This is a genomic window from Streptomyces sp. AP-93 (genome assembly GCF_022808175.1).
Classification (GTDB): domain Bacteria; phylum Actinomycetota; class Actinomycetes; order Streptomycetales; family Streptomycetaceae; genus Streptomyces.
Genome location: NZ_JALGBX010000005.1, coordinates 1 through 114,887 on the forward strand (window position 1 = coordinate 1; position 114,887 = coordinate 114,887).

Here is a 114,887-nt window from a genome sequence, read left to right on the forward strand (position 1 = left end):
ACAACCACAAGACCGGCGGACCCGTCATCCGATCACTGACCGCCTACGACCACTGACCACGGAATCAATCATCTAGAAGGTGTAGCGGGTGTGGCTGAACACCTGGCCGTCGTGCCCGAACCCGTACGCCGTGCCGGGTGCCACCGAGAACAGCAGGTCGGCGCCCTCCCGGATGCTGTCGCCGAAGCCGTGGAAGGTCCCCTCCGGCGAGCTGATGTGGTCCCCGTACTGCTCCTCGAACGCGGCGATGACCTCGTCCTGCCGCGCCGGATCCGTCACGCGCTCCGCCGTGCCCTCGATCACGATGTCGAGGCCTTCGGAGAGTGAGTTGCGCCCCGTGGTCAGTGCGCAGTGGGCATTGCCGGCCAGGTTCTTCGCCTTCTGCTCGCCCGACCCGGTGCTGAAGTGCAGCGCCCCGTCGTGCCAGGCGGCGATCAGCGGCGTGACGTGCAGCCTGCCGTCCGGCCGGACCGTGGTGATCCAGAAGACCTCGGCCGCCCGGAGCTGCCGCTCGGCCTCGGCCCAGTCGGTGGCGGTGACGTTCTCCGCGCCCGGGCGCGGGTTGAGCGCGGAGCTGTAGCGGGCGTCGAGCTCGGTCTTGGGCTGCTTCGGAGTCATGCGGAACTCCTTTCGCTCTTCCTGTGAACCAGGCTACGCAGCCTGGCCCGGCGGCGCTCAGGACCGGGACCCCCGTTCCCCATGATGGGGCGGGTCCGGGCCGCTCCGGTCCCGCCCCCTCCGCCGGAAGGCTCCGCCATGACGCGTACCCGGCGCCGCACCCGGGCCTGCTTCGACTGAATCCCCGTCCCCGGGGAATCAGCCCTGGCAGACGCCGCGGGCGTAGTCGTACGTCGCGGTGACCTGGGAGTAGCGCCACTGCGGGTCCAGCAGGTCGCTCTTCAGCTGTCCGGCGGCGGCCGGGCTCTCGACGATGTACCCGAAGTCCTGCAGCCAGGACGGATACAGGTTCTTCGAGCCGATGTAGAAGGCGGATCCGTCGACCGCCACCAGCTTGTGGTGCTGGGCGTACGGCTTGCCGTCCGCCCAGGTCGGCTGGTCGGAGGCGCGGAACGTGGCCAGCTGGAGGTTCTCGCACAGAGCCGTCCGGGCGCGGGCGCCGTCGCCGGTCAGGGCCGTCACCCGGCCGCGCAGGGCGTCGCTCACCTCGGAGAGCGACTTGATCTGCGAGTAGCCGCCGCTGCCGATCGTGCCGCGGTTCGCCGGGTCGCTGACGACGATGCGTACCTTCACGCCGGAGACGAGCTTCGCGGCGAGGGCGTCGTAGAGGCGGATGTCGTAGCGGGGCAGCGGCGGGCAGGTGGCGTGCACGTCCTGCTGGGAGATCTCGATGTGAGAGGTCGCGCTGGAGACCAGGGCGCGCAGGGCGCTCTCCTCCGGGTTGACGGTGTCGTAGTCCCGGTCGGCGTTGGTCCTGTCGTGGATCCCGATCCCGCACTTGGTGTCGCCGGCCGTGGGCAGGACGGGGCGGAAGACGGAGGTGGGGTCGTTCTGCCGGATGCCGACGCCGAGCCCGCCGACGGCCAGTGCGGGCACGTTCCCCTCACCTTGCGGGGAGGCGGGCCGGGGCAGGGCGGGCATGCAGTCCGCGCCGGGCGAGGCGGCGAACCAGACCGAGCTCCAGTTGTTCTTGTTGCGACAGGTCCAGTCCCACAGGGAGTCGAGGTAGCGGCCCGCGGAGCCGGCCGCCGGTCCGGACAGGGCGAGGTCGACGTCGCTCACCGGGTGGGAGGTGTCGAGGTAGTCGTCCTTCCAGCTGTTGATGCCGCCGGTGATCACCGAACTGCCGTCCACCACGACCAGCTTGGAGTGGTTCCAGGAGAAGGCGGTCTTCGAGGTGGTCATCGAGGCCACGTTCAAGGTGATGTTGCCCGCGGCGGCCGGGCCCAACTTCGTGAGCAGTTCGTCCCGGTAGGACGACGGGATCACCGTGGAGTGGTAGAGGGGCGCGGCGCCGACCATGACGCGCACCTTCAGCCGGTTGCCCTTCTCTACGGATTCCCGCAGGCCCGCGACGATCGCCTCCTGGTAACCGCCGTTGGGGAAGGGTGCGAGCGTCGATATGTCGACCGTCTGCCGGGCGTCGGCGATGTCGCTCCGCATCTTGTCCAGGAGGCGGCGCGATCCGGGCCGGTCGGCGCACACGGCGTCGCCCCAGCATCCGGGGGTCTGGAGCAGCCAGTCGGCGCCCCCGGGCTCGGACGAGCCGAGCCGGTTGCCGGAGGTGCGCTCCCAGATCGAGCCCTCCAGTCCCGGCGACACCTGACGAAGGGTCTGCTCGACCGCGTCCAGGTGCGGGGTGGGTGTCGGCGCCTCCGAGGCTGAGGCGGGGCCGATGGCGCCGAGGAGGGAGAAGCCGAGTGCGAACGCCGTTGTGGAGACGAGCGCGGCCGTACGGACGGTGCGTGCCAATGTGGTTCCTTGACTGAGGGGGTGGCTCCGACCTTGATCAACTCGGGCAAGTTACCAGTGCGTAGCCCTCTGTTCACCCGCCTCGGGCGAGTTCCGGCCACCCGCCGGAGGGCCGGCTCGCGCGATGCCTCGGCCTCGTCAGCCGGCCGTCCGTGCCGTCCCGTACACCACGGGCAGCTCGATGAGGCCGCGGGCGCGCAGGGACGGCCGCCAGCGGGCTCCTGCTCCTGCTCCTGCTTCTGCTTCTGTCGGGTCCAGGTCCAGGTCGGCGAACCGTTCGAGGAGCGCCGCCAGCGCGATCTCGGTCTCGATCCGCGCCAAGGGCGCGCCCACGCAGTAGTGGATGCCGTGGCCGAGAGCCAGGTGGCCGGAGGTGTCACGGTCGAGGTCGAGACGGTCGGGCTCGCCGAAGCGGGCGGGGTCGCGGTTGGCGGACGCCAGGGAAAGCAGGAGCGTCTCGCCCGCGGGAACCGTGATGCCCCCGATCGTCACGTCCTCGGTCGGGAAGCGGCGGATGGCGAGAAGTGCCGGTCCCTCGTAGCGTGAGAGCTCCTCGACCGCGGCGGGGATGCGCGACGGATCCTGGCGCAGCCGCGCCAGTTGGGCCGGATGCCGCAGCAGGGCGTGGATCGCGTTGCCGATGAGCTGCACGGTGTTCTCGTAGCCCGCGACCAGGATGAGGAACGCCAGGGACGTCAGCTCGTCTTCGCTCAGGCGGTCCCCGTCGGTGTCGCGTACGGAGATCAGGTCGCAGAGCAGGTCGTCGGCGGGGTGGCGGCGCTTGTGCGCGATGAGCTGGACGAAGAAGGCGACCATCGCCCCCACCGCTTCTTTGGCAGCGGCCGGCCGGGTGGGATCCGGGGCGACGAGCGCGTTGGTCCAGGAGCGGAAGTCCGTGCGCCGGTCCTCGGGAACGCCCAGCAGGTCGCAGATGACGGCGATCGGCAGCGGAGCGGCGTACGCGGCGATCAGGTCGGCGCGGCCGTGCGGGCCGAGACGGTCGAGGAGTTGGTCCGCCGTGCGGCGGATGGGATCCCGAAGTCCCACCATGCGCCGTGAGGTGAAGGCGCCGCTCACGAGCTTGCGGATGCGGGTGTGGTCGGGGGGATCCATGTTCAGGAGATTGGCGTCGAGGACCGGCGGCAGGGAAAGACCTCGGTAACTGCCCTCCGCGGCCTTGGCCTTGTCCAGGGAGAGCCGGGGATCCGTGAGGGCCGCGCGTACGTCCTCGTACCGCGTGACGAGCCACGCCGGCTCGCCGCCGGGCCCAGGTACCCGCTGCACCGGCGCGTTGTCACGGAGGTGCTGGTACGCGTCGTACGGGTGGTTCATCAGCTCGGCCCGGAGATCCATGGCGCCACCCTAGCCAGGCTGCGGAGGCGGGCCTCAGACGGGCCGGGGGGCGTCACGCGAACGCCGCGGGGGCGGCGGACATGGCTGTCGCTTTCGACGCTGTCACCGCGGCCGGGTGTGGAGGAACGCCGGCCGCGAGATCCCTGAGGCATCGGCTGAGCGGGGTGCTTCAGCCGGCCTGGGCGAACTCGTTCGCGAGGCGGGGGATGTAGTCGGCGAGGGCCGGGGCCCAGCAGTCGTAGGTGTGGTCGCCCTTGCAGGTGGGAGAGAGGGCGGAGCCGTTGCCGTAGTTGACGAAGCGGTTCGGGATGCCCAGTTGGGTCAGGCGGTTCGCGACGTTGGTGGAGGCGACCGCCGTCTTGCCGTCGATCAGACCCTGGTTGCCGGTGTAGAGGGTGACCCCGGTGTTGGCGAGCTTGGCCAGGTTGGTGAGGGAGGCGGGGTTGACCTCGTTCCAGATCCGGTCGTTGAAGATGGCGTACGGCGAGCCGAAGATCGCGTCGCTGTCCACCACCGGCCCGTGGCCGGTGCAGTTGCCGGTACCCGAGGTGGTGGAGGCGCACCAGGCGCCGGTCAGGTTGAGCTCCGTGGCCAGCACCGCGGCACGGACCTCCCACAGGCCGAAGTCGATGCCACCGGACAGGGAGGCGGCGCGCCCGAACAGGTCGGGGCGGGCCTGGGCGTAGTGCAGGGCCCCGAATCCGCCCATGGACAGGCCGACGACCGCGCGGTGGCCGCGGTCGGGCAGGGTCCGCAGGTTGGCGTCGATGAAGGGGACCACCTGCAGGAGGTGGAAGGTCTCCCAGTTGGCGGCGCCCTCGACGGTGTTCTGCATGTGCCAGTTCGCGTACCAGCCCTTCAGGCCGCCGTCCGGTACGACGGTGATCATCCGGTCGTCCCGCAGGGCCGGGGCCGCGGCAGCGTCGTTCACGTTGCCGCCACCGCCGTGCAAGAAGTACGTCACCGGCCAGCGCTTGCCCGGCTCGGCGTAGTAGCCGCTCGGCAGGAAGACGCGTACCTTGTGCCGGCCGGAGAGCTGCGGCGTGGTGACGGTGAGGGTGAAGTCGGTTTCGGAGCGCACCTCGGTGGCTCCGGCGACCTGGGTCAGACCCTGCCCGTCGGTGAAGGCCGGGATCGTGGGGGCGTCGGCGACGCCGGCCGCGGTCGCCCGGGCCGGGGTCTGCGCCCGGGCCGGGGTCTGGGTCTGGGCCTGGGCCTGCGCCTGTGCGGCCGTGGGCAGCGCGAGGAGCGCACCGGCCACACCGAGGACGAGCGAGAACCGTAACGCGGTCAGCTTCAACTTCATCGAACGTGCTCCTCGTGGAGGGAAACGTCTGCCGGAATGGCCGGAGGGGGAGCGGCTTCGCCGTGCGTCGCCATCGGGCTCAGGACCAGCTCTGGTACCGGAGGTTGTTGCACGCCCAGGTACGGAAGCCCTGGGAGCTGTCGTCGATGCACCGCGAGGTGTGCTGGTTCTGGAAGCGGACGGTGCCGTCGTCCCAGGCCTTGATCCACCAGCTCTGCTCCGGGCTGGAGTTGCAGACCGCGGTGCGGAAGCCGCTGTTGGTGTCCTCGATGCAGCGGCCGGTGTTGTTGTTCATCAGCTGACGCGTCTGGTCACCCCAGACGTGCACGGTCCACTGCTGCGGATTCGAGCCGTTGCAGCTCCAGGTGCGGAAGCCGTTGCTCGTGTCGTCCATGCACCGACCCGTGGCCTGGTTCTGGAACGACTGGACGGCGTCGAACGTCCTCGCCTGGCCGGCAGTGCCGGCAGGGCCGGAGGTGGCGGCAGGGCCGGAGGTGGCGGCCAGGGCGCCGGTCGCCGGAGTGAGGGAGGCGAGGGCAAGGGCCCCGCCGAGCAGAAGCGTTCTCGTGACGCGCATGTGATCCGTCATCTCCTTCGTGTCCTTGGGACTGGCTGGGCCACAAACTAGGAGCCGGGGGAGGGGGCAGGGCACCCGGAACCATCCGGAGTGACAGCGGCGTTCGCGACGCTTGGTGCTTGCCGGGCCCGGCTGCGGACATGGCGAAAGCGCCGATCGAGGAGGGCCCACCGAAGACCGCCCCTGACCACTCCACACCCCGCCACCATCCAGCCGCCCAACCAAACCCGCAGGTCAGACACCAAGTTCCTTCTGGAGTGCTAGGTCATCGCCGGTCCGGCATTGTTCAGCCAGGCCCACTCCGACCACGTGGCGAAGCCGGTCTGCCACTTGTGGAAGACGCCGGCGTGACTGGTGGCGAACACCTCGATGCGGCCGTCGGCGTTGTTGCCCGCGGCGATCTCGGTGCCGCCGCCACCGAAGGTCGCCCACTCCGAGAACGGGGCGTTCGGGCGGGTCTGCCAGGCGTGGCTCGCGGCGTTGGCGTTGATCGCGTACACCTCGACCCGGCCGTCGGCCGACCGCGCGACGGTCAGCTCGGCGTTGGTGATGCCGCCCATGCCCGCCCACTCCGACCACGAGGTCGGGCCGGTCTGCCAGCGGTGGAACACGCCGTTGGCATTGGAGGCGAACACCTCGAGCCTGCCGTCCTGGTTGTAGCCGGCGGACAGGTCGTGACCGCCGCCGCCGAAGTTCTCCCAGGCGGACCAGCCGCCGTTGACTCCGGTCTGGTAGAGGTGCTCGAAGGTCGAGTCGGAGAGCGCGAAGACCTCGAGGCGCCCGTCGGCCGCGGTCTCGATGGCGAGCCGGGAGTTCGCCGGGCCGCCGGCGGTGCCCTCCCAGCCGGCCCAACCGCCGCTGGGCGCGGTCTGCCAGCGGTGGAACACGCCCGTCGCGTTGGAGGCGAACACCTCGATGCGGCCGTCGGCGTTGTTGCCCGCGGCCAGTCGGTATCCTCCTCCGCCGAAGTTCGCCCAAGCCGACCAACTCCCGCCGGGCGCGGTCTGCCACATGTGGTCGAAAGTGCTGTCCGACAGCGCGAATACCTCCAGCCGGCCGTCCGCGTTGGACGCCACGGCCAACTGCGCGTTGCGCGGCCCCCCTTCGAAGCGCCACTGCGACCAGCCGCCGTTCACCGCGGTCTGCCACGAGTGGTACACGCCGTCCGCGCCGGCGGCGAAGGCCTCGAGCCGCCCGTCCGCGGACCGCCCGGTGGTCACCCGGCCCGACGCGTACGGGTGCTTGGGTCCGCCTGCGCTCGTACCGGACCACAGGGCGTTGGCGATGAGTGCCGCGTCCCCCGCCTCGATGGCGTACAGGCCGCGCAGGTCCTCCCTCGGCCGCTGAACGTTCCAGCACACCTCTCCGATCGCCTCGTTGTTCCACGAGCCGCCCGGATACATCCGTTCCACCTCGTCGAAGAAGGCGTTGGTGGCGTAGGCCGGGTTCAGACGCTCCTCCCGGGTGCCCCACCAGTCCTGCTGCTGGAACAGCCCGAGGCTGGTGTAGTCGACGGCCTGGGCGTAGTTGTTGAGGCTGGACTCCACGATGACCGTGGCGATGGCGATGGCCGCGGCCCTCTGGTTCAGGCCCCGGTCTTTCACCGCCTGCGTCACCATCCGCGCGCAGGACACCTTGTACGCGTTCATGTAGCCGGCCATCTTCGCCTGCAACTGGGGGTTGAGCTGGTCGGCCATGATGCCGTCGGTGGCCGACGGGCCGGCAGGATCGCACGGCACGGTCGGAATGGCGAAGCCCTGCGGGCCGCTGAAGTAGCGTGAGACGCCGGAGCGGTCACCGCCCGGGCCCGGAGCGGGCGCGTGCGCGGCGGAGGCGACCGAGGCCGTCATACCGATGACCAGCGCCCATATGCCGGCCACGAAGGCCAGTCTGGTGAACATGCGGCACAAGCCGGATATCGCCATGGTGTTCCCTTCTGTCGTGAAGTGAAGTGCGCGGTATCCGCTCGGCCTTCGGCTGCCGACCGCGGCGGCCGGCCTGTCGACGCGCATCGGGCACCGGCCGGGGGAGTCCGGGCACACAGAGTTCACCGGGCACCATCGCCCGTGTCACTCCGGATCGTTCCGGATGCTTCCCACGGCGCCCCCACCACTACGTTGTGGACCGGATCGGCCGAATCGACCGCATCCGGACGAGTTGGTCCGCCTGTGCGCCCAGGCGCTGGACCTGTTCCGCGGGGAGCCCCTGGCCGGCCCGCCCGGCCCCCCTCGCCGCGCCGCACTGACCGAGCCGCCGCGCGATGGGGACGGCCCAGCCGTACGCCGGCCAGGAGACGAAGGACCGTACAGCCTGGGGGTCAGGCCCGGAGGTCGTCCTCCCAGCAGCCGTCGTTATGGCCGCTGTTGCGCAGGGTCCCCCGCCCGGAACGGCGCCGTAGTCGGTGTTGCCCACCCGAAGTCCTTGCGGATCAGCCGCGGCTGCTCATGCGGGTCCAGTGGTCTCCACCCTCGACGGCGAGCGCAGGGCGTGCGAGCGCGCAGGGGCTCCCCCGGCGAAGCGGCGGCGGCCGAGGCTCCCGCTCCGGCCCGTTGGGCGGGGTAGGCCGATCAACCACTCCACCACCCGGTTGTCGTTCATCCGTTGGAAGCAGATGCCGCCGATGAGATGGGTGGTGGTGTTCTGGCGCCCGCCGGGACCCGCCTTGCCATCGGGCCCCAGATGGCGGGACCGCTGGGCGTTGACCATCAGACAGGTGTCGGCCGGCGTGCAGATGTTGCCCTCGGCTACGGGTACGCCGCGGCCATGGCCACCACCGGCAGCCTCGCCCTGATTCTCCTCCGCGTCATCGGGACCGCCCTTCCCACGTGGTCCTGGCCTTCCTCTGAACGCGGCCGCGCCAGGGAGGAGCGATGAAATCCCGATGGCGCCGGCGGCGGTTCCGGCAGCTCCCACTACCGCCCTTAGCCGACGCGCCCACGCCTGTCAGTCCGGAATCCTCCGGGGTCTCCCGGCCCGCGCACCGTTGCTACCTTCCAGACGCATCGTCAGGCTCCCGACCAGGAGGACACAGTGAGCGCGCAGCACCCCAGCCGCAGGAGCATCCTGAAGACCGCCGGCGGCCTCTCGGCCGCGCTGGCCATGGGCGGCGCGGGAGTCCTCGCCGCCGCGTCAACCGCTTCCGCCGTCGGTGACGGCTTCGGCCTGCGCATCACGGCACGCGGCGAGCAGGACCACCGGATGTGGTACTACCGGTTCCAGACCTCCGCCATCGGCGGCTGGACCCCGGCCGTCAACGTGCTGCTGCCCGACGGCTACCACACCAGCGGGCGCCGGTACCCCGTTCTCTACCTGCTCCACGGTGGCCTGGAGGACTTCATCACCTTCGACGCGCACCACGACATCCGGGGTCTGACGGCCTGGAAGGACCTCATCGTCGTGATGCCCGACGGCGGGCGCGCCGGCTGGTACTCCAACGCGTTGAGCTCCAATGTCGGCGCCCGGAACTGGGAGCACTTCCACATCGGGCAGCTGATCCCGTGGATCGACGCGAACTTCCGCACCTACGCCGAGTACGACGGCCGCGCCGTCTCCGGGTTCTCCATGGGCGGCTTCGGCGCCCTGAAGTACGCGGCCAAGTACTACGGCCATTTCGCCTCGGTCAGCGCCCACTCCGGCCCGGCCAACCTGCGCGGGGGCAATGGTGACGTGGTGACCCACTGGGCCAACGCCTCCTCCGCCGCGGTGGAACTGAGCGGCGGCAGCATCTATGGCGTGCCCTTCTGGGACCAGGCCCGGGTCAGCGCGGACAACCCGTGCGAGCGCGTCGAGAGCTACCGGCACAAGCGGGTCTTCCTGGTCGCCGGCACCAGCCCCCAGGACATCCAGGGTTACGCCAACGAGACCGTGGTGCTCGCCACCCAGCGGGAGTTCAAGTGGCACCTCGACCGCGCGGGCATCCCCTACGAGCAACATGAGGTGGACGGCGGCCACTGGGTCCGCCGGAATCTGCTGCAGGACGACATCAATGGCGTCATCCACCGCCTGCGCAAGGCGTGAACGGCCGGCTGAGCCGCGTTCTCGCGGCGACTGCCGTCCTCCTTTCGGCACTGTCGGCGCTGGCCGCCACGGGTCCGGCCGCGGCCCGGACCGCCGATCTCACCGCGGCCTGTCCTACCACCGGACCCGTGTCCCAGCACTTCCACAGCGGCCACAACGGCGTCGACATCGCGGCCGACGTCGGGACACCGATCTACGCGGTGGGCGACGGCGAGGTGACCATCTCCGGATACACCGGCGACTACGGCCAGTGGATCCGCATCCTGCACCCCGACGGGAGGATCTCCGAGTACGGGCACATGTCCAGGCGGGACGTCTTCGAGGGCGACCGCGTCGTGGCGGGCCAGCAGATCGCCCTGGTGGGCGCGGAGGGCACCAACGTCGACGGCCCCCACCTCCACCTGCGGATCTGGGGGGACCGGTCCACCTCCTACGGCATCGACCCCGAGGCCTACCTCGCGGAGCGCGGCGTCGTGCTGCCGTGCACCCCGGGCAGTGGTCCGCGGCCCAAGCCCTTGGTATATCCGGCGGAGTCGGGCCGGGTGGTGTCGGCGCGGTCGGCGGACGGACGCCTCGAGGTGTTCGCAGCCGGCGCCGATGGCGTGCAGCATGCCTGGCAGCAGGAAGTGAACGGCAACTGGTCGGCCTGGGAAACGCTCGGCGGGCCGGGCAACGCCGAACTGGCGATCGCATCCAATGCCGACGGCCGCCTGGAGATGTTCGCCCTCGCCGGCAATACCTTCCAGCACCGCTGGCAGCTCTCTCCCTCCGGCGGCTGGTCGAACTGGGAGACCTTCGGCGGCGGCGGGCGCGACACGGCGGCCGGCGTGAACGCCGACGGCCGGATCGAGGTCTACGCCTCCAACCCGTCCGGCATCTTCCACAGGTACCAGGTCGCCCCCAACGGCGGCTGGTCGGACTGGGAGCCCACCGGCGGAGGGCCCGCCAACGGCCGCGTGGAGATGGAGAAGTCGCCCGACGGCCGGCTCGAGGTGTTCGCCCTGGGTAGCGGCACCTTCCAGCACAAGTACCAGACGGCCCCCAACGGCGGGTGGTCGAACTGGGACGCCTTCGGAGGTGGCGGCCACGACCTCACCGTCGATCACAACGCCGACGGCCGCCTGGAGGTCTTCGCCTCCGGCCCGGAGGGTGTGTTCCACAAGTACCAGACGACCCTGACCAGTTGGTCGAACTGGGAGCCCACCGGCGGTCCCGCCGACGCGCAACTCACCAGTGCGCGCACAGCGGACGGACGGGTCGAGGTCTTCGCGATGAACGGCAGTACGGCCATGCACGCCTGGCAGACAGCCGTCAACGCATCTTACGGAGACTGGTCCGTCTTCGGCGGCGGCGGCACCGAAGTCACGGCGGTCGCCAACGCCGACGGGCGGATCGAGGTCTTCGGGAGCAGCCACGCCGGCACCTACCACAGATGGCAGACCGGCTTCTCCCGCTGGTCCGACTGGATGTGGCTCAACAACACCGCCGGCCCCGCCCTCGACTGACGCCCTCCGACCGCCCCCACCCGACCCGTGGTCGGCCGTGCCCGCAGGGGCCCGGCCGACCAGGCGGTCTCCCTGGAGAGACTCATGCTTCCGATCAGCAGACGGAACCTGTTGCTGGGCGCCGCAGGGGCGGGCGCGCTCCCGTTCCCGGGCAACGGCCGGGCCGCGGCCCGGGCCGCCGACGCCGCACCGTCCGCGGCCCGGGCCGCCGACGCCGCACCGCCCCCTCGCTGGGTCGGCGCGGGACCCTTCAGGTACGTCTACGACCCCTCCACCGCCGATGGCCCGCGCTATCTGAACGACCACACGCTGATCAAGGCGCTGGGCCGCTGGCACCTGTTCAGCATCGTCGGACGCAGCGCCCCGCGCGGTGAATCCCCCGACAGTACGAGGGAGACCTCCTTCGCCCATGCCTCCGCGCCGAGCCCGAACGGGCCGTGGATCACCCACGCCGACGCACTCACCGTCGCCCCGTCCCACTTCGGCGAGGAGCACCTGTGGGCGCCCCACGTCGTGGAGGCGGGCGGCAGGTTCTGGATGTTCTACGCGGCCGGCGGCGCGAGCGGCGCCGCGATCAGCCTCGCCACCTCGTCCGACCTGTTCACCTGGACGCGCGAGCCCTCCGGCCCGCTGTTCCGCGGGCTCGCGGCGCGTGACCCGATGGTCCTGCGGGTCGGCGGCGAGTGGGTCATGTACTACACGGAACTCTCGGGCCCGGGCGGCCACCATGTGGTGGCCTGCCGGCGGTCCGCGGATCTGGTGCACTGGAGCGAACCGGGCACCGTGTTCACCGACGCGACCACGGACACGACCGTCTCGGTCACCGAGTCTCCGTACGTCGTGGAACGGGACGGCTGGTACTACCTGTTCATCGGGCCGCGGGGCGGCTACGAGGGCACGGACGTGCTGGCGTCCCGGGACCCCTTCCACTTCGACCTCGCCGGCTACGCGGGCCACGTACCCGGTCACGCCGTGGAAGTGGTCGCCGACGGGGGCACCTGGTACGCGAGCGCCGCGGGCTGGTTCCGGGGCGGGCTGCACGTGGCGCCCCTCGAGTGGCGGGACACGCCACCGCCGTGGCAGAGCACCGACAACCCCGTGGCCGGCCTCGACGCCGCCGGCCGCCTCACGGTGTTCGCGCTCGACGCCTCCGACCGTTCGATGCTCCGGCGCGTCCAGCTCGACCCGGACACCGACACCTGGTCGCAGTGGGAGGAGTTCGGCGGGCCGGCCGGTGCGGTCCCCACACTCGGCCGCAACGCCGACGGCGCGCTCGAGGTGTTCTCGCTCGCCCCGGAGGGCGCCAACCTGCACCACCGGGCCCAGCGTCCGGACGGCGGCTGGTACGACTGGGAGGAGTTCGGCGGCCCGGCCGGCGCGGCCCCGGCCGTGGCCCGCGGCGCCGACGGCCGGCTGGAGGTGTTCGCCCTGAGCCCCGGCGGTGCCTCCGTCGCCCGGCGACGGCAGGGGGCACCGGGATCCCCGGCCTGGGACCCGTGGGAGACGGGCTTCGGCGGGGCCGCGGGCGCGCCGCCGGTGGTCGCGGCGAACGCCGACGGCCGGCTGGAGGTGTTCGCCCTCTCGCCCGGCGGCGCCGGGATCTTCCACCGGTGGCAGGAGACGCCGGGCGGCGCCTGGACCGCCGCGTGGCAGCGCTTCGGTACCGCGTCCGGCGCCGCGCCGCGGGTGGCCAGGGACGGCAGCGGCCGGCTCACCGTCGCCGCGATCGGACCGTCGGGGATGGGAACCTTCAGCCGGCGGCAGTCCGTGCCGAACGGAGGCTGGGACGAATGGCTGCCGATGTTCGGCTGGAGCGCCGCCGCCCCGGCGTTCGCCGCCAACACCGACGGCCGCCTCGAGGCGTTCTCGCTGACGCCCGGTGGCGCCCGGCTCGATCACCGCTGGCAGACCACCCCCGGCGGAAGCTGGGATTCCGGCAGGGAGTTCGGTGAGCCCGGCATCAGGCTCGCCGCCCCGCCCGCGGCCGCGCTCGACCCCACCGGACGCACGCACGTCTTCGCCGTCACCACCGAAGGCCGGATGCGCACCCGCGTCCAGGCCCGGCCGAGCGGCGGCTGGCGGCCGTGGACGGCCTTCGGCGACCGGACGGTCGCACCCGTCGTATCGGGCAGTCCCGCACTCTGAGCCAGGAGTGCGGATCGCGCCAAGTGAAAGAGGCGAAAGGTCGGTTCCGTGGCGCCGCTACCCCGCGGACCACGGTGACCTTCCCCACCCCGGCAGGTCCCGGACGGGACGTCCGCGACCGGGGCGGGAGGGCGGATCCCGCGCGGGCGTGGACGGCGACGGTACGCCGTCCTCGCCCGCGGCGGCACGACAACTTCCACCGATCCGCTCGGCAGAGAGTCGAAAACAACCCCAAACCGCCACCGCCGACACGGAGTCGGGGTGACCCGGGACACAGCGGCGCCGACCGCGCGGAGGGGGCCGGCGAGCCTTCCGGACAGGGCCCTCGGGAGCTTCCCGGGGAAGCCGGCGCGGGCAGTCCGACCCGCCGGACCGACCCGACGGACCGCCCCGTCCGAAGTGGCTGAAGTGCGCCGATGAACTCCCTTGAGAGATGAGTATTGTTCCACTCACGGTCAGGTACGACGTGTGGAACGGGGGGAGCGGTGAGCGGTGTGGTCGTCCATCTGCCGCAGGGGTGTAGTGGCGCCGACGGCGGCGAACCGAACGGCGACGCCGTGACGTTACGCCTCGGACCGGGCGAAGTCGCCCGCTTCGGACGCGGCTCCGCGACGATCCCCGTAGAGCTCCGTCTCGCTGACGTGGCGATCTCCCGGCTCGCCGGAGAGATCCGCGTGGCCGATGATCACTGGCAGTTGACGAACCACAGCACCACCCACAGCTACCTCGTGGAGAACCCGGAGGGCGCCGGCGAGTACTTGAGGGTTCCGCCCCGCCGGGTAGGGGCGCCCGTCCCGTTCGAGTTCTCACGCGTCGTGCTGCCCACCCGCAGCGATGTCCCCGTCTCCTTCCAGGTGTTCGCACCCGACCACATCTACCTGGATCCGGAAGCCATGGGCGCCCCCTGGGGCCGCCTCACGGTCACCGCGTACTCCCTGGACGAAACGGCCACGTACTTCCTCGTCCTCGTCGCCCTCTGCGAACCGCGCCTGCGCGACCAGTCCCGCGTCGCGGTCCCCACGACCCCCCAGATCGTCGAACGGCTCAAGGGCCACGCCGCCTGCGCCACCCTGACCGCGCGCGCGGTCAGCTCGCACATCGACTACCTCGCCGAGGAGAAGCTGCGCATCGGCGCCTCGGACCCGCGCGAACCCGGCAAGGGCGACCGCCGCAACGGCAAGCGCGAGGAGATCGTCGGGCTGGCGCTGCGGTTCGGGCTCGTGCGCGAGGAGCACCTGACGCTGCTGCCACCCCTGACGGGGGCCGGCGGACGGGAGCGGCAGACCGCGCGATGACGACGCCCCACGCCGTGCGCGGCATCACGGAATGCGACGGCACGGACCTGCTCCTGCCCGGCCACCGGGTGCAGGGCTGGACGATCACCAGCCTGATCGGGGCCGGAGGCTGGTCCACCGTCTACGCCGCACGGCCCGCCGACAGGTACCCGGACCGGACCGGCCGGGCATCCGCGCACCCGTCCGCGGCACCGGCAGACATCGCGCTCAAGATCATGCCGACCGCCGGGTACGCTCCGCGCCAGACGCGCAGGATCGTGGAATCCGCCCGCCGGGAGGTCGAACTGGGACGCAGGGCCGGGCACGCACGGCTGATCCGCCTCCTGGACTCCTTCGTCCTCGAGGCACCGGACCGCCCCGCTCTGGACGGCGCGATCGTGCTGGTCATGGAGCGGGCCGCGGGCAGCCTGCGGGAACTCCTCGACGCCGGGGTGGCCGAGGCCGACCGCGCCCGGCTGATCGCGGGGATCTGCGAGGGACTCGCCCACCTCCACCGGTCGGGTTGGGTCCACGCCGACCTCAAGCCGGAGAACGTCCTGCTGGACGGCGACCGTTCCGTGAAGCTCTCGGACTTCGGGCTCGCCACCCAGATGACGGGAACGTACGGGTACGCGCCCCCGATGGGCACCTTGGACTACCTTCCGCCCGAGCGCTGGCGGGCACCCCTCGGCGAGCTGGGCGTGAAGGTCCGGCCGAGTGCCGACATCTGGGCCCTGGGCATCATCATCCACGAGGTCTTCGGCTCCGGCGCCTCCCCGTTCTCCGGCGCCACCCCCATGGCACGGGGCGCCGCCGTCCAGGAGTACGGAGAAGGGCGCGCGCCGCTGCGCATGGACCAGGCCGTGCCGCCGTTCTGGCGGGCACTGGCCGCCGACTGCCTCGCCCCGACCCACGCGGCACGTGTCCAGCACACCGCGGAGAGCCTGCTCGCCCGCATCGCCGCCGAACAGGAGGCGCTCGGGCGGGGCACGGGACGGCGGTGGGGCCGGGCCCGCGCCGCGATCCTCACCACCGCGCTCTGCGGGATCGCCGGTACGACCCTGTGGTCGGACGCGGCACGGGCGAGCTCCTCCGCACTGGACGGCCCGGAGGGCGCGGCGGCCGCCACGATCCGGGTGTTCAATGCGGAGAAGGGCTGCCAGGAGCGGGCGGACCGGGACCCGCAGTGCAGTCTGGGCCTGGCGATCGACCCGATGCTCCAGTACACCGCGGACAACGTCGTACCGTCCCGGGTGTGGCACGGCGACATCCTCGCCGTCGACTGCCAGTTGCCCGACGGCCGGGCCGTCATCGACGAGGCGGACCTGCAGTCCACCCGCTGGTTCCACGTCCGCCTCCCGCCCGGCTCCACACCCCGCGCAGCGTGGCTCCCCGCCGTCCGCACGAAGGACCGCCCAGCGCTGGAGGGGTGCCCGCACCCCGCGACCGGGCGCTGACGCCCCCGGCCGGTACCGTCACCAGCAGCTGGCCGTATGTCAGCTCTCGAACAGGGCCTGGCCGATGTACGTGCCAGGGGTGGCGCCGGCCGGTGCGGGGGTCGGCCTGCCAGGCGAGGAAGAGCATTCCGGCGTCGGGGGTTCCGTCGGGGCGGAGGCCGTCGTGGTAGGACCAGCCGCGGCGGAGCATGGTCGAGCCGCTGGTGGTGGCGGGTGCGGCGAGGCGGTTCCGTCGAGGTGGCCCATGAGGTTGCGGTGTGCTCCGCCGGGCGAGGCGCCCTCGGGTGCGCTGGTGAAGCCGGACATGGTCCACCGGATCTTCGCTTCCCCCTGGGCCAGGCGCTGGAGTGTGCGCAGGGCGTGGACGGTGACGAGCGGGTCGTCGGCGCCGATCTGTACGAACAGGTCTCCGCCGCTGCGGGCGGGGTCGAGCTGGTCGTCCGGGAAGGCCGGCAGGGGAGCGAGGGCCTCGGGGCGCGCGGAGGCCATGCCCATGCGGTCGAAGAAGGCTGAGCCGAGCCCGAAGGTGAAGGTGAGCGCTGCGGGGCCGACACCTTGGGCCGCCCCGGGTGTCGACGGCGCGGGAGCCGGGTGGAGAGAGTTCCTCCCCGACGGGCTCGCCGCGGGTGAGCCGTTCGGCGGCGGTGCTCCACCGCAGCAGCAGGGCGGCGGCCCGGCCGCGGTCGGTGCGCGTACCGAAGTCGAAGGCGGCCAGGCGGACATGGGCCTGGCGGGGGTGGAGGATTCCCGCCTGGTGCCGGCCGTGGAACGGGATGGTGTGCGCGGGGGTGGTCGGGGCTTCGTCCCCGCGGAGGGAGGAGAGGGCCGCCGTCCCGGCGCCGAGGACGCCGAGTCCGCCCGCGCTGAGCAGGACCCGCCGGCGCAGCGGCCGGCGGCTTCCCGTACCCGCGTCAGTGTTTCCACCGTCGACCACCGGATCGACGACACCGACCCACAGCTGGTTCAGCTCGGAGACGTAGCGTCCGCCCTTGGTGTCCTGGGGGACGACCAGGCGCGGTCCGGAGGCGCCCTCGAAGGGGGTTCCGTCCTCGGAAACGGCCAGCAGGACCTGGGACTCAGGACGCCCTGGTAGGTGTGCTTCTGCGGGCCCTTGGCGCTGGTGAACTCGACCGACACCGAGGTCTGCGGCAGGGCGCGGAGTTCGGTCAGGGTGACCGTGTACGGCTTGTCGATCTGCCCGGCCACACGGACCTCGCCCGGCTTCAGCGGAGGCAGGGAGCTCGCGGCGGAGGGCGGCGCGGAAGCGGACGGGGAAGCGGAAGTCGTCGCGGACGATGCGGCCTTGGTGCCGGCGGACTCTGCGCAGCCGGTCAGGAGAAGCCCCCCCGACGGCGAGCGAGGCTCCCCAGACCCGGGTGCGGAGGCTGATGTGGTGAGGCATGGGCGTGTCCCTTCCGGCGCCTGGGCGACTGCCTCGCGGGTGCGAGGTTGGCCGGCAATGCCCTCGGTCTCACGGCATGACGGAGCCCCTGCTCACCGAACACCGCGATCGGCAAGCAGGGGCTTCCTTCACCACGCCCGCTGTGGCAGCGAGAGCCGCAGGCGGCCAAGGGGCGGGTGTCCGCAGCCAGTGAATCAACTGTCGACCGGGCAGGGCGACTGGTCCTGGATACGGAAGCCGGCCATCCTGGCCGGTGTGGATGCAGTAAATCATCCAAGAGGTGAATGTGTCATAAGTAGCAGCATGTGCAAGCTGGGTAGCCAAGAAACCTTGGTAGGTGCCGATCCTGGAGATGGGGATGGTGCTGACTCGGGAGTGTCATGCGGTGAAGTGCGGGCACGGCGCGGCCTGCGGTCCAGCGTCCAAGCCGGGGCTCGGGGTGCGCTCGGGCGTCGTGGCGGTCTGGGTCTTGGCGGGCGCCGCACTATCGGGTGGCGAGGCGTTCCAGCAGGGTGGCGCTGCGTGCCAGTACCGCCCGCTCCTCATCCGTGAGTTCGGCTTCGATGGCCTGCGCCAGCCAGCCGGCCCTGCGGCCGCGCTCCGCTTCGAGTGCCGCCCGGCCCGCGTCCGACAGTTCGACCAGCGACTTGCGGCCGTCCGTGGGGTGCGCGCGGCGGGTGATCAGGTGCTGCTCCATGAGGAGCCCCACCGCCCGGGCCATCGACTGGGGGCGTACGCGCTGGTCGGCCGCGAGGTCGCTGGTGGTCATGGCGCCGTCGCGGTCGAGCGCGCCGAGCACGGCGACCTGGCCCAGCGGGATACGGTCCTCGTGCTTCACGCGCCGGGTGAGTTTGCCCATCGCGGTGCGCAGTTCAGCGGCGATGGCGGCGGCTTCCGAAGTCGGCATAAGGCACCTTACCGCGCAGGTCAGCGCTCTTGTGCAGCTGACCAGCGCAGCAATGCTGTTCAGCCAAACTGAACAGCATTGCTGTAGGGTTTGGTCTTGTCGGGCTCAGCGCCAGCGCTGTCGCAGCCGGGGCCACGACACGCGAAAACGGGGAGGAACCGCTCATGCCCACACAGACAGCCGGAAACGTCGACGCCACCATCGAGACCGTCACCGCCCGCCGGATCATCGACAGTCGGGGCAACCCCACGGTCGAGGTCGACGTCGTCCTCGCGGACGGGTCCCTGGGTCGCGCGGCCGTCCCCTCGGGTGCCTCCACCGGTGCCCGGGAGGCCGTGGAGCTGCGCGACGGGGACTCGGCGCGCTGGCACGGCAAGGGCGTTGACCAAGCGGTGGCCCACGTCAACGGGGAGATCGCGGTGTCCGTGCGCGGCCGGGACGCGGCGGCGGACCAGGCCGGCCTCGACGCCGCCCTGGTCGCCCTCGACGGAACCGCCACGAAGTCGCGGCTCGGCGCCAACGCGATCCTCGGCGTCTCCCTCGCCGCCGCCAAGGCCGCCGCGGCGGCCCACCGCCAGCCCTTGTACCGCTACCTCGGCGGCGCCGACGCACACCTCCTGCCGCTGCCGATGATGAACATCGTCAACGGCGGAGCCCACGCCGACAACCCGCTGGACTTCCAGGAGTTCATGATCGCGCCCGTGGGCGCGGACACCTTCGCCGAGGCCGTCCGGATGGGCAGCGAGGTCTTCCACACCCTGCGCCGCGACCTCCTGGCCGCCGGCCACTCCACCGGCGTCGGTGACGAGGGCGGCTTCGCGCCAGCGCTGCGTACCGCCGAGGAGGCGCTCGACTTCGTGATGGCCGCCATCGAGCGCACGGGATACCGCCCCGGCACCGACATCGGCCTGATCATGGACCCGGCGTCCTCCGAGTTCTTCCGCGACGGGGTCTACGACTACGCGGGGGAGGGCGTGCGCCGCACCCCCTCGGAGAACGTCGACTACCTGGTCAAGCTCATCGACTCCTACCCGATCCTCTCCATCGAGGACCCGATGGCGGAGAACGACTGGGACGGCTGGCGCGAGCTGACCGCCCGCGTCGGCGACCGCTGCCAGCTCACCGGCGACGACCTGTTCTGCACCAGCGAGACGCTGCTGCGCGAGGGCATCCGTACAGGCGCCGGCAACTCGATCCTGATCAAGGTCAACCAGATCGGCACCCTGACCGAGGCACTGGCCGCCGTGGCCATGGCCCACCAGGCGGGCTGGACGGCAGTCATGTCGCACCGCTCGGGCGAGACGGAGGACACCACCATCGCGGACCTGGCGGTGGCGACCGGCTGCGGCCAGATCAAGACCGGCTCACTCTCCCGCTCCGACCGCACGGCCAAGTACAACCAGCTGATCCGGATCGAAGAGGAGCTGGGCGCCTCGGCCCGGTACGCGGGGCGCACCGCACTTCGTCGGGCCTGATCGGCGGGCAGGGGAACGCGCCAGGCCGGGACCGGTGGCAAAACCACCGGTCCCGGACCTTTCCGGGTGCCGGCTGGTTACATCGGGTCGGGGAAGATGTCGCTAATGCTCCAGGCGACGCTGAAGCAGGGGAAGTATTCGGCCTCCGGCTCGGTGTCCAGTGCCTGGAGCGCGAGGATCTGGCTCATGGATGCTCTCCACTTTCTTGTCGGGGTCGTGTGGGTTGGTCACTGCATACCTCGGCACGGAGTTGCTGGCCGCCGTGCCCAGGCGGTCATGGGACGCCCGCCCGGCGCCGTCCGTCGGACGCCGGGATCAGGGGACGCGCGTGGTGGGGCTCCGTCAGGAGCGGCCCGGCCAGCAGGCGCTGGAGGACCAGCAGGACACCGGCCCCGCCACTGGACAGGTCGGCGGTGAACCGCTGCGAACCCGCTCCGAGGAAACGGACACCGCGCCGGTACGGGACGGCGTACTTCAGCAAGCCGGTTGCGGCGCGCACCGCGTCCCTGCGGGCGGCGTCCGTGCCGGTGAGCTCGGCGTGCTCGGTCAGGAACCAGGTCAGTCCGGCCAGCCCCCGGTACAGGCCCGCCTCCTTCGTGGCGCAGGAGACCCGGATGCCGGCGACCAGCCTCGGCAGCGCAGCGGCGCAGCGTTCGTCCGGAACGGTGGCCACGTAGCGGGTGAGTGCTGCCGCGACACCGGCCGCGCCCGTGGCCAGGTACGGCATGGCACGGGTGAGCCGCGCGGTGTCGGAGACGGACAAGGCCCCGTCGTCCAGCGGAAAGGTCCGGTCCAGCTCCTGGTGGAGCAGCAGGCGGCCCGCCTCCAGGTAGCGGGCCTCGTCGGTGGCGCGGGCCAGGCGGTGGAGGAAGAGGGCGACCCCCGAGCGGCCGTGCAGCAGGCCGCGGGCGTCGTGCTCGCCGAGGGTGGCCGGCAGGTCGGGGGTGCGCAGCAGACCCTCCCCTGCCGCGGCGGCCCGCTCCAGGTGACTGCTCTCCCCGGTCAGCCGGTGCAGGGCCAGCCAGCCCAGGCCGACCCCGGCCCGCCCGCCGGCCAGCGTGCCGCAGGAAGCGGTGAGCGGGTGGTCGTCGGCGTCCCGGAGCAGGTCGACGGCCTCGTCCTGCAGGCCGAGGCCGGCCAGTACCCGGGCGATGCCGGCCGAGCCGACGAGCAGGCCGGGGGGCAGCGCGTCGCGCTGCGCCAGCGTCTCGCGGCGCAGCCGTTCGCGGATCTCCTCCGGCACCGCCGCCCCGGCGCGGTGCAGGGCGTGCACCACCCCGGCCGTGCCGTAGGCCAGGCACACGTTGTTGGTACGGAACGCCTCGGGCGAAGGCGGGAAGACCCACTCCGGACGGTCGGCGTCAGCCATCTCCAGCAGCCCAGCGGCCACCTCCCCGGCCAGCCGGGTGAGGCAGCCGCGCGGGTCGGCGTCCAACTCGGCGGGCGAGGGCAGGCGGTCGGGATCGGCCTGGCCCTCCGTGACGTGGAAGGCGATGGCCCGCTGCCACAGGTCCTGCGGCGGAGCCGCGTCCGCCAGGTCATGGCGCAGCAGTGCGAGGTTGGCGGGTGCGTGTTCGGCGATCTCGTTGAAGGGCGCCAGGAAGGCGAACGCCACTGCGGCCATGCCGTACCGGTCCTGTAACAGCGGATCGGTGTCGGCCCGCAGCACGCCGGGCGGCGGCGTGAATCCCGGGGTGCCCATCCCGGAGGGCGCCGCGGACAGCGCCGAGGCCGCCTCGAAGTCCACCAGCCGAACCCCGCCCGAAGGCGTGACCATGACATTGCCCAGGCTGAGGTCACCGAACCGGTAGCCGGCGGCGTGCAGCCGCTCGAGCGAGGCGTCCAGCGCGGCCAGCAGGCGCCGGCACGCCTCGTAGTACGCGGCGACGGACTCGGTCGTGCGGTCGGCGCGGGCCAGCGGCGAGGACCGGCTCAGCCAGCCCACCAGCGACTGCCCGGCGACGTACTCGGTGACGAGGAAGTCGTGCTCCCACTCCGTGAAGTGCTCCAGCGGCTCCGGGCCCACCCCGGGGGCGGCCGCGTGCAGCTCGCGGAGCACGCGGTGCTCGTGCCCCAGCCGCTGCTGCGCGTCGGTCCCGTCGAAGACCAGGCCGTTGTGGGCGCGGGCCTCCTTGACGAAGACGGTGCGGCCGGTCCGCCGGTCCCGGGCCTGGTAAGTGCCGCCGGCGTTGCTCAGGCGCACCGCGCGGGTCACCTCGTAGTCGCGGATCAGGATCGGGCCCGTGTGCGGCTGTTCCTCCTGCTCGACGAAGGGGTCCGCGATCCCTGCGGGCAGGTGGAAGGCGGGCAGCCGCAGGTCCACGACCTCGCGGCCGGAGCCGTCCAGGACCAGCCCCTCCCGGGTGCCGTCGGCCCGCAGCCGGCTACGGGTCGCACCGAAGGAGCCGTAGCGGTAGTGGACCGTCTGCGAGTCGCGAAAGCGGCGGTCGGTGAGGACGTACGGCCCCACCTCCCCGTCGAGCGCGTCGCGCAGGCGGTCCAGCAGCCGGCGGGCGGTCGCCGTGTCCGGCGGGTACACGGCGCAGAACTTGCCCGCCTGGGCCCGCCCGGCGTGCTTGTGATGGAGGAACAGGAAGAAGAGCCGGGCGCTCAGGTGCTTGAACGGCACGCCTTCGGAGAAGCAGATCCCGGCGACCGTGTCGAGCACGTGCTGCGCCCGGTCCAGCCGCGCCGACACGTGGATCTTCCAGCCCTGTTCGGCGAGCCCGGTCCGCGCACTGCCCCAGGCCGTCCAGATGCCTTGGGCCGTGCCGCACCGTCCCGGCGGCACCTCGCTGGGAGCGAAGCGCGGTCCGGGGTCGGCCACGCTGGGCAGCGGCAGGTAATACTCCCGGTCCGCGAGCGCTTCGCCTAAGCCTTCGAGCACGGAATCTCCTCGCAGGGTGGTGACGGGCGGTCACGGAGGCCCTGCCAGACGCTGGGACAGGCAGCTACGGAAACGACTCTTCGGCGGAACGCGGCCGGGAGCAAGGGGGCATGTCGAAGTGTCACCGTCGGCGGTCGAGCCGCGGTGGTGTCCCGGGCTAGGCGCTGCCCGGCAGATCATGCGACGGTCGGATTGCCGGCATGGTCGGCATCGATTCGAACCTAGGCGCCGGTCGTGCCGTCGAGCAGCTCCCGCAGGATGTCCAGGTGGCCGTTGTGGCGGGCCGTCTCCTCGGTGAGGTGGAGGAGGATCCAGCGCAGGTCGACGTGGAGGCCGCCCCGGACGGCTCGTTCCGCCCGCTGGTCCAGGGCTGCCGCGGCGACCAGCTCGCGGTAGCGGGCGCTTTGTTCGGCGTACTCGTCGAGGAGCTGCGCGAGCGGGAAGTCGACGGCGATGCGCATCTCGCGGTCGGGGTCTTCCTCGGTCCAGGGGCGCGCACTTGGCGTGGGCGGTGTCACGTGTCGAGGCATTTTCCGACGAGTCCGCACCGCTCCGCTCCTCCTGGCTCGGTCTTCTTCCTTGCCGCGCCCGTCAGGGCTTCAGGCCCGCCCGCTTGAGGGCGATCTCGGACAGGTCGGCGATGACTTGCCGGTCGCCGCGGCGCCAGGCGTCGGCGAGGCCGCCTGCGGGGGTGGGGATCGTGGAGAGGGCGCGCGGCGGTTCGGTGAGGGCGCGCAGGGCGAGCAGGTCGGCGCCTCCGGGTGCGTCGAGGAGGTCCCGGATGGTGGCGCTGCGACGGATCCAGCGCACGCGCAGGGGAAGCCACAGCAGCAGGATGAAGGCCACGGGAAGGATGATCAGCGCGAGCGCGGCCAGGGTGGCCACCTGGCTGACGACGTCCTGCAGTGACTGCCCCGCGTCGGCGAGTCCGATGCCGGCGTCGGCCGCGGACCGGAACGGTTTCCTCAGGAGGTCGCCGACGAGTGGCACGCCGGAGGCAGTGTCGCCGGCTTCGGTGAGGGCGCTGGCGAGGCTTTCGCCGGAGCTCTCGACCTTACGTCCGGGTTCGGCCAGCTGCATGATCGCGCCGTGGACGGTCAGGGCGAACTTCACCGTGGCGGCGATCAGCAGTACGGCGATCAGGTCCGCAAGGATCTGCCGGTTCCGCCGTGCCGGGGTCTGGGCGTAGAGACGCATGGGCTGCTCCTGCTCCTGTTCCGGTGCTGGTGGCACGGGTCGGCCGTCACTCGACCGTATGCCGGACTCGCCCGCCAGGTGGTGTCCGTCGCTATGCGGCCGCGACACGTTGCCGGGTTGGCGCAGTGCCGATGCCGCGACGCCACCGGCGGACCCGTGCGTCCCGGCTCGTCCGGACGCCGTTTCCCTCTCGCGGCGGCCGCGGCAGGACACGGTGGTATGCCGGCGAGGGAAGGGGCGTGCGTTACTGCGCCACCCACAACCAGCAGTGGAGCGACAGCGGAAAGGACGACAGCGCGCTCAAGCCGATACGCGGATGGAAGCCACAGGCGGAGTGGGGCCGGATCTGCCGTTACCGGGACTGCCAGGAACCTCCCCACTCACGCGGCCTGCGCCCCACGCACTACGGCAGAGGGATCTCCCAGTTCGCTCGTGACGCCATCCTCGCCCTCCCAAATGGCGTGTGCCTCTGCGGCACATCCGACCCGGGGGAGCGAGGATGGCATCTCGACGTGCTTGAAGAGTGGTCCCACCCGACGCCTTGCATTCCACGGCACGGTCGATTCGCCAGAGGTCACAGCAACCTATGCCCTCACCAGCGACGCGACTCAGCCATCATCCTGAGTGGACCACCGCTTCCTGAGCCCGCTGCGAGTGCAGCGGATGCTGCCCTGGATCCCGGATCTCCAGCCGCCGAGCCCACGCCGCATCCGCGGGGCGGCACTGGTACGAGTCTGTGATCGGGTGACCTGATCCCTGGACCTGACGACCGGTAGGTCACCGAACGTGGTCTCCGGGGGCGTACTTCTTCCAGGTTCTCCCGCTTGAGCGGCGACTGCCTCGGTGCGGACGGCGTGGTAGCCGAGCATCCCGGCGACAACCGAGGGCGGGGCCTGAAGGACGAGCTGTTGCAGGGTCGCGATCCGGCCGTGAAGAGTGGGGATGCCCGCGACGGCGAGCCGCCTCCGGAACCGACTCCTACCGCCTCGCGACCACCCGCGCCCGCGCCGAACAGCTAAGGAACTCCTCAGGACGGGCCGACTGCCGACAACCTACTCTTCGCGCAGGAATTCCCGCAGGTCAGCGGCTACGGCCGTCATCCCCTCACCGGCCTCGATCACGGTCGTCACGGTGCAGTTCCAGTCGCCGGGGAAGAAGCCGGAGCGCAGGGTCCAGCCCAGATACACATGACCGCCCGAGCCGAACGTCGCCGTGAGCACGCCCATGCGGTGTGGGATGCGGCGCCGACGCTCGTCCAGGGTGTATGCGAGGTCCGCAGCAATTGCGTTGTCGAAAGGGCCGATGTCCCAGGCTCCCGAGTGATCTCCTCGCGTCGAAGTCCGGGGATCCTCGGTTCTCCTGTACCCGGCCGCGGCCCGGTCGGCCTTCGGTGTTCCGCCTGGTCAACAGGGGTCGGCCGTGACAGGCCTGTCCGAGGCTGACCGTACAGTTTGACGCCCATGTGGACGTCCACATCGGGGAAATCGCTTCGGGGGGAACGAAATGCTCAATTCCGCGCGTTCGCGCGCAGGGTCCAGATCCGCGAGACGGCTGCTGGTACCCGCTCTGCTGGCGGCGCTGTTGGTGCCCGCCATCCCGGCCGGGAACGCGTTCGCCGCGACGCCGTCGGCCACCGCGCCCACGAGCGCCGCGCCCACGAGCGCGGCACCCGCACACGCGCCCGCGGCGCAGGCTGAACCGGTGCAGCGCCCGGCGAGCCCGGTCCGCGCGGGCAAGGCCGCAGAGCAGGCGCCGGTACCGGCAGGTTCGGCCGCCGAACCCTGTGCGCCGCTCGCGCTCGCGCCGCTCGGCGATCCGGGCGGCGCGGTCGGCAGTGCCACGATCGCGCCCCAGGGCACGGGCTGCTTCGAGGTCGTCGTGACGAAGCCGGGCATGCACCGGCTCCTCGTCTCCGATCAGTACGCCTCCGCTTCGCTGAGTTCCGGTGGGAGCAATGTCGTTTGCGGGGACCCGTGGGACGGCTCGTGGTGCGAGCTCGCGGCCGGGACGTACACGCTCTCGGTCTACAACAGCCACTGGGAGCCCATCACGAACCGGGTCTCCCTCGTCCCGCTGATGGCAGCCCCCGGATGCCCGGCCGTGGTCGGCACCAGCTACGACTCCGCCCCGGCCACGGGGATCGCCGCGGACCGCCTGGGCATTGTCTGCCACGCGTTCACCGCCGCTCCCGGCGAGCGGATCACCGCCGGCTTCCAGCTTGCCGAGTACGGAGACTTCGGGCACTGGATCACCGACGACACCGGCAAGCGCATCTGCGACAGCGCCGACTGCGTCCTGCCCGCAGGGGTGGGAGGCTACCGCGTCCTCGCCGAGGTCCAGCGCCCCAGCGCAGGCTTCCCCGCCGCGTACACCCTGAAAGTCCGGCGTCTGTCGAACCCGGCGGGCTGTGCTCCCGTCGCCATGACCGCGTACGGCTCCGCGCCGGCGCAGGCCGCCCCGCAGACCGGGTGCAGGACGTTCACCCCGGCCGTGACCGGCCGCTACAACGCCCACGGCATCGACGCGCAGGGCGGGGTCTCCGGCATCGCGGTGTACGCGGCGGACGGCTCCACCGTCTGCGCGGACGGGCGGGACTGCTCGCTCGCCGCCGGCGTCCCGTACACGCTGCTCACGGACGTCGCCGTGCGGATCCTGTCCCGCACCGCCACGGCGGGCTGTGAGAACGGGGTCGCGCTCGCGCGCGACCACAAGGGCACGTCCGCCGTCCCCGGTGAGGTCGACTGCCTGAACCTGCCGGTACCCCAAGGCGCCCACGTCGCCGTCCTGTCCGACGGTGCCGCGTCCATCACCGTCGTCGACGCCAAGGGGGACGCCTTCTGTGAGGACAAGCTGACGGACGGCACCTGCGTCCTGGGCGGCACCGCTCCGTACCGCGCCCTCGTCTCTAAGATCGACCCGTCCGACGAGGATGACGCCTACCGTCTCGTCGTGCACCGCACGGACGCGCCGAGTGCCTGCCGCACCTTCCTGCCCGGCGACTTCACGGGGAAGCCGGTCCGGATGAGCGTGAAGACCAGCACGGAGGTCTTCGCCGACTGCCTGTCCATTGCGGCCGGCAACCACTCCGCCCGCGAACTCTTCCAGATCCAGCGGGTCTCGGGCGACTCGAACGCCTTGGTCAGCGTCCTCGACGAGAAGGGCAAGCCCGTCTGCACCATCAGCGTGGTCTACGGCTCCTTCTCCTCGTGCGCCCTGACGGCCAAGGCAGCGCACACCGTCCTCGTCCGGAGCCGGAACCTGCCGGCCGAGTTCGCCCTGACCCGCCTCGACGTCACCGCCACCGCGCGCGGCTGCGTCCCGACCGCGGCCGCAGCGGTGGGCGGCCCGTCCACCGGAGGCGTACCGGCCACACCCGGCACGTTCCTGTGCCACCAGGTGACCACGGCCGACGCTGCGGACACCCTGCACCTGAACGCCCGTGACGCGCAGGGCACCGCCCGGCTCCTGGCGTACGAGGCGAACGGCGAAGTCGTCTGCGACTACTACGCCGCGGGCTGCGCCGTCACCGGCTCCACCCGCTACCAGGTCCTCGTCCAGGTCCCGGAGGGCAAGACCGCCGCACCCGCCTACCGGCTGGACGCACTGCGCATCGGCACGGCGGCCGGGCCCGCACCCGAATGCGTCGAGATCCCGAACGTCAGCTACGGGTTCGGGCCGCTGACCGCCACCCTGAGCGAAAAGAAGACGGCGATCTGCGCCGTGCTCCCGACGGCGACGAGCGACAGGTTCGACCTGAAGTTCACGCCCGCCGGAACCTTCGAGCAGTCGCCGACACCTTGGATGTACGACCGGTCAGATCTGAAGAACGGCTGCTGGGCTCACGCCTGTTCTCTCCCGAACGGCTCCCCGAAGGGCTCCCGGCCGAGCACACTCGTGATCGGCCTGCCGGAGAAGCCCGCACAGGCCTCCACCGCGGTACGTGTCTACGCGACGTGCGCCGCATTCCTCTGCGGTCCCGACGAGCGGACCGTCGCTACGGTGGGTCCGTCCACGGTCGGCCGGGGCAAGGTCACCATGACCGTCACGGGCAGCGCACTGCGCGAGGACACCGTGGTCGAGGTGCACAACGGCAGCTTCGGGGTCCGCTCGACGAGCCCCTCCGTCGCTCCCGACCGGCGTCGCATGACGGTCGCCCTGGACCTCACGAACGCCCCGCTCGGCCCGCTGTCCGTGAACGTGTTCGCGCACGGCGTGGCGTACGGCATGGCATCGGTCACCGTTGTCGCTCCGATCCGTTCCACTGCCGCGCCCACCGTCACCGGCACCGCGGTCGTCGGTGGCACGGTCAAGGCGACGATCGGCTCCTGGTTGCCGGTCGCCGACGCCCACACCTACAGGTGGTACGCCGACGGCAAGTCGATCTCGGGCGCCACGGCCTCGTCGTACACCCTGCCCTCCGCGCTCCAGGGCAAGCAGCTCACCGTGGTCGTCACCGCCCGCAAGGCCGGGCACCCGGCGGTGAAGGCCACCAGCGCCGCCGTGCTCGTCAAGGGAGCCGCACCCAAGGCGACGAAAGCCCCATCCATCACGGGAACGGCCAAGGTCGGGAGCGTGCTGACCGCGAACCGCGGGACGTGGACTCCCACACCGACCTCGTACACCTACAAGTGGTACGCGGACGGCAAGCTGATCACCGGTGCGACCCGGACCACCTTCACCCTGACCAGTGCCCAGCGCGGGAAGCGCATCACCGTGAAGGTGACGGCCTACCGGACCGGTCACCTGTCCGGCACCGCGACGAGCGGTGCGAGGGGGCCGGTCGCCGGCTGACCCGCCCGCTCGACGCGACAGCCCCCGTGGCGGCCACACGGCCGGCCCGGGGGCTTTTGCGTACGGTGCTTCGCGCGGTGACCCCCCCCCAGAGGGGGGAGGGGGCATCGCCGAGGGGAGCCCCAAAAGGGGCCATGGGATGATCTTGAACCCCTGAGAGCCCCGTCAGCCCGGCGACGGGCGGAGGGGTCGCGCTGCGCGACGTGCCGGGCGACCGCGTCGACGCCGGGACGGGCGTACCGCTCCAGGGAGCGGACGGAGGCGTGCCGGGAGCGGGCCGTCCGCGAATGGTTCGGCCAACGCCTCACACGACCGATGCCCGGAAAGGATCAGTGGGAATGATCTCCGCCTCGTCGAAGAGCTGCTCCAACGCCTCATGACCCTGATGCCTGCGGAACTCGATTTCGGCAGCCGTCACGGGCAAGGTCCACAGGATGCGGGCGTGCCCCCCGGGCAGCGGGCAGTTTTCAAGGTCAGGTCCGTGGAGATACGGCAGGCTGATCAGCAGGTGGTCGCACTTCGAGCCCGGCACCCATGGTTCGCCGATCGGCATGCTGTGCTCCAGGTCGAGCTGATGCCCACCGCAGTGGTAGTACGTGATCATGGCCATGAGGTCGATGAACTGCTGGTCGCGGACGTGGGCGGTCATGACGAACTCAAGCGCATGACCGTCCTTCTCCATCGCGGCCCAGCACCCGGCGGTCACATAGGCCCAGCTATCGCTGCGCGGACCGGGGCCGACAACGAGAACCCGCAGGTCGGGCAGGACCTCGCGCCGTTCCGGCCCCAGGTCGCAGACAACGACCTCAACGGAATGCCCCTCGAAGAAAGCACGGACATGTGACTCAACGGCCTCCACGGCCAGCAGCCTCGCATCACTCACCGCGCGATCATGCCAGACCCCAATCAACCGGCCCGACTTCTCACCCAGCGTCGTGGTCCGTAGGCCTCAGCCGCGGATACGCGACACCGCCTCAACATGCGGGCCTACCAGTCCCAAGGTCGTAGACACCCGGTCAGACCTGTTAACCCCAGTAGCTCCGACTGGGGACTCCCTCAGCTCATCCGTAGTCGTAGCCCACCTCTGCCAAGTCCCGGTAGTTCGGGTACTGGTCTCGCAACGCCGCCATGTGATCCACCAGCTCGTCGGTGTACTCGAAGAACTCGCCGCAGCATCTCCGTGATGCTGGTCGCGGCGCCGGGGAGGGCTGTTCCCAGGTGAACTTCCGGGTGCTGACGTCCAGGGCTGCGATCTTCTGCGCGCTGCCGTCGGTGTTCTTGCTCGACCAGAACAGGCGGGTGCCGGAGGACGGCACGAACAGGTCGCCCTGAAGGTAGCGGGTCTCGGGGTCCGTGAGGATTGCTCCTGCCACCCCTTCTGCTCGGCCGGGTCCACGGCCCACACGAAGGGACGGCGGCGCTCACCCAGCCCTGCTTCGGTCGGGGGAGGGCGACGCCGCCGACCCGGTGACGTACACCTGGCCGTCGAGCATGCCCGCCACTGCCATCCCGACCGTGGACTTGTACGGCAGCGGAAGGGTCCAGGCGGTGGCGCCGGCGTCTAGGCCGATGGCGCGCAGCGCCCGGACGAGCTCACCCGCCCCCGTGCGCATCGTGGCGTACGCCATGCCACCGCCGACGGCCGCGATGCGTCCCTCGTCGGCCCACGGGCGGAGCCCACGGACGCCTGGCAGCGGCAGAGCACCGGCGCCGGAGCGAAGGGCCCGCGCTCCTACGGCTGGGCCTGGATACAGACCGGAGCAAACTGCACCGAGGCGCCCCCTGCTCCGCGAGTGGGACGGACAGTCAGCCGGACCGGACCGGGCCGGGTCCCGGTGCGTAGGTGAGGTTCACCTGGTCGGGTCTAGCGGGGGCGGGTGGGTGCCGCGAATGGCCCAGCATCGGGACACCGGACAGGCCGCGCATCGGATGAGATGCCTAACGTCGCTTCCAGACACATCGGTGCGCGCAGCTTGTGGAGGTGTCATGTCCCGTCGAGGCAGCTTGCTGGCGGGTGTGTGCGCGACTACGGTCGCCGTCGGCCTGCTCCTGACCGGGGGCGCCCCGGGCGCCCTGACGCCGCCGCGGCAGGACTCCGGCACGAACGCCGGGAGCGAGGTCGCGGTGGGGGCCTACCTGCACTACGGATCGCCCGGCGTCGAGCGGATGCAGGAACTCTCGCGCTGGCTCGGGGGTACCGAGCTGCGCGCCGGGCACACCTATCTGCCGGGCGACACCTGGGCGAACATCGAGGGGGCACCCGATTCCCTGCGCACTTGGGCGCGGTGGCGCAACGCGAGAGCCGACCGGCTGTTCGTCCTGAACGTGCCCATGCAGGAGCGCAACGAGGCCGGCTTCCCCGACGCCCGGGTCGCCGAGCTGATCCGCACCGGTGCGCGGGGCACTCACGACCACCACTTCCGGCGGCTGGCCGAGCGCCTGGTCGACCTCGACGTGCCGGACACGGTGATCGTGCTCGGCTGGGAGATGAACGGCTTCGACTACACCCACCGGTGCCGGCCCGACCCCGAGAACTGGAAGACGTACTGGCGGCGCATCGTGACCGCCATGCGCTCCGTGAAGGGGCAGGATTTCCGTTTCGACTTCGCCCCCAACCGCGGCGGTGACGCGATCGCGTGGACCCGGTGCTACCCGGGTGATGACGTGGTCGATGTCGTCGGGATGGACTCGTACGACCAGGAACCCGGCCGGACCTTCGACGAGCAGGTCGCCCAGCCCTATGGACTGCAGCAGCAGGTCGATTTCGCCAGGGCCCACGGCAAGGCCACCTCGTACCCCGAGTGGGGGCTGTTCCGGCACGGAGACAACCCCGAGTACGTGCGGCGCATGTTGGAATGGATCGAGGAACACAGGCCGCTCTACCACAGCATCACGGACTTCTGCCCGCACGGAGTGTGGCAGTGCGGGCAGAATCCGCGCTCCTCGCGGGTGTTCCGGGACTTCCTTTCCGGTGGCCACCCCGGGTAGGACATCCCGCGGCAGATGGTCGAACCTGCGGGACGGGCAAGCCCGGGCCGTGGCGGCGCTTCCAGGCGACTCAGGTTGCCTTCCTGCGTGCCGGCAGTCCTCTCATGAGGCGGGCGGCGCCGGCCGCGTAGACGATGCCGAAGAGGAGCGAGGCGAGGAAGGCCAAGTGCCGGGAGACCCCGTCGATGAGCGGGAAGATCTGCCAGTGGGTCAGGTAGATGTACAGGGAGCTGGTCGCGAGGAGGCCGGCGAGTTGGTTGAGGCGTTCGCGGCTGGGCAGGCTGGGCACCCAGACCAGCAGCGCGAATCCGGCGAGGATGATCGCCTCGCGTCCCGGGTCGCCGGGGAAGAAGCCCGGCACGGTGGCCAGGGCGGCGGCGGTGACCAGCAGGCGCTGCCGCACGGTGGTGGCCTTCGCCGCCGCCCAGCCGAGCGTGAACAGCCAGAAGACCGTGATGGCGTCGGGGATCTGCTCGCGGTCCGGCAGGCCGACGAGGTCGTAGCGGGTCAGCAGTCCCAGACCGGCGAGTGCCAGGGGCAGGGCGTACGGGAACCGGCGCTCCGCCCGGTCCACCACGGGCAGGCCCAGGAGGCCGACGGCGGCGATCAGGATGTAGACGAGGGCCTCGATGAACCAGAAGTGCATGCCGGTCTTGAGGCCGTCGGGGCCCATGACGCTGTCGAGCAGGAAGAGATTGGCCAGCGTGTAGTCGTCGTTGAGGAGCAGGATCACGCCGATCCAGGCCATGCTCGGCAGCGCGACGCGGGCGAGGCTGGTCCAGCCCCGGCGTATGCGTACGCGCCGTTCGGCCGTGGTGAGGTGGAAGCGGGCGAAGTTGTATCCGGCGACCGCGAGGAGGATGTGCGCTCCGCCCTTGATGCCGAACACCTGGATGTGCGAGCCGACGATGCAGAAGATCGCCAGGGCGCGGAGCGCGACGCTCGTCTCCAGGGTGCGCCTGCGGGAGGTTTCCGTGCGCGCGGGCGGCCTGAGGTCCCGGATCGGTGTCGTGTGCCAGCCGGCCGGCAGGTGACCGAGCCGCTCTTCGAGCTGGATCGACATCTCCACGTACGAGAGCGAGTCGCCGCCCAGGCTGACGAAGGAGCAGTCGTCGGTCACGTCCGAGCGGTCGAGGACCCGCGCGTAGAGCAGGCAGAGGCTTTCGGGGGCTCCGTCCGGTGTGGCCGTGAGGCCGGTGCCGGTGCCGGGGCCAGTGCCTGTGCCGGGCGCCTGACGGGTCAGTTCGCGCACCGCCTGGTAGTCGGGCTTGCCCGTGGCGAGGCGGGGGAGGTCGGTCAGGATCCGGACGTGGACGGCGCGGGCCGGCAGGCCGCAGTCGTCGGCCACGCGCCTGGCGATCCGGCGGGCATCCCGGTCGTGGCCGCCGACGGCCGCGATGCGCAGTGCCTCGTCGTCGCCGGTGCACAGGGCGGTGACGCCGTGCCGGGCGAGCATCGCCTCCACCTGCGTGGGGTCGATGCGCAGGCCGAGGATCTTCACGAACCGGCTGCTCCGGCCGACGATCTCGTAGAGCCCGTCGGGCGAGCGGCGCGCGATGTCGCCGGTGCGGAGCTCGTGCACGGTACGGCCCAGCGCGAGGTCGTCGGGGGAAACGGCGTAGCCGAGCATGACGTTGGGGCCCGAGTAGACCAGTTCGCCGGTGTTCTCGTCGGAGCCGTCGGCGCCGTCGGAGCCGTCGGCGCCGTCGGAGCAGCCGGAGCGGCCGGAGCAGTCCGAGCAGTCGGAGCAGTCAGGGCCGTCCGGGTTGTCGGCGCCGTCGGGCAGCGGCTGAAGGCGGAAGGAGCCGCCGGGGATCGGGATTCCCGCCGCCTCGGGGTGGGTTTCCGCGAGGTGCGGCGGCAAGTAGGCCATGCGGGCCGTGGCCTCGGTCTGGCCGTACATCACGAAGAGCTGCCAGCCGGCGGCGCGGCCGAGTGCGGCGTACCGCCGGACCCGGTCGGGTGCCAGGCGGCCGCCGGCCTGGGTGACGTAGCGCAGGTGGGGCAGTTCCATGGAGGCGAAGCCGACCCGGTCGAGCAGGTCGAAGGTGTACGGAACCCCGGCGAGGGACGTCCCCCGGGCGGCCTTGAACAGCTCCCAGAAGCAGGTGTCGGCGACCGACAGGTCGGTCAGGATCAGTCCGGCGCCGCGCAGGAGGTGGCTGTGCACGACGGACAGGCCGTAGCAGTAGTGCAGGGGCAGGGTGGTCGCGGCGCGGTCGGTGTCCCGGATGTCCAGGTACTGCGCGATGGACTCCGCGTTGGTCTGGAGGTTCGCGTGCGACAGCCGGACGAGCTTCGGCGATCCGGTCGAGCCCGAGGTGCTGAGCAGCAGGGCGAGGTCGGGGTGCAGCTCGTGCGCCGAGACCTCGCGCCGCTCGTCGAGCAGCATGTCCCCGCCCGCGGGGCGGGCCACGACGTCCGGGTCGTACGCGTCGATCAGGGACTGGACGGCTTCGGGGTGGTCGCCCGGCACCAGGAGGACGGGGTGCCCGGCCGCGAGGGCGGCGAGGTGGACGACGAGGGCATCGACGGTGTTGGAACCGACCAGCAGGATCAGACGCCGTTCCCCGCCGAGGCGGTGGGCCGCCCTGTCCACGCGCGCGGCCAACTCGGCATAGCTGACCGGGCCGTCGGCCGTGATGACGGCGGTCCGGTCGCCGTGCGCGGCGAGGCCGAGGGCGAACGGGACCGACGCGGTGCCTGGGAGTAGGTCGGAAAGGACTGTCACGGGCGCATCTTAGGAAAGCCTTACCTCGCCCGATAGTCACAGGAAAGTCACAGATGATTCATGGAAGATCCATAGGAAAATAAACGGTAGGGTCGGCTCCGCCGATGAGTGGTCACGGTCGAATTGTTGTGTGCGTCACTCTTGACCTTTAGGTTAGCTTTACCTTACTTATGGGGTGCTACCGGTTTCCCCTGCCCTTGTAGGAAGGCTTTCCATGCGACGCCCCTTGGTCCGACGCTTGACCGCGCTCTTCGCGGCGGCACTTCTCCTCCCCGCCGTCGCGGCCTGCGGCGTAGACGAGGACGACGCGGGGCTCGTGATCTACTCGGGCCGCAACGAGAAGCTGGTCAAGCCGCTCCTCGACGAGCTGGAGAAGGCCGTCGGAACCACGGTCGCCGTCCGCTACGGCGAGAGCGCCGAACTCGCCGCGCAGATCCAGGAAGAGGAAGAGGGCGGCAAGACCAAGGCCGGGCTGTTCTTCTCCCAGGATGCGGGCGCCCTCGGGGCCCTGTCCACCAAGGGCCTGCTGGAGAAGCTTCCGCAGACCTCCCTCGACAAGGTGGACCCCGGCTTCCGCGGCGGTTCCGGCGACTGGGTGGGCACGTCCGGCCGGGTCCGCGTCCTCGCCTACAACCCCGGACAGGTGTCCAAGGTCCCCGACACCGTCCACGATCTCGTCAAGCCGGAGTGGAAGGGGAAGGTCGGCTACGTTCCGACCAACGCCTCCTTCCAGGCGTTCGTCACCGGCATGCGCGTCCTGGAGGGCGACGACGCCACCCGCACCTGGCTGAAGGGCCTGAAGGCCAACGAGCCGAAGGTGTACGACAACAACCTCAAGGTGCTGGAGGCGGTCGGCAAGGGCGAGGTCTCGCTCGGACTGGTCAACCACTACTACTGGTACGAGCAGGTCGCCGAGAAGGGCGAGAGCAAGGTCAAGGCGAAGATCCACTTCCTTCCCGCCGGTGACCCGGGCGGCCTCGTCAACACCGCCGGCGTCGGCATCGTCAAGGGAACCGACCAGGCTCCGGTCGCCCAGAAGGCCGTCGACTTCCTGCTCTCGGAGAAGGCGCAGAAGTACTTCGCCGAGGACACCAAGGAGTACCCGCTCGCCTCCGGCGTGACCAGCACGGTCAAGGGCCTTCCGCCGCTGGCCTCCCTGGACGCCCCGAAGATCGACCTCGGGAAGCTGGAATCGCTTCAGGAGACCCTGAAGATGCTCCAGGAAGCCGGGATGGTCTGACCCCTCATGCACTCCACGGATCCCGTCACGCCGACGGATCCCGTCACTGCCCACCGCCCGGACGGCGCCACCGCGCCGACCGGGCGGTGGCGTGCCGGACACCGGCCACCCGCCGTCCTGCTCGTCCCCGCGGCCGTCGCCGCGGTGTTCGCCCTGCTGCCGCTCGGCTACCTAGCGGTCCGCTCCCTGGAGCGCGGCCCGGCCTTCGCCTGGGACGTCATCGCCGACGAGCGCACCGCCCACCTCCTCGGCCGCAGCCTCGGACTGGCCGCCGTGGTCGTCTCGGCCTGCCTCGTCCTGGGCGTCTCCCTGGCGTGGCTGACCGTACGGACCGACCTGCCCGGAGCCCGTGCCTGGTCGGTGCTGGTGACCCTGCCGCTGGCCGTACCGAGCTACGTCGCCGCCTTCGCCTGGCTGTCCGCCTTCCCGGGCCTGGCCGGCTTCACCGGGTCGGCCCTCGCCCTGACCCTGGTGAGCTTCCCGTACGTCTACCTGCCCGTCACCGCCGCACTGCGCGGCACCGACCCGGCGCAGGAGGAGGTCGCCCGCTCCCTGGGCCACGGACCGCTGAAGACCTTCCTGCGGGTGACCCTGCCGCAGCTGCGGCCCGCGGCCGCCGGCGGGGCGGTACTCGTCGCGCTGTACGTCTTCTCCGACTTCGGCGCCGTATCGCTGATGCGGTACGACACCTTCACCCGCGGCATCTACACCTCCTACCGGGCCAGCTTCGACCGCACCCCGGCCGCCGCCCTCAGCATCGTCCTCGTGGTGATGACGATCGCCCTGGTCGCCGCCGAAGCACGGACCCGCGGCCGGGCCGGCCACGCCCGAACGGGCGGCGGAACCGCGCGCCCCGCCGTTCCCGCGGTGCTGGGCCGCTGGCGGCTGCCCGCGCTGGCCTGGTGCTCGGCGGTCACCGGCGTCGCCGTCCTCACCCCGCTGGCCACCCTCGGCTACTGGCTGGCCGTCGGGAATTCCGCGACCTGGGACCCGGCAACCCTCTTCGACACGGCCGCCACCACCCTCGGGGTCGCCGCCGCGGGAGCCGCCCTCACCACCCTGCTCGCCCTGCCGGTCGGCGTCATCGCGGCCCGCCACCGCGGCCGGACGGCCCGGCTGCTGGAGCAGTCGGCGTACGCCGGACACGCGCTCCCCGGCATCACCGTCGCGCTGTCCCTGGTCTTCTTCGCGGTCCGCTACGCCGAGCCGATCTACCAGGAACTCCCGCTGCTGGTCTGCGCGTACGCCGTGCTCTTCCTGCCCGTCGCCGTCGCCGGGACCCGCGCCGCCGTGCTCCAGTCCCCGCCCGTCCTGGAGGACGTCGCACGGTCCCTCGGCCGCTCCCCGCTGCGCGTGCTGCGCGAGGTGACCGTGCCGCTGGCCGCACCCGGCGTCGCCGCCGGAGCCGCGCTCACCTTCGTCGTGTGCATGAAGGAACTCCCCGCCACCCTCCTGCTGCGCCCCACGGGAATGGACACCCTGGCCACCCGCCTGTGGACGGAAACCGGCACCGGATCCTTCGCCGCCGCCGCGCCCTACGCCGCGGCGCTGATCCTGCTGGCCGCCATCCCGTCCTACCTCCTCGGAAGGCACCGCACATGACCGACCTGCAGATCGCCGGACTGGCCAAGGCGTACGGCCCCGGTGCGGCGCCGGTCCTCGACGGCCTCGACCTCGCCGTCCCCGGAGGCGCGCTGACCGCCGTCCTCGGCCCCTCCGGCTGCGGCAAGACCACGCTGCTGCGCATCATCGCGGGCTTCCTGCGCGCCGACGCGGGCACCGTCACCCTCGACGGACGTACCCTGACCGGCCCCGGAGTCCACCTTCCGCCCGAACGCCGCCGCATCGGCATCGTGCCCCAAGAGGGCGCGCTCTTCCCGCACTTGAGCGTGGCCCGCAATGTCGCCTTCGGCCTGACCGGCCTCGACCGGGCCGCCCGGATGCGGCGTACGCAGGAGATGCTCGAACTCGTCGGTCTGGCCGGCTACGGCGAGCGCATGCCGCACGAGCTGTCCGGCGGCCAGCAGCAGCGCATCGCGCTGGCCCGGGCCCTGGCACCGCAGCCCGCCCTGGTCCTCCTGGACGAGCCGTTCAACGCCCTCGACGCCGCGCTGCGCACCGGCGTACGGGCCGACGTGCGCGCAGCGCTTCACGCCACCGGCGCCACCGCGCTGCTGGTCACCCACGACCAGCAGGAAGCCCTCTCCACGGCCGACCTCGTCGCCGTCGTCCGGGACGGCCGCGTCGCCCAGTGCGCCACTCCGCACGAGGTGTACAGCCGTCCTGCCGACCCCTGGGTCGCCGCCTTCGTCGGTGACGCGGTGCTCGTCTCCGCCACCGCGGACCGGGACGCCGCGGCCACCGCGCTCGGCCGTATCCCCCTGACGGACCCGCCCGGCCGGCTCCGCGAGGGCGTCGTGCTGCTGCGCCCGGAGCAGCTCCGGCTGACCGACCCGGATGCGGCCCGGGCCGGCGGTACGGTGACCGACGTCCGCTTCTACGGCCACGACGCCATGGTCACCGTCGCCGTCGACGGCATCGACGAGCCGGTCGACGTCCGGGTCCCCAGCCCGACCGCGGCCCGGCCCGGGGAGCGCACGGGCATCGAGGTGACGGGGGAGGCGACCCTGCACCCCGCACAGGACGGCGAGCTGAATCGTGGCCCATCCCGCTGACGTCCGTCCGTCCGTCCGACTTTTCTTGAACAAAGTGCAAGGCGACTGCCGAGCGGCGGCACGGCCGCTGAGTGCGTCTCGGAGAAAATCCTCGGAGCGGTGTCGATCCGACCGCGCCCCGTTCGTCGTCATGTCGTACGGCGATTCGCCGCACGGAGAACGACAGGAAACGACAGGACCTGACAGGGACCGAGAGGCCCGACAGGACCTGAGAGGAGCCGGACCATGAAGTACATGCTGCTGATCAACGCTGGTGCGATCGGTGAGGACGGCGGGGCCGCCGAGTGCACGGTCGAGGACTGGATGGTCTACGACAAGGAGGTCAGGGAGGCCGGAATCTGGGTGTCCGGAGAGTCGCTCGCGGACCTGGTCACCGCCACGACGGTACGGGTCGGCCAGGACGGCAGGCGGGCCGTCACCGACGGGCCCTTCGCGGAGAGCCGCGAGGTCCTCGGCGGCTTCTACGTCATCGACGTACCGGACCTGGACGTCGCGCTCGACTGGGCCGCCCGCTGTCCCGGCGCGCGCGGCAGCGGGTCGGTCGTGGTCCGCCCGATCGCCGAGTTCGGGGTCTGACGGTGGGGGACGAGGGAACCGCCGGGCGCGGCCCGTCCACCGGATCCTTCCACCGGACTTCCGCCAGGTCGTCCGTGGAGGCGGTGTTCCGGGAGGAGCGCGGCCGCCTGCTCGCCTCCCTCGTCCGCCGGTTCGGCGATCTCGACCTGGCCGAAGAGGTCACCTCGGAGGCCGTCGAGGCGGCCCTGGTGCACTGGCCCGTCGAGGGCGTTCCGGCCAGGCCCGGGGCCTGGCTGCTCACCACGGCCCGGCGCAAGGCCGTCGACCGCCTGCGGCGGGACCAGGCGTACGCCGCCCGGCTCGCCATCCTCCAGGTGGAGGCGGAACGGGCCGACCCGGCCCCGCCCGCGGATGCCGACGGCGAGCTGCCCGATGAGCGGTTGCAGATGTTCTTCACGTGCGCCCACCCCGCTCTCGCGGCCGAGGACCGCACGGCGCTGACCCTGCGCTGCCTGGCCGGTCTGACGACGCCCGAGGTGGCGCGTGCCTTCCTGGTGCCGCCCGCGACGATGGCGCAGCGGATCGTACGGGCGAAGAGGAAGATCCGCGAGGCGCGCATCCCCTTCCGGGTACCCGGCGCCGACGAGCTGCCCGAGCGCCTGCCCGGGGTGCTCCAGGTCGTCTACTCGGTCTTCACCGAGGGGTACGCGGCCAGCTCGGGCCCGGAGCTGCAACGGCTCGACCTCGCCGAGGAGGCCATCCGGCTGGCGCGGATCCTACGCTGCCTGCTGCCCGCCGAGCGGGAGGCCGGCGGCCTGCTCGCGCTGATGCTCCTGATCCACGCCAGGCGCGAGGCCCGTACCGGCCCGGACGGCGAGCTCGTGCTGCTCGACGACCAGGACCGCGGCCGCTGGGACCGGTCGATGATCGAGGAGGGCCGCGGCCTGGTCGTCTCCGCGCTGACGGGCGGGCCACCCGGCCCGTACGGGGTGCAGGCCGCCATCGCCGCCCTTCACGACGAGGCCGCGGACCTCGCGACCACCGACTGGCCGCAGGTCGTCGCGCTCTACGACGTACTGCTCGCGCTCGCTCCGTCCCCCGTCGTCGCGCTGAACCGGGCGGTGGCGGTGGCCATGCGCGACGGGCCGCAGGCCGGCCTGACCCTGCTCGACGACCTTGCCGGCGAGCAGCAGCTGCGCGGCCACCACCCCTATCCGGCCGCCCGAGGGGACCTGCTGCACCGGCTCGGCCGGCTGCCCGAGGCCGCGGCGGCCTACCGGGAAGCGCTCGACCTGGCCGGCACCGAACCCGAACGCGCACACCTGCGACGCAGGCTGAACGCTGTTCTGCCGTCCGGTCCGGACGGCAGAACCGGTACCTGACGGCGGAACACCCAGACCACCGCCGTACCGGCCGGCTGCCCGTGGATCGTGCCGGTGGTGTCGGGCCTACCTGGCCTTGCGGGCGTGCAGGACGTACGCCTCCAGGGGGAGGGGGCTGTGGTCGATCAGCTCCAGTCCGGCGTCGGCGAGCAGTCGGGCGTAGTGCTCGGCGCGGCGTTCGCGACCGCCGACGTTGCACATCATGTGGAGGTCCCAGGCCGTGGCCAGTGAGGGGGAACCGTCGGCGGGCAGCAGCCGTTCGATGACCAGAAGGTCTGCGTCGGCGGGCATCGCGCGGGCGCAGTGGCGCAGGATCTCCCGGCACCGGTCGTCGTCCCAGTCGTGCAGGATGCGGGAGAGGACGTACACGTCGCCCCCGTGCGGTACGTCGGCGAAGTCGCCGCTGCTGTAGTCACAGCGGGCGCCGCAGCCCGCTGCGTCGAGCGAGCGGCGGGCCGCCTCGATGGCGTGCGGGCGCTCCAGGAGCGTGCCCCGCAGACCCGGGTGTGCGGTCAGGATGCGCCCGAGGAGTTCGCCGTTGCCACCGGCGACGTCGACGACGGTCCGCGGGGTGGATGCCTGGGCCGCCGCGGTGATCACTGGGTGGGCGGGGAGCGGCTGGAACATGCGCGAACTGGCGGCCATGGAACGGTCGAAGAGGTCGGCCAGTTCGGGGTCGCGTGCGAAGTGGTCGAAGTGGTTGTCGCCGAAGAGGTGGTCGAAGGCCGGCTGTCCGGTCCGTACGGTGTGGTCGAGGGCGGCGAAGGACTGGTAGAAGGGGCCCCCGTACATCAGGGCCAGCGGGCGCATCGTGTCGGGGGAGTCCGCGCGGAGCAGGGCTCCGAGCTGGGTGAGGCGGAAGGTTTCCTCATCTTTGGAGGCCGCGGAGGCCTCGGAGCCCGCGGTCTGCTCGGAGCCCGCGGTCTGCTCGGCCACGACGCCCAGCATCGTGAGATAGCGGAGCAGGGTGGCGAGGTTCTCGGGGCGGGTGGCGGTGCGTCGGGCGAGTTCCCGGGTGCTGATGGCCGCGTGCGGGTCCATGGCGTCGGGCAGGCCCAGGCGGGCGAACGAGGCGAGTGCCTGTGTCGTCCATGCTCCGGTGAGGAGGCGCAGGAGCGTCTCGGCGGGCCGGTCCGCGTCCGGGCGCTCCATCGGGTCCGCGCGGAGATGGTCGCGGAGGTGGTCGTCGAGGGCGTCCCGGTGTTCGCCGGGCGTGTAGAGCTCCAGGCGGCGGTAGCCGCTCGCCCCGGCCGCGGGGGTGGTGAAGTAGAGGACGGTGCCGTCCTCGTGCGGGTTGTACCCGCCGCCGTCGGGGCGGGCTCCGTGTCGGGCCAGCACCGCGCACAGGCCGCGCAGCACCAGTGGGTCCGGGTGCTCCAGCTCGAGGGCCAGGTGGGCCTCGTGGTCCCGGGCGCGTTCGTACGCGGCTATCCCCTCCAGGTCCGAGTGCGCGGGCACCATGAGGGCGAACACCTCCACCGCACGGCGCTCACCGGCCGGGCCCTGGACGCGGGGGCGCAGGATCCGGACGTCGAGCTCTGCCAGGTCACGGCGGTGGCGCCGGGCGAGTCGCTCCCGTACGACGACGCTGGGCTGGGACGGGGTGTCGACGGAGAGCCCGCAGTCGCCGAGTTGGCGGCGCAGGTCCTGCGGGTCGGTGGGGAAGAGCAGCAGGCCGGCGTGGGCGAAGCGGCAGTGCGGGGCCAGGGACTCCAGTTCCGGGCCGCGCAGCCCGGGCAGCAGGAGCGGTAACAGGGTGGCGGTGTCGTGTTCCCGCACGAAGGCTACGGCCGCGCGCAGGCGGGCCGTGTCGTCGGGAAGCATCGTTTCGCCTTGAAGCGGCGGTCTGGCGGGGCGCGTCGCTTGGCCGGGAAGGGTCGTCGTCATCGTGGAGGTTCCTCGGGCGGTGCTGGGGCGGGTGCTCCGGCGGCGCGGAGCATGGTGGACCGGCTGTGCAGTTGACCGGCTGTGCGGTGGTCGAGCGAGGGGGGCGGTGCGGGCGGGGAAGGCCGGTGGTCACATGCCGACGTAGTTCTCGGCGAACCAGTCCTGGTGGGCGCGGGAGGTACGCAAGGAGTCGAGGCGGGCGCGCCGCAGGGAAGCCTGGAAAAACGATCCGCCTGACTGGTCCCGGCCCGGGATCGCGTGCAGCAGTCCGGTCATCCACTGGGTGAACTCCTGCGCGCGCCAGATGTGCGCCAGGCACTGCGCGGAGTAGCGGTCGAGGGCTGAGCCGTCCCCTCCGGCGAGGGTCTCGGCGAGGGCTCCGGCCAAGATCTCCGCCTCCAGCACGGCGAGGTTCGCGCCCTTCGCGGCGGCCGGCGCGGTCAGGCTCGCGGCGTCGCCGGCGAGCAGGAGCGAGCCGTGGCGCAGCGGTTCGACCACGTCGCACGCGAGGTCGACGACTCCGCGCTCGATGATCGGCCCCCTGCGCAGCGGGCCGTGCTCCGCAGCGCGCATCCGCAGGTCGAGTTCGTCCCAGATCCGCTCCTCGGACCAGGCGTCGGCGGGGGCGCCGCGCTGGCACTGGAGGTAGTACCGCGTGACCTGTGGGCTGCGGGCCATGTGGCCGGCGAAGCCGCGGTCGTGGACGGCGTAGCCGACGGCGTCGAAGCTGGGCGGAGCCTCGGCGAGCAGGCCGAGCCAGCTCACACCGTGGTCGTGGTGGTGGCGGACCGCGTCGGGCGGCAGCGAGCGGCGGGACGCTCCGTGGCGGCCGTCGCAGCCGGCGACGTAGCGGGCGTCCCATCGGGTCGGGCGGCTGTCCGGCTCCCGGGTGGTGACGTACGGCCGGTCGCCGTCGGCGTCGTGGACCGCCAGCGCCTCGGTTCCGAAGTGGATCCTGCCACCGCCGTCGAGGTAGTGCGTCAGGAGGTCCGTCACCAGGTTCTGCTGCGGGTAGACGGTGTGCTGTTCGCCCCGGCCCAGGGAGCCGTAGTCGAGGCGGAAGCGTCCGTCCCCGGTACGGAACTCGCACGTACCGTGGGTGCGCCCGTGCCGGTGCAGGCCGTCGGCGAGGCCGTGGCGGTCCAGGATCCGTACGGTGTTCGGCGCGAGGAAGCCGGCCCGGGCCCGGGTCTGGACGTGTGCGCGGTCGGCGCGTTCGAGCACGACGCAGTCGATCCCGGCGGCGAGCAGGAGGTTGGCGAGCACCAGGCCGGCGGGGCCGGCGCCGAGCACGACCACATCGGCCGAGGCGCTTGATCCTCGAAGATTCTGACTTTCTGTCATAGCGCGGGAATCATATGCACGGAAGATCCAGAGGAAGATCACCCGTAACCCGTATGCAGCAATGGGGTGATGATCATCACGCTCGTCGGTGGCCGTTGGCGGTGCGGTGACGACGAATCAGGCTGGTTTGCCCGAACAGCCCTTCTCCTTGTGGTCTGTTACGTGGCTCATCCAGAGCACTACGTCACAGATCCGCAGGGCCGAAACCGTTTCCGGCACCTCGGCATCGTCCCGCAGCGAGAGCAACTGCTCGTGCAGAGCCTTGCCATCGGCAGCCAGCGCGTCGCGCAGCGACAACCAGAACGACGCGGGTTCTGCGACCGCACAGCGCACGACCTGGTCATAGACCGGCAGAAGGCGTGGACGCTTGCGGGCCAGAAGCTTGTTGGCCGTCACCCAGCCCAAACCCCTCTGCCCCGTGAGGAGATGCCAGGCCCGGTCGGCGGGAGAGCCGGGCCCCAGCAGGGCAGGTTCTGCGTGTCCCATGTCGACATCGGCAGGTATCTGGCCGAGGAGGACGGAAAGCTCCCCGGCGAGGGGGCCCTCCAACAAGGCGAGTGCGGCCCGGGGCGGCACCTGAACGGACAGCATCTGAACGGCCATCAGGTCTGCCGCAGTGACGATGTCGGCGATGTCCGCCCGGTCGCCCCCACCGTCCAGGTGCTCGAAACGGGAGCCTGTGAAGGCGGGCGTACCACCCTCGAGCCCGTCGTCGAAGTACCGTCGCAGGTCAGCCGCCGCGTCGGCAGTGGACAGCAGCGCGCGCAACCGCTCGGTGAAGCCAACAGACGCCATGGCAACTCTCCCTACGATGGTGCAGACGGCCGGAGCTGCGCCGCTTCGCGCAGCTCACCAGCGTAGACGCCGGGCCTGCCGGACACCGGTGATACTCCTCGACGGACGCCGGACGTCGTACAACCGGCAGGAGACGGCGTTCCGGCGGTCTGCTTCCCGGCGTCCGCAAGCATGTCCTCCAACAGCGCGGGTCGGTCAGGGGCGCAGGGCGTAGCAGCGGAGCACGTCAAGGTCATGGGTCCGGACGACGGACCAGCCCGCGGTGAGGATCTCGGCCTCGGCGGGGCTGATCCCGAGGCCTTGGAGCGGGTCGGTGTCCTTCCGGCGGCCGGTGATCTCGGTGACCACCCAGAAGACCCCGCCGGGTACCAGGAGGCGACGGACGCGGTTGACGAACGCCCCCTTGGCGTCGAGCCACCGGTAGACCAGCCGGCAGGTGATGACCGCGTAGGCGCGTTCCGGCAGGGCGGTCAGGTCGTCGGCCCCGATGTCGGCGCACCTCCACAGCGGTCCGGGCCTGTCCGCGCAGTCCCGGGCGGCGGCGAGCGCGAGGGCGCTGGGGGAGCAGTCGATCCCGGTGGTGCGGTATCCCAGCTGATGGTGGAGGTGACGGGTCAAGGCGCCGTCGCCACAGCCGATGTCGAGGGCGGGCCTTCCCCGGCCGGGTCCGAGGTGCTCGTCCAGCAGCCGTGTCTCGACGGCGTCGAGCCGCCGGTACCGGCGGCCCTGGGTCCAGAGGGGATCCCAGTACGCGGCAGTCGATGTCATCGTCAGGAAGATCCCCCGGCACAGGCATGACGAAACGAGGCGGGGGCAGGCGCCTTCCATGGCAGAGACTTCGGGCCGGGGCTCCCACCAGCCCCCCACGGCCCCCGCCACCGCAGTCCAGGTCGACCACCCGCACCTGGGCGCCGCAGCCCCACACCTGGGCGAGGCCCCGCACCTGGGCGCCGAAGCCCCGTACCCGGACCATGGAGTACCCGGAAGGGTCGCGGGCCCTGTCGTATCGCCGGTCAATTCACACAACGAGTGGGACCCGCTGGAGGAGGTCATCGTCGGGTGTGTCGGCGGTGCCACGATCCCCTCCCGCCATCCCGTCGTGGCCTGCAACATCCCCCCGTGGGCCGCGCGGCTCCAGGGCGTCGCAGCCGGTTTCGAGTACCCGCGCAGGATGGTCGAGCCGGCCCGGCACGAGCTCGACGAGTTCGTCGCTCTCCTCCAGTCGCTCGGCGTCACGGTCAGACGGCCGGACCCGGTCGACCACAGGCAGCGCTTCGGCACCCCCGACTGGTCGTCGCGCGGCTTCTGCAACGCCAATCCGCGTGACAGCATGCTCGTGATCGGTGACGAGATCATCGAAACCCCGATGGCCTGGCCGTGCCGGTACTTCGAGACCGCCGCGTACCGTTCGATCCTCAAGGACTACTTCCGGCGCGGCGCGCGCTGGACGGCGGCACCGAAACCACAGCTCACGGACGATCTGTTCGAGCCCGGTTTCCGGGTCCCCGAGGCCGGCGAGCCCATCCGTCACATCCTCACCGAGTTCGAGCCGGTCTTCGATGCGGCGGATTTCATGCGGGCGGGACGCGACCTGTTCGCGACGCGGAGCAACGTCACCAACCGCATGGGGATCGAATGGCTGCGCCGCCATCTCGGCCCCGGCTACCGCATCCACGAGATCGAGAGCCGCTGCCGCACGCCGATGCACATCGACACGACCTTCGTCCTGCTCGCGCCCGGCAAGGCGCTGGTCAACCCCGAGTACATCGATGTCGACCGGCTGCCCGACGTCCTGAGTTCGTGGGACGTGCTGATCGCACCCGATCCCGACCCCATCGACGAACGCCTGCTGAAGGTCACGTCGATGTGCGGCAAGTGGCTCAGCATGAACGTTCTCGTGATCGACGAGGAACGGGTGATCGTCGAGCGGCACCACACCGGCATGCTGCGGGCGCTCGAACGATGGGGGTTCGAGCCGGTCCCGTGCTCCTTCATGCACTACGCACCGTTCGGCGGCTCGTTCCACTGCGCGACGCTCGACACCCGGCGTCGCGGCACGCTCGATTCGTACTTCCCGTGATCGGACGGACACACATCCAGGGCCCGCCCCGTCCACTCACTGCCCCCCGGGCTCCGGTTCGGGCTCGGTCGCGGTGAGGACACCGATCTTGTCGAGGCGGTGTTCCGGGTTGTTCTGCGCGTCACGCCAGAAGTTGCCCGCCGCGTTGTCCTCCGGCGTCAGGCACGTGCTCACGGTGATCATGGCCCGCGTGGGGGCCGTGCCCGGAGATCCGGGGACCGCGGCCCGCTGTGCGTCCATGGAGGCCTGCGACCGGAAGGACGTCGTCCGCGTCGTGGTGATGACGTACTCGTACCGCACTCCGTCGGCGGTCACGTACACGGACGCACCCGTCTTCAGCGAAGGCAGCGCCCAGAGCGGTCCTCCCGCCGAGATGCGGTGGGCGTTCACGATGTAGTTCCCCACGTCTCCGGGTCCGACCCCGCCGCGGGGCCCGTAAGGGCTCGATGCCACGCCGCGATCTTGGATCAGCGTGCCCGGAGCGTCATCAGGACTGCCCTCGTAGGGGATCACGGCCAGGCCGGACACCCCGATGGCGGGTATCGACAGGACGGCCTCCTGGACACGGGCGACCGCCTGACGGGGGACCTGCTCCCGATCGGCCGGAGCGGCCACCGCCGGTGCGGCGAGCAGGAGGGTGAGCGTGGCGCACACCAGCGCTTTCGGCACGGTGCGGGAGACACGGAACGGGTGCTGGGTCATGGCGGAGTCCATGCGGTTCGACCGGGGTCGCGCCGGGTGCCGCGACCCGTTTCCCTTCCAGGCTCCCACGGGCCAACAGGACCGGCCAGAGCGGTTGCCGGTACGGGTCCGTCGCCCTACCCGCGGCACGCCGACCCGTCACCGGCCGTGACCGAGGCGGCGTTCGGCGTGATCGGCGGGCGACCGGATCTCACGCCGCCGGGACCGACTCCGCCCTACCCGTCTACGGCGCCGCCGTACGGGTAAGCGCGTGGCAGGGGACGGCGGCCCCGGCGGGGCCCGATGGAGAGGAGAAGCCGTGCAGGGCAAGGAGAGCAGGCACCAGGAGCCGCGAAGGGCCCGCAAGGAGCAGGTGCCAGAGCACCCGGGTCCGGACCCGGTACATCCCGAGGCCAGCAAGCCGGTCGCAGGCAAGACCCCCGACGAACTGCGAAGGGCGCAGGAGCGGAGGAAGACCCGCGATCAGGACGACGCGGGCTGACGGCGGATCGAGGCCGGTGTCATCACACCTGCCAGGGGCGCGGACCGTGCGCCGCCGGCCCCCGCAGCTGTGGCGACACCGGCAGAACGGGGTGGTCGCCGGGGCGGCGGTGACAACGAGACGGAGTGATCGCGCATGCGCACCACAGCGGCACGGGTGATGGGTGCGGCCACCCTCGGATACGGCCTGGCCGTCGCCTGCCGACCCGAGGTGCTGGCCCGCCCGTGCGGCCTGGCCGAACAGGGTTCCTCCTCACTGCTGATCCGCGCCCTGGGCGTCCGGGACGCCGTCATCGGCGCGGCCGTGGTCGCGGTCCCCGACGAGGGCAGCGGGCTGCGTACGGCCGTCATGTGCCGGGTTGCGCTCGACACGGGCGACGCACTGCTCTTCGGCACCCTTCTGCCCCACCGGACCGGGCGCGCCAAGGCGGCCTCGGCCGCGCTGGCCCGGGCTGCCCTGTGCGGCTGGACGCTGACCGGCGATGACCGCTCGGCGGCAACGCTCGTGGAGGACGCGACGAACTTCGCGGTACGGGTGGCCCAATCCCCCACGCGCGCGAATTTCTGACGCCGGGGAACGAAGCACCGGGCGGGGCCGGGCGGGGCGGGTAGAGGGGCGGCTCACTCTGCGCGTTGCGGCTGCGTGAGGGGCGTAGAGCGTCCGTTCGGGTGGCGTTGCCCCTTCGCAGGTGGTAAGTGCGCCTGGAAGTACACCGGTCCGTGCTGTGCTGTGGCCACGACCGGAAGACGGTCGTACGCGGGCCCGCCCGCTGTTCGCGGCAGGTCCGGCCACAACAGCGAAGGAGGACTGATGTCGTGCTACCGGAAGGACCGGCTAAGGCAGGGCAGGATCGGTCAACTGCTCGTCTTGGTCATGCTGTTGGCAGTCCCGCTCTTGGACGTCTCCGGGGCTCATGCCGCCGCGGTCCACTCCAAACAGGGCCCCGACTGGGATGCCATCGCCCGGTGTGAATCCGGCGGGAACTGGCGGGCGAACACCGGCAACGGCCATTACGGCGGATTGCAGTTCACCCAGTCGAGCTGGAAGGCGGCAGGAGGCCGCAAGTACGCACCACGCGCCGACCTCGCCACGAAGGCGGAGCAGATCGCCACGGCGAGGAGGCTCGCCAGGATCCAGGGGATGGGGGCCTGGACCTGCGCACGACGCCGCTGACGGATGCGCTCCAACAGGGCGGCTCAGTCGCTCTGTTGGAGCGATGCCGACCGGATGTCCCGTAGGCCTGCGGTTGTTGTCTCGCTCGCGGCTGCGCCGTCGTGAACTGGCCGATCGAGTACGGGAATGCATCGGATGTCGTGGTCGCCGGCGCCGCCTGGCCGGGAGTTCCGTGAACAGCCGGCCGGCGCGACGGCGCGACCCGATGGGAGTACCATGCCCGCGCGCCGGTACCGGGCTCGCAGGCGCCCGCCGGCCCCAGAGTCGTCCGCCGCGCGAATTCTGCGGCATCGACGCCTTCTGTCGAGCTGCGCACCCTGGATGACCTGCGGTTTCATCGGGTGGGGGTGTGGTGTGCGGATGCGGGCCTGGGGGCCCTGTGTCAGCTTGGTACGAGTGGGGGTCGGACCGGGGGGGCGTCTTCCCCGAAGGGGTGCATCACAGATGAATCGACTTCTCGCCACGGCCGTGAGCACGGCCGCCGCAGCGCTTCTCGTGGCCGGCGGGGCAACCTCGGCCTTCGCCGCAGGGCCCACCGACGACGCGACCACGCAGCTGTGTAGCAGTCTGACCGAACTCAAGGCCGACAACGCGAAGTTGCGCACGCTCGACCCGGCGACAGCCACCAAGGACCAGATCAAGGACGCGCACAACGCCGTCCAGGACGACTGGAAGACCGTCGCCGAGTCCACCGCGCAGTTCAACGCCGCCCAGAAGGACGCGGTCAAGTCTGCCGCCAACGACGTGAAGAAGACGTACGAGGACCTGCCCGGCGACACCACCGGCGCCGAGGCCCTCACCAAGCTCACCCCGGACCTGCAGAAGCTCGACACGGCCGTCGCGAGCGCCCAGACCGGCCTGCAGTGCAGCTGACCTGGACGCACCCGGGGCGGGGCGCGGTACGGGCGCCCCGCTCTGGCATGGGCGAGTGCGGCGGTGGGTGACGGGTAGGAGCCGAACGGGAGCCGGATGCGCTCAGCTCGCACCCAGAGCGCAGTCGGGAGGGCAACTCCTCACGTACCGATGCCGGCGACTACGGAAGGGGGAACCATGAGCGAGACCGGTGCGCGCGGCGACGAGGTGTATCAGCCCCAGCCGGAGGACGAACCGTCCGAACGGCAGCCTGACATGGACCAGAGTCTCGGCGAGCCGAACACGGACGCCCAGCTGGATCAGGGGTACTCACCGCCGGAGCGGCCCTACGCGAGCGAGCGGAACGACACCACCGGCGAGGGGCAGAGCAGGGGCGAGAGCCTCGACGACCGCCTCGCCCGGGAGCTGCCCGAGGACCTGGAGTCCCTGCCCGGGGACGGAATCGGGGATCTGGTGGACGGTGACGGCGAACCCGTCGATCCGCAAGCGGGTGGCGTCCGGGCGGGGCGGCTGGCCCCGGCCACCGCCTTCCCGCACGGGAACAGCGTCCTCGCGCACGACGCGGGCGTCGATGGCGGGGCGGCCACGGCCGAGGAAGCCGCCATGCACGTCATCCCGGATCCCGACGAGGAAGAACCCCAGAACCCGGGATGATCGCGGCAGCACGACTGCGTCCCGCCTCAGGGTGGACTGAGCCTCGGGCCGCGCGGCGCAGGACGCGGGTCGGTCTCGGGCAGTAGCCCGAGCATGTCCAGCAGCAGTGCCAGTTCGCTCGCGTCGGCGGCCCGTGAGGCGACAAAGCGGCGGGCTGCCGCACGGTCCGTGGTCCCGGAACATGCCAGGAATGCCGGCTCGTCACAACCAAAGGGATCCTTCACCCGGCCGATCCCACCACGCCCGCCCACTCTGTGCATGTGCAGTGGTCCGCCTGATCGGCCGGCTTGAACGACCGGCTCGACCGACCGGTGGGATCCGGGGGCAACGGCTGGGGGTGGGGTGCCAAGGACGGGACGGGGGACCCCGGCGGCGGGCCGGCGCGGGAGCGGGGTCGGACGTCCCGTCGTGCCCCGGGCCTGCGGATGGGCCGATCGGGGGAGGACGGCGCCGGGGCGGACGGCCTAGCCTGGACCGGCAGGAGTGGGAGACCGGGGGGCCGAGTCCGAAGGAAGAGCGCCTCCATGGGCATCACTCGCAGTTCCGTAAGCCGTCTTCGCGCGGGATCCGCCGTGGCGGCCGCTGCCGTCCTCGTCCTGACGGCGGCCGCCGGCGCATCAGCCTTCGCCGCCCCGAGCGGCCCGAGCGGCCCGGCCGCCCCGGCCGCCCCGGCCGACGGGCCGGCCGAGGGGCCGGCGGCGGGCCGGTCGTCCGCCGCGAGCGCCTACGGACCGGCTCGGGTGCCGCTGGGGATCTCCCGGCTGGCGCAGGGCCCGGGTCACGACATCGCCATCACCATCGACGACGGTCCGGACCCGCGCTGGACGCCCCAGGTCCTCGAGGTGCTGCGGGAGAACCACGTCAAGGCCACGTTCTGCATGATCGGAACCCGCGCGCAGCAGTACCCGGCCCTGGTGCGCTCGGTCGCCGCCGAGGGGCACCGTCTCTGTGACCACTCGGTGGACCACGACGTGACCATGGACCACAAGCCCGTCGCGTACCAGCGGCAGCAGATCCTCGACGGCAAGTCCATGATCGAGCAGGCCGCGCCGGGGGTCGCCGTCAGCTACTACCGCGCTCCGGGTGGCGCCTTCACCCCCGACAGCCGTGCGATAGCAGCCGCGAGCGGGATGCGGCCGCTGGGCTGGAGCGTGGACCCCAAGGACTGGAGCAGGCCGGGCCTGGCGTCGATCGTCGCCACCGTGGAGGGAAACCTGCCCGCGCAGCCGACGGTCCTCTTCCACGACGGGGGCGGCGACCGCAGCGAGACGGTCGCAGCGCTCAAGGAATACCTGCCGTGGCTCACGGCGCGGGGCTACGCCTTCACCTTTCCGAAGCTCACCACCCCGTAAAGCGGCAGCCACCCGCTCGACGAGCGCGGCGCACTGACGGGAACGCCGTCCGGTTCCCCCTCCGGGTCGTGACATGCATCACGGCCCGCATGTCGTCGTGGCGCCTTCCGTGATGATCGTCCGCCTCTGGACATGTCGTCGTATGTACCTGTTTGGCGTTGACATGCCGCACTCCGCCGGAAACGGAAGTCGACGCTCCTGTTTCCTCGTCTTCAACAGGGCTGGCGGGGGTGGGTTCTGTCGGCGGGCCAGGTGGGTGCCGGACGGGCCGCGACGGGGGAATGCACGATCTTCCGGCCGTTTCAAGCCGCGTCCCGGACGTCCCGCGCGGCTGAGCGGCGGCGGCTTGCCAGGCCGTCGGCGGGCTTCTAAGAATGGCGATTCCTCCGGCGCCTTCGCGGTCCGGCGCCGGGAGCTTCGCGATCACCGAGTGAGGTCCCGCATGAAGAAGCACCGTAAGAAGACGCACCACAGGAAAATAGCCGTCGCCGTCGGAGCACTGGCCCTCGTGGCCGTACCCACCACGGCCATGGCCTGCCTCGACCCGCAGGGGACCGGCCCGGTGCGGTCCATCGCAGCCGGGCAGGAGAGCCGTCCCTGGTACGCCGACTCCCACGGGGACCTCTACGGCGACCCCTACGGCGATCCCGGCGCGCAGCAGCCCGCGGAGGTCCCGGTTCAGGTCGGCGGCGGCCCCGCCGAGATCGTCGAGCAGCCGGTCGTCCAGCCGCCCGCCGAGCCGCCCGCCGAGCCGATCGCCGAGACCGCGCCCCCCGCGCCCTCGGACTCCGCGGCACCCTCCGGTGCAGCGGCCGAGGTCCTCGCGCTCGTCAACAAGGAGCGCGCCGCGGTCGGGTGCCCCGTGCTGACCGTCAACGCGAAGCTCACGAAGGCCGCGCAGGACCACAGTGAGGACATGGCCGCCCACTCCAACATGTCCCACACCGGCTCCGACGGATCCGACCCCGGTCAGCGGATCACCCGCGCCGGGTACGAGTGGCGTACGTACGCCGAGAACGTCGCGTACGGCTACGACACCGCCGCCCGGGTCATGGACGGCTGGATGAACAGCCCGGGGCACAAGCGGAACATCCTCGACTGCAACGTCAAGGAGATCGGCATCGGCCTCGCGCAGCCCGGCCAGTACTGGACGCAGGACTTCGGCGCCACCCGCTGATCCGCCTGCTGCACGGCCGTACACGAGCGGGTCGAGCGGGGCGATTGCGTCGAGTGCGTCGAGGAAATGGAGGGAGTCGAGCGGGTCGAGCAGGTCCAGCGGGTTTACATGGGGTCCATGGTCCCGCTGCCCCTGCCGTTCTCCCGCTCGCTCTTCTCCCTGATGTGCAGGGCCTTGGCGGTCAGCCGCTGACGCTCCGCGGGATCGGTTGCCCGCTGCGCCGCCTGCTCCAGCTCCTGCGCCTTGTCGCGCATCTGCCGGGCCCGTTCGCTCGGCTGGCTTTCGGTGCTCATGACCGGTCCTTCGATCGGGTCGGGGGTGTGTCCTTCCAGCCAAGCAGGAGCAGGCCGGACCCGCCACCGTGGGCAGGCCGGACCGGCTCCCCCAGGGAAGCAGGTTCCGCCTGCCCTGCTACGGAGAGTGTTCGCCGGCCCCTGAATTCCTGGCTGGTGCGGGTGCGGTCCTGTTCAGTGCCGGGCGGCGCCGGCCAGGGGTGGGGTGTCGAGCCCAGCGCCGTGGCGGAGTCCCGCCAGGAACTCCGAGAACGCCTCGGTGGAGGTGTGGGCAGGGGCCCAGCCCAGTTCCTCGCGCGCCCGGCCGGCGTCGAGCAGCGGCAGTCGCAGCACCGCGTCCAGGAGCCCCGGCGCGGCAGGAACGAGGTGGAGGTGCCAGGCGGCGGCGAGCCCGGCGCGGGCCGTTCCGGCCGGCAGCCGGATCGTCCGGGCGTGCAGCATGCGGGCGATGGATTCGCTGTCGAGGACCGGGTCGGCGACCAGGTTGAACGGCCCGCGTACCGGTCGCACGACAGCGGCCCGGTACGCCTCGGCGGCATCATCGGTGTGCAGTGCCTGGAAGCGCAGCCCGCGGATCGCGGGCACGGCGGGCACCAGCCCGGGCCGTACCAGCCGCCACGGCAGCAGGGGGCCGGCGAAGATCCGGCGCTGCTCGGAGGCGGACGCCCGCTTGAACAGGAAGCACGGCCGCATCCGCACCACCCGCATCTGCGGGTTCGCCTGCTGGAAGCCGTCCAGGTACCGCTCCAGGTACGCCTTCTCCCGGGTGTACGCGGCGGCGGGCCAGCCGTGCGTGGGCCAGGACTCGTCCACCGGCCGGCCGTCGTCGGGCCCGGGGGAGTAGGCACCGACCGATGAGGCGTGCACCAGCGCGCCTACCCCGCTCCGTGCGCAGGCCTCGAAGACGCGCACCGAGCCGAGGACGTTCGTCTGCCAGGTCTCCAGTGGATCGTGGGTGGGCTGGAACCTCCACGCCAGGTGCACCACGGCGTCGGCGCCGCGGAAGAGCCGGTCCAGGTCGCTGCCGCCGGGAGCGACGTCCGCCGCCTCCCAGCGCACCCCGTCCACCCGGTGGGCGGGCCGTCGGCGGGCCACACCGGTCACCTCGGACACGTTCGGATCGCCGGCCAGTGCGTGGATCACGCTGGTGCCCGCGTTGCCGGTCGCTCCTGTCACCACGACCCTCATGACGCCCACCCCGCCTTCGGCGCCCGCCCGGCGCCGTGGCGCGGGGCGGCCGGCGCCGCCCCGGGTGCGCTGCGCAGGGCACGGCCCACGGCTGCCAGCCGCAGCGCCTCCAGGGTGTCGGCCTGGCGTTCGGCACGTGCCAGGAGCCGGCCCATGGCCTCCGCGTCGAGCAAGGGGTCCGAGCGGGCCAGTGTGTGCAGGGTCCGCCAGAGTTCCTTGTTGCCTTCCACACCGAGCCTGATCGCCTCCAGTTCGAGCACGTCGCTCAGGGGCGAGCGCGAGAGGAGCCTGCCGTTGGGCTTCAGCCGCCCCGCCTGCGCCACGGCCATGCCCAGGAGCATGCGGAGGTCGTTCGCGGGGACGTCGAGAGCCATCATGACCTCGCGCAGGCTGTCGCGGTCCTCGCTGATTTCCCCGGCGAGGGCGGCCAGACGCGGCCCGGCATCGGTGCCGCGGTGGGCGCGTGCCGTCCGCTTGACGAGGGCGATGCCCGCCCCCGCTCCGGCGAGGTGGTCATTGAGGTAGACGCCCAGCAGGTGGCGGGGGTCCTGGGCGGTGCGTTTCATGGGAGGTCTCCGATCGGTGGTGTGTTCCATGGCCCCGCTCCTTCTCGGGCCGGTCCGTCGGCAGCACATCCCGCGTCTTCCCGTTCAGGAGCCCGGCACACGATGCAGCCGGGGAAGCCGTGGACCCGTGAGCCCGCTTCGACGACCCCCGTGCCGTCTTTCCGCGGCGTTCAGGGTGTGCGTCGCACGCGTGTGGGCAGGCGCCGTGCGGGTCCGGTGGATCCGCCACGGGACCGCCACGAAACGAGGAGCGGCCATGCCCCGCGGTTCAAGTCCCAAGCGTGAACGCCAGTACGAGCACATCAAGGAGAGCGCCGAGCAGCGCGGCGAGAGCACCAAGCGGGCCAAGGAGATCGCAGCCCGCACGGTCAACAAGGAACGCGCGCGTTCCGGCGAGTCGAAGACCGCGAGCCGGTCCTCGATACAGGACATGTCCTCATCGAAGCGCGGTGGGCAGCGCTCCCACAGCGGCGCGCAGGGTCCCACGAAGGAGCAGCTGTACAACGAGGCGAAGCAACGGAACATCGAGGGCCGTTCCAAGATGGACAAGGCCGAGCTCAAGCGAGCCCTCGGCCACTGAGCAGGCGAAAGCCCGCCGCCGACCCGGCTCCGCGGTCGGCCGGGAGCCGCACTGCGGGCGGCGCACAACGCGACGGAAGACGAGGCCGGCGATGCGCTGACGCCGGACAGCGAGGCGCAGCGCCGTCGGCCGCGAGGCCGTCTGCGAGGTGATCATCATGGCGACGAGCGCGCTTGTCGTCATCGACATGCTGAACACGTACGACCACGAGGACGCCGATGCCCTCGTGCCGAGCGTCGCGCGCGCCCTGCCCGCTGTGGTGGACCTTCTCGCAGAGGCCCGCAACCGCGGCCTTCCGGTGATCTACGCCAACGACAACTTCGGGAAGTGGCGCTCCCACCACGGCGAGATCCTGGACGTCGCCCTCACCGGCCCGCACGCCGACCTCGTCGAGCCGGTGCGCCCCGACGAATCCGCGTACTTCGTCGTCAAGGCGCGCCATTCCGTCTTCTACGAGACGCCGCTCGCGTACCTGCTGGGCTCGCTCGGTGTGCACCACCTCATCCTGTGCGGTCAGGTCACGGAGCAGTGCGTGCTCTACTCCGCCCTCGACGCACACATCCGCCACCTCCCGGTCACGGTCGCCCGGGACGCCGTCGCGCACATCCACCGGGACCTGGCCGACGCGGCCCTGCGCATGATGGAGACGAACATGTCCGCCCGGGTCGTCCTCGCGGCCGATGCCTTCCAGGACGTCGCCCCGGGCGGCCTGTCCCCGCCGCCGGAATGAAGCGAGGCGAACCGGGCAGGCGCGGCGTAGCCGGCAGGATCCGTTCCCGGAGTGGGCGCGGGCCACCCTGCTGCCCGCCCTCCGCGAGCTGTGAGGAGACCGCCGCCATGACCCGCAACCGCGCCGCCCTGTTCGACGTCGACGGCACCCTCGCGGACACCAACCACCTCCACGTCGTCTCCTGGTGGGAAGCGCTGCGCCAGCACGGCCACCACGTACCGATGCACGACATCCACCGGGCCGTCGGCCTGCCGGGCGAAGACCTCCTCGACCACCTCCTGGAGGACGATCGCGACCGGGGCGGCGACGAACTGCTGAGCGCCGCCCACGACACCCTGTACGCCACGTACTTCGACAGGCTCCCCGCCCTGGACTCGGCGGCCGACCTCCTGCGGACCCTGTCGGCGGCGGGCTGGAAGGTCGTGCTGGTCACCTCCGCGAAGGACCGGGAACTGGACGCCCTGCGCCGGGCCATCGGCGCCGACGACGCCGTCACCGACACCGCGACCTCCGACGACGTCGAGCAGGGCAAGCCCGCCCCGGATCCCCTCCACCACGCCCTCGAACTGGCGGGGGCGACGCCGGAGCGCGCGGTGTTCGTCGGCGACACCGTGTGGGACATGAAGGCCGCGGTACGCGCCGGGGTGACCGGGATCGGGCTGCTCTGCGGCGGCATCCCGCGCGGTGACCTGGAGGAAGCGGGAGCGGCCGCCGCCTACCGGGACCCGGCCGACCTGCTGGCCGACCTGGCCGACAGCCCGTTCTCCGCGGTGGCATCCGAGTGAACCCGGCCGTTCGAACCGTGGGGAGGAGTGGATCATGACCGCGATCAACGGTGACCGCCTGCTCGTGCTCGTGCGGCACGCCAAGTCCGTCCCCAAGGACGCGGCTCCCGACTTCGACCGCCCGCTGGCCGACCGCGGTCGGCGCGAGGCCCCGAAGGCCGGGGAGTGGCTCGCCGAGTCCGGATACCGGGTCGACTTCGCGCTGTGCTCGTCGGCGCGCAGGACCCGTCAGACATGGCAGCTGATGGTGCCCGGGCTGAGCGAACCGCCCCCTGTCGTCTACGAGGACCGCCTGTACAACGCCTCCACGGACTCCCTGATGGCCGTACTGCGCGAGACGGACGAGTCCGTCACCGGCCTGCTGGTGGTGGGCCACAACCCCGGCATCCACGAGCTGGCGGTCACCCTGTGCGGGAACGGCGGGAGGAACGAGGAGGGCCTTCTGCACCGCATCCACGAGGGATTCCCCACCGCGGCCGTCGTCGTCGTGGCCCTGCCGGACGGCTGGCAGGAGCTCGCGCCCGGAGCGGGCCGGCCGAAGGCCTTCTGGGCTCCGCACGGCTGACGGCCGGCCCGGAACGCGGTGCCGGTGGGCGCGGGAGGACGCGAGGACAGAGGTTCACTGATGGGGATGGCAGGGGTGGACGTGGCGCGGCTCCAGTCGGCCTTCGGGGGCGAGCCCGAGCAGTGCGGTCCTGAGCTCGGGGAACGTGGCGGGGTCGCGGAGCTCGAAGCGGTACGTCGCTGCGTGCATGGTCTCGGCGGTGGCCGCAGTGGCAGCGGGCAGTTGCATGCGCAGGGCCCTCCGGAAGGTCTGCTCCCAGTTCTCGTACTGCGGTGTGCCGTTGACGGCATGACGTCCCACTGCGTCTTGGACGGCCTGCAGGTCCGTCTCGACGGTACGGAGCCTGTCGGACGAGGTCATGCCCTCCTCGTCGCTGCCCAGGTCCACGATCACCCATCCGTCCCAGGGGGAATACGGAGAGCAGTAGAGGGGCCTCTCCGGATCAGGGCTGCGCCAGGCCCCCGCCGTGGTCACCGTCGCGAGCACCAGACCCATCACCAGGACCGTCCTGCGCAGCCGCCCCGGTCCGCCGGTTCCCCGTGGCCCCAACGCCGCCACGATGAACGCGGCGAGCGAGAAGGCGAGGATCCATGCCTGGCGGTCTCCGAGGGCGGCAAGCATGAGCCGCACGCGCTCATTGCCCTCCTCGATCATGCGGACGGACTCCTTCGCGGCGGCCGTGCTGGTCACCAGCAGGACAAGGGTCCATGCAGCGAGCACGGTCGTACCACCGGTCCGCACGACGCGCCGGATCCGGTCCGTGAGTTGCGCCGGGGCGGCAAAGAACACGACCCGCAAGGCGAGCAGCGGAGCCGCGGTCACGAGCGCGCAGAACGCCAGGACTTCGAAGCCGCCCAGCAACAGCAGGGCGAAGGCGCCGGTGCCCACGAGGGCCGCCCCCACCGTCAGCAGGAGCAGGTACCCGGCATGGGAGGCACGTGGCGTCCGGGAAGGCGCGGACACCGCACGGGCCACGGCCCACGGCCAGCAGGTCAGCAACGTACAGCACGCGAACAGGGAGATCAGGGGCAGGGGGGCGAGGGGGATGCCCGCGGAATCCGACCCGTAGGGGGTGAGCGCAGTGCCCACCAGCACTCCCAGGGCGAGGAGCCCCGCTTGGCGCAGCGGCTGCGGCGGTCGTCCGGCCGCCTCGCTGTTGCGGGTGTGCCTCCACATGCCGAGCGCGGCGAAGACGCCCAAGGGTGCCCCGGCGAGTGCGGCCGTCGCGATGACGATCCCGTCCTTGGCCGGCCCGTAGTCGTACCAGACCGACAGGGCGTGGGGCACGGTGGCCAGCAGCGCTCCTACGAGGAAACCGGCGAGGAGGGCGTACCCGGGGCTGAACCTCAGCAGCGGAGCCGGGTCGCGGATCAGGGACGCACGCTGCCTGGACGGGCGGTGGGGCGAGAAGAGGTGGGGCGGGTGCTCGAACGGACGGTTGACGGGCCGCTTGTGGCGCGGGCCGGTCCGGTCGTCGTACAGGGCCCAGGCGAGGTCTTCCGCACCGTTCTCCCCGTACTGCGCGGCGCGCTGGTCGGCGTAGTCCTCCCGGGCTCGGTAGAACTCCAGCACCATCAACTCGACCGCCAGCGCGAAGAGCAGTGCGCCGCCGGCGGAGCCGATCAGTTCCCAGCGTCCGTCGAGGATCCCGAAGACGAGGCTGACGGGCACCACGGCCAGCACCTGCGCGCCGTTGGCCCACCGGACACCGGTGGCCAGGTTGTGCAGGGGGATGTCCCGGTTCCGCAGATGGGCCAGTTCGTGGCGGACGATCGCGTCGAAGCTGTTGGCGAGCTCCTGTTCCTCTTCCTCGTCCTTGCTTCCCAGGGCAAGCATCACCGGTCCCAGGGCGAGATAGGGGCGCAGGCCGAGAAGGTCCGTCCCCGATGCCATCGCGTAGGGCCGCATGCCGAAACGGTTCGACCCGGGACCCGTACCGCGGTTCTTGTCCCTGCGGTTCTCCTTGAGGAGCGTCGGAGCGTTCCGTACGCACATCTCCTTCGACAGGGCGTTGACGCGCCTGACGACAGCGGGGAACGTGACCGGGTCGAGCGGCGTGCACGTGCGGCGGCGCAGGCGGTCGCGGAAGGCGAAGGTGCCGACGGAAAGGTAGGTGACCCACTGCGCGGTCAGGAGGGGATGGGCGAGGCCCCGGCCACCGGTGTGAGGGTAGGAGCCCAGCGCCGATACGAAGAAGTTTCCCGCATACACGGTGGCTGCCATCAGCAGCAGCAGGAGCCGTGTGTTGAGCGGGAAGGCGAACAGGTCGAACGTCGCACGGCGCCGCGCTCTCTCCGTCAGGGCGGGCCTCGGAGTGCTTTCCGGGGCCCTGCCGGGGGTCACCCGGATTCGCCCTGGCCGTCGAGCAACTCCTCGAGGGCATCGGCGAGCCCGGCGGCCCGTTCCTCGTTCAGCCCCGCTTCGCGGCTGAGCCGGAGGATGCCCGCACGACGTGTGGGGCCCGGCTCGACCGTCCCGGACTCCGGGATCTCCTGCAGGGCGGGGGGCTCTTCCTGCTCCTTGCGGCCGAAAAGACGGCGCACTCCCTTGGCCGCGCCGGCCGTACGACGCTCCGTCGAGTCGCTCAGCTGCTGTTTGACGCCGTCCAGTACGCCATCGCACAGGGCGACGACCACGTAGATGACCGCGGGCCCCACCACCCCCCAGACTTCGGCGGCACCGATCTCGCCCGGTGTCGTACGCCGTCGGCGCCTGCGTCCTCCAAGGTGTTCGCGGGCCTCCTCGACGTACCCGGATATGCCTTCTTCGAAGGCAGCCACCTCTTCCGGCGCGACCTTCGTACGCCTCGGCCGCACCTCCGGCCGCCCACCCCACCCGGCGGGACCACCGTGTCCCTACCCCCTCCACCCCAGGGGGAACCTGCCCGTGACCGGAGCCGACCGTGGGTCACCGACAGGCGGCGCTCAGCGCCGTGGTGAACTCCGCGGCCAGTTCGGTGATGACGGGGAGGTCGAAGGCCAGCGCGTTGTACTGCAGCCAGCACCGCAGACCGCCGTCCGGCTGCTCTACCACGGTCAGTTCGGGCACGCCCCGGTCGCCGCCCGGCAGCGGCCACGGCACGGTGCTCCCGCGCGGCAGCTCCCAGGGCCCGCAGGCCAGGCCGGGCAGCTGCGCGGGCGCGGCCCACGCCTCGTAGCGGAGCCAGGCCGCGAACGGTACGGACGGACTGAACTCGGCGAACGGGTAGAGCTGGTGGTCCAGTGCCTCGCTGTAGACCGTCCGCAGCCGGTCCACCAGCTCGGCGAAGCCGGGCCCCCCGCTCGCGTCCACCCGCAGCAGCAGCGACTGGACGAAGCAGCCCACCGTCCGTTCCGCGTCCGGGCGCGGGCGGCCCGGCACCGGGGTCATCACCACCAGGTCGGGGCGGCCGCTGCGGCGCGCCAGCAGTCCGGTCCAGGCCGCCGTGACCGCCAGGAAGGGGGTGGCGCCCAGCTCGGCCGCCCGGGCCCGCAGGGCTTCGGCCAGTGTCGCCGGCACCTCGAACTCGTGGGCCTGGGTGAGGACTTCGTCCACCGCCCGGCGGCCGGCGAACTCCTCTACGGCCTCCGGCGCCCCGGCCAGCGCCTTCGCGAAGTGAGCCCGGGAGGCCGGCCAGTGCGCGTTCGCCCAGTCCACCAACTCCTGGTAGCCGGGGCCCGAACGGGCCGGCGGGGCCGGCCGGCCCCGCCGCAGCGCGGAGTAGAACACCCCGAGGTCGGCCAGCAGTACACCGACCGACCAGCCGTCGCAGACCATGTGGTGCACCGCGACCAGCACCACGTGGTCGGTCTCCGAACGGCTCACCACCAGCAGGCGCGCCATCGGGTCGACGGCCAGGTCGGTGAGACGGTCGCGTTCGGCCAGCAGCAGGGCGTCCACCTCCGCGTCCGTGGCCCCCGGGGCCCGGGTCAGCGTGATCCGCACCCTGGGCTCCCCGTCCAGCACCGCCCGCACGACCCCCTCGCCCGCCGCCTCGAACCGGGTCCGCAGCGCCGGATGGCGCCGGACCGCTTCCGTGAGTGCCCGGCCCAGGGTCAGCGGCTCCAGCCGGTCGGTCACCCGGAACAGCGCCGTCACCGCGCCGGCGTCCCGCCCGGGAGCCCCGGCCATCCAGCGGAAGAAGTTCTCCTGCTGCGAGGTGAGTGGGACGGCGTGCGGTTGCGCACGGAGCGCGGACAGGTAGGGCAGCGTCACCGTCTCCGGCGCGGCAGGCGCCCCCTCAGTGGCGGCCTGCCGCCGGTCGGGGTGGTCCACCCAGGCGGCCTGGGATCGCAGCGAGGGCCGCTCGAAGACCAAGGCGGTCCCCGCCCGGACCCCGAACTCGCCGCTGATGCCGGTGGCGAGCTGGACCGCCCGGAACGAGTCGCCGCCGAGCGCGAAGAACTCGGCGGCCACATCGGTGACCGTCCGGCCGAGCAGACGCCGCCAGAGCCCGGCCAGCCGCAGTTCCGTCGGGGTGGCCGGCGCGACCGCAGGACCTGTGGACTCCGCGGGCGCGTCGAACAGGGGGCGGAGCCGGTGCTTGACCACCTTGCCGCTCGGGTTCCTGGGCAGGTCGCCTGCGAACAGGATCCGGACCGGCAGTTCCGGCCGGCTGAGCCGGGCGCTCAGGAACACCCGGAGCTCGTCCAGGTCCAGACCGCCGGGCCCGGCCACCACGACCGCCACCGGGACGGCGCCCATGACGGGGTGCGGCAGGCCGAGCGCGGCGGCGTCGGCCACCGCGGGGTGCTCGTGCAGCGCCTCCTCGATCCGCAGCGTGGAGACCTTCAGCGCGCCGCTCTTGATGACGTCGCTCTCCCGGTCGACCACGTACAGGTAGCCGTCCGGATCGAGGCGTCCGACGTCGCCCATCCGCACCCAGCCGTCCCGGAACACCCGCGCGCTCTCCCCGGCGGCGCCCAGGTAGCCGCGCGGCGGCCCGGGCTGGCGCAGCCAGACCTCGCCGACCTGACCGGCGGGCAGCGGCAGCCCGTCCGCGTCGAGGATCCGGACGTCACCGGGGTCCGCCGGGCGGCCCAGCGAGCCGGGGCGGCGGGGGTCGACCACGGTGGAGATCTGCGCGGGCGAAGCCTCGGCGGAGGTGTAGGTGTTGACCAGCGTCGCGCCCGGCAGCGCCGCGGCCAGCGCGGCCGCCACCGGCACGGGCAGGGCGGCGGCGGAGGAGTTGACCAGGCGCAGGCTGCCCAGGTCGTACCGGCCGGCGGTGCCCGCGTTGACCAGTTCGATCGCCATCGAGGGCACCAGGAAGGCGGTGCCGACCCCGAACTTCTCGACCGCGATGCCGAATCGGTCCGCGTCGAAGCGCGGCAGGCTGAGCGTGGTGGGCGCGGCGGTCAGTGCGCCCAGCAGCATCACCTGGCCCGCGTTGGTCCCGATCGGGAAGGCGTGCAGGGCGTACCGCGAGTGCGCGTAGGCCCGGCGGCGGGGACGGGTGGCCAGGCCGGCGGTCAGGCTTCCGTGTGCGGCGAGCACGCCCTTGGGCGCGCCGGTGGTGCCGGAGGTACCGATCACCTGGGCCGGGTCTGCCGGGCCGACCCGGTGCGGCGGGCCGGCCGGCGGCTCGGGATGCGCCGCCAGCAGGGCGTCCAGACGCAGCTCCACCAGCCCCGGGACGGTGGGCAGTTCAGCGTCCCGCAGGACCGTGCCCGCTCCGGCCAGCGCGGCCAGGGCGGCGGCATCGGTCTCGGAGAGGTCCTCGCGGACCGGGACGGGCACCCCGCCCGCGTACTGGACGGCGAGGAAGCCGACGGCGTACCGCTCCCAGCGCGCGTTGGAGAACCGCAGCACCACCCGGTCGCGGTGTCCGACTCCGGCGGCGGCCAGCCCGGCGGCAGCGCGCAGCGCCTCCTCGCGCCAACGGCGGTAGCTGAGTTCCCCGCCGCCGACGACCTGGAGGGCCACGTGGTCCGGGTGTTCGGCGGCCCGGGCGTCGAGGAGCTCGGGGACGGTCGTCGCGGCGGGTGGCACGGTGGTGGCGATGGCGGGCTCCGGTGTGATTCGGGGAGGGGAGGAGGGGGAGGTGGTCGGGCGGGCGGGCGGAGTCAGTCCAGCCCGGCGGCTGCCTCCTCCTCGCTGAGGGCGTCGATCTCCGCGATCAGCAGTGCCTCGATCCGGGCCGCCAGGGCTGCCGGGGTGGGGTTTTCGAAGACGTCGCGGATCGACACGTCGAGGCCGACGCCGGCCCGGATCCGGGCGGCGACCCTGGTGACCAGGAGCGAGTCCCCGCCGAGGGCGAGGAAGTCGTCCAGTACGCCGACCTTCGGTACGTCGAGCACCGCCTGCCAGAGGTCGACCACCAGGGCCTCCGCATCGGTGCGGGGTGCCAGGTATCCGGCGGCCGCGCCCGCTGGGTCCGGGTCGGGCAGGGCAGCGGTGTCGAGCTTGCCGTTGGCGGTGAGCGGGAGGGTGTCGAGCGGCACCACGACGTCCGGCACCATGAAGGCCGGCAGCCGCAGGGCCAGGTGCTCGCGCAGCTCTCCCGGCCGCGGCGCGGCTGCTGCGGACCGCTGCCCGGCGGCCGGCGGCCGCAGGACGGCGTAGGCGATCAGCCGGCGGCCGCCCTGGACCAGCACGGCCGCCCGGCCGACGGCCGGGTGGGCGGTGAGGGCGGCCTCGATCTCGGCGGGCTCGATCCGGTATCCGCGGATCTTCACCTGGCCGTCGGCGCGGCCGAGGAACTCCAGCTGCCCGTCGGTGCGCCACCGGGCGCGGTCGCCGGTGCGGTACATCCGGCCGTCCGGGGCGTCGGTGAACGGATCCGGGAGGAAGGCCTCCGCGGTCAGGCCGGGCCGGGCCAGGTAGCCGCGCGCGAGTCCGGCGCCGCCGATGTACAGCTCGCCCTCGGAGCCGGCGGGCAGCAGGGTGCCGCGCTCGTCCAGGACGTAGAGCCGCACTCCCGGCAGTGGACGGCCGAGCGGCGGCCGCTGCCCGGCGCCGGGCCCGCTGCCGGGGCTGCCGCCGAGCTCGCCCGCGGTGACGATGATGGTGGCCTCGGTCGGACCGTAGGTGTTGACGAGCCGGACGGTGTCGCCGTGCCGCTCCCGCCACTGGGCGAGGGTGGCGGCCCGTGCCTCGGACCCGCCGAGGACGACCAGCCGCAGCGCCGGCGGCCACGGGGTCTGGTCCCCGAGCGAAACCAGTTCCTCCCAGTACGCGGTGGGCAGGTCGAGTACGGTGACGGACCGCCCGGTCTCGCTGCGCAGCAGGTCGGGCAGCATCCGGCCGCCGCCGGGCAGCAGGACGACACAGGCGCCCGCGGTGAGGGCGGGCCAGATCTCCTCGGCGTGGGTGTCGAAGCCGATGGAGGCGAACTGGACGATCCGGTCGCCCGGCCGGAGCCGGTAGCCCTGCGGCCCGGCCATCCACCCGACGCGCTCGGCCAGAGCGGAGTGCTCGACGGCGACGCCCTTGGGGACGCCGGTGGAGCCGGAGGTGTAGAGGACGTACGCCAGGCCGCCCGGAGCGGTCCCGGGCAGGAGGGCCCCCGCAGGCCCCGTGGCGCGGGACGTGGTGCTTCCGGACGCCGTGCTCCCGGACGCGGTGCTCCCGGACGCGGTGCCCGCAGCCCCGGTGCCCGCAGCCCAGGCCTTCCCGGCCCCGGTGTCCGGGTCGCCGACGGCCAGCACCGGGACCCCGAGGTCCGGGCGCTCGCCCCCGGTGAGCAGGAGGGCGGCGTCCGCTTCGCCGAGCATCAGCCGCTGGCGCTCGGCCGGGTGCGCGGGGTCGAGCGGCAGGTAGCCGGCGCCGGCCTTCCAGATCGCCAGCAGAGCGGTGACCAGTTCGAAGGACGGCTCGATCCGGACACCCACCGCACGGCCCGCCACCGGGCCCAGCCGGGAGGCCAACTCATCGGACCAGCAGTCGAGTTCGGCGTAGGTGCGGATGCGGCCCGCACACTGGAGAGCGGGTGCGTCGGGGCGGGCGGCGACCTGGTCGGCGAAGCCGCGCAGGATCAGGCGGGCGTCGTCCTCAGCGACGGCGGGTCCGGCGGGTTCGGCCCCGAGGGTGAGCAGCGCCGCGCGCTCCTCGCCGGTCAGGAGCCAGTCGCCGTGCAGCGGGACCTCCACGTCCACGACGGCCCGGGCGAGCAGGTCGCGGACCCGGCGCGCCAGGGCCTCGACCGTGGTGCGTTCGAAGAGCTCCCGGTCGAAGCAGAACGACAGCGTCATCCCGCCGTCCGGGGTCCGCCAGCTGTCCAGCAGCAGATCGGTCTTGGCGCGGTCGAAACCGGAGTCCATGCTCGCCGTCCGGACGCCCGCGGGCAGCGAGGTCCGCTCGTCGGCGCCGGCCGTCTCGTACTGGCTCTGGTGGACGAACACCGCCTGGTAGAGCGGGCCGACGCCGGGCAGGACCGGCAGCCCCAGTTCGGCGGCCACCCGCTCGACCGGGATGTCCTGATGGCTCAGCGCGGCCATCGTCGCGGAGCGCACCCGGCGCAGCACGGTGCGGAAACCGGGCTCACCGGTGAGGTCCGCGCGGATCACCCCGGTGCGGGAGAAGTAGCCGAGCAGGGCCTCGTGGGCGGTTTCGTTGCGGCCGGCCAGCGGGGTGCCGACGGCGAAGTCGTAGCTGCCGCTCCAGCGGGCCAGCACCATCTGGTAGGCGGCGAGCAGCACCATGAACGGGGTGCAGCGCTGCTCGCGGGCCAGGGCGTCGACTCCGGCGACGAGGTCGGGGCCGAGGGCGAGGTCGGCGAAGCCGGCCGGGTGGGCGGGCTCGGCGGGCCGGGGGTGGTCCAGCGGCATCCGCAGGGCGCCGACGCCGGCCAGTCGTCCGCTCCAGTGCCGGACCGCCTCCTCGGCCGCGCCGCCGTCCAGCCTGGTCCGCTCGGCGAGCGCGAAGTCGCCGAACTGGAGCCCCAGGTCAGGCAGTTCCGCTGAGGCCTCGCCTATTTCCTCGCGGTACAGCGCGAGCAGTTCGCGCCACAGCACGGTGAACGACCAGCCGTCGGAGACGATGTGGTGGACCACCACGCTCAGCGCGTGCTCGTGTTCGCCGGCGCTGACCAGGACGGCCCGCAGCGGCGGGCGCTCGCCCAGGTCGAAGGGGGCGTTGACGAAGGGGGCGCAGGCCGCGGTGAAGGACTCCTCCGAGGCGTCCGGTATCGGCACCAGGGCGAGCTCGACGTCCCGTACGGGCTCCACGAGCTGGACGGGCTGCTCACCGTCCAGGGCGAACCGGGTGCGCAGCACCTGGTGTCGCGCGGTGAGCCGGGTGAGCGCCGCGCTCAGCGCCTGCGCATCGATCGGCCCGCTCCAGCGCCGGTTGAGGTACATGTTGAACCCGGCGTCCTGGGGCCCCAGTTGCTGGAGGAACCAGAGGCGGCGCTGCTCGTCGGTCAGCGGATGGCGGGCGATCGGGGTCGGGGAGGTCATCTGTTCGTCTCGCCTTTCGCGCGGGCCCGCAGGGTCTCCAGGCCGATCAGGTCGTCGGACTCGGCGTCCGGGACTTCCCGGTCGAAGCGGGCCAGGACGGGAATGCAGAGGCTGATCAGGACCAGTACGGCCATGGCGGCGCCGAACACCAGGTAGAGCAGGCCGATGCCACGCCCGTCGCCGGTGCCGATCAGCGCGCCGACGCTGGAGGCCAGCGCGCCGCCCTCGTCCATCAGGGGCTGGAGCAGCCCGGGGCCGGCCGGGGCGACCAGGGCGAAGCCGATCGGCAGGGTGGACCAGGCGACCAGGGTGTTCACCGCGATCACCCGGCCGTGGAAACGCATCGGCACCTTGGTCTGGATGACCGTCGCGTAGATGCCGTTGAGCAGCGCCAGCCCGTAGGTCATGCCGAACGCGCCGACGGCGACCACGGTCACCGAGGGCCGCAGGCCGGTGACGACGCAGGCGGCGGCGAGGCCGAGGGTGGCGAACAGGACACCGCGCAGGCGCATCCGGCGCGGGCCTCCCCAGACCAGCAGGGTGAGGCCGCCGAGGACGGCGCCCAGGCCGGCCGCGGTGGAGACCCAGCCGGCCGAGGCGGTGGAGGAGAAGGAGAGCACCAGGGGGGTGATGAGCAGGAAGAGCGGGGAGAGGAAGATGTTCAGCACCGCGAACCAGAACAGCATCGCCCTGAAGTGCCGGCTTCCCAGGGCTCGTTGGAACCCGGCGCGGATCTCGGCGCCGACGCTCTCGCGGCGGGTGGCGGCCATCACGTCGGGGAAGCGCACCGCCAGGGTGACGCCGGTGGCGATCAGGTAGCTGACGACGTCGAAGACCAGGATGCCGCCGAGGCCGATCACGTGCAGGATGCCCACCGCGATGAGCGGTACGAGGAACTGGGCGAGGCCGAGGGCCATCTGGACCACACCGTTGGCGCGGCCGAGGAAGCGCTTGGGCACCAGCTGCGGCACCGCCGAGCCCCAGGCGACGCGCTGGAAGGCGAGCGCGGCGGAGAGCAGGGAGATCATCACGTAGCAGTGCCAGATCTCGAGCGAGTCGCTGAGGTAGAGCACCAGCAGAGCCGCCTGCGTCAGGCCGGCCGCGATGTCGCCGCCGAGCATCACCCGGCGGCGGTCGCCGCGGTCGACGATGGCGCCGGCCAGCGGGGCGACCACGATGCCGGGCACCAGGCCGAAGGCGGCGAGCAGGCCGAGCTGCAGCAGCGAGCCGGTCTGCAGGTAGATCCAGATCGGCAGGGCGAACTCGGTGAGGGCCGAGCCGATCATCGAGAGCTGCTGGCCGGTGGCGATCGCCAGGAAGCGGCCCATGCTCGGGCGGACGGGGCTGCTGCGCCGGCGGGCCTTGCGGGCCTTCCCCGGCGTCCCGGACCGCTCCTCCGGCTCCTCCGACTCCTCCGGCTCCTCCGGCTCCTCCGGCTCCTCCGTCTGCAAGGGGTCCGGCCCGCGCTCCGGCTCCGTCCCGGCGGAGTCGCGGGACAGGCCGGCCAGCCACCAGGTCGCGTCGGCGGTGCGTTCGTGGCGTGCTTCCTCACCGGCGGCGATCGACCGGTGCACCCCGGTCAGGATTCCCGCCAACTCCCCGGCGCGGTACTTGAGGTAGAAGTGCCCGGCCTCGTCCAGGACCACCACGGCGGCGGTCCCGGTGATCCGGTGCCACTCGCGGAACCGCTCCTGGTAGAACTCGGTCGCCGGATCGCGGTCGCCGCAGACGGCGATCACCGGCGCCGTGATGGTGCCGCCCTCGCTCTCGTACAGCTCGCCGAAGTAGCGCTCGGCGCCCTTGGTGCCGACACGGCGGTTGCGCACGATCAGCCGCAGCTGGTCCTCGTCGACCTCGTCCACGTCCAGGCCGGCCGCGGCCAAGGCGTTGATCATGCCCTGGTCGCTGCGCAGGCGGGCGGCCAGCTCGGCGAAGCGCTCGGCCAAGGCGGCGCCGCGCCCCTTCGGGCGGGCGAACGGGAAGATGCCCCCGAGGTGGACGGCGTCGATCTCCCGGCCGGCCGCCTCCACCCGGCGGGCGATCTCCACGGTCAGCCGGACGCCGACCCCGCAGTGCCCGTAGAGGACCAGCGGTCCGGCGACGTCGGCGAGGATCTCCTCGGCGCAGAGCCGGGCGACCTCGTCCACGTCCATCGCCTCCTCGCCCAGCTCGTGGCCGGGGACGGCGATGGAGTGCAGGGCCCAGTCCGCCGGCATGGCGTCGGCGAGCGGCTTGTAGATCAGTGCGCTGCCGCCGCCGTAGGGGGCGCACACCACGGTGGCGGCCGTCCTGCGGCGCTCGGGGGTGAGCAGGTGCAGCAGCCGGCGCGGGCCGCGGTCGGCCTCGGGGGTGGCCACCAGTCCGGCGAGCCGACGGACCGTCGGGTACGTGAAGAGGTCCATCACGCCGACCGGGGTGGCCAGGCCGGGGAAGGCCCGGCGCATCCGGGCGACCACCTGGGTGGCGAGCAGGGAGTGGCCCCCGAGTTCGAAGAAGTCGTCCAGTGCGCCCACTCGGGGGAGGTCCAGCAGCTCCGCCCACAGGGCGGCGATCACCTGCTCGGTCCCGCCCTCGGGGTCTACGTGACTGCCGGCGGCCGGGCCGTCCACGGGCGCGGGCAGCGCCCTGCGGTCGATCTTGCCGTGGGCGAGCAGCGGCAGCCGCTCCAGCACCACGTAGCGGGCCGGGACCATGTAGTCCGGCAGGACCTCGCCCAGGGCGGCGCGCAGTTCGGCGGCGGCCGGGGGCTCGCCGCCGGCCGGGCGTTCCAGGTAGGCGACGAGGTTCTGCTTGACGCCCTCGCCGCGGGCCAGGACCACTGCCTGGGTGATGCCGGGCAGGGCGGTCAGCGCGGCCTCGATCTCGCCGGGCTCGACCCGGTAGCCGCGGACCTTGATCTGGTCGTCGCCGCGGCCGAGGTAGTCCAGGGTTCCGTCGGTGCGCCAGCGCGCCAGGTCGCCGGTGCGGTACATCCGCGGGCCGCCGGTCCCCGCGACACCCCGGCCGGTGCCGGACGGGTAGGCGTACGGATCGGGCAGGAACCGCTCGGCGGTCAGGTCCGGCCGTCCGAGGTAGCCCCGGGCCAGCCGGTCCCCGCCGAGGTACAACTCCCCGGTGACGCCCGGCGGAACGGGATTGCGGGCCTCGTCCAGCACGTAGCAGCGCCCGCCGGCCAGCGGGCTGCCGATCGGGGTGCTGCCCGGCGCGTTCAGCCCGTCGGCGGTGACCTCGTGGACGGTGATCCCCACCGTCGCCTCGGTCGGTCCGTAGTGGTTGAACACCGCGCACCGGCCCAGTGCGGCGATGCCCGCGGCCCAGGACCAGCTGCAGGCCTCGCCGCCGAGGACCAGCGTGCGGCGCGGCAGCAGCCGCTCCATCGGTGCGTCGGCGGTCAGCGCGGCCAGGTGGGAGGGCGTCATCTTCAGGTGGTCGATGCCGGCCCGCTCGATCTCCGCGGCCAGTTCCACGCCCGCGATCCGTCGGGGCAGCAGGTGGACCCGGCCGCCGGTGGTGAGGGCCAGGTAGAGCATGGTCATGCTGAAGTCGAAGGAGAGCGACTGCAGCAGCCCGAAGGAGGCCCCGGGCTCGATCCGCAGCCGATCGCGTGCGCCGGCCAGGTAGTTGAGGATCTGGCGATGCTGCACAGCGACGCCCTTGGGCGTGCCGGTGGAGCCCGAGGTGTAGATCACGTACGCCAGGTGGTCGGCGCCGGAGACCTCCTCCAGCGGCGCCCCGTCCGTCTCGGTCGCGTCGCCGTGGCTGCCGTCACCGCCGTCACCGCCGTCACCGTCGTCGCCGCTGCCGCTGCCGCTGCCGCTGCCGCTGCCGTCGCCGGTCAGCAGGTCGGCCGCCGGGTGGTCGCCGAACCGCGGTCTCAGCGCGGTGTCGGTGATCAGGACCTTGGCTCCGGCGTCGGTGACCAGGTGGGCGAGCCGGGCGGGGGGCTGCTCGGGGTCGAGCGGCAGGTAGCCGCCGCCGGCCTTGAGGACGGCGACCAGGGCGACCGCCAGATCGGGGGACTGCTCCAGGCAGACGGCCACCCGGTCGTCCGCGCCCACGCCCAGTGCCCGTAGCCGCCGGGCCATGGCGTTGGCGCGCCGGTCGAGGTCGCCGTAGGTCAGCGTGCGGTCCTCGAAGACCAGCGCCGGCGCCTCGGGCGTCCGGGCCACCGCCTCGGCCAGCGCCCGGGTGAGGGTGGCGGGACCGCCGTCCGGCAGCGCGGGACCGGCGGCCCAGGTCTCCAGTACGGCCGTCCGCTCGGCCGCGCCGAGCAGCGGGAGCCGGTCGACCGGCAGAGTGGGGTCGGCGACGGCGGCCGCGGTCAGCAGCTCGAACCGTTCGGCGAGGCGCTCGACGGTGCCGGCGTCGAAGAGGTCGGTGCGGTAGGTGAGCAGGCCGTAGAGGCTGCCGTCCGGCTCCTCGCGCATGTAGAGGGCGAGGTCGGCATGGGTGGTGGTGGCTTCGTAGCCGAAGCCCTCGGAGTCCAGGCCCGCGGTGGGGGTGGCGGCGCGGTCGCCGTAGTTCTGGAAGGCGAAGGTGGTCTGGAAGACGGCGGCGCGGCCGACGTCGCGTTCCACCGCGAGATCGTTCACCATCTGCTCGAACGGCACCTCCTGGTGCGCGTACGCGTCGAGCGTGGTCTCGCGGACCCGGCTGACGAGCCGGCCGAAGTCGAGGCCGGCGCAGAGCCGGGCGCGGATCGGCAGCATGTTGACGAACACGCCTACGACACCCTCGAGTTCACGGTGGAGACGGCCGGCGACGGCCGAGCCGACGGCGAAGTCGCGCTGGCCGGCGTGCCGGCCCAGCAGGGCCTGGAACGCGGCCATCAGCACCATGTACGTGGAGGCGCCGTAGGCCCGCGCCACCTCGCCCACCTGGCGGGAGAGTCCGGGGTTCCAGCGGAACTCGGTCGCGGCCCCGTCGAAGGTGAACAGCGGTGGGCGGGGCCGGTCGGAGGGCAGCTCCAGGGCCGGGACGCCGTCGAGTTCGGCGCGCCAGTGCTCGCGCGAGGCGGCGAGCCGTCCGCTGTCCAGACGGTCCCGCTGCCAGGCCGCGTAATCACCGAACTGGACGGGAAGGGGCGGTAGTTCAGCCGGGGTGCCGTGGGCGTGGTGGGCGTAGCGGAGGTCGAGCTCGCGGTTGAGGAGGTCGATCGACCAGCCGTCGCAGATGATGTGGTGCATCACCAGGGCCAGGACGTGGTCGTCCTCGGCGATCCGGACCACCAGGGCGCGCAGCAGCGGGCCGGCCTGGAGGTCGAAGGGTTCGGCGATCAGCGCGCCGAGTTCGGCGGCGGTGCGCGCCTCCGGGGCCGGGTCCGCACTGGCGTCCACGTGCTGGGCCGCGAACGGCGCGGGCTCGGCGACCCGGACCTCGGCGGTGCCGGCCTCGGTGGTGCGGAAGGTCATCCGCAGGCTCTCGTGCCGGGCCACCAGATCGGTCAGTGCGGCGTCCAGCGCGGCGCGGTCGAAGGGGCCGCGCAGGCGGCGGGCCGGCGCCAGCGTGTAGGCCGTCGAGCCGGGAGCGAACTGGTCCATGAACCAGAGCCGTTCCTGGCCGCTGGAGAGCGGCGGTGCGGTGTCCGCCGGTCGGGGGTCCACCACCCGGGCGGGCACCGCGGCGCCGCGCAGCCGCTGGCTGAGGAGGGCGCGCTTGGCCGCGGACCAGTCGGTGGGTAGGTCCTGGGTATCCGTCATCGATTTCCTGTTCGAGGCGTGCGGCGGGGGAGTCGTGGGGTGCGGGCGAGGCGCGGCGGGGCAAGGCGAGGCGCGGCGGGGCAAGGCAGGGCTGGGCCGGGCACGGCCGAGTGGCCTGTGCCCGGCGCGCAGGGCCTACTGGCGCTCGCGGACGGCGGCGGCGATGCCGGCCGGGGTCGGTACGTCGAAGAAGACGTCGAAGTCCAGTTCCACGCCGAGCGCGTCGCGGATCCGCACGGCGATCTGGATCACCGTCAGCGAATGCCCGCCGAGGTCGAACAGGTCGTCCTCGGGGCCGACATCGGGCAGGTTCAGCACCTCCGCCCAGATCCGCCGGACCGTTCCGGTGACCTCGTCGGCGTCGGCGTCGGCGTCGGCGTCGGGGGCGGCGGCTCGTGGCATCGGAGCCTCGCGCGGCGGTACCGGCAGGGCCCGCCGGTCCAGCTTGCCGTTCGGGGTGAGCGGCAGGCGCTCCATGGTGAGCCAGCGCTGCGGCGCCATAGCGGCCGGCAGCGTGCGCAGCAGGTGGTCGCGCAGGTCGGCGGGGGCGGGCGACGGGGCGCCGGCGCTCGGGACCAGGTACCCGGCCAGGAAGGGCTCGCCGTCCTCCTCGGTGCGGACGGCAACGGCGGCCTGGGCGAGCGCCGGGTGCTCCAGCAGGGCGGACTCGATCTCACCGAGCTCGATCCGGTGGCCGCGGATCTTGACCTGGTCGTCGATCCGGCCGAGGAAGTCGAGATCGCCGTCGGGCGTCCAGACGGCGCGGTCCCCGGTGCGGTAGAGCCGGGCGCCGGGCGGGCCGAACGGGCTCTGCACGAAGCGGTCGGCGGTGAGTTCGGGTCGGCCGAGGTAGCCGTGGGCGACTCCGTCCCCGCCGATCAGCAGCTCTCCGGGGATGCCCAGCGGGGTGGGGCTCAGCTGCTCGTCGACGACGTAGACCTGGGTGTTGGCGATCGGGCGGCCGATGCTGACGTGCTCCGGCTCGGCGGGCAGTTCGGCGCAGGTGGACCAGATGGTGGTCTCGGTGGGCCCGTACGCGTTGAACAGCCGGGCGGTGCGCGCGCGCAGTTCGCGGGCGAGCGGCAGCGGCAGCGCTTCGCCCCCGGCCAGGCCGGTGACCGCGGCCAGCGCGTCGGCGCCGCTCCCTGCCGTGAGCATCACCCGCCATCCCGACGGGGTGGCCTGTACGTGGGTGACGCCCTCGGCGCCGATCAGTGCCAGCAGGCCGGGGCCGTCGACGGCGAGGCCGTCCGGGGCCAGGACCAGGCGGCCGCCGGTGACCAGCGGCAGGTAGAGCTCCAGCGCGGAGATGTCGAACGAGAGCGAGGTCAGGCCGAGCCAGGCGTGCTGAGGGCCGGAGCCGAGCCGGTCGGCGAAGGAGGTGAGCAGGTTGACCAGGGCCCGGTGGCCGACGCAGACGCCCTTGGGGCGGCCCGTGGAGCCGGAGGTGTAGAGGACGTACGCCACTTCGTCCGTACCGGGGGCGGCGCCGGGGGTCGTACCGGGGGCGGCGCCGGGGGTGATCCCGGGACCGGCCTCGGGGGCGGCATCGGCCGGGTCCTGCGCCGAGGGCGCGGGGAGCCGTAGGACTGCGGGGGCGGCGGCCGAGACCACTGGCGAGGGCTCCCGGTCGGCGAGTACCAGAACGGCTCCGGAGTCGCGCAGGACGAGGGCCAGGCGCTCGGCCGGATATCCGGGGTCCAGCGGCAGGTACGCCGCGCCGGTGGCGAGTACGGCGAGCAGCGCGGCGGGCAGGTCGGCGGTGCGGTCCAGGTGGAGGGCGACCAGGTCGCCGGGTCTGACGCCGCCGGCGCGCAGGGCTAAGGCCAACTGACGGACGCGGGCCATAAGTTCGCGGTACTCGAGGTGGCGGCCGGCAGCGCTGACCGCGATCGCCTCCGGGGTGGCGGCGGCCTGGGCGCGGATCAGGTCGAGCACGGTCCGGTCGGCCGGATACGGCCGGCCGGTGGCGTTCGGCACGGCGGTGACGGCCCGGAGCTCGGCGGCGTCCAGCAGCGGGAGGTCCAGCAGCCGGGTGCCGGGCGCGGCGACCGCGCCGGCGAGCAGGGTGCTGTAGTGGCCGGCGATCCGGCGGGCGGCCTCCGGTGCGAGCACGGCCGGGTCGTACTGGAGGCTGAAGTCGATGCCGCCGCTCAGGGCGCCGCGGGTCTCCGGGGCTTCGACGATGTGGAGGTGGAGGGTGTTGCGGGCCGTACGGTTGTGCACGGCCCAGGCGATCCGGGCACCGGTGTCGGCGAAGTCCGGATCCGGGCCGCGCCGGCGGTACCCGAGCGAGACCGCGGTCAGGCCGACGCGGGGGCCCAGTCCGGTGACGGCGGTGCCGAAGGGCACCCTGCGGTACGGGTAGCCGGCCCGCAGCTCTGTCCGGACGGCTGCGGCGAAGGCGGTGAAGGTGTGTGACGCATCGGCCGCAGGCGCGTGGACGGGCAGCTCGTTGACGAACAGGCCGATTTCTGAAGCAAGTTCGGGCGTCCGGGTGGAAAGCGGAACGGACACCGGGACGGCTTCGCCGCCGTATCGGCGCAGGAGCCCGTGCAGGGCCGCGAGCAGGAACTCGAAGACGGTGGTACCGCTGAGGGCGGCGGAGGCGGCCAACTCGTGGGCTTCGGCCACGCCGAGGTGCCACTCCACCGCCTCACCGGCCCCGGCGACGGTCGGGGTGCGCGACACGCCGGGCAGTACGGGGTCGGTGGCGGCGGCCCAACGCGGCCCGTACCACTCGGCAGCCCTCCGGACGGTGCCCGGATCCGCGGTCGGTGCGGTCGGTGCGGCCCCCGTGGCCCCTGTGGCCCCTGCGGCCCGTGCAGTGGCCACGGGCAGGGGCGCCGAGCCGTACGCGGCTGCGAGGTCCCGGGTCAGGACGTCCTTGGAGTTGCCGTCGAAGACCGAGTGGTGGGCGGTGACCAGCAGTTCGGCGCTGCCGTCGGCGCGCCGGTACAGGGTGAAGCGGCTGAGCGGGCCGGTCTCCAGGGCGAACGGACGAGCGGCCTCCTCCTCCAGCCGCTTCTCCAGGTCGGCCTGGTCAGCCGACGCTTCCAGCTGCACCAACTCGGGCCTCTGCGCCGCAGGTTCCTGCCAAACCCGGCCGTCACGCTCCACCAGCCGGGCGGCGAGGGCCGGATGGCGCCTGGTCACAGCGGCCACCGCACGGACGAGCGCCGCCGCGTCGATCCGGTCGAAGGAGATCCGCACCGGCATGTGGAACGCCTCAAGGGCGAGCCCCAGCCGTTCGGTCAGCCAGACGCCCTGCTGGGCCGGCGAAGCCGGGGTGCGGTCGGGCGGGGGGAGTGTTTCGGGCATCGGCGGCTCACTTAGGACGTCGGAGCAGGGTGGAAGAGCAGCACGGGTGAGCGTGCGGACGCGGCATGGGCACGGGCACGGGCTGCCGAACGTCGGGGCCTCAGGCGCCAACGGCAGTCTGTGGAAACCGGGTTCGGTGATGCATCGGTCGATCACCGTGTGGCGCGTCCGGTCCTCCCCCGGGGACCGGCCGACGGCCGTGAGCGGTCAGGACCGCCGGACGCCGCAGGATCCCCCGAGGCGTCCGGACAACTCGGACCCCCGTCCGAGGAAGACAATTGGTCCAGACCTGTCGAGAGATTCGCACAACGCCCATGTGCCGTCAAGGGTCGTCCATTGTCCGGAATCGGCCGCCATCCGCGCCGAGTTGTACCGACGTCCACCCAAACATCCGTGGGTATGATCGCCTCTGATGGCTCGTCAAGGTCCATACATCCAGGGGCAGACCGACCCCGGCCCGGTCCGCCGCCACGCCCGCGCGCAGCGGTCCCGTCGCGGCGGCGTCGGTGTCGTGCGCGCCATGACGTCGCCCGGGCCGTGGCGGCGGCCGCACGGGGGCTACAGCCCCAGCTGCAGCCACCGCCCGTGCCGCCAGAGCCGCCCGTGCCGTCAGGGCGCCCCGGGTGCTACGCGAAGAGCCGGCGCCAGGTCTCCGGGCCCGGGTAGCCGTCCGCCTGCGCGCCGCGCCAGCCCTGTGCCCGCTGGAACGCCTCCACGTTGCGCCGGTCGCTCTCGGACCAACGGGGTCCCGGGCCGTCGGAGTAGTGCTGCCCGTAGCCGCGCTCCACGAGCCGGCGGCCCAGCTTGGCCACGTGGTCGTTGGACTGTCCGGGGCGGAAGTGCTGCCGGCCGGGGAAGGCGGAGCCGGTCGGCGGCCCGCCGCTCCCGGTGGCGATGTCGCGTCCCGTGCCGCTGGTGAGCAGGGTCCAGGTGGCCGGACCGGGCATGCCGTCGGCCTCCGCGCCGCGCCACCCCTGGGCCTCCTGGAAGGCCTTGGTGGCGGCCCGGTCCGCCGAACTCCACACGGGTCCCGGGCCGGAGGTGTAGAAACGCGTTGCGCCGCGCGCCACGAGCATCTCGCCGAGCCGGGTGACGTGCGCGTTGTTCGCCCCGGTGCCGAAGGCGCGCGCCCCGGGGAACGCGCCGGGGGTCTCCTCGCCGCCGCCTTCGCGCAGGCCCGTGTAGCGGTAGGCCACGTAGCGCGAGGAGTTGTTCCAGTACGCGTACGGGGTGCTGCGCTTCAGGGTGTGCGGGCGGGTCTGCTCGTAGGCGGTGTACCGGGTCCTGGACGAGTCGGTCCAGCCTCCGAAGAGCACTACGTGGGAGCCCGCGCCGGGATTCGAGGGGTTGTGGAACAGCAGCATGTCACCGGGTAGCAGCTCGGACTTGGAGATGCGCTGCGCGAACTGGTCCAGGCTGCCGGTCCACTGGTTGGAGCCGAGCCCCCAGGCCATCGACACGAAGCCGGAGCAGTCCGTCCGGTAGCCGTTCCGGTAGGCGGACATGCTGTACGGGACCTTCGCGTCCACCCACTGCTGGGCGCGGCGCATGATCTCGGCCCGGGTGACGGAGGCGGCTTCCGGGGCGTCCAGGCGCTTGGCCGGGGTCCGCGCGAGCGGACCGGCCGGCCCCTGCGGAGTGGATGCCGTGCCGTCGGGGAAAGGGGAGCGCCCCGTTTCGGCGGCCTGGGCGGTGGCGGCGGGCCCGGGGAGCGCGGCCAGGCCGCAGGCTCCGGCGACCGTGGCCACGGCCATGGCGCGGACCCGTCGGCGCGGGGTGTGCCGGGCGGCGGCGGATCGTCGCTCGGTCCGGCAGCCGGGGCAGGGGCAGTTCGTATCCGGCTGTATCTCGGTGAACGCTATAAGGGACATGATGGGATGAATCACTCCTCATGGGTGGATAAAGGGCCTAACTTGATCATGATGTGCGGGCGTGCCGGGAGGGGCTCAAGTCCCGCGGGGCGAAATCGGCGTGTCGCACGGCTCGCCCCACGCGCGGTGATCCCGTCGCCCGATCCGGGTCTCCGCGGCATGTGCCTGCGGATGTCGCGAACTCACCCTGAAAACAGCCTGGTTGTTCGCCCGGCGAACGGCCCGTCCGGGAGGAGTGGCCGGTGAGGGGCCGCGCGCCAAGCTTTTAACAACACCCATTGGGCCGTTCGGAGGGAAGCCCGCGTCGATCTCCGGCCTCCCGCGGCCGAGCCGCCACAATCACCGATCGGTGAGAGGTTCCGACACATCCCAGGAGGCGAACGTGGTGCTCTCTCGACGCGGTCTTGTGAAGGGAGCCGCCGCCGGCGGCCTCCTGCTCGGATTCCCGGGACTCACCGTCCAGTACGAGGCCGTGGCGGCGCCGCCCACCAGAGCGCTGGCCGACGCGGTCGCCGACGCCTGCGCCCGGCTCGCCGGCCGCGGCTGGCGTACGCTGCTCCTCACCGCGACCCGGGGCGCACTCGACATCGGGGCCCCGGACCTGGCCGCCGAGCTGGCGAAACCGGTCCCCGACCTGGACCGCTCGGTGCCCGGCTTCGAGGACTTCTCCCCGGCCCTGCCCGCCCGTGGCATCGAGCCGGGGATCCCCGCCCGGAGCCTGCTCTACCACGCGTTCGCCTCGCCCCACGTGACCACGGACGGCCGGGGCCGGACCCTCGGCGCGTTCCCGGGCCTCGCCGAGATCGAAGCCGTCGAGAACTACGTCTACGGGGTGCGCCCGCCCTCACTGGCCCGGCTCCGCGAGATCGCCGGGGAGAACCCGCTCGGTGTGGTGGTGTTCGCCCTCGACTACCGTGACGCCACCGGCTCGGTGCACGGCCGCCACGCCGACCTCTGCTTCTCCCGGACCGGCATCACCCGCATGGGCACCACCGGCCCGCACTACGACGCCCGGACCCGCCAGTTCGCCCCGCAGGACCCGAAGAGCCCGTTCGTCTTCCGTACGGTGCCGCAGCGCTTCGCCCCGTACATCGCCATGCAGGTCACCGGGGCCGACCGTCGCAGCTTCGGACCCCGCGACATCGTCGACGGCGACGACGAGCGCGCCTTCTGGGTCCCGGTGCACAAGCTCTTCCCCGGGCGGGAATGCGTCGAGGGGCTGGACCTCTCCCTCACCCTCGGCTCGCACTTGGTCAACGAGAAGCTCAAGCGGATGCACCTCTTCCTCCGGGAGCAGGGCTACCCGACCGAGTGGACCGGCAAGGACCTGGAGAAGTTCCCCTTCACGATCCGGGACGAGAAGATCGCGGCCCTGCTGCCGCCGCAGAAGGGAGCGCACGGCTCCGGGGTGCTCGCCCCGCGTCCCGGGCCGTTCGCGGACCGGGCCCGCTTCGAGGGGGAGTGGCTCAGCTTCAACGTGTCCGCGGACCTGGTGCAGGATCCGGGAATCCTCTACTTCTCCTCCGTTCAGCTGATCCCCGGCTCCCTGGAGACCGAACCGACCTACCTGGAAGGGACCGCCCCCGACAACGACCGGCGCTCCCCCGAGTACGTCAACATCCGCCACCGCCTGCACAGCGACGGACGGCTGGAGAACCTCAACCTCAACCCGGACATGGACACGATCATCCGGGAGGGCGGCTACCGGGCCCAGCACTGGGTGGACTTCGCCGGGGACGGCTTCGTCTCCGTCGACTGCCCGCAGCTCGCCTCCGAGATCGACACGTTCAAGCCCGCGTTCTGCAGCGTCGCGCCACCCGACTTCTTCCCCCACGTCAACCAGCACGACCTCGCGGTGTGGTGGCGCACCGAGGTCCCGGAGGCGATCCGCGACGCACTGTGGGCCGTACCGCCGCACCCGCTCTCGGAGTTCCGGTTCGCCGGGGACATCACCCTTCCCAAGGGCTTCGACATCTACGACGACACCCTGACCGCCGTACTCGGCCATCCGGCGCCCGGGGAACCCCTCGCCCGCCCGCTGCCCGCCGGCGCACGCGGCCGGTACACCGGTCTGCCGGACGCGGCGGCCGGGGTGACGGACCCGGGATGGGAGGTGAGCCAGGGCCTCGTCTACAGCGAGCCCGGACTGCCGCTCCAGCGCTACACGCAGGCCTACAGCCTCGGCACCCCCTTCCTCGAGGACGTCAAACTCTGCGCGGCACTCGGCAGTTACTGGCCCTCCGTGGCACCCGATGCGACCCGTACCTTCACCCCGCTCAAGGACGCCCCCGGCTTCGCCTACCCGTGGCCGACGATCGTCCCGCTGACCGACGCCGAGATCGGCATGGAGGAGACCGACGGGCTCGGGCGGCTGCCCTGGGACGGGATCCGGGGGCCGGAGGTCCGTACCGTGGACGGCCGGCAGGTGGTCGCCTACCAGGACATCGACAGGGCGGACTACATCACCACGCAGGACCGGCTCACCGCCCACCTCACCGCCCGCGTCGACCTCGCCGAAACCAAGTCCCGGGTCCTCGCCATGTCGGCGGTGTACTGGAGTCTGGGCATCCACGACCCCGACTTCGTGACCCGGTTCGGCGCCAGGGCCGTCATCGAGATCCTGAAGGCCAAATCGGCGTGGGCGGTGGTGTCCTTCACCACGGTCGACGCCGATGACACCGGACTGGCGCAGGCCCAGCAGGCCACCGGCAGCCGCCTCACGGGGACCCGCCGCTACCGGGTCCGCGTCTACCGGCCCGGAACCGAATCGCGCGATCCCTCCGACATCCAGAAGGTCCTGGTGGAGATCGAGGAGGACGTGCTGGCCTTCACGGACGGCACGGCCGTGCTGTTGCGCAGGGGCGGGGGCCCGTGGACGCGCGACGCCACGATCCCGACCAGGTGAGGGCGGGCGGCCCGGCCGGAGACGGTACGGTCGTGGACGTGCTCGTCGCCGGAGGCGGCCCCGCCGGCTGCGCGGCCGCGATCGTGTGCGCGGCGGGCGGGCTGCGGACCGTACTGGCCGAACGCGCGGACGGCCCGAGGGACCGGCCGGGAGAGGCGCTGCACCCGGGCGCCGAGTCCGTCCTCGCAGGCCTGCTGCCGGACGGCTTCGCGTCGGTGGTTGGAGCCCGGCACGAGGGCATCCACGTCGGCTGGGGCGGCGAACCGCGCTTCGAGCCGTTCGGCAGTGACGCGGACGGGCCCTGGCGCGGCTTCCAGGTCGACCGGCGGCGGCTGGACGGGCTCTTGCTGGACCGGGCCCGGCAAGCCGGGGCGGAGGTGCGGATGTCCTGTCGCGTGCTGGAACCCCTGGTCGAGGGCGGTGTCGTGACGGGCGCCCGCACCCGGGGCCCGGGTCCGGGCACGGCGACCATCCGCGCGCGGACCGTCATCGACGCGACCGGCCGCGCCCGCTGGGCCGGCCGCGCCCTGGGGCCCGCCGCCGCCGGCCGGCCGCGGTCGCCGCGCCTGCTGATCCGGTACGGCTACGCGCTGGGCGCCAGCCCGGCCCGTGACGCGGCGCCCGCGATCGTCGCGGACCACACCGGCTGGACCTGGACGGCCCGGGTGGAGGCCGCCCGGTACCAGTGGATGCGTCTGGACCTGGTACCGGAACAGAGGTCGCGCACCTGGCTGCCCGAGGAGTTCGCGGGCCTGACCCCCGAGGGTCCGCCGCGGGCCGCCGACGTGACCTGGCGGCTGAGCGGGGCCCCCGCGGGGCCGGGCTGGTTCGTGGTCGGCGACGCGGGCGCGCAGCTGGACCCGTCCTCCTCCCACGGCGTGCTGCGGGCCCTGCTGTCCGGCTGGACGGCGGGCGGCCTCACGGCGGCCGTGGCGGACGGCGCAAACCCCCACCAGGCCGCGGCCACGTACCGGCAGTGGTTGTACGAGGGCGCGGAGCGCGACATCCACCACCTGGCCGGCACCTACGCGAGGCTCGGAGCGCGGGGCTTCGGCTGACCTGACCATCACCCCCGCTGCGTAGCCGGCCCGGCCGGGCAGGTGCCCGGCCGGGCCTGGCCGGGTCGGCCGGAGGCGTCAGCGCACGGGCGTGAAGTCCCGCGAGGCGATGTATCCGGGCCGGCGCACCGGGGCGGCGAAGGGCTTCGACGGGCGGTTCTCGACGCTGTTGAAGACCAGGAACACGTTGCTGCGCGGGTAGGGCGTGATGTTGTCACCCGAGCCGTGCATCGCGTTGCAGTCGAACCAGGTGGCCGAGCCCGCCTTGCCGGTGAACAGCTTGATGCCGCAGGCCGAGGCGAACGTGGTCAGTGCCTCGTCCGACGGGGTGCCCGCGTCCTGCATCTGGAGGGACTTCTTGTAGTTGTCCTTCGGCGTCGCACCGGCACAGCCGAGGAAGCTCCGGTGGGAGCCGGGCATGATCATCAGGCCGCCGTTGGTGGTGTGGTTCGGCGTCAGGGCGATGGACACCGACACGGTGCGCATGTGCGGCAGGCCGTCCTCGGCGTGCCAGGTCTCGAAGTCGGAGTGCCAGTAGAACCCGCTGGCGCCGAAACCGGGCTTGACGTTGATGCGGGACTGGTGCACGTACACCTCGGAGCCCAGGATCTGCCGCGCGCGCCCCACGACGCGCGGATCGGCGGCCAGGGCCGCGAACACCTCGCTGATCCGGTGGACTTCGAAGACGGAGCGCACTTCCCGGGACTTCGGCTCCACGACGGACCGCTCGTCGGCCAGTGTCGAGGGGTCACGGAGCAGCCGGTCCATCTCGGTCCGGTAGACGTCCGTTTCGTCGGGCGTGATGAGTTCCTCGACGGACAGGAAGCCGTCGCGCTCGTAGCTCTCCAGCTCGTGGGCCCAGATCGGGCCCGGCGTGCCGGGCTCGGACCAGACGACGGGGTCCGCGCGGCCGGTGAGCACCTCCTCGGAGCCCCGGGTCGGATACAGGTCGTTCACCGTGCGAATGGATGCGGAGGTCATGGCGGTGCCTGCCTCTCCCTTCTGATCTGTGCGGGTGCGGGTGCGGGTGCGTGTGCGTACGTCAGCCGTGGTCGGGTTCGGTGAGCAGCGGGTACACGCCGTTCTCGTCGTGGTCCTCCCGGCCGGTCACGGGCGGGTTGAAGACGCACAGGCAGCGGAACTCGTGTTTCACGCGCAGGGTGTGCCGCTCGTGGCCGTCGAGGAGGTACATGGTTCCCGGCGTGATCGTGTACGTCAGGCCCGTCTCCTCGTCGGTGAGCTCGGCCTCTCCCTGTGTGCAGACCACGGCCTCCACGTGGTTCGCGTACCACATGGACGTCTCGGTGCCGGCGTACAGGACGGTCTCGTGCAGGGAGAAGCCGACGCGTTCCCCGGCCAGGACGATGCGCTTGCTCTCCCAGGTGCCGGATGCCGCCCTGACGTGGCGGTCGGTTCCCTCGATCTCCCGGAACGAACGGACGATCATGGTGGTGCCCTTCGTGGTGTGTGGCGGGGTGCCGGTCAGGCGGTTTCGCGGACGGAGCGGGCGAGGATGCCGAGGCCCTCGTCGAGTTCGTCGCGGGTGACGGTGAGCGGCGGGAGCAGCTTCACGACCTCGCCCTCGGGGCCCGACGTCTCGAGAAGGAGCCCGTGCTCGAAAGCCCTCCGGCACACCGCTGCCGCGCGCTCCTTGTGGGCGAACTCGACGCCCCAGACCAGCCCGCGACCCCGGTACGTCGCCCCCAGCCGGGCGTGTTCGCCGCAGAGCTCGCGCAGCGCGCTCTCGACGTGCCCGCCGTGGACGAGGGTCCGCTCGCGCAGGACGCCGTCGCCCCAGTAGGTCTCCAGGGCAGCCGTCGCGGTCACGAAGGCCGGATTGTTGCCGCGGAAGGTGCCGTTGTGCTCGCCCGGCTCCCACAGGTCCAGCTCGGGCTTGAACAGGCACAGGGACATGGGGAGTCCGTAGCCGCTGATGGACTTCGACAGCGTGACGATGTCGGGCGTGATGCCCGCCTCCTCGAACGAGAAGAACTCGCCGGTCCGGCCGCAGCCCATCTGGATGTCGTCGACGATCAGCAGCATGTCGCGGCGCCGGCACAGGTCCGCGAGGGCGCGGAGCCATTCGGCGCGCGCCACGTTGATCCCGCCCTCGCCCTGGATCGTCTCGACGATGACGGCCGCCGGGTGGTTGAGGCCCGAGCCCTGGTCCTCCAGCAGACGCTCGAACCAGAGGAAGTCGGGGACCCTGCCTCCGAGGTAGTTGTCGAAGGGCATCGGGGTGCCGTGGACCAGGGGGATGCCGGCGCCGGCCCGTTTGAAGGCGTTGCCCGTGACGGCGAGGGAGCCGAGCGACATGCCGTGGAAGGCGTTGGTGAAGGACACGACCGACTCGCGCCCCTTGGCCTTCCGCGCGAGCTTGAGCGCCGCTTCGACGGCGTTGGTCCCGGTGGGCCCCGGGAACATCACTTTGTAGTTCAGTGCGCGGGGTTCGAGGACGTGGGACCGGAAGGTCTCGAGGAAGGCCCTCTTGGCGGTCGTCGACATGTCGAGCCCGTGCGTGATGCCGTCCCGCTCCAGGTAGTCGAGCAGGGCCCGCTTCAGGGCGGGGTGGTTGTGGCCGTAGTTCAGAGAACCGGCGCCCGCGAAGAAGTCCAGGTAGCCGGAGCCGTGTTCGTCGTACAGCCGGCTTCCCGTGGCGCGCTCGAAGACGACGGGCCAGGCGCGGCAGTAGCTTCGCACCTCGGACTCCAGGGTCTCGAAGACGGACGGGGCCGGCTCGGTCATGGTCAAGGCAACTCTCCAGTGAGCGTGTGGTGTTCGGAACTGGGTGTTCGTACGAGGCGTGCGGTACGGGGCGTGCGGTACGGGGCGTGCGGTACGGGGCGTGCGGTACGGGGCGTGCGGTACGGGGCGTGCGGTACGAGGCGTGCGGACCGGGATCAGAAGTGGAGCGGCCCGATGCGGTGCAGGACTTCCGGGGCGTACCCGCGGTCCGGGAACTCCTCTGCGGTGAACAGCACTTCGCGCGTGAGCGTGGCGCCGTGCCGTGCGGCGTACGAGGCGAACAGCCGCTCCGACGCGAGGTTCCCGGGGGAGATGGTGGTCTCCAGGAAGTTCAGTCCGTGTTCCGCCGCCACGCGGGCGGAGAGGCCGTCGAGCAGGGCCCCGGCGATGCCCAGACCGCGGACGGATTCGTCGACGGCGATCTGCCAGACGAGCAGGGTTCCGGGGCTGTCGGGCCGCAGGTATCCGCTGACGAATCCGACGGCACGCCCGGACGAGTCGCGGGCGACCGCGGACGTGCCGGCGAAGTCACGGCACCAGAGGAGATAGCTGTAGGCCGAGTTGAGGTCCAGCGTCCTGGAATCGCGAGCGAGGCGCCACAGATGGCGGCCGTCACCGGGGCGGGGGCGGTCGATGTGCGTGGTCGAGGTGGTCGGCGCGGGCGGCAGGGTCTTCCGGTAATGGGCCAGTTCTGCATGAGCGGTCATGCGGGCCGAAGCTACCCAGGGTTGGAGCGGATTGCACGGCCCCGAGGGGTTACGGGGCGGGTGCTGTTCGTGATAGGTGGAGAGGCCTTCCCGAGATCGCGAAAGCACCGGCAATGCGGTGGATTTTCCACGAAATATGCTGACATCTCCACCCCATCCTCGAGTCTATAACGAGCAGGTAACTTCTTGGCTCCGTCTCATGTTTTCGGTGACCTGGAGTGTGATGCCACCGTCGCGGTGCGTCATTGTCCCTGTGGGGGTTTACCCACCGCCGCGGAGACTTCGACGAGCTCCACCTGGCCCTTGGCGTTGAGGCGGAGGATCGGGACGGCCTTGTTGCGCGGGTTCCCGTTGTTCTGGAAGGAGATGAATCCGCCGGCCCCGGCCACCTGCTGGGTGCCGTCCATCTGATGGAACATCCGGGCCACCGCGTCGCCGGCCACCTGGCCCTGCCAGCGGGCGGCCATCTGGATGCCGTGGGCCGAGGCGAGTACCGCGTCGTGGCCCATCAGGGCCCCGCCGTCCTCGCGGGGGTCGTGCGGGAACCACTGGTCCAGCAGCCCGCCCGGCTGGAAGTTCTTCGCGGAGGGTGCGGACACCGCCTGCGGGGCCGCGCGGTACATGTCGGGGTGGGCGAGGCCGGTGTAGAGCACCTCGATGCCCGTCTCGGCGGCGCGGGCCAGCTGCTCGGGGCTCAGGTTGGTCGTGTCGTCCCCGGTGAACACGGTGAACTGCTGCTCGGTGCAACTGCGGTTGGCGAGCGCGTCGAGGAAGCGGGTGAGGTGCAGGCCTCGGCCGGCGAAGTAGACGAGCTGCGGGCGCTGCTGGCACAACTGGCCGGGCATGTAGCGCAGTTCGTTCTGCCAGGCGCTGCTGACAGAGGAGTCGTACGTCATGCGCTCGGCAACGAGCTTGTGCGCGCCGCCGTCATGGAACGCCTTGGTGAAGGCCGTGCCGAGGGTGGAGGCGTAGAGGTCTCCCTGCGCCACGTCCTGGACGACGACACCGGTGGTGACCCCGCGCCGTTTGAGGTAGCCGGCGCCCGCGTAGGCCTGGTCCTCGTTGGTGGGGGCGATCCGGACGAAGCCGTTGATGTCCTTGATGTCCGAGGCGGTCATGGTGGCGCCGACCATGGCGATCCCGTTCTCGGAGAAGCGCTTTATGGCCGCGAGGTTCTCGTTGGTGCTGGGTCCGAGACCGGCCACCGCGACGAGCCGGTCCGGGGAGTCCTTGCGGGCGATCAGCGCGTCGACGGTGTGCTTCCACTGCGTGGACTTGCTGCCCGGATTGGCTATCAGCAGCCGGATCCTGGGCGTGGCGGCCAAGTCGCCCTGGTTGTGCCGGTACTGGGCCAGGTAGGCGCCCTGGAGTTCGTGCCGGACGCCCTCCGCCGAGTTGCTGTCCGCGGCGGTGGTGGTGAACGAGGTGAAGTAGGCAACGCTGACGTACGGCTCCTTGTCCGCGTTGGCGAGGACCCGGCGGTTCTCCACCTCGATCTTCGCGCTGACGGCGTCGAGGTGCGGAGCGAAGACGTAGGAGCCGTCGCTCACTCCGACGCACTCGTCGTCCGGTCCCCGTTCCACGACCCCTTCGGCGCACCTGGCCTGGCGCTCCTGGAGCCAGCCCGCGCCCAGCCAGAGCGCCGCCACGAGGGTGATGACCGCAGCGGTGGCCAGCGCGACGCGGCGTACGACGTGCAGGGGCCATTCGAGTCTGGGCACGCGCTCAGCCCTCCCAGCCCGCGGTCTGGGGATCGCGCCAATGCCGGTACCGCTCGGCCTCGTTGAACAGGGCCACGATGTCGTTCCTCCGCAGTTGGGACAGCTGGGTGTAGCCGTCGGCGATCAGGTTCCCCAGCCGCATGGCGGGGTCGGCCAGCGGATCGCTCCACACCCAGCGGGTGGTCACCAGGGTGTGGATCACGGACTCGGTGTCCATCACCCGCCCGGGCCGGCGCGGGACGAGCCCGGAGAGGAGCTCCAGCGGCCCGCTGCCGGCGGGGAGCCGGTTCGGAGCGGAGGTGATCGCGTCGAACTCGGAGATCCACTGCGCGGCGGGTACGGCGGTGAAGCGCCGGGTCAGATGGGTGGTGACCTCCTCGGTCCGCCCGCGGGCGAGCTGGTGGTACATCTCCTGCACCGGCTTGCCCTCGCCGCGGTAGTACTCCGCGAGGAGTTCGTGCACGGCGTCCCACCCGTCGGGCCGCGCGGCCAGCCGCCACAGGAGCAGCCGGCGCAGCCACGGGTGGAGTACGGGTACCACGGCGACGGGTCCGGTCAGCAGCCAGCGGGCCCGGATCTCGCCGAACAGGGAGTCGTCGGGGCTGAGCAGCCGCGTGGCCACGGAGAAGTCCCGGGCGGCTGCGCATTCGGCCAGGGCCGCGCGCTGGGTCCCGTCGAAGTCGCGCAGGAGATGGCCGAGGGCGGTGTCGGCGAGGGTGGCGGAGTCCTCCCCGGTGCGCAGCGGCCGGTCGGGCAGGGTGCGCAGCCAATGGTCCTGCTGGGGGCCGGAGTCCGGGAGTGACCCGGCCTGGCGCAGTACGTCGAGCACCTGGTGGACCGCGCGCGGCAGGCCGCCGGTGAGCCGGTGTACGAAGGGGGTGAGGCGGGTCAGCGGGGCCAGGTCGCTGTGCCCGCCGAGCTGGAGCTCTATCCGGATCCGCACCTCGTCCAGGTTGAGGTCGCGCAGGCGCAGCGGGTACCACCAGCTGTCCTCGCTGTCGCGGGGCGGCCGGTGGGCGTGCCAGTCGGCCAGGGAGGCCCGGTCGGGTCCGCGCAGCTGCCAGGGCCAGGAGTCCCCGGTCGCCGGACCCCAGCGGGGCAGCCAGCGGTTGGAGCTGGCGACGACGGTCAGGGGATCGCTGGTGTGCCCGGCCACCACGGTCTGGTCGTGCCGGGAGCGCAGTAACAGGTCGAGGAAGTGGCGGCCGTATTCGGTGTGGGAGTTGTCCAGGAGCAGCAGGTAGGAACGGGGCATGAAGTTGCGGGCGGTGTTGCGCCTGAGGTCCTCGAGGAAGGCCGAGAAGAGGACGAGGTCGAGGCGCTCCTGCTCGTTCTCGTCGCCCTCGTGGCGCCACAGGTTGAGCTCCACGAGGGCTTCCATGGGGTCCGCGCTGCGGGTCATGGGGTGGCGTCCGTACCAGTGGGCCCCGGCCGTGAGCCGATTGCCCAGCCGGCCGCCGAGCAGGCCGGGCACGGTGCGGCGGCCGCGCCGCAGGGCGTCCTGGAAGAGGGCGAGTGCGGCGCTGGAGGCGCCCTCGGGCATGCCGACAGCGCCCATGCCCACTTCGAAGAAGGCCGCCAGATAGTCGCCGTGGCGGGCCTCGTTCTCCTCCTGGAACCGGTCCAGCTGGCGCTGCACCGCGCGCCGCCCCTCCGAGAGGTTGCGCATGCGCAGCTCCTGGTCGGAGGCGAGCAGGCCGAGGCTGAGCAGCGGGAAGTGGGAGCGGCCGTAGCGGGGCAGTTTGCGTTCGAGCTGGCGGGCCAGGAGCCCGAGGGCGTAGCGCGGCAGCAGGGACTGGGCCCCGCCGAAGTTGACGAAGGCGAAGGGGTAGTCCGGCCCGAAGCGCTCCATGAGCGCGCTGTGCGCCTCGCTGGCCCCGCTGCCGGCCGGGCCGAGGAGCATGGTCAGCGGCCGCTCGGCAGCCGGGTCCTCCTTCAGGCAGGAGTCGACCAGCGACAGAATGCCGCTCCGGCCGCGCAGGCCCATGCCCGTACCCGGCTCCATGACGTGTGATCCCCCCCAGGACAGCGCTTCGAGGAGTAGAGCCTGCCATCCGGAAGCCAAGTCAGACAGGGGTTTCCGCTCCTTGATTCGATTCCGGGCGGACGGACCGGGCATCCGGGCCGCTCGCGGCAGGGCGGCGCACCGGCCGCCCGCGAAGACGGGGGCGGGCAGTGGACACAGGGGCGTACGAGGAGATCAACACCGAGGGGGAGCTGCGCGAGCTGCTCGGCGAACCGACCGCCGTGGCCCTCGACAAGGAACGGCAGACCCTCCATGACCACCACAAGCAGTGGCTCGCCCGGTCCCCGCTCTGCCTGATCTCCACCTCGGCCGCCGACGGCACGTGCGACGTTTCGCCCAAGGGCGACCCGCCCGGTTTCGCCGAGGTCCTCGACGACACCACCCTCGTGATCCCGGACCGCCCCGGGAACCGCCGTGCGGACGGCTACCGCAACGTCCTCACCAACCCCCACGTCGGTCTGCTCTTCCTGATCCCGGGCCGCGGCGATTCCCTGCGCGTCAACGGCCGGGCCCGGCTGCTCCGCGAGGCGCCCTTCTTCGACGACCTGACCGTCAAGGGGCACCGCCCCACGCTCGCCCTCCTCGTGGAGGTCGAACAGGTCTACTTCCACTGCTCCCGGGCCTTCGTGCGCTCCGCCCTGTGGAAGCCGGAGACCTGGAACCCCGGGGCGGCCCCGTCCAGGGCCAGGATCTCGAAGAGCCTGGAGCGTACGCACGAGTCCCTGGAGGAGCTGGAGCGGTACTACGGACCCTCGTACGAGGAGAAGAACATGTACATCTGAGGGCGCCGGGCCTTCCGGCGGTGCGGTCGGCGCCCGTGGCCGCCGCCCGTGGCCGCCGCCCCTCAGAACACGCAGCTCGTGGCAGCCGGGGTGCCGATGCGCCGGGCGTCCATCCAGGCGATCGCATCGTCCAGCGGGCCGTCGCTGATGGTGTGGCCCTGGTCGGGGTAGTAGGCGAACTCCATGTTCACGCCCTTGTCGCACAGTTCCCGGGCGAGCGTCTGGTTGAGGTTGCTCAGCACGTCGTTCCCGCCGTGTGGCAACAGCACCGGGACGGCGATGGCGGTCGTACGGGCCCGCCCGGAGTGCGCTCCCCGGCCACGTCCGCCGCGGGTGGGCCGGATCAGTCCTCGTCGGCTCCGGCCGGGGACTCCATCGCGGCGACGCGCCGGTTGACGACGACGGTGGCCGCCACCGCGCTGAGGGCGAACGCCACCACGATGCCGGTGGGACGGTCGAGCCGGTGCCGGCTGACGTGGTCGAGGGAGATGCGCCCCGGCCCCGTGACGCCGAGGCAGGCGGCGACGGTACCGAGCAGGGCCGGGTACTCAAAGCCGCCTCCTTGGGCGAAGAACCCGGCGGGAGCGTGGACCGCGACAGCCCCTGCCATGGCGCCCGCCGCGGCGGCGCCCGCCGCGGGGGTGGCGAGACCCAGCGCGAGCAGGGCGCCGCCACCCGCCTCGCCGAGCCCGGCGGCGATGGCGCTCCGCTTGCCCGGAGTGAAGCCCATGTGCTCCATCGCCCGTGCCGTTCCCTCGATGCCGCCACCGCCGAACCAGCCGAAGAGCTTCTGCGTGCCGTGTGCCATCAGGACGCCGCCTGCCGCGAGGCGCAGGGAAAGCAGTCCGAGGTCCTTGCGGAGGGTGAAGTGCACGAGGCGGCCTTTCGGGAGGAAGAGGAAAGGAATGGGGAAGGGGGAGAAGGGGAAGGGGTCGGCTCGACAGGAAGGGGTCGGCGGAATGTGTTCCACACCGACCGTGCCGCCACGCCGGACCCGCGCCGAATGAGGAGGGCGCAGCCGGTGGGGCGGGCCGGGGCCGGCCGGTCACGCACCCTTCGGGCTCCATCGGGAGTGTTTGCGATGGTCTACGGCGGTTAGATGCCCCAGGTGCAGTGCGTGCGTGAGTGAGTGCGTGCGTGCCGCGTCGTCCCCGGTCGAGTGAGGCGCCATGGTTCTCAAGACCACCCCGGCGAATCTGACGGGTCTCCTCCCCTCTCCGGGAGGGCTGAGCCCCCCGGCTCCGACCGGTGCTCCACTGCCCGAGGACCACACCCAGGCGATCCTGGAAACCACCAAACACGTGGCGGCGCTGCTCAAACGGACGGGAAGGCCCTTCGCCCTCGCGGGCAGCGTGGCCGCCTTCGCCCATGGTCTGCCGGCCCGGTTCCAGCACGACACGGACTTCTGCGTCCGGCCCGAGGACGCCGACGCGGCGATCGAGGCCCTGGAGGGCGGCGGCATCGACGTGCGCCGCGCCCCGGAGGACTGGCTGGTCAAGGGCCGATCGGGCGGTGAGGAGATCGACCTCATCTTCGAGCTGGCCAGGCGCCCGGTCAGTACGGAGCTGCTCGGGCGGGCCTGCGTCAAGGCGGTGGACTCGGTGTGGATGCCGGTCCTCTCGCCCACCGACCTCATGGAAAGCCGGCTCGTGGCGCTCTGCGAGCACTACTGCGATTTCGGCGACCTGCTGCCCATGGCCCGCATGCTGCGCGAACAGATCGACTGGGACCGGCTGGACCGCGACCACCGCGCCACCCCGCTCCCGGACGCCTTCCTCTACCTGCTCGCGAGGCTCCAGGTCATCGACCGCCGCCCCGCCGGCCCCGATGAGAGCGAGGAAGCGACGTGACCGACACCGGGATCACCGAGTACCGCATCGAGCACCTGCGCGACCGGCTGGCGCACGAGGAGACCGCCGAACTGGGCGTACGCGTGGAAACCCACGGCTCCCGCGCCGTCGTCCGGGGCCGTGTCCCCGACGAGCAGTGCAGGACGGCCGTCCTGCGTCTCGCGGAGGAGGAGCTGGCGGGTCTCGACTGGTACGAAGACCTCACCGTGAGCCATCCCCAGCCGCCCGACCACTCCGAGGACCTGCCGTGATCCGCGTGGCGGCCGTCGGGGACATCCACCTCGGCCCGGACAGCGCCGGGCTGCTGCGGCCCGCCTTCGACACCCTCGGCGCCTGCGCGGACGTACTGCTGCTGGCCGGCGACCTCACCCGGCACGGCACCGCGCCGGAGGCCCGGGTCGTGGCCGCCGAGGTCGCCGGGCTGCCCGTGCCCGTCGTCGCCGTCCTCGGGAACCACGACTACCAGAGTGACCAGCAGGAGGCTGTCACCCGGGAGCTGAGGGCGGCGGGCGTACACGTCCTGGAGGGCGACGGGGTCGCCCTCCAGCTCGCCGGTACGACCGTGGGCGTCGCGGGGACCAAAGGCTTCTGCGGAGGCTTCGCCGGGCGCAGCGGCAGCGACTTCGGCGAACCGGAGATGAAGGCCTTCATCCGCTACTCCCGCAGCTGCGCCGAGGGCCTCGGACGGGCACTGGCCGAGCTCCGCGCAGCGGGTTGCGCGCTGCGCATCGCGCTGACGCACTTCGCGCCCGTACCCGACACCGTGGCGGGCGAGCCGCGGGAGATCTACCCCTTCCTCGGCAGCTACCTGCTCGCCGAGGCGATGGACGAGCAGGGCGCCGACCTGGCCGTCCACGGCCACGCCCACCTGGGCACCGAGCACGGGATGACGGCGGGCGGCATCAGGGTCCGCAACGTGGCCATGCCCGTCATCGACCGGGCCTTCGCCGTCTACCACCTCGCCCCGGACGGATCGGCGGCCGTATCCGGGACCGCTCCGATCGCGGCTCGCAGGACGCTCCCGTGACGCCCCGGCTGCTCGCGCCGCCCGGTGTCTACCGCCCGCAGGCGGACACCAGACTGCTGGACGAGGCCTTCGCCCGGGAGGAACTGCGCCCCGCCGCGACGGTGATGGAGATCGGCACCGGGACAGGTGCCCTGGCCCTTCACGCCGCGAGCAGGGGTGCCCGTGTCACCGCGGTCGACATCTCCTGGCCCGCCGTCGTCACGACGTACGTGAACGCTCTGCGGCACCGGCTGTCGCTGCGCGTCGTCCACGGGGACTTCGCCCTGCGCACCCGGGGCCAGCGCTTCGATCTGGTCCTCGCCAACCCTCCCTACGTCCCCTGCCCGGACGTCCGCCTGCCGCGGCGCGGCGCCGAGCGGGCCTGGGACGCCGGTCCGACGGGACGCCTGATCATCGACAGGATCTGCGCCACGACGGCCTCCCTGCTGCGTCCCGGCGGTGTGCTGCTCATGGTCCACTCCGGGATGTGCGGGCCGAGGACCACCGTGCGCCGCCTGGAGCGGTCCGGGCTCACCGCGCGGATCGTCCTGCACGCCTCGGTTCCCTGGGGACCGGTACTGCGCGCCCGTCGTGCCTGGCTGGAGGGCGAGGGCCTGGCATGCGAGGGCGCCGAATGGGAAGAGCTGGTGATCGTCCGTGCCCAGCGCCCCTGACCGCTCGTCCGCCCCCGCCCCCTGCCCGGCCCGCCGGGTGGCCGTCGAGGCGCGGGGACCGGTATTGGTCGAGGGACCGGTGGAGGTCGTCATGGAAGACGGCTCGGTCGCCCGCTCCGACCGCTTCGTGGTCGCCGTGTGCACCTGCCGCCGGAGCCGGACCCCGCCCTGGTGCGACACCAGCCACCGGAGGCGGCGCCGCGGCGCACTGGCGCCGGAGGAGGGAAGCCGCACATGACGACATCCGTACCCGTACCCGGGCCGATCCGTGGTGCCGGCGCCCCCGCTCCCGCCCCCGCTCCCGCCCCCGCACTCGTCGGAGCCCGCGGGGAGCTGTCCCGGGCCGTCGTGGACGCGCTGGGATCCGGCCGGCCGCCCGCCCGCGTCAACGGATCGGCGTCCGCCGCCGACCCCTGGGGCGAAGACCTCCAACTCGCCCTCTACCTGCTGTACGAACTGCACTACCGCGGTTTCGCCGGAGTCCCCGACGAGCGGGAGTGGGATCCGGACCTGCTCCGGCTGCGCCAGGACCTCGAATCCGCCGTCCTGGACGCGCTGCGCGCCGCACTGCACGACGCCCCGCGGACGGTCGACGCCGCCTTCGCCCCGCTGCTCGTCGAGCCGGACGATGAAAGCGGCAGCGTGAGTCACTACCTCGAACAGCACGGTGAAATATGGCAGTTGCGCGAATACGCCGTCCTGCGATCCCTCTACCACCTCAAGGAGGCGGACCCGCACCTCTGGGTGGTTCCGCGACTGAGAGGCCGCGCCAAGGCGGCCATGGTCGCCGTCGAGTACGACGAGTTCGGCGCCGGTCACGCCGACCGCATCCATGCCGCACTCTTCGCGGATCTCATGACCGACCTCGGCCTGGACCCCACGTACGGCACCTACCTGGACCGCGCCCCGGCGCCGCTGCTCGCCACCGTCAACCTGATGTCGCTCTTCGGTCTGCACCGGACGCAACGCGGTGCGCTCGTGGGGCACTTCGCCTGCCTGGAGGTCACCTCTTCCCCCGGATCACGTCGTCTCGCCTCCGCGATGCGCCGGTGCGGCGCGGGCCCGGCGGCCGAGCACTTCTACACCGAGCACGTGGAGGCGGACGCCGTCCACGAGCAGGTCGTGCGCCGCGAGGTCATCGGCGGGCTGCTCGCCGTGGAACCCGCACTGGAGGCCGACATCGCCTTCGGCTGCGCGGCGACGCTGTTCCTGGAGGACCGCCTCGGCCGGTACATCCGCGCGGCGTGGGACCGGGGGACCTCTGCCCTGCGCCCCCCACCGACCGATCCGTGACCGCGCAGGCGGGCCGCCGGCGCGCCGAGTCCGGTGCGCCCCAGGTACCGGTCGAGCAGGGCGGGTACGAGCGCGTTCGCGATCAGTGTGGCGGCGGTACTGGCGCCCACCCGGTACTCGCGGCGCTACGGATGGTCGGTACGGGTCACCCGCGACGGGCTCGCAGGAGGTCCAGAACGGCGTGCTCGACGGCGCCGTGGACGCCGGGTGGTAGAGGTACTGGCGCCGCCCGGCGGCATCGGTCCCCACGGCCTGCAGGTGGCCGCGGGGACAGGGGCAGATCCAGACGTCCTGCCAGGCCGGGGGTATCACGAGCGCGCGGACCCGCTCCCGGTCCGCCGCGCACAGCGGCGCGCCTTCCGCGTCGAGGCAGCGGAAGCCGCGGCCGTGGCGCACCCGGCGCCGGCCCGGTGCACGGGGATCGCTGGTCCGCAGCCGCACGGCAGCGTCAGCCGTCAGCCGCCGTCAGGGTGGGCTTGCGTGCGCAAGGTCCACGACTGACCCGAGCAGTCGTAGGGCAGCGGAGGGAACCGGTGCCCGCGGACGTCGGTGCTCTTGCTCCACACGTGTTCCTTGCCGCCGTCGCAGGCGTAGATGCCGCTCTGCGGGACGATCTCACCGGGTTTCCACTGCTCTGTGCCGTCCGAACCGCCGAACCGCCGAACCGCCGAACCGCCGAACCGCCGAACCGCCGAGCGGGCGGCTTGCCGCGGTCGATGCACATGGCATATGCGAAGGATGGAGGTTTCCTCTTCTCCCAGCGGGTGGCCGAAGGGGGCGACGACCCTGTTGGAACCGCTCGATGGAGGCGGCACATGTCTACCGACACATTCAAAGCGATCATCATTGCGGCCGTTGTCGTGGTCGTGGCACTCACCCTGACCTTCGCCATGCTGGTGCGCCGCCGCCACCTGCGCGACCGCTTCGGGCCGGAGTACGAGCGGACCGTCGAGGAGAAGGGCGGCGCGCTGGCCGGGGAGCGCGAACTGCGCGCCCGCGAGCAGCGGCACGACCGGCTGGAGATCAAGGAGCTCCCCGCCGAGCGGCGCCGCCAGTACGCCGACGAATGGACCACCGTCCAGGAGCACTTCGTGGACCGGCCGGACGGCTCCGTCGCCGAGGCGGACGAGTTGGTGTCCCGCCTGATGAGCGAGCGCGGCTACCCCACCGACGGGTTCGGCGGACAACTGCGCGACCTGTCCGTCGAACACGCGGACACCCTGGACCACTACCGCTCCGCCCACGACGTCAAGGTACGAAGCGCCGACGGGCGGGCGACCACCGAGGAACTCCGGGGAGCGATGGTGCACTACCGCGCCCTCTTCACGGAACTCCTCACGGACGAGAGGAACCGGTGACATGAAGATCCCTTCGGACACCGGCGGCGGGCCCACCGAAGCCGCCCTGACCACGGAAGACCTCGCACATCCCGGGACGGGGGACGAGGAGGCAGCCCCGGTGTACCCGGGAGAGGCCACCCAGGACCGTGAGGTCCGCCAGGACCCCGAGGCCCGTGAGGACCCGGTAGCCGGCGAGGACCGCGAGGGCTACGAGGACGACATGGCCGCGGAGGAGGACCGTACGGTCGCCCCCACCGGAGCGGACGCGCCCGAGGAGGCTCCCGAGGGTGTCTCCGAACCGCTCCTCGGGACCTCCGACACGGAGGAGTTCCGTCAGTCGTGGACCGACATCCAAGGCCGCTTCGTCGATGATCCCCAGGGCGCGGTCAGGTCCGCGGACGCCCTGGTGGCCGAAGTCATGCAGACCCTGGCCGGCAGCTTCGCCGCGCACAAGCAGGAACTGGAGGCCCAGTGGGGCCGGGGCGAGGAAGTCGAGACGGAGGACCTGCGGCAGGCGCTGCGGCACTACCGCTCCTTCTTCAACCGTCTGCTCAAGACCTGAGCGCGGCGGCACCCGGAGTCAGAATCCGCCGCGGAGCCGCATTCCCAGGGGGCGGCCGTCGGGGTCGACCAGTGCGTGGTGCAGCGGGGTCGCGAGCAGGCGCCGGACGGGCGACAGGCGCGGAGCGACGTAGCGGCGCAAGCGGCCCGCGGGACGCGGGCCACGGCGCCCGGCCGCGTGCCAGGCGTCCAGCGCCGCGGCGGCTTCGCCGAACCGGTCGAACGCGGTCGACGGATCGCACAGCGCCTCCTGCGACAGCGCTTGTGCCCCGGGCGGCCCGCCCCCCGCCCCGTCCCCGCCCCCCGCCCCGTCCCCGTCACCCGCGTCGAGGTGTTCGCGCATCAGCTCCAGGCGCAACTCCCGCGCGAACGGGCGGGCCCCGTCTCCCAGCCCGCCCGGGTCGTACGGCCACCTCGGATCGGCGGCCCGGTCGAGGACGGCGCAGCTCAGCTCGGAGTCGTGCGTCCACGAACGCAGGTTGACGTTGTCGGACCCGACGGAGGCCCACACGTCGTCGATCACGCACACCTTGGCATGCACGTAGACAGGGGTCCCCGCATGGTTCTCCACGCCGTACACCGCGACCCGGTCTCCTCCGGCGCGGCGCAGCTCCTCCAGGGCGGTGATCCGTCCGATCAGGTTCATGGGCCCGGTGAGCGGGCCGTCCTGCTCCGGAACGGAGGGGATGACGGCGGCCAGCCGCAGCTGCGGACTCGCGCGCAGGGCGCGGGCGAAGCAGTCCACGACGCGCGGGGACCACAGGTACTGGTCCTCCAGGTAGATCAGTGTCCGGGCGCGCCGCAGCGCCTTGAGATAGGCCCGGGCGATGCTGCGCTCGCCGTCGGGAGCGAAGGGATAGCCGCGCAGCAGCCGGTTCGGATAGGTGCGCAGCACCTGGACGGCGTGCGTGCCGCACGGCGGGGGATCGGGCTCCTGCGGCGGCAGTTCGTCCGCGCGGGTGTCCTCCCGGTCCAGCCGTTCGCGCAGACGCATCAGCGGACTGCGGCTGAGCGGCGCGGGATCCTCCCAGCGCTCGCGGAAGACGGCTTCGACGTCGCCGACGACCGGCCCGCTCAGGGCGAGCTGGACGTCGTGCCACGGGGGGTGCGGACCGTACCGGGGCGCCAGGGCCAGCGATTGGCGGTCGCCGCGGTGATCGGCGTCGTCGTTGCGGTTGTGGCAGAGGTCGATCCCGCCGATGTACGCGACATCGCGCCCGGGGTGGCCGGGGTGCCGCAGCACCACCATCTTCTGGTGGTGCGAGCCGCCGGGCCGGACCCGCAGATCGAGCAGGCACTCACCGCCCGCCGCTTCGACGTCCTCGCTGAGGGAACGGTTCTCCTCCTCGCTGAACCGGAAGCCGTCCAGGTGGGAGCGCCACAGCAGGCCCTTGACGATGACACCGCGCTCGGCCGCCGCGCCCAGGACGGCCGCGATCTCCGTACCGGGTCCGCGGAGCCGCTCGTCGGGATCGCCGCGCCAGTCGGTGAACAGGAGCAGGTCGCCGGCGCGCATCGCCCGGACCCGCTCGAGGAGCTCGGCGAAGTACGCGGCGCCGTGGACGAGCGGCCGGGCCCTGTTGCCCTCGGACCAAGCCGCTCCGTCCGCTCGGCGATCCTCCAGCCGGGTGGCGGCATTGCCGCGTTCTCCAGGTGCCAGGAGCCAGTCAGAGGTGGGCATGGCAGGGCCTCCATCACACGGGTACCCGCTTCCCACCCTTCCACTCGGGACGGGGAGCCGCACCGCCCGGAAGGAGATGTCGTGACGGAAACGGAACTGGACGCGTTCGCCGAGGTCCTGGACGGCCCCGTGTACGTCGTCACGGCCGCCACGGCCAGGGCTGCCACGGCCACGGCCGCCACGGCCATGGCCACGGCCGGTGCCGGGGGCGGAGCCGGGGCCCCCGGCGAGCGGGCGGGCTGTCTCGTCGGCTTCGCCTCGCAGTGCTCGATCCGGCCACCGCGCTTCGTGGTGTGGCTGTCCACGGTGAACCACACCTTCCGCGTCGCGTGCAGGGCCTCGCACCTCGCGGTGCACGTGCTCGGCCGCGACCAGCACCCGCTGGCGGAATTGTTCGGGGGTGAGACGGGCGACCGGACGGACAAGTTCGCCCGGGTCGAGTGGGCGCCCAGCGCGGACGGCGTCCCGTTGCTGACCGGCGCACCCGCATGGTTCGTGGGCCGGATCGAGACACGGATCGACGGGGGTGACCACATGGGCTTCCTGCTGGTGCCCACCGAGGTCTCCCCGGGCCTCCCGGACACGCCCGCCCTGCTCCGGTACGGCGACGTCAGGGCGATCGACCCCGGACACCCGGCCTGAACCGTACCCGGGGAGCCGGATCGGCCCCACTCGCCGCGGTCCCGGGGTGCCGGTGGGCCCCGCACGGTCCAGCCTGGAGGGAGTCTCCTACGCAACGACTCGGAGGAACTCCACGGTGGACCGACCTCTGGCCGGAGTGCGCGGATGGCTCGGGCGCGTGAAGAAGGGCGTCGTCGGGCTCGGCGAGCGCCGGGCCCGGCTCAGTGCCCAACGCGAAGCGGAAGCCGCCGGAGCGTGGGAGGAAGCGGCTGCGCCGGAGCCGCCGCACCGGCCCGGCACGGGAACGCGGGAGCCCGTGGCCGCTGTGCCCTGGGGGGTTCGGGTGGCCGCGGAGGCCGGCTGGCGCTTCCTGGTGCTCGCCGCCACCGTCTGGGTGCTGATGCGGGTCATCGGGGCGGTGCGGCTGGTCGCCCTCGCCTTCGTCGTCGCGCTCCTGGTCACCGCGCTGCTCCAGCCGACCGTCGCACGGCTCCACCGGAGCGGACTGTCCCGGGGCGCGGCGACGGCCCTGACCGCGACCTGCGGATTCGTGATGCTCGGACTGGTCGGATGGTTCATCGTCTGGCAGGTGCTCGACAACCTCGACAACCTCTCGGACCGGGTTCAGGAGGGCATCGGCGAGCTCAAACAATGGCTGATCGACAGTCCGCTGCACGTCACGGAACAACAGATCAACGCCATCGCCGACAGGCTGAGCGACACCATCGGCACCAGTACGAGCGAGATCACGTCCACCGGCCTGCAGGGCGTGACCGTCCTGCTGGAGGTGATCACCGGACTGCTGCTGGCCATGTTCGCCACCCTCTTCCTGCTGTACGACGGCAGGCGCATCTGGCAGTGGACCCTCCGGCTCGTCCCCGCGGCGGCCCGCCCGGGGGTCGCCGGCGCCGGCCCGCGGGCCTGGCGGACCCTCACCGCCTACGTCCGCGGCACCATGATCGTCGCGATGATCGACGCGGTCTTCATCGGAGTGGGCATCTACTTCCTCGGCGTACCGCTCGCCGTTCCGATCGGCGTGGTGATCTTCCTGTCCTCCTTCGTGCCGCTCGTGGGCGCCGTCGTCTCCGGCGCACTGGCGGTCGTGGTCGCCCTCGTCACCGAAGGGGTATTCACCGCCCTGATGGCGCTGATGGTCGTCCTCGTGGTGCAGCAGATCGAAGGACACGTGCTCCAGCCGTTCATCCTGGGCAGGGCCGTACGGGTGCACCCGCTGGCCGTCGTCCTGGCCGTCGCCACGGGTGGCACCGTCGCGGGAATCGGCGGGGCCGTCGTGGCGGTCCCGCTCGTCGCCGTGGCCAACACGGTGGTCACCTACCTCCGCGCCCACCCCGCCGGCGCCGCCCCGGGCCCGGAGCCCCCGACGCCCCCGTCCGGCGTCCCGCCGGAGGACCGGCAGGCGGGGGCGGAGGACGGCCCGGGCCGCTGACCAGGAGGCAACACGAGGGGTCAACCGGGGCCGCTCCACAGGGCCGGATCGGGCGGTTGTCGCCGTGCCGCGCGCGTGTATGCGAGCCGATGCGGCCTGCCGCCTGCTACACAGCAGGACCCCGCAGACGAGGGGTGACCGAAGCGGAGGAGCGGGATGGACCACCCGGCACAGCAGCCCAGGACGCCCGCGGCGCCGGCCGAGCCGCCGCGACCACAGGAGGTACGGGCCACCGCCGCCCGCGCCGTGGGGGTGCTGATGGCCCTCGTCCCCTGCACCGCGGCCAAGGCCCGCCGGATCCTGGCCGAGGTGGTGATGGTCACGGGCACGGAGGTGCGGGAGGCCGCCGAAGCCGTTCTCGCCGTGCGGACCGGCGAACCCGTCGCGCCCGCCGTCGAGAGCGTGCTGCGTCATGTACTCGCCCAGGCCCGCACCCTGCCGGACCCACCCGCCGGGTCCTGGTCGCCGCCGGAGCCGGATCTCCTGCGCCGGCACGTGAATCACCTGCGTGCCGCCCGCCGCCGCGCGCTGGCGGCCCCGGGTGACGCGAGCGTGCGCAGCGAGCTGGAGGAGGCCGCGTACACCCTCTGCGTCCTGATGGGCCAGCGCAGCGCCCACGGCGCCCTGCTCGCCGCGGAGCAGCTGATCGCCGTCAGCCGGCTGAAACCGGTGATGCCGGCCCGGAGCGGGTGATCCCCTCCCCGAGGTCAGGTGCGCAGGCGGCTGTTGCCTTCCTCGTGCCCGTCGGCGGCCGGCTCGTCGAACCAGTAGTCGCCGGCCGCGAGGTAGCGGAAACTGTGGGTCGCCTTGGCGGGGAGGGCCACGGTCACGGCGCGCATTCCGTCGGTCCGGGGCTCGAGGACGTGCGCGCCGGGGTGCCAGTCGTTGAACGTGCCGACGACGCTCACCGGCCCGGGCGGGAGGTCCCCGGGAAGGACGAAGGTGACGTCGGTCGTGTGCTTGCGGCGCTTGCGCTCCAGCACGGACTGCTCCTTTTCGTAGGGCGGGCGGTGCCCGCCGACCGGGGTCAGCCTGACGACCACCACCCGGTCCGGCTCACGACCCGCCGCACGGGCACCCGTATCACCCGTCCGGAGCGGGCCCGATCGCGTGAGACCCCACCGGCACCATCCGCCCGGAGGCGCGCGGGCAGGTTTGCCGGACGGGTATGCGGACAGACGCGGCACGTCAGATGATCGCCGGCGATCGGAGTGAGAGCCGTGTCGGGTGAGCAGAAGATGAAGGCCAAGAAGGAACAGGCCAAGGGCAAGGCCAAAGAAGCCATGGGCCGCGCCGTGGGCAACGAGAGCCTCACCGCCGAGGGGCGCGCGGAGCAGATGAAGGGTGATGCCCGCCAGGCCAAGGAGAAGGTCAAGGACGTGCTCAAGGACTAGCTCCGCGGGGTGAGTTCATCCACGCCGAAACGTGAGCGGCCACGGCCTCCTTCCCCGGTGAACGGGCGACGGAGGCCGTGGCCGTACGGGCGCCGTCGCCCTGTCTGGTCGCGGTCCAGCGGGGTACACGCGAGCAGAACGGGAAGGGGGCGGAGACGACGGAGGAGGCTGCCATGAGCGAGAACGGACAATACTCCGAAGGGTCCGAAGGGATCGACGCCGGCCGAAGTGACCCCGCAGGCGGTGATTCCGGTGGGCACGCCGCCAAGCGCCAGCGTCCGGGCACCGGACGCGAGGAGCAGGTACGTCCGCACCACCCCCAGGGCAGCGGCCGGCTCCGGGACGCCCAGCGGCCCGAGCTGCTGCTGCCCGACGAGGGCGCCATGGTCGACGAACACGGGCGCCCGCCCGGAGTTCCGTCGCGGACGGGAACCGGGTCCAGCTCGCCACCGTCCGACCCGGAGCGCGTCGAGCGGGCGGCCGCCGGGGAGACCGGGCCGGGCGCGTCCCGCCGGTGAAGCTTGCGTTCGTCGGGTACGCGGGTCGACCATCGAATCAGGCCGGATCGATTCAGGCCGGATCGCGTTCCCGAGCCCCGTGATCGCCGGGGGGAACCGAACCCGGCGAGGCGAGCGGGGTGAGCGTCATGGGGAACGCCTTCCGCATTGCGACGGCATCCCACGGCCGGACCGTGCACCTGATGCCGCGGGGCGAGCTGGACGCGGAGGCCGGCGCCGTCTTCGACCGCCTGCGCCCCGTGCTGGGCGCGGCCACCGAGGTGGTCATCTGTGACATGCGCGGAGTGCCGTTCATGGACGTGGCCGGCCTGCACCACCTGCTCGACTTCGTGCGTACGGCGCGCGAGAGGGGCATCCAGGTCCACGCGTGGCAGTGGCAGCGCCAGCCGACGGACCTGCTGGCGCTGATCGACTGCGTCCGGCCGCCCGTCACCGCGGGAACCGCGGACCGTGACGTGATGGCCGGGCTGCTCCGGCTGGACGTCGAGGCGACCGCTGCCGAGGGCCGTGCCTGCGGCATGGACGTCGCGCGGCCGCCGCATGTGGGTAACCCGCGGGGAGTGGGTAGGCGCACAGATGTGAACACCACCCATTCCCGGGCGGCCGTCACCGATGATTCCGTCGGCCGGGCCCGGGGAAACGAGACTGGAGGCCGCGGGAGCGGGGATGACTCTCCATCTGAGGCAGCACAGCGATCTTGACGGCACGGCCGCGGCGGCCACCGCCCGCGACCTGACCCGGCACTTCTTCGACGACGCCTCGCGCGGCGGCCGCTCCGTGGCCCCCGAGGCCAGGGACACGGCCTTGTTGCTCGTCAGCGAACTCGTCACCAACGCGATCCGGCACACGACGGACGGCTGCGTACTGGACCTCGAACTGGAGCCCGACGAGATCGCCATCGACGTCTCCGACCACAGCCACGCGGAGCCGCGGCTGAGGGCGCCCGATCTGGAGGGCGGCGGTGGATGGGGCTGGGCCCTGGTCCATCAGCTCGGCAGCGACGTACGGATCCGGCACCGGCCGGGCGGCAAGACCATCCACACCGGTGTCCGGCTGTCCCCGCCGCAATGACCTCCACCGCGCCGCGTCGGCTCGTGTGTGCGCACCGCCTCTCCGGGTAGGCGCCGGACGTGAGCGGGGGGTGTACGTACGACCCCGGGCCGAGGGAGAGAACCGTGAAGGGGGCGCATCAGGGCCAGAGGCAGACGGCCCGCTCCCAGGAGGCGACGCGCAGTTGCTGGGACGACTTCGAAGCGGTGCGCGGCCAGATGGACCGCTTGCTCCGGCAGCGGTCCCGCCGCACGCCGCACGCGGAGGGAACCGGCGCCGCGCGCGAGGACGACGGAGGGCGGCGACTCGTATGAACACGCCGATCGACACCGTGAGGCCGGGCCCCGCACGGGCCCTCGACCCGCTGTCCGAGGGGTGGCTGAAGGCCCTCGGCGCCATCGAGCGGGCCTCCGGCGCGGACCGGGCCGTCCGTGCGCTCCAGCAGGGGATCCGCACCCTCCCGCTGGGCGCGGTACGCGACGTCCTGCGCGGCAGGCAGCTCGGTCATCCCCTGCATCCCGTGCTGGTCCAAGTCCCGGTCGGCTGCTGGCTGTCCGCCGGGGTGCTGGACGCGGTGCCCGGCGGACAGCCCGCGGCGACGATGCTCACGGCCGTCGGCCTGGCGGGGGCAGGGCCGTCGGCCGTCGCCGGCTGGGTGGACTGGGCGGAGCTGCCGCTGCCGCGGGCCCGGGTCGGACTGGCCCACGCCGTGTCGAACGTGGCCGTGATCGCCTGCTACACGGTGTCGCTATCGGCGAGGATGCGCGGGCACACGCTCAAGGGCCGGGGCTGGTCCCTCGCCGGTCTGGCAGCCCTCGCGGTGAGCGGTGCGCTGGGCGGACACGTGGCCCACGGACCGACCGGACAATCGAGCCGGACATGACCGGGCGACCGATGACCGACAAGAAGATCATCACCGTGTTCGGCGCGACGGGCACGCAGGGTGGCGGCCTCGCGCGAGCGGCCCTGGAGGACCGGGACGGCGCGTTCGCGGTCCGTGCCGTCACCCGCCGTCCCGACTCCGCGGAAGCCGCGGAGCTGAAGCGGCTGGGCGCCGAGATCGTGCGGGCCGACATGGACGAGGAGGAGAGCCTCGCCCCGGCCTTCGAGCACGCCTACGGAGCCTTCCTCGTCACGAACTTCTGGGAGCACATGTCCGCCGAACGGGAGAACACCCAGGCCCGTGCACTGGCCCGGGCGGCCTCGCACGCGGGTGTGCAGCACGCGGTCTGGTCCACGCTGGAGGACACCCGCACGTGCATCCCCCTCGACGACGCCCGGATGCCGACGCTCCAAGGCCGGTACAAGGTGCCCCACTTCGACGGCAAGGCGGAAGCGGACGGCTGCTTCCTCGAAGAGGGCGTGCCCACGACGTTCCTGCGCTCGACCTTCTACTGGGAGAACCTGCTGGGCGCCTTCGCCGCGCAGCGGGGCGACGACGGGGCGTTCGAGCTGACGTACCCGATGGGCGACAGCAAGCTCTCCGGGATCGCTGCGGACGACATCGGCAAGACCGCGCTGGCCGTCCTGGGACGCGGCACCGACCTCATCGCCGCCACGGTCAGCATCGCCGGCGAACACCTCAAGGTCGCCGACATGGCCGCCGCGATCGAGGAGGCCCTCGGCGAGCCGGTACGGTACCGGCCCCTGAGCCCGGACGCCTGGCGCGCGCAGGGCATGCCCGGCGCGGACGAGACGGGGAACATGTTCCAGTACTACGCCGACTGCGAGGAACGCTTCACGGCGGCGCGCGACCTCGACGCCGTCCGCGGGCTGAACCCCGCACTCCAGTCCTTCGCCACCTGGCTCGCCGCGAACCGCGACCGGCTGCGCGCCGCCTGGGCCTGAGGCCGGCGGGCGCGTGCGAGAAGAACGGCGGTGGTGGTCATGGCGCGACCGGTGTGGGCGGGCGTGCTGAGCTTCGGCCTGGTCAGCCTGCCCGTGGGTCTGTACACGGCGACCGACAGCCACACGATCCACTTCCATCAGCTGCAGCGCGGCACCTCGGACCGGGTCCGCAACAAGCGGGTCAACGAGCGGACCGGCGAGGAGGTGCCCTTCGAGGAGATCGTCAAGGGCTTCGACGACGGCGACGCGTACGTGCTCGTGGAGCCGGAGGAACTGGACGAGATCGCGCCGGGCCGGTCCAGATCGCTCGACATCGAGGGGTTCGTGGATCTGGCCGAAGTCGATCCGATCTTCTTCGACGCCACGTACTACCTGGCACCGAAGGGCAAGGAGTACGGGAAGATCTACAGCCTCGTCGAGCAGGCCCTCGACAAGGCCGAGAAGGCGGGGATCGCCAGATTCGTGATGCGCAGCCACGAGTACCTCGTGGCCGTGAAGGCGGAGAACGGGCTGCTCACCTGCCACACGCTCCACTGGGCCGACGAGATCCGCGATCCCCGTAAGGAGATCGACTCCCTGCCGCGCAAGGCCAAGGCCGCGCAGAAGGAACTGCGCATGGCCGAGCAACTGGTCGAGGCGCTCAGCATGGAGTGGAAGCCCGAGGAATTCCACGACACGTTCCGGGAGAAGGTCGCCGCCCTCATCAAGGCGAAGCGGGCGGGCGAGAGCGTGGAGAAGGCGGAGCCCGCGGCCGAGTCGACCAACGTGATCGACCTCGCGGAGGCGCTGCGTGCCAGCGTCGAGCGGGCCGGCGGCTCCAAGGGGAAACCGGGCAAGCGCGCGAAGCACGGGAAGCACGGGAAGCAGCCCTCGAAACGCGCGGAGAAGGATCCGGCGAGCCCGACCAAGGCGGAGCTCTACGAGAAGGCCGCGGCGGCGGGGATCCCCGGGCGCTCGGCCATGACGCGCGACGAACTCCGCGACGCGCTCACCGCCTCCGGCAGCGACGCCGGCAGCGCCTCCGGCCGCGGCTCGCGCAGGGCCGCCTGACCAGGCCGGACGCTCCTCGACCGGGGCCGCCGCACCGGCCCGCGAAACAGGCCGGGACCGGGCATGGAGGAGGGCGGCCAGGGAAGACGCCCGGCATGACGGCGACCGGGCGAGAGCGACGTGGGAACCAGCTCGGGAGAGGGAACTCCGTCCGGTCGCACGTCACAGGAACACACCGTCCGAGACGAGGCGGAGCCACCATGAAGAACACGACCACACCGCAGCACACACCCAGGCCGGTCCCGACGCCCCTCCCGAACCCGGAACCGGAACCGATGCCCGAACCTCCGCCGGCGCCCCCGACCCGCCTGGGACGGGGCATCCGGCCGATCGTGGGCGGGCGCCGGGCGTGAGCTACGTCAGTGCCGGCAAGGAATACACCCGCGACGGCCGCTACCTCGGCACGCGGATCACCGCCGACGGGCGGGACGGCCACCGCGTCGAGCCCGGCCGCTACCGGCTGGTGGTCAGCCGGGCCTGTCCCTGGGCGAGCCGGGCGGTGATCGTACGGCGGCTCCTGGGGCTGGAGCGGGCCCTGCCGATGGCTGTCGCCGGGCCCGTGCACGACGAGCACAGCTGGACCTTCGACCTCGATCCCGGCGGGCGTGACCCGGTGCTCGGCATCGAGCGGCTGGAGGAGGCCTACCTCGCGCGCGACCCCGGCTACGACCGGGGCATCACCGTGCCGGCGATCGTCGACGTCCCGACGGGCAAGGTGGTGACGAACGACTTCGCGCAGATCACGATCGACATGGCGGTGGAGTGGAAGGCGTACCACCGGCCCGGGGCCCCGGTGCTCTACCCGCCGGAGCTCCGGCCGCACATCGACGCCGTCAACGAGGTGGTCTACAAGGACGTCAACAACGCGGTCTACGAGGCCGGGTTCGCCGGGACCCAGCGGGCCTACGCCGCGGCGTACGCCCGGCTGTTCGAGCGCCTCGACTGGCTGTCCGTCCGGCTGGAACGCTCCCGCTACCTCGTCGGGGACACCATCACCGAAGCGGACGTACGGCTGTTCACCACGCTCGTCCGGTTCGACGCGGTCTACCACGGCCACTTCAAGTGCAACCGGCACAAGCTGACCGAACTGCCGGTGCTCTGGGCCTACGCGCGCGACCTCTTCCAGACACCCGGCTTCGGCGACACCGTCGACTTCGACCACATGAAGCGGCACTACTACCTCGTGCACACCGACATCAATCCCACGGGAATCGTTCCCACCCCGGTGCGGTCCCCGGCCGGCCGGGCTCCTCTCCGGTGTCCGCTGCCGCTGCCGCCGCTGTCCGGCCGGCCGCCGCCGCGTCGGTGACGTCGAGGAACACCTGGTCCAGATCCTTCCACCGGGCCCGATCCGGACCATGGCGTCCTCCACGGTCTCGCTGTCGTACCCCGGCGTCAGGTCGATGCGTGCGGCCAGCAGCACCGAGTCGGGCCCGAGCCGCATGGTCAGCAGCGCGGGGACGCTGTCGATCTCCGGCTGCGACGCCAGGAAACTCCCGTACCTCCCGCTGCAGACCGGGATCGGCGGCCTCGCCGACCAACTGGACGCGGGCCGTCCGGCCGAGGGTGTAGGCGACGTAGACGAGCAGGAGCCCGATGAGGAGCGAGGCGCAGGCCTCGTAGGCGATCTCCCCGGTCACCATGTGCAGGGCGATGCCGGTGATCGCGACGCCGACGCCGACGCAGGCGGTGCTGTCCTCCGCCAGTACGGTGCGCAGCGCCGGATCGCGGCCCTCCCTGATCGTGGCGGCCATGCTCCGGCCTCCGGCCCGGGCGGCCCCGCGCACCTGGAACAGGGCCCGGACGAGGGAGCACCCCTCGGCGAGGAGGGCGACCCCGAGAATGGCCAGGCCGAGTATGAAGCCGCCGTGCGATTCCGAGCCGCCGGACCGGAACGCCTCGACGCCCTGGAACACCGAGAAACAGCCACCCGTCACGAAGATGCCGACGGCCGCGAGGAGGGACCAGAAGTACCGCTCCATGCCGTAGCCGAAGGGGTGGCGCGCGTCCGCGGGGCGCCGGCTGCGCGTGAGGGAGGTCAGCAGGAAGACCTCGTTCAGGCTGTCCGCGATCGAATGCGCGGCCTCCGACAGCAGCGCAGGCGAGCCCGTGACGACTCCACCGACGGACTTGGCCACGCAGATGACGAGATTGGCGGCCAAGGCCACCCAGACCGTCCTGCGGGTCTCCGTGTCCTGCCCGGCCGCTGCCATGCGTAGGCCCCTCCGCCGTATCGGCCCCACCGGGTGCCTGCTCCGTGGCGACCGGGCCAAACATGATGCGGGGGGCCGGGGGTAGACGCCGCGACGAGACCCTTCGAGGAGGCGCCTGATGCCGAACGCTACGGAGCAGCAGGGGCGGGACGAGTCCCCCGAGGAACGCGCGGACCGGCAGTGGCAGGAACTGGTCCAGGAGATCCGGGTCGCCCAGACGGGCGTCCAGATCCTGTTCGGATTCCTGCTCACGGTGGTCTTCGCCCCCGTGTTCGCGGGGCTCCCGCAGACCGAGAAGACGATCTACGTCGTCACGGTGGTCCTGGGATCCCTGTCGACCGGCGCCCTGATCGGCCCCGTGGCCTTCCACCGCATCGTCTCGGGTCGCAGGATCAAGCCCGAGGCCGTCACGTGGGCCGCGCGTCTGACCTTCACCGGCCTGCTGCTGCTCCTGGCCACATGCACCTCGGCCCTGCTCCTCGTCCTCAGGGTCGCGACCGGCAACGCCCTCGCGACGTGGCTCGTCGGCGGGGTGTTCGCCTGGTACGTGCTGTGCTGGTTCGTGCTGCCCCTGTGGGCACGCGTCCGCTCCACCGCGAAGCTCTGACCCCGAGGAGCCTCTGAGGGTGCCTGAGGCCCCCCGAGAACCCCGAGCGGGACCCCTGAGCCGGGACCCCTAAGCCGTGGCGGCGAGCTGTTCCTCGGCCGCGGTGATGGCTTCGAGGGCGGTGGGCCTGCCCATCAGCACGCACAGGGTGTACGCCGTGTCGTCCATGGCCCGCAGGGCAGCGGGGTCCTGGGGCGTGGCCGCGAGGCGGGCCTGGCAGCCGCGCAGCCGGGTCAGCACCTCCTCGGTCCGGGCGGGGTTCGGCGCGAGCCCGGCAGCGCGGGGACCCTGCGCGGTTCCGCGGGTCCGGGCGGCTTCCACGGCGCGGCGCAGGGCGCGGTCGAGGCGGGCGGGCAGGGCGGTGCCGCACGAGGTGGCGGTCATCGCGGCCGCCAGGTCCTCGACGGGGACGTCGGCCAGGTCGGCCGCCGTCGCGAGGATGCGCAGCGCGTCGCGGGCGGAGCAGGGGGTCGTGGCCATGAGCATCCCGACGGCCCAGTTGCCCGTCGGCGCCGGCACCGGGTGCCCGTGCGTCCGGGCGGCGGGGGCCTGTCGGGTCGGTGGAGTGGGTTCTCCGGGTGTCGGCACGGGGTTCCTCCGGTCCGGGTCGGTGGGGGCGGTGCGGCGGGGGCGGTGCGGTGGTCCGCGTAGGGACGGTATGCCCGCCGTCTGAGCACGGGCCGCGCGGCGCGCTGGTTCAGGCCCAGCAACTGCCATGACCCGTGCGGCCGAGGGGCCCGGACCGTGAGCCGCCCCCCGGCGTGGGCCGGGGAACCGCCTGATTCAGGTCCGCTCGTACCCGTTCACGTCCCCGAAGTGCTCGACGATCGCCGCGCAGAAGGCGTCGAGGTCGGCCGGTTTGCGGCTGGTGACCAGTGTCGAGGGCGCGGCTTCGCAGACGCGCAGGGGTTCGTCCACCCACGTGCCCCCGGCATTGCGGATGTCGGTGGCCAGGCTCGGCCACGAGGTCAGCGTGCGGCCCCGGACGACGTCCGCCTCCACCAGCAGCCACGGCGCGTGGCAGATCGCCGCGACGGGCTTGCCCGTCTCGAAGAAGCTCCGGGTGAACCCGACGGCCCGCTCGTCCAGCCGCAGCGCATCGGGGTTGGCGAGCCCGCCGGGCAGCACGAGGGCGTCGAAGGCGTCCGAGGTGTCGCCGGCGAGGATGTGGTCGACGGGGAAGCTGCCGGCCTTGTCGAGATGGTGGTACGCACGGACCCGGCCCGGCCCGGTCGACACCAGCTGTGGATTCCAGCCGGCCCTTTCGACGGCCTTCCAGGGCTCCGTGAGTTCGATCTCCTCCACGCCCGCGGGCGCGGTCAGAAAGGCGATGCGCACCGGAGTCGCCTCCTTCAGTCGGGGGGTTCCGGCACCACGGGCCGTTCGCCGGGCGAGGGCTGTCCGGGAGCCGGGTCGGGGTCGCCGGGCTCGGGGCCGGGACGCGCGGGCACCGGATCGCGGGGCAGGGCATCCGGCCCCTCCGGCGTGGGCCCGGGCCCCTCCGGCGTGGGCCCGGGCCCCTCCGGCGTGGGTCCGGGGTCCTGCGGCGCCGGTCCGGGGCCGTCGGGGCGTGGTTCGGTGGTCCGCCGTTCCATGCGCTTCACCTCCGGGTCGTTTCCCGCACCCCCGGGGGCTCCGTACGTACGGGACCCCCGTACGGGGCCGGGTGCACGTCCGGCGCCTGCCCTGTACGGCGCGCCTCAATCAGCGATGCGGACGCGGCCCTGGTGCCTCGTGCCGCATGCCTCAGCCCGCGGCCACGGCCTCGACGAGGCTGTCCACGACGCTGCTGAGCCGTCCGTAACGCCGGTGGGCGGCGCGCTGCCGGGCCGCCCCGGTGCCTTCGGCCCAGACCTCCTCCAGCAGGGCGTCGACGAGCTCCGAGTCGCCCGACGCCGCGAGGCCGGGGGCGGCACGGTCCCGTAGCCGCGCGATCAGGGTCCACGCGGGCAGAGCGGCGCCGTCGACCGGGTCCAGGCCGTCGCCGTGCAGGCCGTGGGCGGCCGCGAGCAGGTGGGCTTCGCGGAGCCGCGCCGAATGCGGCTCGGGGACCGGCACTCCCTCGGCCGCCTCCGCGCGCAGGGTGGCGGCCAGGGCCCGTACGAGAACGGCCAGGAGGACGACCGTGCCGATCCGGGCGTTCACATCGGCCACGCGGATCTCCAGCGTGGGCACGTGCTCGGACGGGCGGGCGTACCAGTAGATCATCCGCCGGTCCAGCACCGTGCCGCTGCGCACGAGCTCCTCGGCGCAGTGTTCGTACGCGGCTTCGTCGAGGACCGGGGCGGGCCCGACGGTCGGCCAGCGGGCGTGCTCCACGGCTCGCCAGCTGGCGTAACCGGAATCCCTGCCCCGGTCGAAGGGGGAGTTGGCCGCGAGGGCCTGGAGCACGGGCAGCCAGGGGCGCATCCGGTTGGCGAGGTCGAGGGCCTGCGCCCGGCAGTCGACCCCGATGTGCACGTGGCAGCCACAGACCGCCTGGTCGTAGTCGCCGAGGACCGAGGCGAAGCGCGACTCCATCCTGCGGTAGCGCTCGTCACGCGTGACCGTCAGCGGATGCTCGGGCGGTACGACGGGGGTTCCCGCGGCCAGCAGGAGGCACTCCTCGGCAGCCGCGGCGCGGATCACCTCGGCCCGGATCCGGGACAGCTCCGATCTGAGCGCCGCTGCCTTCGTGGTGGGGCTGGTGCAGACCTCCACCTGGGCGGTGAAGAACTCCGGCTGGACCAGCGGCCCGAGCGTGCGCGCCGCGGCTTCTATGACGCGGGGGCCGCGCCCCACCGGGGCCCGGCTGCCGCGGTCGACGAGCAGGAACTCCTCCTCGACGCCCATCGTCAGGACCGGGACCCGTCCGGGGACGCCCACGTCTTTCTCCCGTCCGGCCGAGGGTGTGGATACGGTCAGTGACATCGAAACCCCCTCTGTGGATCCGAACCGGGTGATGGAGGGCGTCTACCCCTGGGATCGCCGCCCACGCGGGGGAGACGGACGCAGAACGGGCTCGGCATGGCCGTCAGTCGAGCATCGGGACGAAGGGCAGGTAATCCTGGTCCGGGTCGGACGGGATCACCGTGTAGCTGGCCTCGGGAAGCTCGTTCCACACGCCGGGCAGGTCCCCCAGCGGCTCGGAGACCACGAGGCGCGAGTCGTCGGAGATCTCGTGGAGGAACTCCACCTCGGGGTGGAGGTGGCGGACGGTGTCCGCGCGGCTGCTGTAGAAGAGTGACCGGGAGGCGCCCTGGCTGGAGTACCGGAACGCCCAGAGCCGCTCTCCGTCGCTGATGGCCAGGGTCATCTGGACCGGTTCGGCGACGCCGTGCTCCTTGCCGAGCCGCTCCACGAACCCGGTCATCCTGGCCACCGCCCCCGGGACGTCCTGGTCGAGCCCGAAGGTCACCGCCAGGTAGAACATCACCTCGGAGTCGGTGGACCCCTCGATGGACGGGAAGAGGGCCGGGTCCACGGCCAGACAGAGGTCGCGCTGCAGCCGGTGGAAGTCCGCGATGGCCCCGTTGTGCATCCACAGCCACCGGCCGTGGCGGAACGGGTGGCAGTTGGTCTGCTGCACGGCCGAACCCGTCGAGGCGCGGATGTGCGCGAAGAAGAGCGGCGAGCGCACGTGAGCGGCGAGCTCGCGCAGATTGCGGTTGTTCCAGGCCGGTGCGATGTCCCGGAAGACGGCCGGCGTGCCGTCCCCATTTCCGCTGTACCAGCCGATCCCGAAGCCGTCGCCGTTCGTCGTCTCGACGCCCATCCGCGCATGGAGGCTCTGGTTGATCAGCGAGTGCTCAGGCCGGTAGAGCACGGCGTCGAGCAGGATGGGAGAACCCGAGTAGGCGAGCCAGCGGCACATGCGGACCTCCCTTTCGCGGCCTGATCCGAGCCTAACCCCGTACGCGGCCGCGGTCCTGGGCTCCGCCGTGGTGGGGTGTGCCGCGACGGAGCCGGAGTGAGCCGGCTTGAGTCGGCGTGAGCCGGAGTGGAGTCGGAAAGCGGAACTCAGCAGATCCGCGGCAGCTGTTCCCCGAGCGGCAGGTCCACCACGCGGGTGCCGCCCAGCCGGGTGCGGGCCATGACCATGCCCGGGTGGGCCTCCACGGCCTCGCCGATCACGGTCGCCCCGCGGCCCAGCGGATGCGCCCGCATCGCGTCGAGCACGGCCTCGGCGTGCTGGCGCGGTACGAAGGCCACGAGCTTGCCCTCGTTGGCCACGTAGAAGGGGACCCCGCACAACCGGAGGACGGCCAGCGGTCCGCCGGCGACGGTTCCCACTCCGGCGCGGAGGCCGGCGGGCGGCTCGCGGAACTCTTCGTGGGAGCCGTGCACGGAGTCACGGGCACCGACGTGCCCGCCGCCCTGTGCCGGGCCTGTGTGGATCTGATGGACATCACGGGCGCCTCGGTGTCACTGGTGGGCGAGGACGTGGACACGCGCACCTTGTGGTGGTCCAGCGATGACGTCGCGGGCCGCCTCGCGGAGGCCCAGTACACCCTCGGCGACGGGCCGTGCCTGACGGTCGTCACCCTCGTCGCCCCGGTGCTCGCGGGGGACCTGACGAGCGGCGCGGACGCCGCCCGCTGGCCCGTCTTCGCCCAGCAGGCGGTCGGACTCGGCGTACGGGCCGTCTTCTCGCTGCCGCTGGGCAGCAGCGCCATCGCGATCGGCAGCCTCGACCTCTACCGCGACCGCGCCGGTCCGCTGTCCGAGCGGGACCGCTCGTTCGCTTTCGCCGCGGCGGACGCCATCACGACGGCCATGCTCGCCCTCCAGGCGGGGGACGCCGGGACCGGCATGGACGGATCCTGGCTCAGGTTCCATGACTAGGTCCGCCCCCACCGACGGGTCGGAGTACGGAAGCGGTGAGACCGGCATGACAAGCGATCAGCAGCTGGCAGAGGCCTTCGTGGACCTCAGCGACACCCTCGCCGACGACGTCGAGCCCCTGACGCTCCTCGACCGGCTGGTCCGCCACTGCGTCGCGCTCACGCGGGTGGACGCCGCTGGTGTCATGCTCGCCAACGCGCGCAACCAGCTCCGCCCGGCCGCCGCCACGGATGACCGCGTGGCCCTCACCGAGCTGATGCAGACACAGGCCGGCCAGGGCCCGTGCGTCGACGCCTTCACCTTCGGGGCTCCGGTCCACGCCGACCGGCTGAGCGACCACGAGGAACGCTGGCCGGCCTTCCTCCGGGTGGCCCGGAGCAGCGGCTACGAGAGCGCCCACGCCTTGCCGCTGCGGGCCCGGGAGCACACGGTGGGAGCGCTCAACCTGCTCTGCCGGGTCCCCACCACCCTCACCGCAGACGAGATCAGGCTGCTGCGGGCGCTGGCCGACGTCGCGACCTCGGCCCTGCTCACCTGGGTGCGCGAGCCGCTGGGCGTCGCCGACATCGTCACCCGCACCCAGGCGGCCCTCTCCTCCAAGGCGGTCGTGGACACCGCCTGCGGCATGCTCGCCGCCACCGCGTCCCTCGCGCCCCACGCGGCGGAACTGCACCTGCGGGCCTACGCCGCACGGCGCCGGCTACGGGCCACCGACGTGGCCGCCCGCCTCGTACGGCGCGAGATCCTCCCCGGGGACGTACTGGCGGAGGCCTTGGACGGGAAGTAGCGCACTCGGCGCGAGGCGGGCGGCGCGCGGCGGGCTCACATGTGGGGCTGGTTGTAGTACCGGGCGAACTGCTCCAGATAGCTGGGCCCGGTGTCGTACTTCGACTCCTCGAATTCCGGCGCGTTCTTGATCTGCTCCTTGCTCCGGTTGACGTGGACGATCTGTGCGTCCGTGTCGATCCGGGTGATGACGCCGGCCGGAAGCAGTACGTGCTTGCCGAAGATCCACATGCCGGTGTCCACGACGATGAGGGAAGCGCCGACTTCCTCCGAGTGCTTGTCGACCTTGCCGATGCTTCCATCGGTGGCCTCGACCTTGTAGCCGATGAGGTCGATCCCCTTCAAGTAACCCGTGGTGTCCTCGAAACCCCAGTTCCACATGTCATGGGTACTCATGGTCCGGCCCTCTCCGTGTGTACCGGTCGTCTCGGT

The 114,887-nt window shown here is 72.3% G+C and carries 96 protein-coding genes and 4 pseudogenes; 51 read left to right on the top strand and 49 right to left on the bottom strand.

The annotated features are described in order from the left end of the window. Positions 1-72: 72 nt before the first annotated feature. From MTF69_RS09850 to MTF69_RS09875, 6 genes are all read right to left on the bottom strand, one after another. A complete protein-coding gene (locus MTF69_RS09850; RefSeq protein ID WP_243332681.1) occupies positions 73-618 on the bottom strand; it encodes a pyridoxamine 5'-phosphate oxidase family protein in 546 nt (181 codons plus the stop codon). 198 nt (positions 619-816) lie between these two features. Further along, positions 817-2,430 (bottom strand): phospholipase, encoded by a 1,614-nt coding sequence (locus tag MTF69_RS09855; protein ID WP_243332683.1) that lies wholly within the window; start codon positions 2,428-2,430, stop codon positions 817-819. Positions 2,431-2,568: 138 nt separating this feature from the next. Beyond that, positions 2,569-3,783 carry a cytochrome P450 gene (locus MTF69_RS09860; RefSeq protein ID WP_243332686.1) on the bottom strand — a complete coding sequence of 405 codons (1,215 nt, stop codon included), beginning with the start codon at positions 3,781-3,783 and terminating at the stop codon, positions 2,569-2,571. Between the two features lie 169 nt (positions 3,784-3,952). Continuing rightward, the gene (locus MTF69_RS09865) at positions 3,953-5,089 is read right to left on the bottom strand and encodes an alpha/beta hydrolase family protein (RefSeq protein ID WP_243332687.1); all 1,137 of its coding nucleotides are present in this window, start codon (positions 5,087-5,089) and stop codon (positions 3,953-3,955) included. Positions 5,090-5,168: 79 nt separating this feature from the next. Then, positions 5,169-5,666, bottom strand: coding sequence for an RICIN domain-containing protein (locus MTF69_RS09870; RefSeq protein ID WP_243332688.1), 498 nt, complete (start codon positions 5,664-5,666; stop codon positions 5,169-5,171). Between the two features lie 260 nt (positions 5,667-5,926). Next, entirely contained in the window at positions 5,927-7,591 is a 1,665-nt protein-coding gene (locus MTF69_RS09875; protein WP_243332689.1) for a peptidase M23, read from the bottom strand. Positions 7,592-8,696: 1,105 nt separating this feature from the next. On the opposite strand from MTF69_RS09875, the gene MTF69_RS09880 reads away from it, so the two are divergent. The 5 genes from MTF69_RS09880 (at position 8,697) to MTF69_RS09900 (ending at position 16,064) form a co-directional block, all read left to right on the top strand. Continuing rightward, positions 8,697-9,683, top strand: a complete 987-nt coding sequence (locus MTF69_RS09880) for an alpha/beta hydrolase family protein (protein WP_243332690.1) — start codon at positions 8,697-8,699, stop codon at positions 9,681-9,683. Between the two features lie 8 nt (positions 9,684-9,691). Further along, entirely contained in the window at positions 9,692-11,188 is a 1,497-nt protein-coding gene (locus tag MTF69_RS09885; RefSeq protein WP_374322755.1) for a peptidoglycan DD-metalloendopeptidase family protein, read from the top strand. 84 nt (positions 11,189-11,272) lie between these two features. Further along, positions 11,273-13,333 carry a family 43 glycosylhydrolase gene (locus MTF69_RS09890; protein ID WP_243332693.1) on the top strand — a complete coding sequence of 687 codons (2,061 nt, stop codon included), beginning with the start codon at positions 11,273-11,275 and terminating at the stop codon, positions 13,331-13,333. A 485-nt stretch (positions 13,334-13,818) separates the two neighbouring features. Further along, entirely contained in the window at positions 13,819-14,628 is an 810-nt protein-coding gene (locus MTF69_RS09895; protein WP_243332695.1) for a serine/threonine protein kinase, read from the top strand. Further along, positions 14,625-16,064, top strand: a complete 1,440-nt coding sequence (locus MTF69_RS09900; protein ID WP_243332696.1) for a serine/threonine-protein kinase — start codon at positions 14,625-14,627, stop codon at positions 16,062-16,064. The genes MTF69_RS09895 and MTF69_RS09900 overlap by 4 nt, the downstream gene beginning before the upstream one ends. A 354-nt stretch (positions 16,065-16,418) precedes the next feature. On the opposite strand, the pseudogene MTF69_RS43705 reads toward MTF69_RS09900, so the two are convergent. Then, positions 16,419-16,787 (bottom strand): annotated as a pseudogene (locus tag MTF69_RS43705) (Dyp-type peroxidase domain-containing protein); the annotation flags it as partial. Here MTF69_RS43705 and MTF69_RS09910 point away from each other — a divergent pair. After that, the gene (locus MTF69_RS09910) at positions 16,786-17,157 is read left to right on the top strand and encodes a hypothetical protein (RefSeq protein ID WP_243332700.1); all 372 of its coding nucleotides are present in this window, start codon (positions 16,786-16,788) and stop codon (positions 17,155-17,157) included. The pseudogene MTF69_RS43705 and the gene MTF69_RS09910 sit on opposite strands and share 2 nt — an antisense overlap. A gap of 793 nt (positions 17,158-17,950) precedes the next feature. Here the strand turns inward: MTF69_RS09910 and MTF69_RS09915 are convergent. Then, entirely contained in the window at positions 17,951-18,373 is a 423-nt protein-coding gene (locus MTF69_RS09915; protein ID WP_243332702.1) for a MarR family winged helix-turn-helix transcriptional regulator, read from the bottom strand. Positions 18,374-18,537: 164 nt separating this feature from the next. Between MTF69_RS09915 and eno the strand changes: the two genes are divergently transcribed. Beyond that, on the top strand, positions 18,538-19,848 hold the full coding sequence (gene eno / locus MTF69_RS09920; protein ID WP_243332705.1) for a phosphopyruvate hydratase: 1,311 nt from the start codon (positions 18,538-18,540) through the stop codon (positions 19,846-19,848). A gap of 274 nt (positions 19,849-20,122) precedes the next feature. Here the strand turns inward: eno and lanKC are convergent, their stop codons facing one another. From lanKC to MTF69_RS09940, 4 genes are all read right to left on the bottom strand, one after another. Next, on the bottom strand, positions 20,123-22,735 hold the full coding sequence (gene lanKC / locus MTF69_RS09925; protein WP_243332707.1) for a class III lanthionine synthetase LanKC: 2,613 nt from the start codon (positions 22,733-22,735) through the stop codon (positions 20,123-20,125). Positions 22,736-22,956: 221 nt separating this feature from the next. Next, complete coding sequence (locus MTF69_RS09930) at positions 22,957-23,265, bottom strand: DUF664 domain-containing protein (protein ID WP_374322594.1); 309 nt, start codon at positions 23,263-23,265, stop codon at positions 22,957-22,959. A gap of 61 nt (positions 23,266-23,326) precedes the next feature. Further along, on the bottom strand, positions 23,327-23,932 hold the full coding sequence (locus tag MTF69_RS09935) for a hypothetical protein (protein ID WP_243332710.1): 606 nt from the start codon (positions 23,930-23,932) through the stop codon (positions 23,327-23,329). A gap of 1,052 nt (positions 23,933-24,984) precedes the next feature. After that, on the bottom strand, positions 24,985-25,158 hold the full coding sequence (locus MTF69_RS09940) for a DUF6228 family protein (RefSeq protein WP_243332712.1): 174 nt from the start codon (positions 25,156-25,158) through the stop codon (positions 24,985-24,987). A 358-nt stretch (positions 25,159-25,516) separates the two neighbouring features. Between MTF69_RS09940 and MTF69_RS09945 the strand changes: the two genes are divergently transcribed. Next, positions 25,517-28,723, top strand: coding sequence for a Tat pathway signal protein (locus MTF69_RS09945; RefSeq protein ID WP_243332715.1), 3,207 nt, complete (start codon positions 25,517-25,519; stop codon positions 28,721-28,723). 304 nt (positions 28,724-29,027) lie between these two features. Here MTF69_RS09945 and MTF69_RS09950 read toward each other — a convergent pair whose 3' ends face one another. The 3 genes from MTF69_RS09950 to MTF69_RS09960 all read right to left on the bottom strand — a co-directional run bounded on the left by MTF69_RS09950 (position 29,028) and on the right by MTF69_RS09960 (position 30,351). Beyond that, complete coding sequence (locus MTF69_RS09950) at positions 29,028-29,606, bottom strand: suppressor of fused domain protein (protein ID WP_243332717.1); 579 nt, start codon at positions 29,604-29,606, stop codon at positions 29,028-29,030. A 178-nt stretch (positions 29,607-29,784) separates the two neighbouring features. Then, positions 29,785-30,096, bottom strand: coding sequence for a hypothetical protein (locus tag MTF69_RS09955; protein WP_243332719.1), 312 nt, complete (start codon positions 30,094-30,096; stop codon positions 29,785-29,787). A 48-nt stretch (positions 30,097-30,144) separates the two neighbouring features. Beyond that, positions 30,145-30,351: a hypothetical protein gene (locus MTF69_RS09960; protein ID WP_243332720.1), complete on the bottom strand. Its 207-nt coding sequence runs from the start codon at positions 30,349-30,351 to the stop codon at positions 30,145-30,147. A gap of 358 nt (positions 30,352-30,709) precedes the next feature. On the opposite strand from MTF69_RS09960, the gene MTF69_RS09965 reads away from it, so the two are divergent. Continuing rightward, entirely contained in the window at positions 30,710-31,711 is a 1,002-nt protein-coding gene (locus tag MTF69_RS09965) for a glycosyl hydrolase (RefSeq protein ID WP_374322600.1), read from the top strand. 70 nt (positions 31,712-31,781) lie between these two features. Here MTF69_RS09965 and MTF69_RS09970 read toward each other — a convergent pair whose 3' ends face one another. Then, positions 31,782-34,442, bottom strand: a complete 2,661-nt coding sequence (locus MTF69_RS09970; RefSeq protein ID WP_243332722.1) for an AMP-binding protein — start codon at positions 34,440-34,442, stop codon at positions 31,782-31,784. A 214-nt stretch (positions 34,443-34,656) separates the two neighbouring features. Here MTF69_RS09970 and MTF69_RS09975 point away from each other — a divergent pair, with 214 nt between their 5' ends. From MTF69_RS09975 to MTF69_RS09995, 5 genes are all read left to right on the top strand, one after another. Further along, positions 34,657-35,682: an iron ABC transporter substrate-binding protein gene (locus MTF69_RS09975; RefSeq protein WP_243332724.1), complete on the top strand. Its 1,026-nt coding sequence runs from the start codon at positions 34,657-34,659 to the stop codon at positions 35,680-35,682. Between the two features lie 6 nt (positions 35,683-35,688). Then, positions 35,689-37,284, top strand: coding sequence for an iron ABC transporter permease (locus tag MTF69_RS09980; protein ID WP_243332725.1), 1,596 nt, complete (start codon positions 35,689-35,691; stop codon positions 37,282-37,284). Beyond that, on the top strand, positions 37,281-38,357 hold the full coding sequence (locus MTF69_RS09985; protein WP_243332728.1) for an ABC transporter ATP-binding protein: 1,077 nt from the start codon (positions 37,281-37,283) through the stop codon (positions 38,355-38,357). The genes MTF69_RS09980 and MTF69_RS09985 overlap by 4 nt, the downstream gene beginning before the upstream one ends. A gap of 225 nt (positions 38,358-38,582) precedes the next feature. Next, positions 38,583-38,933: a YciI family protein gene (locus tag MTF69_RS09990; RefSeq protein ID WP_243332731.1), complete on the top strand. Its 351-nt coding sequence runs from the start codon at positions 38,583-38,585 to the stop codon at positions 38,931-38,933. Positions 38,934-38,935: 2 nt separating this feature from the next. Beyond that, complete coding sequence (locus tag MTF69_RS09995; protein ID WP_374322606.1) at positions 38,936-40,255, top strand: RNA polymerase sigma factor; 1,320 nt, start codon at positions 38,936-38,938, stop codon at positions 40,253-40,255. A gap of 66 nt (positions 40,256-40,321) precedes the next feature. Here the strand turns inward: MTF69_RS09995 and MTF69_RS10000 are convergent, their stop codons facing one another. The 4 genes from MTF69_RS10000 to MTF69_RS10015 all read right to left on the bottom strand — a co-directional run bounded on the left by MTF69_RS10000 (position 40,322) and on the right by MTF69_RS10015 (position 45,049). Then, on the bottom strand, positions 40,322-42,079 hold the full coding sequence (locus MTF69_RS10000; RefSeq protein WP_243332732.1) for a methyltransferase: 1,758 nt from the start codon (positions 42,077-42,079) through the stop codon (positions 40,322-40,324). Positions 42,080-42,271: 192 nt separating this feature from the next. Next, a complete protein-coding gene (locus MTF69_RS10005; protein ID WP_243332734.1) occupies positions 42,272-43,486 on the bottom strand; it encodes a 4-hydroxybenzoate 3-monooxygenase in 1,215 nt (404 codons plus the stop codon). A gap of 117 nt (positions 43,487-43,603) precedes the next feature. Then, a complete protein-coding gene (locus MTF69_RS10010; RefSeq protein WP_243332736.1) occupies positions 43,604-44,281 on the bottom strand; it encodes a DUF6308 family protein in 678 nt (225 codons plus the stop codon). 195 nt (positions 44,282-44,476) lie between these two features. Next, on the bottom strand, positions 44,477-45,049 hold the full coding sequence (locus MTF69_RS10015; RefSeq protein WP_243332738.1) for a bifunctional 2-polyprenyl-6-hydroxyphenol methylase/3-demethylubiquinol 3-O-methyltransferase UbiG: 573 nt from the start codon (positions 45,047-45,049) through the stop codon (positions 44,477-44,479). Positions 45,050-45,107: 58 nt separating this feature from the next. Here MTF69_RS10015 and MTF69_RS10020 point away from each other — a divergent pair, with 58 nt between their 5' ends. Further along, complete coding sequence (locus MTF69_RS10020) at positions 45,108-46,361, top strand: amidinotransferase (protein ID WP_243332739.1); 1,254 nt, start codon at positions 45,108-45,110, stop codon at positions 46,359-46,361. A gap of 36 nt (positions 46,362-46,397) precedes the next feature. Here the strand turns inward: MTF69_RS10020 and MTF69_RS10025 are convergent, their stop codons facing one another. Beyond that, positions 46,398-47,063: a sortase domain-bontaining protein gene (locus MTF69_RS10025; RefSeq protein WP_243332740.1), complete on the bottom strand. Its 666-nt coding sequence runs from the start codon at positions 47,061-47,063 to the stop codon at positions 46,398-46,400. A 616-nt stretch (positions 47,064-47,679) separates the two neighbouring features. Between MTF69_RS10025 and MTF69_RS10030 the strand changes: the two genes are divergently transcribed. The 6 genes from MTF69_RS10030 (at position 47,680) to MTF69_RS10055 (ending at position 52,773) form a co-directional block, all read left to right on the top strand. After that, positions 47,680-48,111: a hypothetical protein gene (locus MTF69_RS10030; RefSeq protein ID WP_243332742.1), complete on the top strand. Its 432-nt coding sequence runs from the start codon at positions 47,680-47,682 to the stop codon at positions 48,109-48,111. Between the two features lie 243 nt (positions 48,112-48,354). Further along, positions 48,355-48,717 carry a transglycosylase family protein gene (locus tag MTF69_RS42845; protein WP_279345592.1) on the top strand — a complete coding sequence of 121 codons (363 nt, stop codon included), beginning with the start codon at positions 48,355-48,357 and terminating at the stop codon, positions 48,715-48,717. A gap of 444 nt (positions 48,718-49,161) precedes the next feature. Further along, the gene (locus tag MTF69_RS10040; protein WP_243332744.1) at positions 49,162-49,590 is read left to right on the top strand and encodes a hypothetical protein; all 429 of its coding nucleotides are present in this window, start codon (positions 49,162-49,164) and stop codon (positions 49,588-49,590) included. A 177-nt stretch (positions 49,591-49,767) separates the two neighbouring features. Further along, a complete protein-coding gene (locus tag MTF69_RS10045; RefSeq protein ID WP_243332747.1) occupies positions 49,768-50,244 on the top strand; it encodes a DUF5709 domain-containing protein in 477 nt (158 codons plus the stop codon). Between the two features lie 524 nt (positions 50,245-50,768). Next, complete coding sequence (locus MTF69_RS10050; protein ID WP_243332749.1) at positions 50,769-51,596, top strand: polysaccharide deacetylase family protein; 828 nt, start codon at positions 50,769-50,771, stop codon at positions 51,594-51,596. Positions 51,597-52,038: 442 nt separating this feature from the next. Then, entirely contained in the window at positions 52,039-52,773 is a 735-nt protein-coding gene (locus MTF69_RS10055) for a CAP domain-containing protein (protein WP_243332750.1), read from the top strand. Between the two features lie 104 nt (positions 52,774-52,877). On the opposite strand, the gene MTF69_RS10060 is transcribed toward MTF69_RS10055, so the two are convergent. From MTF69_RS10060 to MTF69_RS10070, 3 genes are all read right to left on the bottom strand, one after another. After that, on the bottom strand, positions 52,878-53,066 hold the full coding sequence (locus MTF69_RS10060; RefSeq protein ID WP_243332751.1) for a DUF6381 family protein: 189 nt from the start codon (positions 53,064-53,066) through the stop codon (positions 52,878-52,880). Between the two features lie 174 nt (positions 53,067-53,240). Further along, entirely contained in the window at positions 53,241-54,254 is a 1,014-nt protein-coding gene (locus tag MTF69_RS10065) for an NAD-dependent epimerase/dehydratase family protein (protein WP_243332752.1), read from the bottom strand. Further along, positions 54,251-54,820, bottom strand: coding sequence for a hypothetical protein (locus tag MTF69_RS10070; protein WP_243332753.1), 570 nt, complete (start codon positions 54,818-54,820; stop codon positions 54,251-54,253). Before MTF69_RS10070 ends, MTF69_RS10065 begins: the two co-directional genes overlap by 4 nt. Before the next feature lie 256 nt (positions 54,821-55,076). Between MTF69_RS10070 and MTF69_RS10075 the strand changes: the two genes are divergently transcribed. The 4 genes from MTF69_RS10075 to MTF69_RS10090 all read left to right on the top strand — a co-directional run bounded on the left by MTF69_RS10075 (position 55,077) and on the right by MTF69_RS10090 (position 57,480). Further along, positions 55,077-55,400: a plasmid stabilization protein gene (locus MTF69_RS10075; RefSeq protein ID WP_243332754.1), complete on the top strand. Its 324-nt coding sequence runs from the start codon at positions 55,077-55,079 to the stop codon at positions 55,398-55,400. 157 nt (positions 55,401-55,557) lie between these two features. Then, positions 55,558-56,130 carry an isochorismatase family cysteine hydrolase gene (locus MTF69_RS10080; RefSeq protein WP_243332755.1) on the top strand — a complete coding sequence of 191 codons (573 nt, stop codon included), beginning with the start codon at positions 55,558-55,560 and terminating at the stop codon, positions 56,128-56,130. A 107-nt stretch (positions 56,131-56,237) separates the two neighbouring features. Next, positions 56,238-56,915, top strand: a complete 678-nt coding sequence (locus MTF69_RS10085) for an HAD family hydrolase (protein WP_243332756.1) — start codon at positions 56,238-56,240, stop codon at positions 56,913-56,915. A gap of 34 nt (positions 56,916-56,949) precedes the next feature. Next, the gene (locus tag MTF69_RS10090) at positions 56,950-57,480 is read left to right on the top strand and encodes a histidine phosphatase family protein (protein WP_243332757.1); all 531 of its coding nucleotides are present in this window, start codon (positions 56,950-56,952) and stop codon (positions 57,478-57,480) included. Positions 57,481-57,534: 54 nt separating this feature from the next. Here the strand turns inward: MTF69_RS10090 and MTF69_RS10095 are convergent, their stop codons facing one another. The 7 genes from MTF69_RS10095 to MTF69_RS10125 all read right to left on the bottom strand — a co-directional run bounded on the left by MTF69_RS10095 (position 57,535) and on the right by MTF69_RS10125 (position 77,748). Continuing rightward, entirely contained in the window at positions 57,535-59,703 is a 2,169-nt protein-coding gene (locus MTF69_RS10095) for a M48 family metalloprotease (RefSeq protein WP_243332759.1), read from the bottom strand. Positions 59,704-59,819: 116 nt separating this feature from the next. Continuing rightward, positions 59,820-60,260: a hypothetical protein gene (locus MTF69_RS10100; RefSeq protein WP_243332761.1), complete on the bottom strand. Its 441-nt coding sequence runs from the start codon at positions 60,258-60,260 to the stop codon at positions 59,820-59,822. A 127-nt stretch (positions 60,261-60,387) separates the two neighbouring features. After that, positions 60,388-63,450, bottom strand: coding sequence for a class I adenylate-forming enzyme family protein (locus MTF69_RS10105; protein ID WP_243332763.1), 3,063 nt, complete (start codon positions 63,448-63,450; stop codon positions 60,388-60,390). 74 nt (positions 63,451-63,524) lie between these two features. Beyond that, on the bottom strand, positions 63,525-66,857 hold the full coding sequence (locus MTF69_RS10110) for an amino acid adenylation domain-containing protein (protein WP_243332766.1): 3,333 nt from the start codon (positions 66,855-66,857) through the stop codon (positions 63,525-63,527). Continuing rightward, positions 66,854-72,556 (bottom strand): non-ribosomal peptide synthetase/MFS transporter, encoded by a 5,703-nt coding sequence (locus tag MTF69_RS10115; protein WP_243332768.1) that lies wholly within the window; start codon positions 72,554-72,556, stop codon positions 66,854-66,856. Before MTF69_RS10115 ends, MTF69_RS10110 begins: the two co-directional genes overlap by 4 nt. A gap of 135 nt (positions 72,557-72,691) precedes the next feature. Beyond that, the gene (locus MTF69_RS10120; RefSeq protein ID WP_243332770.1) at positions 72,692-75,877 is read right to left on the bottom strand and encodes an amino acid adenylation domain-containing protein; all 3,186 of its coding nucleotides are present in this window, start codon (positions 75,875-75,877) and stop codon (positions 72,692-72,694) included. A gap of 626 nt (positions 75,878-76,503) precedes the next feature. Next, positions 76,504-77,748 carry a peptidoglycan-binding protein gene (locus tag MTF69_RS10125; RefSeq protein WP_243332772.1) on the bottom strand — a complete coding sequence of 415 codons (1,245 nt, stop codon included), beginning with the start codon at positions 77,746-77,748 and terminating at the stop codon, positions 76,504-76,506. A 382-nt stretch (positions 77,749-78,130) separates the two neighbouring features. On the opposite strand from MTF69_RS10125, the gene MTF69_RS10130 reads away from it, so the two are divergent. Both MTF69_RS10130 and MTF69_RS10135 read left to right on the top strand, forming a co-directional pair. Continuing rightward, positions 78,131-80,653: a hypothetical protein gene (locus MTF69_RS10130; RefSeq protein ID WP_243332774.1), complete on the top strand. Its 2,523-nt coding sequence runs from the start codon at positions 78,131-78,133 to the stop codon at positions 80,651-80,653. Beyond that, positions 80,620-81,711: an FAD-dependent oxidoreductase gene (locus MTF69_RS10135; protein WP_243332776.1), complete on the top strand. Its 1,092-nt coding sequence runs from the start codon at positions 80,620-80,622 to the stop codon at positions 81,709-81,711. Before MTF69_RS10130 ends, MTF69_RS10135 begins: the two co-directional genes overlap by 34 nt. Positions 81,712-81,789: 78 nt before the next feature. Here MTF69_RS10135 and thpD read toward each other — a convergent pair whose 3' ends face one another. The 6 genes from thpD to MTF69_RS10165 form a co-directional block, all read right to left on the bottom strand. Next, positions 81,790-82,692, bottom strand: a complete 903-nt coding sequence (gene thpD, locus MTF69_RS10140; RefSeq protein WP_243332778.1) for an ectoine hydroxylase — start codon at positions 82,690-82,692, stop codon at positions 81,790-81,792. Positions 82,693-82,753: 61 nt separating this feature from the next. Further along, complete coding sequence (locus tag MTF69_RS10145; protein WP_243332779.1) at positions 82,754-83,158, bottom strand: ectoine synthase; 405 nt, start codon at positions 83,156-83,158, stop codon at positions 82,754-82,756. A gap of 35 nt (positions 83,159-83,193) precedes the next feature. Further along, positions 83,194-84,462 carry a diaminobutyrate--2-oxoglutarate transaminase gene (gene ectB, locus MTF69_RS10150; protein WP_243332780.1) on the bottom strand — a complete coding sequence of 423 codons (1,269 nt, stop codon included), beginning with the start codon at positions 84,460-84,462 and terminating at the stop codon, positions 83,194-83,196. Between the two features lie 149 nt (positions 84,463-84,611). Continuing rightward, the gene (ectA, locus tag MTF69_RS10155) at positions 84,612-85,163 is read right to left on the bottom strand and encodes a diaminobutyrate acetyltransferase (RefSeq protein ID WP_243332781.1); all 552 of its coding nucleotides are present in this window, start codon (positions 85,161-85,163) and stop codon (positions 84,612-84,614) included. Between the two features lie 242 nt (positions 85,164-85,405). After that, positions 85,406-86,884, bottom strand: a complete 1,479-nt coding sequence (locus MTF69_RS10160; protein ID WP_243332782.1) for an ABC transporter substrate-binding protein — start codon at positions 86,882-86,884, stop codon at positions 85,406-85,408. A 4-nt stretch (positions 86,885-86,888) separates the two neighbouring features. Continuing rightward, entirely contained in the window at positions 86,889-88,889 is a 2,001-nt protein-coding gene (locus MTF69_RS10165) for a hypothetical protein (protein ID WP_243332783.1), read from the bottom strand. Between the two features lie 170 nt (positions 88,890-89,059). On the opposite strand from MTF69_RS10165, the gene MTF69_RS10170 reads away from it, so the two are divergent. Further along, entirely contained in the window at positions 89,060-89,692 is a 633-nt protein-coding gene (locus MTF69_RS10170) for a pyridoxamine 5'-phosphate oxidase family protein (protein ID WP_243332784.1), read from the top strand. Between the two features lie 62 nt (positions 89,693-89,754). Here MTF69_RS10170 and MTF69_RS10175 read toward each other — a convergent pair whose 3' ends face one another. Next, positions 89,755-89,961 (bottom strand): hypothetical protein, encoded by a 207-nt coding sequence (locus MTF69_RS10175; RefSeq protein WP_243332785.1) that lies wholly within the window; start codon positions 89,959-89,961, stop codon positions 89,755-89,757. Positions 89,962-90,035: 74 nt separating this feature from the next. Further along, positions 90,036-90,566: a DoxX family protein gene (locus MTF69_RS10180; RefSeq protein ID WP_243332787.1), complete on the bottom strand. Its 531-nt coding sequence runs from the start codon at positions 90,564-90,566 to the stop codon at positions 90,036-90,038. A gap of 295 nt (positions 90,567-90,861) precedes the next feature. Here MTF69_RS10180 and MTF69_RS10185 point away from each other — a divergent pair, with 295 nt between their 5' ends. The 6 genes from MTF69_RS10185 to MTF69_RS10210 are packed head-to-tail and all read left to right on the top strand — an operon-like array spanning position 90,862 to position 94,515. After that, the gene (locus MTF69_RS10185; RefSeq protein WP_243332788.1) at positions 90,862-91,542 is read left to right on the top strand and encodes a nucleotidyltransferase family protein; all 681 of its coding nucleotides are present in this window, start codon (positions 90,862-90,864) and stop codon (positions 91,540-91,542) included. Continuing rightward, the gene (locus tag MTF69_RS10190) at positions 91,539-91,793 is read left to right on the top strand and encodes a BON domain-containing protein (protein ID WP_243332790.1); all 255 of its coding nucleotides are present in this window, start codon (positions 91,539-91,541) and stop codon (positions 91,791-91,793) included. Before MTF69_RS10185 ends, MTF69_RS10190 begins: the two co-directional genes overlap by 4 nt. Further along, positions 91,790-92,569, top strand: a complete 780-nt coding sequence (locus MTF69_RS10195) for a metallophosphoesterase (protein ID WP_243332792.1) — start codon at positions 91,790-91,792, stop codon at positions 92,567-92,569. The genes MTF69_RS10190 and MTF69_RS10195 overlap by 4 nt, the downstream gene beginning before the upstream one ends. After that, a complete protein-coding gene (locus MTF69_RS10200; protein ID WP_243332795.1) occupies positions 92,566-93,222 on the top strand; it encodes a HemK2/MTQ2 family protein methyltransferase in 657 nt (218 codons plus the stop codon). The genes MTF69_RS10195 and MTF69_RS10200 overlap by 4 nt, the downstream gene beginning before the upstream one ends. Next, positions 93,206-93,460 carry a CDGSH iron-sulfur domain-containing protein gene (locus MTF69_RS10205; RefSeq protein WP_243332797.1) on the top strand — a complete coding sequence of 85 codons (255 nt, stop codon included), beginning with the start codon at positions 93,206-93,208 and terminating at the stop codon, positions 93,458-93,460. Before MTF69_RS10200 ends, MTF69_RS10205 begins: the two co-directional genes overlap by 17 nt. Beyond that, on the top strand, positions 93,457-94,515 hold the full coding sequence (locus MTF69_RS10210; RefSeq protein WP_243332800.1) for an iron-containing redox enzyme family protein: 1,059 nt from the start codon (positions 93,457-93,459) through the stop codon (positions 94,513-94,515). The genes MTF69_RS10205 and MTF69_RS10210 overlap by 4 nt, the downstream gene beginning before the upstream one ends. Positions 94,516-94,719: 204 nt before the next feature. On the opposite strand, the pseudogene MTF69_RS10215 reads toward MTF69_RS10210, so the two are convergent. After that, a pseudogene (locus tag MTF69_RS10215) lies at positions 94,720-94,956 on the bottom strand (DNA topoisomerase IB); the annotation flags it as partial. A gap of 374 nt (positions 94,957-95,330) precedes the next feature. On the opposite strand from MTF69_RS10215, the gene MTF69_RS10220 reads away from it, so the two are divergent. Both MTF69_RS10220 and MTF69_RS10225 read left to right on the top strand, forming a co-directional pair. Beyond that, complete coding sequence (locus MTF69_RS10220) at positions 95,331-95,873, top strand: hypothetical protein (protein ID WP_243332801.1); 543 nt, start codon at positions 95,331-95,333, stop codon at positions 95,871-95,873. A gap of 1 nt (position 95,874) precedes the next feature. Further along, entirely contained in the window at positions 95,875-96,417 is a 543-nt protein-coding gene (locus MTF69_RS10225; RefSeq protein ID WP_243332803.1) for a hypothetical protein, read from the top strand. A gap of 18 nt (positions 96,418-96,435) precedes the next feature. On the opposite strand, the gene MTF69_RS10230 is transcribed toward MTF69_RS10225, so the two are convergent. Beyond that, the gene (locus tag MTF69_RS10230; protein WP_243332805.1) at positions 96,436-98,097 is read right to left on the bottom strand and encodes a phospholipase D family protein; all 1,662 of its coding nucleotides are present in this window, start codon (positions 98,095-98,097) and stop codon (positions 96,436-96,438) included. Between the two features lie 81 nt (positions 98,098-98,178). Here MTF69_RS10230 and MTF69_RS10235 point away from each other — a divergent pair, with 81 nt between their 5' ends. The 3 genes from MTF69_RS10235 (at position 98,179) to MTF69_RS10245 (ending at position 100,858) form a co-directional block, all read left to right on the top strand. Beyond that, positions 98,179-98,739: a flavin reductase family protein gene (locus MTF69_RS10235; RefSeq protein ID WP_243332807.1), complete on the top strand. Its 561-nt coding sequence runs from the start codon at positions 98,179-98,181 to the stop codon at positions 98,737-98,739. Between the two features lie 127 nt (positions 98,740-98,866). Continuing rightward, positions 98,867-100,165 (top strand): AI-2E family transporter, encoded by a 1,299-nt coding sequence (locus tag MTF69_RS10240; protein WP_279345617.1) that lies wholly within the window; start codon positions 98,867-98,869, stop codon positions 100,163-100,165. Positions 100,166-100,321: 156 nt separating this feature from the next. After that, positions 100,322-100,858 carry a DUF5133 domain-containing protein gene (locus MTF69_RS10245; protein WP_243332812.1) on the top strand — a complete coding sequence of 179 codons (537 nt, stop codon included), beginning with the start codon at positions 100,322-100,324 and terminating at the stop codon, positions 100,856-100,858. A 14-nt stretch (positions 100,859-100,872) separates the two neighbouring features. Here MTF69_RS10245 and MTF69_RS10250 read toward each other — a convergent pair whose 3' ends face one another. Then, positions 100,873-101,148 (bottom strand): isoamylase early set domain-containing protein, encoded by a 276-nt coding sequence (locus MTF69_RS10250; RefSeq protein ID WP_243332813.1) that lies wholly within the window; start codon positions 101,146-101,148, stop codon positions 100,873-100,875. A 237-nt stretch (positions 101,149-101,385) separates the two neighbouring features. Between MTF69_RS10250 and MTF69_RS10255 the strand changes: the two genes are divergently transcribed. The 9 genes from MTF69_RS10255 to MTF69_RS10295 all read left to right on the top strand — a co-directional run bounded on the left by MTF69_RS10255 (position 101,386) and on the right by MTF69_RS10295 (position 107,334). After that, the gene (locus tag MTF69_RS10255; protein ID WP_243332816.1) at positions 101,386-101,559 is read left to right on the top strand and encodes a CsbD family protein; all 174 of its coding nucleotides are present in this window, start codon (positions 101,386-101,388) and stop codon (positions 101,557-101,559) included. Between the two features lie 173 nt (positions 101,560-101,732). Then, on the top strand, positions 101,733-102,077 hold the full coding sequence (locus MTF69_RS10260) for a hypothetical protein (protein ID WP_243332819.1): 345 nt from the start codon (positions 101,733-101,735) through the stop codon (positions 102,075-102,077). Between the two features lie 128 nt (positions 102,078-102,205). Then, positions 102,206-102,778: a sodium-independent anion transporter gene (locus MTF69_RS10265; protein WP_243333224.1), complete on the top strand. Its 573-nt coding sequence runs from the start codon at positions 102,206-102,208 to the stop codon at positions 102,776-102,778. Beyond that, complete coding sequence (locus tag MTF69_RS10270; protein ID WP_243332821.1) at positions 102,744-103,148, top strand: ATP-binding protein; 405 nt, start codon at positions 102,744-102,746, stop codon at positions 103,146-103,148. Before MTF69_RS10265 ends, MTF69_RS10270 begins: the two co-directional genes overlap by 35 nt. A 104-nt stretch (positions 103,149-103,252) precedes the next feature. Beyond that, complete coding sequence (locus MTF69_RS10275; RefSeq protein ID WP_243332823.1) at positions 103,253-103,441, top strand: hypothetical protein; 189 nt, start codon at positions 103,253-103,255, stop codon at positions 103,439-103,441. Further along, a complete protein-coding gene (locus tag MTF69_RS10280; RefSeq protein ID WP_243332825.1) occupies positions 103,438-104,010 on the top strand; it encodes a DUF2231 domain-containing protein in 573 nt (190 codons plus the stop codon). The genes MTF69_RS10275 and MTF69_RS10280 overlap by 4 nt, the downstream gene beginning before the upstream one ends. Continuing rightward, a complete protein-coding gene (locus MTF69_RS10285; RefSeq protein WP_243332827.1) occupies positions 104,007-104,975 on the top strand; it encodes an NmrA/HSCARG family protein in 969 nt (322 codons plus the stop codon). Before MTF69_RS10280 ends, MTF69_RS10285 begins: the two co-directional genes overlap by 4 nt. Before the next feature lie 39 nt (positions 104,976-105,014). Next, complete coding sequence (locus MTF69_RS10290; protein ID WP_243332829.1) at positions 105,015-106,025, top strand: Ku protein; 1,011 nt, start codon at positions 105,015-105,017, stop codon at positions 106,023-106,025. A gap of 349 nt (positions 106,026-106,374) precedes the next feature. After that, positions 106,375-107,334 carry a glutathione S-transferase family protein gene (locus MTF69_RS10295; RefSeq protein WP_243332830.1) on the top strand — a complete coding sequence of 320 codons (960 nt, stop codon included), beginning with the start codon at positions 106,375-106,377 and terminating at the stop codon, positions 107,332-107,334. On the opposite strand, the pseudogene MTF69_RS10300 reads toward MTF69_RS10295, so the two are convergent. Beyond that, a pseudogene (locus MTF69_RS10300) lies at positions 107,222-108,238 on the bottom strand (cation diffusion facilitator family transporter). The gene MTF69_RS10295 and the pseudogene MTF69_RS10300 overlap by 113 nt on opposite strands. Before the next feature lie 118 nt (positions 108,239-108,356). On the opposite strand from MTF69_RS10300, the gene MTF69_RS10305 reads away from it, so the two are divergent. Next, complete coding sequence (locus tag MTF69_RS10305) at positions 108,357-108,845, top strand: DUF6328 family protein (protein WP_243332831.1); 489 nt, start codon at positions 108,357-108,359, stop codon at positions 108,843-108,845. A 69-nt stretch (positions 108,846-108,914) separates the two neighbouring features. Here the strand turns inward: MTF69_RS10305 and MTF69_RS10310 are convergent, their stop codons facing one another. The 5 genes and pseudogenes from MTF69_RS10310 to MTF69_RS10330 form a co-directional block, all read right to left on the bottom strand. Next, positions 108,915-109,325, bottom strand: coding sequence for a DUF5133 domain-containing protein (locus MTF69_RS10310; RefSeq protein ID WP_243332833.1), 411 nt, complete (start codon positions 109,323-109,325; stop codon positions 108,915-108,917). 303 nt (positions 109,326-109,628) lie between these two features. Beyond that, complete coding sequence (locus tag MTF69_RS10315) at positions 109,629-110,183, bottom strand: type 1 glutamine amidotransferase domain-containing protein (RefSeq protein WP_243332834.1); 555 nt, start codon at positions 110,181-110,183, stop codon at positions 109,629-109,631. 408 nt (positions 110,184-110,591) lie between these two features. Next, positions 110,592-111,755: a glutamate--cysteine ligase gene (locus tag MTF69_RS10320; protein WP_243332836.1), complete on the bottom strand. Its 1,164-nt coding sequence runs from the start codon at positions 111,753-111,755 to the stop codon at positions 110,592-110,594. A gap of 103 nt (positions 111,756-111,858) precedes the next feature. Then, complete coding sequence (locus MTF69_RS10325) at positions 111,859-112,698, bottom strand: class II glutamine amidotransferase (protein ID WP_243332838.1); 840 nt, start codon at positions 112,696-112,698, stop codon at positions 111,859-111,861. A 146-nt stretch (positions 112,699-112,844) separates the two neighbouring features. Next, positions 112,845-113,066 (bottom strand): annotated as a pseudogene (locus MTF69_RS10330) (AIR synthase-related protein); the annotation flags it as partial. A 99-nt stretch (positions 113,067-113,165) separates the two neighbouring features. Here MTF69_RS10330 and MTF69_RS10335 point away from each other — a divergent pair. Further along, positions 113,166-113,669, top strand: coding sequence for a GAF domain-containing protein (locus tag MTF69_RS10335; RefSeq protein ID WP_243332842.1), 504 nt, complete (start codon positions 113,166-113,168; stop codon positions 113,667-113,669). Between the two features lie 46 nt (positions 113,670-113,715). Beyond that, the gene (locus MTF69_RS10340; protein WP_243332843.1) at positions 113,716-114,456 is read left to right on the top strand and encodes a GAF domain-containing protein; all 741 of its coding nucleotides are present in this window, start codon (positions 113,716-113,718) and stop codon (positions 114,454-114,456) included. Positions 114,457-114,491: 35 nt separating this feature from the next. Here MTF69_RS10340 and MTF69_RS10345 read toward each other — a convergent pair whose 3' ends face one another. Next, the gene (locus MTF69_RS10345) at positions 114,492-114,851 is read right to left on the bottom strand and encodes a PRC-barrel domain-containing protein (RefSeq protein ID WP_243332846.1); all 360 of its coding nucleotides are present in this window, start codon (positions 114,849-114,851) and stop codon (positions 114,492-114,494) included. Positions 114,852-114,887: the final 36 nt, after the last annotated feature.

Excerpts from the sequence above, each read along its gene's own strand:
- MTF69_RS09850 (WP_243332681.1), bottom strand. The coding sequence starts at position 618 with ATGACTCCGAAGCAGCCCAAGACCGAGCTCGACGCCCGCTACAGCTCC.
- MTF69_RS09860 (WP_243332686.1), bottom strand. The coding sequence starts at position 3,783 with ATGGATCTCCGGGCCGAGCTGATGAACCACCCGTACGACGCGTACCAG.
- MTF69_RS09865 (WP_243332687.1), bottom strand. The coding sequence starts at position 5,089 with ATGAAGTTGAAGCTGACCGCGTTACGGTTCTCGCTCGTCCTCGGTGTG.
- MTF69_RS09870 (WP_243332688.1), bottom strand. The coding sequence starts at position 5,666 with ATGCGCGTCACGAGAACGCTTCTGCTCGGCGGGGCCCTTGCCCTCGCC.
- MTF69_RS09875 (WP_243332689.1), bottom strand. The coding sequence starts at position 7,591 with ATGGCGATATCCGGCTTGTGCCGCATGTTCACCAGACTGGCCTTCGTG.
- MTF69_RS09890 (WP_243332693.1), top strand. The coding sequence starts at position 11,273 with ATGCTTCCGATCAGCAGACGGAACCTGTTGCTGGGCGCCGCAGGGGCG.
- MTF69_RS09900 (WP_243332696.1), top strand. The coding sequence starts at position 14,625 with ATGACGACGCCCCACGCCGTGCGCGGCATCACGGAATGCGACGGCACG.
- MTF69_RS09910 (WP_243332700.1), top strand. The coding sequence starts at position 16,786 with ATGGGCCTGGCGGGGGTGGAGGATTCCCGCCTGGTGCCGGCCGTGGAA.
- MTF69_RS09915 (WP_243332702.1), bottom strand. The coding sequence starts at position 18,373 with ATGCCGACTTCGGAAGCCGCCGCCATCGCCGCTGAACTGCGCACCGCG.
- eno (WP_243332705.1), top strand. The coding sequence starts at position 18,538 with ATGCCCACACAGACAGCCGGAAACGTCGACGCCACCATCGAGACCGTC.
- MTF69_RS09930 (WP_374322594.1), bottom strand. The coding sequence starts at position 23,265 with ATGCCTCGACACGTGACACCGCCCACGCCAAGTGCGCGCCCCTGGACC.
- MTF69_RS09935 (WP_243332710.1), bottom strand. The coding sequence starts at position 23,932 with ATGCGTCTCTACGCCCAGACCCCGGCACGGCGGAACCGGCAGATCCTT.
- MTF69_RS09940 (WP_243332712.1), bottom strand. The coding sequence starts at position 25,158 with ATGGGCGTGCTCACGGCGACGTTCGGCTCGGGCGGTCATGTGTATCTG.
- MTF69_RS09960 (WP_243332720.1), bottom strand. The coding sequence starts at position 30,351 with ATGGCGTACGCCACGATGCGCACGGGGGCGGGTGAGCTCGTCCGGGCG.
- MTF69_RS09965 (WP_374322600.1), top strand. The coding sequence starts at position 30,710 with ATGTCCCGTCGAGGCAGCTTGCTGGCGGGTGTGTGCGCGACTACGGTC.
- MTF69_RS09975 (WP_243332724.1), top strand. The coding sequence starts at position 34,657 with ATGCGACGCCCCTTGGTCCGACGCTTGACCGCGCTCTTCGCGGCGGCA.
- MTF69_RS09980 (WP_243332725.1), top strand. The coding sequence starts at position 35,689 with ATGCACTCCACGGATCCCGTCACGCCGACGGATCCCGTCACTGCCCAC.
- MTF69_RS09985 (WP_243332728.1), top strand. The coding sequence starts at position 37,281 with ATGACCGACCTGCAGATCGCCGGACTGGCCAAGGCGTACGGCCCCGGT.
- MTF69_RS09990 (WP_243332731.1), top strand. The coding sequence starts at position 38,583 with ATGAAGTACATGCTGCTGATCAACGCTGGTGCGATCGGTGAGGACGGC.
- MTF69_RS10000 (WP_243332732.1), bottom strand. The coding sequence starts at position 42,079 with ATGCTTCCCGACGACACGGCCCGCCTGCGCGCGGCCGTAGCCTTCGTG.
- MTF69_RS10005 (WP_243332734.1), bottom strand. The coding sequence starts at position 43,486 with ATGACAGAAAGTCAGAATCTTCGAGGATCAAGCGCCTCGGCCGATGTG.
- MTF69_RS10010 (WP_243332736.1), bottom strand. The coding sequence starts at position 44,281 with ATGGCGTCTGTTGGCTTCACCGAGCGGTTGCGCGCGCTGCTGTCCACT.
- MTF69_RS10015 (WP_243332738.1), bottom strand. The coding sequence starts at position 45,049 with ATGACATCGACTGCCGCGTACTGGGATCCCCTCTGGACCCAGGGCCGC.
- MTF69_RS10020 (WP_243332739.1), top strand. The coding sequence starts at position 45,108 with ATGGCAGAGACTTCGGGCCGGGGCTCCCACCAGCCCCCCACGGCCCCC.
- MTF69_RS10025 (WP_243332740.1), bottom strand. The coding sequence starts at position 47,063 with ATGACCCAGCACCCGTTCCGTGTCTCCCGCACCGTGCCGAAAGCGCTG.
- MTF69_RS10030 (WP_243332742.1), top strand. The coding sequence starts at position 47,680 with ATGCGCACCACAGCGGCACGGGTGATGGGTGCGGCCACCCTCGGATAC.
- MTF69_RS42845 (WP_279345592.1), top strand. The coding sequence starts at position 48,355 with ATGTCGTGCTACCGGAAGGACCGGCTAAGGCAGGGCAGGATCGGTCAA.
- MTF69_RS10040 (WP_243332744.1), top strand. The coding sequence starts at position 49,162 with ATGAATCGACTTCTCGCCACGGCCGTGAGCACGGCCGCCGCAGCGCTT.
- MTF69_RS10045 (WP_243332747.1), top strand. The coding sequence starts at position 49,768 with ATGAGCGAGACCGGTGCGCGCGGCGACGAGGTGTATCAGCCCCAGCCG.
- MTF69_RS10050 (WP_243332749.1), top strand. The coding sequence starts at position 50,769 with ATGGGCATCACTCGCAGTTCCGTAAGCCGTCTTCGCGCGGGATCCGCC.
- MTF69_RS10055 (WP_243332750.1), top strand. The coding sequence starts at position 52,039 with ATGAAGAAGCACCGTAAGAAGACGCACCACAGGAAAATAGCCGTCGCC.
- MTF69_RS10060 (WP_243332751.1), bottom strand. The coding sequence starts at position 53,066 with ATGAGCACCGAAAGCCAGCCGAGCGAACGGGCCCGGCAGATGCGCGAC.
- MTF69_RS10065 (WP_243332752.1), bottom strand. The coding sequence starts at position 54,254 with ATGAGGGTCGTGGTGACAGGAGCGACCGGCAACGCGGGCACCAGCGTG.
- MTF69_RS10070 (WP_243332753.1), bottom strand. The coding sequence starts at position 54,820 with ATGAAACGCACCGCCCAGGACCCCCGCCACCTGCTGGGCGTCTACCTC.
- MTF69_RS10075 (WP_243332754.1), top strand. The coding sequence starts at position 55,077 with ATGCCCCGCGGTTCAAGTCCCAAGCGTGAACGCCAGTACGAGCACATC.
- MTF69_RS10080 (WP_243332755.1), top strand. The coding sequence starts at position 55,558 with ATGGCGACGAGCGCGCTTGTCGTCATCGACATGCTGAACACGTACGAC.
- MTF69_RS10085 (WP_243332756.1), top strand. The coding sequence starts at position 56,238 with ATGACCCGCAACCGCGCCGCCCTGTTCGACGTCGACGGCACCCTCGCG.
- MTF69_RS10090 (WP_243332757.1), top strand. The coding sequence starts at position 56,950 with ATGACCGCGATCAACGGTGACCGCCTGCTCGTGCTCGTGCGGCACGCC.
- MTF69_RS10095 (WP_243332759.1), bottom strand. The coding sequence starts at position 59,703 with ATGGCAGCCACCGTGTATGCGGGAAACTTCTTCGTATCGGCGCTGGGC.
- MTF69_RS10110 (WP_243332766.1), bottom strand. The coding sequence starts at position 66,857 with ATGACCTCCCCGACCCCGATCGCCCGCCATCCGCTGACCGACGAGCAG.
- MTF69_RS10115 (WP_243332768.1), bottom strand. The coding sequence starts at position 72,556 with ATGACGGATACCCAGGACCTACCCACCGACTGGTCCGCGGCCAAGCGC.
- MTF69_RS10120 (WP_243332770.1), bottom strand. The coding sequence starts at position 75,877 with ATGCCCGAAACACTCCCCCCGCCCGACCGCACCCCGGCTTCGCCGGCC.
- MTF69_RS10125 (WP_243332772.1), bottom strand. The coding sequence starts at position 77,748 with ATGTCCCTTATAGCGTTCACCGAGATACAGCCGGATACGAACTGCCCC.
- thpD (WP_243332778.1), bottom strand. The coding sequence starts at position 82,692 with ATGACCTCCGCATCCATTCGCACGGTGAACGACCTGTATCCGACCCGG.
- MTF69_RS10145 (WP_243332779.1), bottom strand. The coding sequence starts at position 83,158 with ATGATCGTCCGTTCGTTCCGGGAGATCGAGGGAACCGACCGCCACGTC.
- ectA (WP_243332781.1), bottom strand. The coding sequence starts at position 85,163 with ATGACCGCTCATGCAGAACTGGCCCATTACCGGAAGACCCTGCCGCCC.
- MTF69_RS10165 (WP_243332783.1), bottom strand. The coding sequence starts at position 88,889 with ATGGAGCCGGGTACGGGCATGGGCCTGCGCGGCCGGAGCGGCATTCTG.
- MTF69_RS10185 (WP_243332788.1), top strand. The coding sequence starts at position 90,862 with ATGGTTCTCAAGACCACCCCGGCGAATCTGACGGGTCTCCTCCCCTCT.
- MTF69_RS10210 (WP_243332800.1), top strand. The coding sequence starts at position 93,457 with ATGACGACATCCGTACCCGTACCCGGGCCGATCCGTGGTGCCGGCGCC.
- MTF69_RS10220 (WP_243332801.1), top strand. The coding sequence starts at position 95,331 with ATGTCTACCGACACATTCAAAGCGATCATCATTGCGGCCGTTGTCGTG.
- MTF69_RS10225 (WP_243332803.1), top strand. The coding sequence starts at position 95,875 with ATGAAGATCCCTTCGGACACCGGCGGCGGGCCCACCGAAGCCGCCCTG.
- MTF69_RS10230 (WP_243332805.1), bottom strand. The coding sequence starts at position 98,097 with ATGCCCACCTCTGACTGGCTCCTGGCACCTGGAGAACGCGGCAATGCC.
- MTF69_RS10245 (WP_243332812.1), top strand. The coding sequence starts at position 100,322 with ATGGACCACCCGGCACAGCAGCCCAGGACGCCCGCGGCGCCGGCCGAG.
- MTF69_RS10260 (WP_243332819.1), top strand. The coding sequence starts at position 101,733 with ATGAGCGAGAACGGACAATACTCCGAAGGGTCCGAAGGGATCGACGCC.
- MTF69_RS10265 (WP_243333224.1), top strand. The coding sequence starts at position 102,206 with ATGGGGAACGCCTTCCGCATTGCGACGGCATCCCACGGCCGGACCGTG.
- MTF69_RS10270 (WP_243332821.1), top strand. The coding sequence starts at position 102,744 with ATGACTCTCCATCTGAGGCAGCACAGCGATCTTGACGGCACGGCCGCG.
- MTF69_RS10280 (WP_243332825.1), top strand. The coding sequence starts at position 103,438 with ATGAACACGCCGATCGACACCGTGAGGCCGGGCCCCGCACGGGCCCTC.
- MTF69_RS10285 (WP_243332827.1), top strand. The coding sequence starts at position 104,007 with ATGACCGGGCGACCGATGACCGACAAGAAGATCATCACCGTGTTCGGC.
- MTF69_RS10290 (WP_243332829.1), top strand. The coding sequence starts at position 105,015 with ATGGCGCGACCGGTGTGGGCGGGCGTGCTGAGCTTCGGCCTGGTCAGC.
- MTF69_RS10305 (WP_243332831.1), top strand. The coding sequence starts at position 108,357 with ATGCCGAACGCTACGGAGCAGCAGGGGCGGGACGAGTCCCCCGAGGAA.
- MTF69_RS10310 (WP_243332833.1), bottom strand. The coding sequence starts at position 109,325 with ATGGCCACGACCCCCTGCTCCGCCCGCGACGCGCTGCGCATCCTCGCG.
- MTF69_RS10320 (WP_243332836.1), bottom strand. The coding sequence starts at position 111,755 with ATGTCACTGACCGTATCCACACCCTCGGCCGGACGGGAGAAAGACGTG.
- MTF69_RS10325 (WP_243332838.1), bottom strand. The coding sequence starts at position 112,698 with ATGTGCCGCTGGCTCGCCTACTCGGGTTCTCCCATCCTGCTCGACGCC.
- MTF69_RS10340 (WP_243332843.1), top strand. The coding sequence starts at position 113,716 with ATGACAAGCGATCAGCAGCTGGCAGAGGCCTTCGTGGACCTCAGCGAC.
- MTF69_RS10345 (WP_243332846.1), bottom strand. The coding sequence starts at position 114,851 with ATGAGTACCCATGACATGTGGAACTGGGGTTTCGAGGACACCACGGGT.